The organism is Kordia sp. (genome assembly GCF_965283645.1).
Lineage (GTDB): Bacteria > Bacteroidota > Bacteroidia > Flavobacteriales > Flavobacteriaceae > Kordia.
On sequence record NZ_CBDIPG010000001.1, the window covers coordinates 4,022,538 to 4,137,880 of the forward strand.

Here is a 115,343-nt window from a genome sequence, read left to right on the forward strand (position 1 = left end):
ATTCAAAGGAAAAGTAGTAATTGGTAAATACGAAAACGTAACACCAACAAAACTTACAGTTAAAGGTTCTGATATCAACATTGGAGAATCAATTGACTCATTAGGAGCTGTAAAGCTAGATTTCAATGTTGGAAATGTAGGTGAACATACTATTGATGGAGAATTTACGTTTATAGAAAACGGTGAAAACTTAAAAATTCCTATTGAAGCGAACTATGTGGTAGTACCACGTCCTAACTCAGCTACAATTTCTGCTGATAAAATGAACGTAGTATATCGTGGAGTTGTAAACCCAATGACAATTTCTTTTGCAGGAGTTCCTGATAACAAGGTTACAGCAAATGCTACTGGATTAGTAAAGAAAGGAAATGGGAAGTACGAAATGAGACCAGGTGCTGGAAGAGAAGTAGTTGTTAGTGTTTCTGCTAAGTTAGATGATGGATCAACATCAACTGATAAAGCTACATTTAGAATTAAAGATATTCCGCGTCCAACAGGAACAGTAAGAGGAGAATCAGGAACCTTAAAAATGAGTAAAAATAACTTGTCTAAAGTTACTATTGGAGCAATGTTAGAAGATTTTGACTTCGATCTTAAATTAAACGTTAGAGGATTTAGTTTTAAAGTTCCAGGTCAAGCTACTATTAAAGTAAATGGAAACAAATTAGACAGTAGAGCTAGAGCTTCTTTATTAAAAGCTAAAAGAGGGCAAACGGTTCAAGTTTTTGACATTAATGCAAAACTTGCGACAAACTCAAGTTATTTTGTTAAAAAAGTTACCCCTGTAATTATTGAAATTACAAACTAAAAAAATATTAAAATATTTGTTATGAATTGGAAAGGCTTATTTATAGTTGCATTTACATTACTAATTTCGGGAACGGTTTTTGGGCAGGCAAATTTATTGAATGCTAAAGATCCAAGTGAAATTGGTGTAAAAACGCAAGCGCAAAAAGATGCAGATAACGATGGTCCATTACCTTATGGATACGTTGATGACAGAGATATTCTTTGGTCAGCAACAACATGGGAGATCATTGATCTTGATGAAAGAGTAAACTTTCCATTGTACTATCCTATAGATACTATTGATATTCGTTCTGATAGACGTTCTTTATATGATGTATTATTGAAGAATGTTAAAAACGGAAAGATTAAGAAAGTATATGGTGATGGTAATTTTATAGAAGAGAGAACGTACAAAGATATCGAAGCTACACTCAGAAAAGTTGATACAACTGACCTTGGAAAGGAACAGCTAAATGCTAATGAAGCCTTATCTGATGAATATATCAATGTGAGAGATTTAACTGCTGCAGATATTGAAGAATACCACGTAAAAGGTGTTTGGTATTTTGACAAACGTCAAGGAGAATTAAAATTCAGACTACTAGCCATTGCTCCAGTAGCTCCAGATGTAAACTTTATTGATGTTGAAGGACAGCAAGATTTAGTTGAACTATTTTGGGTATTCTATCCAGATGTTAGAGGAATACTACATGAAGCAAAAGCCTTCAATGATCGGAATGCCGCCAAACCATTATCTTTTGATCACTTATTAAATGCAAGACGCTTTAATGGAATCATTTATAAAGAAGAAAATGTACAAGGTGATCGACGTGTGAAAGATTACGTTCGAGAAAACTCACTAATGCAGTTATTGGAATCTGAACGTATCAAAGATAAAATCAGAGGAAGAGAACAAGACATGTGGAATTACTAAAAACACATTCATAACAATAACAATACAAACGCTCACTATTTAGTGAGCGTTTTTTTATTTTTGCACTATGGTAGATTATATAATTGTCGGATTAGGATTGGCTGGAATTGCTTTTTGTGAAGAACTAGAAGCGGCAGGAAAAGAATTTATTGTATATGAAGACAACTCGCAACATTCTTCTACAATTGCTGGCGGATTATACAATCCGGTAATATTAAAACGATTTACACCAGTTTGGAATGCTGACGAACAAATAGAACTAGCATTGCCTTTTTATGAACGAATAGAAAAAAAACTAGCAACTCATATTGATGAGAAAATTTCTGTAGTTCGAAGATTTTCTGCTATCGAAGAACAAAACATGTGGTTTGAAGCTTCAGACAAACCAAAACTATCAAAATACCTTGATACAAATCTAATTCAAAATACAAATGAAGCTGTAAATGCACCTTTCGCATTAGGAAAAGTAAAAGAAACGGGAAGAATAAATACACGAAAACTACTCAATCATTATCGTGAATACTTAACGCAAAAAAACGCGCTCAAAAAAGAACGTTTCCAATACATCGATCTCATTCTTGATGAAGATTCTGTTCGCTATCAAAACATCAAAGCAAAGATAATCATCTTCTGTGAAGGTTTCGGAATCAACTTCAATCCATACTTTAGTTATTTGCCATTAAAAGGAAGTAAAGGCGAATTGCTATTCATAAAATCACCAAACTTAAAAATTGACTATGTGCTAAAATCGTCGGTTTTTATAATTCCGCAAGGAAATGATATTTACACGGTTGGTGCAACCTACAATTGGAAAGACAAAACAAACACAACAACCGAAGAAGCAAAACTAGAACTCATAGAGAAGCTTTCTAAGCTCATTACATGCGATTATGAAATCATTGATCATGTTGCGGGAATTCGTCCAACAGTAGTTGATAGAAGACCTTTAGTCGGAACGCATCCAAAGTATTCACAACTAGTTGTATTAAACGGTTTAGGAACACGTGGTGTAATGATTGGGCCAACAGCGGCAAAACAATTGTACAATCATTTAACGCATCAAATAGCATTACCACATGATATAAATATCAAACGTTTTGAGCACTTTCAAGAGAAAGCAAACGTCAAAATAAACTAAGAATTCTTCTTGTCTAAATTCTTGTCGTAAGACATAAAAAGATTAATCCAAATATTTCTCGATAGACGCATAATAACAGGCATAAAGAAAATCATGGTACCCATAATAGCAAAAAAAGAAGTCAATAGGCTAGTGCCAATAAGCCATCGTGAAACTACAAAAGCGGCAAAAGCAAACCCAATTCCGACTCCATAACTCACATACATAGCGCCGTAAAAAAAAGAAGGTTCAATTTTATAACGAGTTCCACAATGCGAACATGTTTCGTGCATTTTCAATGTAGTAGCAAGTTTATATGGATTTTTCACCTCATACATGCCTTCGTTATGACATTTTGGGCAACTTCCCGTTAAAATACTATATAATTTCGATCCTTTTTTTAACATTTGTAAAAATATTTATAGCGAGTCTTACGAAATACAAAAATAAGACTTCCAAATTAGAAACATTGTAACTTTTGTCACACATATGATAAATATTCATAATATAGGTGTTGCCTTTAGCGGAACATATTTGTTCAAAGACATTGCTTTTCGATTAAATGCGGGAGATCGTGTTGGTTTGATTGGAAAAAATGGTGCTGGAAAATCAACGCTCTTAAAAATTCTTGCCAAAGAAAACGAACCTGATGAAGGTGAAATTGCTACAGATAAAGACATTTCAATTGGTTTTTTAAAGCAAGATATTGAATTCGTTAAAGGAAGAACTGTACTTGAAGAAAGTTACGAAGCGTTTGAAGAAATTCGTGAATTAGAACTTAAAATTGATAAAATAAATCATCAACTTTCCGAGCGAACTGATTACGCTAGTGAAGTGTACAATCAACTGATTGTAAACCTAAGTGAATATACAACACGTTACGAAATCTTAGGTGGTTACAATTACAAAGGTGATACCGAGCGAGTATTGCAAGGGTTAGGGTTCAAAAGAGAAGATTTTGACAAAAAAACAGATACATTTTCAGGTGGTTGGCGTATGCGAATTGAGTTGGCAAAACTCTTACTGCAAAAAAATGACATCTTACTTTTAGATGAGCCTACCAACCATTTAGATATTGAATCGATTATTTGGTTAGAGCAATTCTTAAAAACATTTCCAGGCGTTGTAATCATTGTTTCGCATGATAAAATGTTTTTAGATAACATAACGAATAGAACGATTGAAATTTCGCTTGGAAGAATTTACGATTACAACAAACCGTATTCTAAATATTTAGTATTGCGTGAAGAAATTCGGGAACAACAACTCGCAACACAAAAAAATCAAGCCAAACAAATTCAGCATACTGAAAAGCTCATCGAGAAGTTTCGCGCGAAAGCATCAAAAGCTTCCATGGCACAATCGCTCATAAAAAAATTGGAGAAAATTGATCGTATTGAAGTTGATGAAGATGATAATAGTGTAATGACAATCAAATTTCCATTGTCAATTCAGCCAGGAAAAGTAGTCGTAGAAGGCGAAAATGTTTCAAAACATTATGGCGAAAAGCAAGTACTATCAAATGTTGATTTATTTGTAGAACGAAACAGTAAAATTGCGTTTGTGGGTCAAAATGGACAAGGAAAATCGACCCTAGCTAAAATCATTGTCAATGAAATTCCACATGATGGAAAACTAGAACTAGGACACAATGTTCAAATAGGATACTTTGCACAAAACCAAGCCGAATATCTCAATGGCGAACTCACTGTTGAAGAAACGATGATTGAGTCGGCAGACGAAAAAACACGTCCGAAAGTGCGTGATATGCTCGGCGCTTTCTTATTTAGAGGTGAAGAAGCAGATAAAAAAGTAAAAGTATTGTCTGGAGGCGAACGAAATCGATTGGCATTGTGTAAAATGTTATTGCAACCTTTCAATGTATTGGTAATGGATGAGCCAACCAATCACTTAGATATCAAATCTAAAAATGTATTAAAAACGGCATTACAAAACTTTGAAGGAACGTTAATTTTAGTCTCGCATGATCGTGACTTTTTACAAGGATTGACAAACAAAGTGTATGAATTCAAAGATCAGAAGATAAAAGAATACTTAGGTGATATCAATTATTACTTAGATGAACGAAAAGTTGCAGATTTGCGCGAAGTAGAAAAACGTACGGTTATAAAGCAAGAAATTGTAAAAAGTGAAGACACAAAACAATCGTATGAAGCGCAAAAAAAGCAAAAATCGCTTAACAACAAACTCAACAAAATTGAACGTAACATTTCTGACTTAGAAAAAGAAATCAAAGACATTGATATGGAATTGGCTATTAATTATGAAGAAACCATAGCGAAACCGAATTTCTTTGATATGTATCAAGGTAAAAAGAAATTGTTGGAAGATTTAATGATGGATTGGGAAGAATTACAAGAACAAATAGATGAATTAAGCTAAAATGAACGAACATTTCTTTCAATGTCCCTATTGTTGGGAAGACATATCGATGTTAATTGACACTTCTGTACGCACGCAAAAGTACATAGAAGATTGCGAAGTTTGTTGCAATCCGATTGAATTAGAGGTGGTTAGTGAAGACGGTGAAATTGTCGGTTTTCAGGCACAAAACATAGAACAATAAAAAAGTTTATTTTTTTGTTGGTGGAATGAAAAATGGTTGTATATTTGCAATCCAATATCGCGGGATAGAGCAGTAGGTAGCTCGTCGGGCTCATAACCCGAAGGTCACTGGTTCGAGTCCAGTTCCCGCTACTAAGACTCAACTGAGTATTCTCAACGGTTTTCGATTTCGAAAACCGTTTTTTTTATGCCTTTCCTAAAACATTCAACGCTGTAAACATCTACTGATGTGAGATATCTGACAATTTATGATTAGATCAAAAGGATGAAGTGTGTAATGTTTTGATTAAGAATTAATTATAGTTATGACCGTTCATTTCTCCTCAAAAAAGCCACTTTTTCGTTAGTAAAAAAATATTTTTCTTACATTTAGATGTTTAAAAGTAAACTTTAAATAAATGAGCCATAAAAAGAAATTTCTATTCTTGTCTTTGCTTTTAGGGATTGGAATATTTTTTCACAGCTGTCAAAAGGATTATGCGGAAGATATTTCAGAAGAGAATAACTTAATAGATTCGCCTTTTTCTTCATGGATTGTTACCGAAATTGAATATCAACAAAATCAACAATTGCTTGGTCGTCTTGAGGCATTAATGCCTTCAAAAGATGATAAGCAAACTTTAAAAGAAAGTTATTATGATGCGCAAAATGACATCACTATCCACACAGAATATGCAAAATATATAGAATATACAGACGGTGATTTACACTCATATACTTTTTCAATAGAGCGCAGTTATGATACGAGTAGTATCTTAGAGAATTTGGTATTTTCTTATGATAGTGACACGGATAGCTATGAGGCTGGGTTGGCGACGCATCATTTTAGTACGGAGCAACGAGAAGAGTTTTTATCAACGCAGCATGTACGCACGTATTATGATTACATATCAGTCTATCGATTTGGCTTTGTCTGATATGATGGCTCCAGAGTCTGTACAGGTTCCTTGTACAACACATTTTAATACGTATCACATAACACCTGATACGAATGACACTTTCCTTTATTCATCAACAAATGGACATATACAAAATGTATGTCAACACGACATGGAATGTCATTCATACACAGTAATAGAACTTGATTGTCCTCCTGCGGGAAGTAGTGGAAGTGGTACTGGTTCTTCATCTAGTGGTTCATCAGACCCTTCAAATGAGACAACCTCTGGCGGCGGAGATAACAATAATGGTTCAAATACGGATCCGAATGACCCGAATGATCCTGATATTGTGACAGCTCCTTTAATTATTAAAAAGGCGCCATGTGAGAGTAATAAAAGACTAGAAATAGATGATGTTTTTAAGCAAAAAATGACGATCTTAAAAGATAGAGCTTCGAGCCAAAGTTTTGAGACTCTTTTTACAGTTAGAACAGGTGCGCCTAGTGCAGTAACTTCAATAACAGATAATTTTGATTATCAACATTTTCAAGGAAGTATTTCAAAACCGAAAGTTGCATGGAATGGAACAGGTATTACAAGTGTAGCTGATTTTAAGGGAATAATACATTCTCATTTCAGTGATTTGCTACCTGTACTCTCTGTAGGTGATCTAGTTGATATGTACTATATAATGAAAAATAATGCTGCTGTAACTAATGATTTTTTCTATGGTTTAGTTAATTCTTCAGGAACGGCATATATTTTGCAGATACAAGATAGAGCAGCCTTTGTTGCTTTTGGAGATAGATATTTAAGTACAGAAGGTAAAAGATTTAAATTTACGCAAAATCAGTATGAAAGTAGATACAATATAAAAGAGGGTAATTCAAATTCAGACAATGAGAAAGGTTTTGTTAAGATGTTAAGCAAAATCAATTCAGGACTTCAAGTATTTAAATCTACTGATACTACATATTCTGATTACAAGAAACTTAATTATATTAATAGCGAGGTCGTAGAATCGGATTGTAATTAAAAATTAAAAGACATGAAAAAAATAATATTCTTAATAATTACTTTTTACTCTATTTATGGAATTAGTCAGCCAATAAGTGCCCCTTCATCAAATCCACCACCTTCAAACATAGTGAATGTTTGCAATGATCAATGGGGAGATGAAGTTCCAAATTATACTTATTTTAAAGACATTAATAACACTTTTGAAAAATTTACAGGAACATGGAAGTATATTAAAAATAATCATGTCGTAATATTTGAAATTACGAAAGTCACTCAGAAATATAATCCTGAATATAAAGTATATGAAGATTATTTAATTGGGAATTATTCTTATTCTATTGATGGCGGAAACAGCTATGTTGTAAATACTATAACTACGCCTATTAATGATGATTCAGAAAATAACCCGATGTATTCTTCATGCACCGAGGGAAATAAAATTCCTTTTATATTTACAGATGTTGTCTTAAATAAAAAATCTTGCTGGATATATTTTGAATTTCTTCAAGGGAGTACAACACAAATGAAAGTTAAAATTAAAAACGAAGAAGAAGTTATAGGAGAAATTCAAGGTGATCCTCCAAAAAATCCTGCTTTTACATTACCCGTAATTATGACTGTAACAAAACAATAACAAAAGCCACTCATTTTGAGTGGCTTTTTGTTTTAAAGTTTTTTATGATTTTAGAGTTGAAACTCCATCAACTGTTTTTCAAGTTGTGATTTTCCGTTCTTCTAGCGTTTGTTGTAATTGCTCTGCGATGAGATTAATCAACTTACTATTGGTGGTTTTGAACTCATAAACCCGAAGGTCACTGGTTCGAGTCCAGTTCCTGCTACTAAGACAAAAGACACTTCAAACGAAGTGTCTTTTTTTATGCTTAAAACTTTCTTGGAAACTTAAAACAAAAAATAGACACTGTCCTAAAAAGTGTGTAAGTTCAAAACTCAGGGTTAAATTATTTATAGTTTAATCCTGTTTTCAAATATAGCTAAAAATTGATTTAGTATAATTCCCCAATTTCTAATTGGCATTGTCCATTTTTTGGTACTTTCTCTAAGTGCTAAAAACACAGATTTCATTACCGCTTCATCCGTAGGAAAAGAGAGCTTGTTTTTGGTATACTTTCTAATTTTCCCGTTCAGGTTTTCAATAAGATTTGTTGTGTAAATAATGGTTCTTATCTCGACAGGAAAATCAAAGAAAACAGTAAGTTCATCCCAATTGTTCTCCCAACTTTTTATAGCATACGAATATTTAGATTCCCATTTTGCCTTAAAGTCTTCTAAAGCCGCTTTTGCAGCTTCTTTTGTTGGTGCTGTATAGATTTGCTTCATGTCTTTAGTAAACTCTTTTTTATCCTTCCAAACCACGTAACGACACGCATTTCTAATTTGATGTACCACACAGATTTGAGTCACCGAATTTGGAAAAATGGTTTTGATAGTATCTGTAAAGCCATTGAGATTATCGGTAGCAGTAATCAATATATCTTGGGTTCCTCTTGCTTTGATATCAGTGAGTACTCCCATCCAAAAAGCTGCGGATTCGTTCTTACCTAACCACAGTCCAAGTACTTCTTTTTTCCCGTCAGTTCTGAGTCCAACAGCAATGCAAATGGTTTTGTTAATTAACGTGAGTTCGACTTAAGAAGATGTTTTAATTGTTTGTAAAATAGAGAAGGAATCATTAACTTAATATTCTGAATAACAAGCTAATAATAAGAACTTCTCTATGATTACTGACAATAAAATTATTGAAATATTTTGTCTTTTAGACGATTTTAGTAAAGAATATAACGATTTGGTTACCAAAAACAGTCTTCTTGACCCAAATAAAAAGAAAATACGCAAAAGAAAGCGTAAAATGTCTGATGCAGAAGTAATGACTATTTTAGTTATTTTTCATTTCAAATCTTACCGAAATCTGAAGCACTTCTATATAAATCATGTGTGTAAACATATGCGTAATGAGTTCCCCGATTGTGTTTCATACAATCGTTTTGTTGAACTTCAAAAAAAAGTAGTTCAACCACTAGGAGTATTTATGAAAATGCATTGTTTGGGTAGTTGTACTGGCATTTCATTTATAGATTCTACTACGTTGAAATCCTGTCACTATAAAAGAGAAAAGCAACATAAAGTGTTTGCTGGTTTAGCTCAAAAAAGTTACGGAACCTTAGGTTGGTTTTATGGATTTAAATTACATCTTGTCTGTAACGATAAAGGTGAACTAGTCGAGTTTATGCTTACTCCAGGGAATGTGGATGATAGAAAACCTCTTAGAAACAAATCATTCAATGATAAAATATTTGGTAAAATTTATGGAGACAAAGGCTATCTCGGAAAAGATTTATTTGAAAAATTATTTGTAGATGGAATTCATTTAATAACAAAAGTGAGAAAGAATATGAAGAAAAAAGCAATGGATTTTATGGATAAAGTACTATTAAGAAAAAGAGCTGTAATTGAATCTGTAAATGACATCTTAAAAAATGTATGTTATATTGAGCATACAAGACATAGGTCGGTAGATAATTTTATATCAAACTTGGTCTGTGGATTAATAGCATATAGTTTTATACCTAAAAAACCATCTATCAAAATTACTAATATGCTCCCAAATATTGGAATAAGTTAAGTCGAACTCACGTTAATTACTTTAGAGTTCTCTCTAACTTTAAAAACAATACCATCCATCCAAACAATTAGATACGTCGCTTCTAAAGGGCGATTCTTCCAAGCAATAACATCATTTGTGATACGATCTGTGATTCTTGAAATAGTAGATGTAGAGATATTAAAATCGTAGAGTTCTCGTATTTGTTCTTCAATATCACTATTGCTCATTCCTTTGGCATAGAGTGAAATAATAATGTTTTCAATGCCTTCTGTGGCACTTTCTCTTTTCTTTACAATCATTGGGTTGAAAGAACTTTCTCGATCTCTAGGAACTTGTATTTCTGTTTCTCCTAAAGTGGTTTTTAGTTTCTTTTTTGAATACCCATTTCGAAGGTTGGTAGCTTTACTCTTTTGATGCTTGTCATAATCTAAATGAGCATCTAACTCGCCTTCAAGGATCTTTTCGATACCGCGCTTGTGTAATTGCTCTAAAAAGCTGGTAAGGTCAGAACCGTTTTTAAATTGTTTTAAAAAATCGTCGTTTAATAAGTCCTCTGGTTTCATAAGTGTGTAAAATTTAAAGTTAATAAAATAAAAAAACTCAGGATTGAATTCAATCCTGAGTTTTTAAAACTTACACAGTTTATGGGTTAGTGCCAAATCAAAAAAAGATTAATCTAATTTACGAATCTTCTCTTCTATATACTTTTCTAAAGTACCATCAAGTATTAAATCTGTTTTTAATTCTGCTAAGAAAAGATTTACAATTGTCTTTACCTTCAAATCAAAAATCTCAGAAATATCATCATCCTTAGCTAATAGAGCAATAAATTTCTTTTTCATTTCTAAATTGATTTCTATTTCACCTTGAGCAGATCGGTTTTTAGGCATAGCTTCACCAGAAAGAAATGGAATTCCTTGTCCTGATAATAGCCATTCTGCATTTACGCCTTCACATTTTGCATACAATAGATAAATGTCAAAACTATCTCTTGAATGCCAAGTCGATAAAGTTTGTGGTTTAATCCCTAAAAACCTAGCAAACTCTGAATCTGATTTAAAAGCATAATGCTCTTTTATTATGGAAAGCATTTTAGATTTAGTATTTTTAATACTCATTTTGTTTAAAAAATATCACAAAAATTTGTTTAATACTCATATTGAGTACATATTTGTACTCGAATTGCTACAAGCACATTGAAATATACATAAAAATAATTTCAAAAAATGAATAGGATTGTTTAATAAATTAGGAGAAGAATAAAAAGCAACTTTAAATAGGAGAACGTTTAGCTATTTAAGATGTATAACAGATAAGTTTTTTAAGTGTTAATCGAAGTTTTTTTTTCATGGTTATAAATTTGAGTGAGATTTATAATCTATAGCTACTTTAAATGTAGTGCAAAGTAGTCTACTAATTTAGGCTACTTTGTTTTGAATTTTGATAGAGAATAATTAATTATGAATTAACAAGCAAAATGAATACCAAGAAGTTTGAATTTTTCAGAGGATTTGTCGTAGGCTTTTGTACTGCTACCACTATTGCACTAGTGTTTGTTGGAATTATATACTTTGTCTATGTAAAGAAGTGAATGAATTTTACATAGCATTTACAGTAAGGAAAATAGTTGAGTAAAAAAAGAACTTGTTTTTAGACAGACTCTCAATAAAATAGTACTGCAACTATAGAGTATTAACTAAATATTGGCGTTGAAACTAGATATATTTTTAACACTTTTACATCAAATTAAAAAAACAGCATTACAACATGTTAGGCAATAAAAATACATCAAAGAAAGAAAAAGTAATCATAGAAAGTGATAAATACATTCTTTTGGGCAGAAAACACAAAGGATAATATGTAATAAAAGAGAAGATCATTTATATAGAAGCCTATGAAAATTATTCATGGCTTCACCTTAGAGGAGGGACTAAATTATTAAGTAGTAAGCCTATTGGCTATCACGAGCAACAATTAACTGATGACAGATTTATTCGGGTTCATCGCTCGTATTTAATCAATTTAACTCATCTAAAATTCTACGAACCAAAATATCGTTTGGTGTATTTAAAAGGAGAAATGGTCTTACCTGTTAGTTTCAGGAGAAGTCGAAAATTCTCACAGATGATGTGTAATAATAGAATATTAACTAAGTTTTGATGTTTGGAATAGTTGAATTTTAACTTTTTGCAATTATTATATATGCAAGTATCTTGTCTTAGAAACTAATTTTTGAAAGAAAGCTCGTAGTTTTTAATCAAAAATTCGACGCTTATCAAAAAAAAATGACGCTTATACAATATTTTCGAATTAATATATTTTTTGAACTATATTCGTTTGTCAAATCATAATTATAATAAATTTTTCACATTTAAAAATAGTAAATGAACAAAATCACATTACCACTTTCTATTATAGCAATCGCACTATCGTTATTTGCGATTTTTAATCCAAAGCCTTCAAATGACCAAGTATATGTCGATGTAAACAAATTACTAGATGGTTACAAACGAACTGAAATCGTTCGTAAAGATTTGCAAGAAAAAACAACGCTTTTAAAAGCGAATGTTGACAGTCTAGTTTCAGGTTGGCAAAAAGAGTTAAAAGTGTACGAAAAAGAACGTGCTTATATGACTAAAAAAGAAAAGGAGTTGAAGCAAGAATTATTAGCAAATAAACAACAACAAATTAATAATTATCAGCAAGCTGTTCAAAAACAGATGCAAGAAGAAGATCAAAAAGCAACACAAACTGTAATTAATGATATTAATGATTATGTAAAAGAATATGGAAAAACGCATAGTCATCAAATTATATTTGGAGCTGGAGGAAACGGAAATATCATGTATGCAGTTGAAGGAGCTGACCTAACAACAAAAGTTTTAGAAGGTTTGAATGCTGAATTTGAAGGGAAATAATACGTATGAATCAGAAAATATTTTCTTTAATTTTTTTAATGTCTTTTTTATTATTGAGTTGTTCTAAAAAAGAATTCAATACTGAAGCAGAATTACTAGCTCACATTCAAAATGAGTCCAATGAATTCTTACAGCAAAAGGCGATTAATGGTGTTGAGTTTTTATTGCTCTATCGTCCTACTGACTTATTAGTGAGCCAAGAATTGGTAAACAATTATGAAGCTGAAGAAATTCAAGAGTTGCGAAATCAATATGGTAAATATTTATATTTTAATTTATCCATGTCTTACAAGAATAAAGAACTATTGAGTGTAGTCCCAAAAAATAGGAATGAATTTGGACAAATGGTAAATGAGTTAGCATTTGGAATGAATCAAAAAGTGTACTTATTTACAAAAACAAAAGATACGATAGAAATGGTAGATTTTATCTATCCTAGAATGTATGGTATGAGTAATGCAACAACAATTATGTTGGTGTATCCAAGAAATAAAGAACAATTAAAAGAGGAATTTTTGAACCTTACAATAAAAGATTTAGGCACACATACAGGAGAAGTGAAATTTAAAATTCCTACAGGAATTATTAACAATCAACCAAGAATATCATTTTAAAAATTAAACACGGTTAACATGAAAAAAATACTATTCATTTTTACAATTATCTTTTGCTTACATTCAAATGCTCAGGACTTTTCATATGGGGTCTCTGTAGGGACGAATGTATATTCTGTCCTTTCTGAAAGCAATGCTCCTTTTAATCCAAACGGATCATATTCGATACCAGAATATGCAGGATTATATCTAGGTGTTTACGGAAATTATAAATTAAACAATCATTTTGGTATTGTTGCAGATCTGGCATTAGACAAACGAACTATAAATATTGATCCACGAACGAAATTAAGCTACATCAGCCTGAGTCCAAAAATAAAATATGATGTCAATGGAACATACAATCAGGGATTTTATCTAAAATCGGGATTTCGTTATTCAATTTTAACTAGTGCTGAAACTACTTCGGGAGTAGATGTGAAAGACGCCTTCAAAAATTCAGCTTTTAGTTTTAATCTTGGAGCGGGTACTAATTTTTCTAAATTTTTAGGTTTAGAATTGATCTTTGACTATTCGCTTACTAACGCAATTGATGCAGATGTAAAGTCTAAAATGTTAGGTGCCTATGCATTACTAACAGTTGATATTGAAAAACTTATTAATAAATAATATAAAAGAAATGAAATATAGGTTATATATACTATTCTCGCTATTATTTTTTGTAGTCAAAGGTTATAGTCAATATAGTTGGACACCAGGAACCATTTATTTAAAAAATGGAGAAACATTAACTGGAAAAGTCAAATTATCTATGCAAAGTGCCGCTCCAATTATTCCTGCTAAAGATCGTGCATACTATAGAAAAAATAAAGAATCAGAAAAACAGAAGTTTAAAATCAGCCAAATTGATTCTGTCGTTTTTACCATAACTTTTGAATTAGAAGAAAATGGAGAAAAGTTAGAAAAGATGAGGAAAGCTACCTATGTTCCTGTATATCTAAAAAGTAAGAAGAAGCATCTTCGTTTTGTAGAACTATTAGTTGATGGGAAAGTAAGGTTACTAGGTAGAAGTGTTCGAGTCAATGGAGGAGGTTTTTCGCCAACACCTGTTTTTAATGGTAGTGGTGGGATTGCTCATATGCATTATAGTAATTATGGATTTTTTTCACACAATGAAATTTTTGTTGTAAAAGAAAATGAAAATCCAGTAGAAATTAATAATTCAAGTGTGTTTAAATCATTTAAAAAGAAAGCTAAAAAATATTTTAAAGACTGTAAAGCACTTGTTCAAAAAATAAATGATAAGACTTTCAAAGAAGAAGACTTAGTGGAAATAACAAGGTATTATAATGAAAACTGTAAATAATATTGCATAAATAATAAAAAATGAGAAAAGAATACAAGAAAATTGATTTTTCAAAGCGATTAATAGCATTTATATTGCTATTTGTATTTTTACCTAGCATAATCCCCAATAATTATGTGATGGCAAATAACAATGGTCCAAACGCACCCGAGGCTTCAGGGTTTGAACCTATTGGGGCTACGGATATGGTAAATCTATCAACGGGTGACACAGCTTATGTGCTACCGCTTATAAATATTGGTGAGTTCCCAATAACACTTTCTTATCATTCAGGAATCCCACTTGACATGGAATCTTCTTGGACAGGATTAGGATGGAATATCAACACAGGAGCAATTGCCCGGGGTGTTAGCGCTTCTCCTGATGATTGGAAGAATGCCAATGCATTAGATTTTATCTATTTTGAAGACTCAGAAGAAATATACAATGTTAATATTGGAATTGGATTACCTAAAACATCAGAAGTCGGAGTTGGACTTTCGTGGGGTTCTAATAAAAGTTTAAGTGGTTCTGTTTTTGGATCATTTATGTTTGCAAGTGCAAGTATTTCTACTGATTTAAGTTATTCACTAGGAGTGGGTGGTGGTTTTGGAAGCACCAAAACAACTCCAGGTGTTGGAGGTGGACTTTCCATCTCAGGGACAATTAACGGTGGAGCACCTTCAGTCGGTTTAAGTGTTGGAGGAAGATCTGGAAATATGACCTTAGGTATGGGAGTGAGTTTATCAGACGCAGGAACTTCTTTTTCTATATCTGGCGGATTTAGTAATCGTAAAAATTCCAAGCAAGGAACTGCTGGTGGTGGTGGAGTTTCCATCGGAAACTATTCGGCAGGAGATTATGACATTAGAAGTGGTGGATTCTTTGTTCCTATTCAAGTAGGAATTTTTAGTTTTGGCTTCGGATATCAAAAAGTAACCTATTCTTTAAGTAAAGGCTATGGAAAACAAGGCTATGGACTACTATATGCAGGTGAAGCAGCTGCGACAGATAATTCTGTAAATAGCGAGATTCCTAGTGTTTACAATTTTGGAGATCATCAAAATAGATTTGTTTATGGAGATATGTATGATCAAACACTTCCTCAGTTAGAAGAAGAATTTGCAGCTGATGATAGAACTGATAAAGAAAAACTAAACTTCTCTTTTGCTGGTTATGATTCCTATGAGGTAAATGCCACAGGAATTTCAGGAGCAATGCAACCAAGGGTTTTTGAAAATGCTACTTTATTTGGCTTAGGTTTCAAGGGAAAATATCCTAATCAAGGACAAAGTGCTCAAGATGATAAGATGAGAATTTACTATCATAACAGTGTCTCGGGAAATACAGATTATTTACCTCAAAAACAACTTGGTAATAATTTTGATTTTTACTTTAACGGTCATTTTACTCAAAATACAGTAATTGATCCATTGAATTATACAAATGATTTTTCGTTTAGCACATCATCTTCGAAGACTTTACAAAATTACTTACCTACAGGAAGAAACATAGATAACGAGCGTAAACGTTCAGGGAATTATGTAGAAGTTTTTACAAATGAGCAAATCCGAAATGGACAAGCTTATGGCTTGATGGCTCCTGAGAGTTTACCAAACGTTCAGAGAAATAATGCTCAGTATGATAATGATGGTATCGGAGGATATAAAATTACTAGTCCTGACGGAAAAACATATCATTTTTCGCTTCCAGTTTATAATTATGAACGAGTAGAGCGAAGTAATCTTAAAGATGGCTCAGGTGATCATGTAAATGAAAAAAGACAATTTACACCTTTTGCTACACATTGGCTCTTAACTGCAATTACGGGACCCGATTATATTAAAAATGACACCAATCGGGAGTACCCTGATCATGGAGATTATGGGTATTGGGTTCGATTAGATCATGGAAAATGGTCAGAAGGATATGTATGGAGAAGCCCATACAACGGAGTTAATTTTCACACGAATATTGATAAGGAAATTGGCGATAAAGACTTTGGAAACTTTCAGTATGGTCGTAAAGACTTATACTATTTAGACAAAGTAGTTTCTCAAACGCATACGGCTTATTTTGTAAAAGATATCCGTTACGATGCTACGGGTGCACATGGAGATAACGATGATAATGCTTCAAACGATCCTTCAAGTGATAAATACGTTTATTCCTATACAAAAGCTCCAAAAGTTGATGATGATACTGGAAACGGGAATTCTCCATGGGTATATGAGCCAGGAATTGAGTATAAGCGAGAATATCAATTATTCTTAGATAAAATTGTAGTAGTTCCAACAAAGTTTGATAATGTATCCAAATCAAACGGAAACACTTCGTTAAATACTAAAAATCTTCCAGGGTATATAAAAGATGATAATTACAAACCTTCTTACTATGCAGGAGGAGCAACGATGGCTCCTTATGGAATTCCTATTGGTTCAGGAGGTTTTTATGCTGAATATGGGAATTACCCAAATTTTAATATACACAGTGAGAGTGATGTATATGATGTGACTGATTTTGCAAATTTTGATTACTCAAAAGCTACTAAAACAATACAGTTAAAATATAATTATGAATTAGCAAAAAACTCTCCAAGTTCAATTGCTAATTCGGGAGAAAAAGGAAATTTAGATAAAGGAAGATTGACGTTAAAAGAAGTAGAGTTTTTAGGAAGAGATTTATATTCATATATGCCTTCTTATAAATTTGATTACAAAGGAACAGACTTTAGTTATCCTGTTGGACATCAAGAAAATGTAAACCAGAAGGTTAAAAAAGCAAAAGATGAGTGGGGCTTCATTGATGAACAATACTATTTAAAAGAATATTTAAGATTAACACACAACTCAGTACCAGGCGATGCTAATTATGAAGCATTATATAATCAATATTACCCACAATATGCGACTTCACACGGTCCAGATAATTGGAGTTTAGAAACAATTACGACTCCAACAGGAAGTAGTTTAGCGTTTGCATACGAGGAAGATGATTATCATACAGAAGCCTTTTCAAGAAAATACTGGTCAGTACATAGTGATGAGCTAGAGTTTAAATTCGATCCAATTGATATAAGTGGAAACGGGACTCAATACTCAGTTGTATTAGATGTTCGAAAAATCACAGGACTCAATTATGAAATAGATTTTGACAAATACTTTACAGTAGGTGATAAAACACAGCTCAATATGTCTGGTTGTTTAAATAGAAGAAGTTCAAGGAATGTAAAAATTAATATTAATAAGCCTGTAGAAGTACTTCAGGCAACACAGACTAGCTTGAAACTACAATTTATTGCTGATGCAGGTGTAGAATATGTCAATTCAGATGATCATATTGGTTGGTGGACAACTCCAAGTTGGTTCAGTCTAAATAACAGCTACAATGGAGATGTAAAAAACTCTGGATTATATGCCAATGAAGATTGTCCGCAGTCACATCCCGCGTATACATGGACAATGAATATTAATTACAAGCTTATAGCAAATACAGTTCCAAAGGAAGAAACAGGAGGAGGAATACGTGTAAAATCTATTACGATGAATGATGAAAGTAACAATAGTTATGTAACTAATTATTATTACAACAATCCTGGTACAGAAAAACAAAAAGACATTGGTACTTATCGTTCCTCAGGAATTACTTCATTTTCTCCAACCAATGGATTAAAATTTATTCCATATCAATCAGAATTACCTGGGGCAGGTGTCATGTATGAATATGTAACTATGGAATCAGAATCGTCTCAAGGAGTTTCTTTAGGAGAAACTAGATATAGGTTTCATACGTTAAAGCCGGTATACGATATTTTTAATCCTAATTTGACGATGTATGATGATGAAAATGTGGAAATATTTAGCGCTGAAGTAGAAAATGCAAATGGACACCCTGACGCTTTACTACACGCTGACCAAAAAGTATATGCAAAGAAAATTCATTTAAAAGTAAATACATCTTTGGTAGGGAAATTTAGAAGTATTGAGCAGTTCAATATTCATGGACAGATGCTTACTAAAACTGAGAATAACTATCGAAGTGGAGCTGATTTAGCATATTATTCTAACAGAGGAAGTGCTACAGAATCTTTTCAGAGTATGAAGTCCATATTTAGAGCAAATGCAGACGATGAGTTTCCTGCCCTTGAAAAAAGATTGTTATCATTATCTTCTAGAACTGATTATAGTTCGGTATTAGAAAGTGTAACTACGTATTCTCAATTTGGAAAAACTACAGAAAACTACAGTAATGCTGATGAGCAAACAGGAGCCTTTAGAACTCAAACGACTCAATTGGCAGATGGTTCATATTTACGAACAGATAAAGTTCCTGCATATAAAAAATATCCTGCTATGGGGTCAAAAGTAGATAATCCACTTAATAAGCATATGCTTACACAAGGAGCTATGGAAACGGTTTCATGGGCTGGAAGCGATAATGTCTCTCTATACAAAACTTTGGGAGCAACTATTAGTACATGGAATGACACATGGAATTATAGAGATGCTTTAGGAAATGAAACACAGCAAACAGATGTTTGGCGTAAACATAAAAATTTCGTTTGGAAAGAAAGTGTTGATCCTGTTAACGGAACATTTTCTACAACTATAAATCATACCTACGATTATTTTGATTGGAATACAGGATCGCCAACAAGTGAAAAATGGCAAAACATTTCAGAAGTTACAAGATATACACATTGGTCTTCGCCTATAGAAACAAAAGATATCAATGGTAATTTTGCATCTTCTAAATTAGCGGATGACGATAAATATGTAGTAGCTAGTGGAAATGCACGTTTTTCTGAAATGTATTATTCAGGTGCAGAACATATCTATAATGCAACCATGTTTGATGGAGAAGTTGGAGGAGCACAATATGTTACTTCTGAACAGACCCATACAGGGAACAATGCAATAAATATTTCGAGTTCTAATCAAAAAGGATTCGTTGTTTCAGGTGATGTAGGAACAGATCATTATGATCTTTCCAAAACATTTAGACCAGGAAAGTATAAGGTTTCTTTTTGGGCATACAATTTAAAAAATGAAGCCATAAATAATGTTCGCCTCATGCAAAATGGCATAGCTATTAATAGAAATGATGGAGAAGATGTTATTGCTGGTGATTGGACACTACTGAATTATTATATAGATATAGTACCTAATGCACCAGTTGAAGTTTTTATTACTTCAAGTCAAGACTTAACAGAAAGTCTCGGAGGACAATTAATGATTTTTGATGATTTCCGTATGCATCCTATATATGCTAGTATGAACAGTTATGTGTACGATATTAATACAGATGAACTTCTATATATTTTAAATGGAAATAACTTAGGAACAAAATATGACTATGACAAAGCAGGAAGATTATGTGCTACTTACAGTGAAGTAGCTACTACTTCTGATTTTACAGGCGGTTTCAAAATCACGAGTCAAAATAAGTACCATTACCAAGGTATGGATGATAGTGATTGTGGTTGTTGTGCTGCTACAGCTGCTACAAGTTCACAAGAGAGTCTAAGCGCATCATTGGAAGAAGTTGAAAACGGAGCCTATACGCGCCTATTTGAAGTAACTCCACAAAATGGTTCAGGAAGCTATAATTATCAATGGCGATGGCTCACTGATACAAGTAACAATTCCTATTCTGATTTTGTTACTGGAACTTCCAAGCAGGCTATTCCTTTTGCGGTTGCCTACTGTAATGACAAGGATAATTCTTATGACAAAGTATGGGAACTTGAAGTAAAGGTAACGGATCTTTCAACTGGGGCATCCACGATACAGAAAGATAAAATAATAATTTCTGATTGTATTTTTGAGGTTAGCGAAGTGAAATGGGTGGATATCGAAATATCTGAAAACTATGAGTCTTGCTCTCAAAACTCAAAAATCACATTTCGTCCATTTGTAATTAAACCTGAACATGAGAATTACGAGTATCAATATAAAGTGTATGATGCTTTACATGAACAGTGGTCAAGTTATACAACAGTAGTGAATTCAAAAGGTATATTTTGTACACCTCACTTTTATGTTCCCTCAGGAACTTGTAAAGATCAATATATGAATTATTATATTTTTCAGTACAAAGTAATTGATACAGAAACAGGTAATTTTTATGAATCTCCTATTTTGAATGTTTATTTAGAATGTGCTACTAGTACAATAGATCAGAGTTTAGTATTGCCAACAAATAGTGATCATGAGCAATATGCTGTGTATGGAAATGTAGTAGAGAAAGATGCGCAAGGAAAAATCAGTAAGGTTTACAATATAAATGAAATAACAAAAAAATAAAATAGCTAAGAAAATGTATATAACACATAAAATTATAACTTTAGCAATATTGTTCTCGGTGCTATTTCTTAGTGCACAAGAGCAACCACCAACACCAACAAATGAGCAAAACTCAAATTGGATAAGTTCGATATCTTACAAGTTAGACGGGCAGACAGGCTCTAAAGGAGTATCATTTTTTAATAATCTAGGTAAACCTACTGAGACTAAAAGTTGGGATATTCTAACAGGAAAAGTATGGACTTCACAAACATTATATGACTATCACGGGCGATCGACTTTACAAACGTTAAGTGCTCCTTCAGGATTTAGTTTTGAAAAAACGACAGGTTTTATAAAAAACAGTTTTGGAACAGATTACAGTACATTAGATTTTGATACAACTTCACTTAGTGAAAATCCAAGAAGCGTATCAGAAACTTCACCACTGGGCAGTTATTACAGTACTCAAAATACTACGAATCCGTATCAAGATATTACAAGTTATCCTTTTTCTAAAGCTGTTTACAGTACCATGAACCCAGGTCAAGTAAAAAAAGTAGTTGGCGGAAATAAAATTAATGGAGAATGGAAACAAGGCTATAGTTTTTCTATGCCTGCTGGTCAAGAATTAGGGAGTTCATTGGCTTTTGCTGACCCAAGTTACAACAATAAAATAATTACAAAATCTGTTGGTAGAGATATACATGGTATTGAATCAGTTGTTTTTACAGATGCTGATGGTAATACACTAGCTGCTGCACGAAGTGGAAATGAGGAAGGGTCTGTTGTAAATCCTATCGATACTACGGTTGATATTAAAGAGCTGGGATTTGTAGATATTCATATTCCTGTAGGATGTACAGGAATATCTGTTCAAAATCTTGGAGGAAGATCATTAAATATCTATAATTTAGTAACAGAAAATCTTGTAAATACAACTAGTTCTAGTGCAAATCTATCAGCAGGGTTTTACAGAATAGCTGTAGCTGATCTTGATACCTATGTGTATGATGAGTACAATCCGATTCGTATTACACATACCGTAAATTATTATGATTACACGTTAAACTATTATGATAGATCAGGAAGGTTATTAAAATCTACCCAACCTAATGGAGCATCCTTAGAAAGCACCTATACATATAATTCTTTAGGGCAAACGCAAAATGCAACAAGTCCTGATGAAGGAAACGCAAGTTTTAAATATCGAAAAGACGGTCAAATTAGATTTTCTCAAAACAGCAAGCAAGCTGAGAATAATTATTTTTCATATACCAATTATGACCAACTAGGGCGTCCAGTAGAAAGTGGTGTATATAAAGGTCAAGATATCCCATTTCATGTAGATACTTCAACCAGTGGAAATATATCGGGAATAACCGTTACTCCAACTCATATACAAAATGTGACTATAAGCTCTTTTGGCGGAAATACTATTTATACAAAAGAAGCTGGTCATGCATATTGGCAAGCAGGATTCAATTCACAGGAACAACTCATAGGTGATGGGAAAATTACTTTTAAAACAAATAACACATCAAGTAACTATATTATTGTTGGACTATCCGATCCAATGGATAACGTAACGACTCCGTCGTTTACCGCTATGAAATATGGAATATATGCAGCCAAAAATAAGCTATACATATTAGAAAATGGAGACTTTATCCGTAATCCTGATAATATCTATTTAGAACACGATAATACTTTAACGACTTCTGATATCTTATCAGTAGAAAGAATAGGAAATACGGTCTACTATAAAAAAAATGATCAAGTTTTGCGAATAGCACAGCATTACTATACAGGAACCTTGGTCGTAGATGCCAGTATTCGATTAGACAACAATGGTTTTAATGACTTAAAATTGTATGATTTTTATTCAGCGGAAAGTTTAGTAGATGCGCTAGATGGACTAAATGATATCAATTGTCATGAGCAACACTTTACATTATATGATGTGCCTGATGCAGACTTAATTCAAAGGATGGGAGAATGTGGTTTATCGCAAAAATCATTCAAGCAAACCTATGTAGCTGGAAATGTTTCCAAAACATATACCAAAAACCCAGAAACAGCAACCACTTGGTATAGCTATGATGCGTATGGAAGAGTGCGCTGGATTGTTCAAGATATAGATGGTTTGGATTGTTTAAAAACAATTACTTACCAATACGATAATGTAACTGGGCAAGTAGTGCAAGTAGATTATCAAAGTCAAAAAGAAAGTGAACGTTTCATTCATAAATACACCTATAATGAAGCGGGACAGTTAATCGTTGTACATACAGGAACACCATATACAGGACCAATAACTCCGACAAGTACTTCAATCACTTACAAAGAACAAGCGCGCTACATTTACAATGAAACAGGGCAAGTAACCAGAGTAGAACTAGCGGAAAATTTACAGGGAATCGATTATGTGTACAACCTAGCAGGACAACTCAAAGCCATCAATAATGCTAATGTATCTGCAAACAGTGATCCTGGAAGCGATGGAAACAACGGTTTTGTGGGAGATGTTTTCGGAATGCAACTTGATTATTATAATGGAGACTATATAAGAACAGGAACACCAACGCCAATAACAAATACAGGAATCAATGCCACAGATCAATTTAATGGTAATATAAAAGCTGCACAGTGGAAAACCCAAGGAAATACTACAGGTGGCTATGCGTATAACTACAATAAAAATCAATGGCTTACTGGGGCAGATTTTCAAGGAAGCGGAACGGATTATGATGTAAATAATCTTACCTATGATGCCAATGGAAATATCAAAACTTTAAAAAGAAACGGATACACTGATGGCGCAGGAACAAATAACATGGATGACTTTACCTATCATTACAAACCAAATACAAATCAATTAGTAGCAGTTGAAGATCAAAATGACAATACAGATGCCATTCGCTATAACGATTTAAAAAATCAATACACAAGTAGCGCGACAGAAGATGCGAACTATGTATACAATAGTGTAGGTCAATTGGTTGTAAACAAGCAAGATAAAATTAATTACGAATACAATGCTGCTGGCTTGGTAACTAAAATAAACAGTTTTAGTGATCAAAATACACAACAATTCTATACGTTATTTAAAAACGATTATGAAGGAGCTTTTAGACTTTCAATTTTAAATGGATGGAATGTGATGGACGGAAGTGCCAGAATATCGTTTGCAAATCAACCTGATCAAGTTGATACAGGAGGTAGTTTAACAATACAAGGAAACAATGATATTATTCCAACGTATTGTACAGATTTTGATGGAGAAACAAATCCGTATCAAAACCGTTTGCAGTTTAATTTCCATACCAATCTAGCAAGTGCTCCCAACCCATTTATGGCGAGTACTTCCTTTAGAACAATGACAGGAACGTACCACAGTTTAGATTTTGATTTATTTATACTACAAGAGCAAATAAAACAAACTACAACGCCAATAACGGCAACAGCCATCGTTCGACTCAAGCAAGAAGACGGAACATTAATTCAAGAAATTATAATTTCGCCAAACAATATTGCGTATTGTAATAGACATTTAGAACAAGTACACTTTGAATTTGTTGCTGCAGGCGAAAAAGTCTACTTAGAAATAGATGTAGATAACAACGGAACTCAAGGAACAATAGCACCACCATCAGGAGTAACTCGTAAACTACATCAAAGTTTTGAAATAGATAATTTACATTTGCAAGCAACGATGAAACCTGCCTTAGCAATTTATTACAATGATCGTGGACATCGTGTCCGTAAAGAATCGTATGACGGCTTTGGAAATGTTTCTAAAACCATTTATGTACGTGATGTGGCTGGTAGTACCATGGCGGTTTATCGAGCAAGTAGTGGGCGAAATGGTGGATTAGCACTCACGGAGCAACCTGTGTATGGAGCAAGTAGATTAGGTGTTTTTTACAGAGACAATGCTTTAGAAGATAAAGGCGTATATGCTTATCAATTGACCGATCATTTAGGGAATGTACGAGCGGTAATTATGAAAGATGGAAACAATGCGCTATCTTTAACTAGCAAAACAGATTACTATCCGTTTGGGATGCCAATGCCAGATCGCAATGCAACGGATGGAAATTACCGTTATGCTTATCAAGGACAAGAAAAAGATGCTGAAACAGGGAAAGAGGCGTTTGAAGCAAGGTTATGGGATGCACGTATTGGTCGATGGTTAACTATTGATCCTGCAGGAGAATTTTACAGTCCATATTTAGGCATGGGAAATAACCCTGTAACTGTTATTGATCCAGATGGTAGATGTACAAAGTGTCCTGATAATGCGAATCAGAATGATACGTTTGATCATCCTGAATATGGGAAAATGACTTATGACGAAACATTAGGATGGACTGTTTTGGGAGAAATAGCAGTGTTGGATGATGCAGTAATTGTCGGAATTAATATGAAAAAAATGGAAAGAATGATGGAAAGTCAACCCATGATTTTTGATGATTTGGATTGCGGTACTTGTGGTTCTTTTAGTATAGATATAAAAATGAATGGAATTTATATGTGGGGTACTGGTGGAGGTACAGAAGATTTTGGAAGAAAGCGTAAACCAGGAGAAAAAGTTACTGAGGTATATGATATGAGAGAATGGCTAATCCCTGGTGGTGGTGGTGCAAGAATAACTACTTGGAGAGGTGCACCGAATATAGCTTATTTTGTTCATAGAACCTACAAGGTAGCTAGGGGCGGCATCAAGCATGGGTTAAAATTACAACCAGTGCTACTTCCACAAAAGGAAATAATATATACCAAAACCGTTACTGTTATGCAATATAATCATGACATACCAACAAAAACGACTGATTCATTTCCAATAACTAGAACATATAAAAATATAAAAGAATCAGAGGTAGATCAAAAAATAGATTCTACTAAAAGAAGTCATAAGTCTCAATACAGAAATTCTAAAACATTTTGGAAAAATTAATTATGAAAAATTTTATTGCTTTTTTTTTAATCGCTATAATTTTTATCTCCTGTAGAGATGATAAAATTATAAAGAATTATTATTCTAACGGAGTACTAAAGTTAGAAGTACAAGTTGATGAAAATGGTATTCAAAATGGTTACTACAAAGAATACTACAATACTGGAGAATTATTTAAAAAAATGAAATACTTTCAAGGAAATATTGTAGATACAGTTTTTTTTTATCATAAAAACGGTAGAGTTAAAGAAAAAGGGATATTAAAAGATAATAAAATAAAAGTTAATTGGTGGCTCAGCTATGAAAGATCAGGTAAATTGAAAAGTAAAATTCAATATAAAGTAATTAATGATTCTATTCTTAGTAATCAAGTTTTTTATTATCAAACTAATGGATCAATAGATAAAGAAAGTAGTTCGTTTTTTTCAATTCAATTACCTGACACTATTAAGCTTGGAAAAAATATTGGTCAATTTTATTATAATTCTAGTCATAATAAAGCTACGAGTCGAATTTTAGATGTGATCATTGAAAATAAGTATTCCGATTTAGAAACGAAACTGGATACTTTTGGAGATACTCCAAATAAAACTTGGTTTGGAGTTTATGCTCATAAGACTGGGGTGAAAAATATTAAAGGACAAATTTTAGAAACTTTATTTTATAAAACAAAAGTAGGGATAGACTCTTTTAACTTAAAAATTGAAACTCATAAAAAATATTTTGAAAAAAAAGTGTTTGTTAAAGATACAACTGCTATGATTCTTTTTATTAAGCAACCAAATAAATTGTATAACAAACATATTGTCTAATCATTTGAAAATAAGTTAGGTAGCATTGGTGGGAACAATATTAGTAATTATGTATCAGTGATTTATAATTTCAAAACCTACTGTTTTAGGGTCATAATGATTTTTTAAGCAGTAGAATTTAGAAAAAACTATCTTTAACTAATAAAACAGATTATTATCCATTTGGAATGCCAATGCCTAACCGTAATACGACGGATGGAAATTATCGGTATACGTATCAAGGACAAGAAAAAGATACTGAAACAGGGAAGGAAGCTTTTGAGTTACGTTTATGGGATAGTAGGATTGGAAGATGGTTGAGCCCAGACCCTTATAATCAATATTTTAGTCCATATTTAGGTATGGGAAATAATCCAATAAACGGAGTTGATCCAGATGGAGGTTGTTTTGTAAAAGATGAAAACGGAAATACTGTAGATTGTGGTAAAGGAAATGTAGGAGATACAATTACAGATATAGAAGGAGCTACTTGGACTTGCGGAGATAAAGGTTGGGATACAGATGCCTATAATGATAGAGCTTCTCATCTTATTTCTGATGCAGCAATGTACAGAATGTTGGATGGACCTTTACCGTCAAATCATATAAGTAATGGAATTAATTCACATTTAATGGTTACTTCTGTTCGTCCAGCAGGGCTTGGTACATTTTCTGAAGTTGATGTGATTTTACCTCGAGATTTTGGAACATGGAATAGTTCTGGTTCAGATGGTAGACAATGGATTGGTTGTATGGCATGCCATGGAAGCAATGGTGCTTTGAGGTCTTTATCATACAATTCCCATCAAAGATTTGGAGGATTAATAGTAGCTATGTTTCTTGGTAGAACAAGACTACCAACACCAATTGGAGGGGCAAAACCATCTTTTAACGGGAGTAGTTCTGCAAATGCGTCTAGAGCCACTGGAGGAGCAGCTCCAAGAGGTTTTTCAAGTAGTAATCTAAATACACGGAATGATTTTAGAAGGCTTTTACGAAATGCTATAAAAGAGACATCTGACAAGGTATCACGATCTAAGCATACCAAACCAAAGATGGGTAATAATAGAGCTGCTAATGAGCAGGTAACGAGTCTAGTGAAAAAATATGGGTTGAGCCGAGTGAAACAAAGACAATTACATGACTGCATTACAGGTCAGAATTATTCTCGAGCAGAAATTGAAGGTATTATTTTAAGAGGAGATTATCTAATGTGATTATGATTAAAAAAATATTAAATACTATTAAGCATGGTAGAATTACCAATATAATAAAAGGAGGAAGTAATGGCTCTATTGTTTTACTAGAAATAAAGTCAAATGAAAAACAATATATTCTTTATATCTATTGCTCTTGGAGGTTATCAATAATAAATAAAGTTTTAACTGGATCTAATGAAGATTCTACAGATATAAATTCAAGATATAATAAAGAAATGAATAACCTTAATGGAGATGTTATTAATAATTTAATCATAAATAATTTTGGCGACTTTTCGATAAATTTTAAAAGTAAAAAGACATTAGATGTTTTTTGTGACTTAACATATTATGATAATGAAGGAAATTCAGTTGAAAATTGGACATTATGTGATGTTTCTGAAAATAAGTGCTATAACTTTACGAGTAATTTTAATATTGAAAATGAATCTTATGAATGAAACATTGCACTGCTATCTCCATAGCTATTTTAAAATAATGTGTCTCATTTAAGAAACGGATTCTGAAAATGAGGTGGTTACGGAATTTGATGATAATTAAAAACTTGAAGTAAAGAGTAATGTTGTTTATTCAATGTTACTCTTTACTTTTAAAATAGTTTTTTTTACAGACACATTTTACAAATATTTTTTCCCTCGCTCCCGCTAGTATTTACTAGTGGCGTTCACGAGTAAGTTATTAGAATCCGAATTGTAAATTTAAAAGTAAGCATTCGGTCTTCTACGTCTAGGATTAGATGTTTTATTTTACATAAAGTTAGATATGTTTATTTGTAAATTATTGAGAGGCAGCGGAGTAAGTTTTTCTAGCTATGGGATTAGTGTCTGATTTTACTGGATTCTCAGCTTCCGTAAGATTTTGTTGCTAAAACGCCATTTTCTTAACAGTTTTCGATACTGTTGTTTTTCCAGTTTTGTGGCAGTAATTCTTCTAATTTATTGGCTTTATGCTCTGGTAATCTTTTAAAGACATCATGCAACCAATGATATGGATTTACATCATTGATTTTACAAGTAGCAAAGAAAGAATACATCATCGCAGCATTTTGTGCTGCTTTATGATTGCCAGCAAAGAGGTAATTTTTGCGACCTAGGGCTAAAGGGCGTATTGAGTTCTCTATTAGGTTATTATCAATGCAATATACTGGATTATCGATGTAACCAATAAGTGACTCCCATAATTTTAGACTATAAGTAAGTGCCTTTCCTATAGCACTTTTAGGAAGTACTTTAGTGTACTGATCTTGCATCCAAGTGTATAATAAATCTAAAATAGGTTTAGCGCATAATGCTCTATAACGTGTTATCGTTTTCGAGTTTAGATTACGCTCTTTTATTTTTCGTTCTACACTATAGAGTTTTTGGATTTGCTCCAATGCATAACTGGCTCTTGACTTATCATTAGCAAGTGCTTTTTCAAAATATCTTCTAGCATGTGCCATGCATGCTAAGTGTTTTAAGCCATAGTTTTCAATCACTTTTTTATAGGCAGTATATCCATCAGTTTGTAATGTTCCTCTAAACTCTTGTAATAGTACTTCTGGAACTTCTGCTGCTCTACTAGGTGCATATTCAAAAAGTACTAATCCTTCTACTGGAGCATGTAATACCCAATGATAGCCTTTATGAGTACTCCCTTTTTTATGACTGTCTTGTACTTTGATTGTTGATTCATCTGCCTGAAGATAGTCACATTGCAATATTAATTGTTTATGAACTTTATACAATACTTCCAACTGCTGGGACGCTTTAGTAAACCAGCCAGATATGGTTGCTGATGCAATAACAACATCTTGTCTTTTTAATATTTGTAGTTGACGGTAGAAAGGTAAGTGATCAATAAATTTACTGACAAAAATATGCGCTAATAACCCAGCTCCTACATTAGACTTAGGTAAGATTAAGCTTGGTAGCTCCGCAATACTAATTCCTGAGTCCTTTGGTAATGCATATTTAGGACGAACTATTTTTCGAACATACACTTTCTGCGGAGTGTATTCCAATAGTTCTGTGATTTCTTCTCCAATTTTAACACTACCTTCTATGATATTTTCTGGCTCAATAACTTCTTCAACTCTTGGCAAGTGTGGAGCTAATGGTAAACGAACAGGATGTTTCTTCTCTTTGGTTATAGTTTTGCTATAACTCACCTGTTTTTGTTCTGATACTGGAACATCTTCTGAGATTACTTCTGTAAATAATCCAAGTTGATTAGATTCCGATGGAATAAAACGTTCACTCTTAGTGCCAAAAATAAGACGTTTGAGTTCTAGTAGTTGATGCTCTAAATGGGTAACTTTTCCTAGTAGCTCATCATACTTCCTTTTAGGAACATAATCATCAAGATTTATAAGTGTTTCCGTCTGTTTTTCCACGGATTAAAAATACGAAAACTACTTCGATATCACAATGCCTTAAGCTACTTTATACTGCTAATTCGTATCGTTTTTTTCGTTGCAAATTACTAATGAAAACTCCATCTATTAATAATACGAGCTGCGAATAATCTAACCCAATACTTCCAACTTCTGGATCGTAATTTGGCAACTCAAAACGCCCTTGCTCTAATCGCTTATAATACAATACAAATCCTCCGTTTTGCCAATGTAATAACTTGACCTTATCTCTAGCTTTATTGATAAATAACGTGAGTTCGACTTAAGAAGATGTTTTAATTGTTTGTAAAATAGAGAAGGAATCATTAACTTAATATTCTGAATAACAAGCTAATAATAAGAACTTCTCTATGATTACTGACAATAAAATTATTGAAATATTTTGTCTTTTAGACGATTTTAGTAAAGAATATAACGATTTGGTTACCAAAAACAGTCTTCTTGACCCAAATAAAAAGAAAATACGCAAAAGAAAGCGTAAAATGTCTGATGCAGAAGTAATGACTATTTTAGTTATTTTTCATTTCAAATCTTACCGAAATCTGAAGCACTTCTATATAAATCATGTGTGTAAACATATGCGTAATGAGTTCCCCGATTGTGTTTCATACAATCGTTTTGTTGAACTTCAAAAAAAAGTAGTTCAACCACTAGGAGTATTTATGAAAATGCATTGTTTGGGTAGTTGTACTGGCATTTCATTTATAGATTCTACTACGTTGAAATCCTGTCACTATAAAAGAGAAAAGCAACATAAAGTGTTTGCTGGTTTAGCTCAAAAAAGTTACGGAACCTTAGGTTGGTTTTATGGATTTAAATTACATCTTGTCTGTAACGATAAAGGTGAACTAGTCGAGTTTATGCTTACTCCAGGGAATGTGGATGATAGAAAACCTCTTAGAAACAAATCATTCAATGATAAAATATTTGGTAAAATTTATGGAGACAAAGGCTATCTCGGAAAAGATTTATTTGAAAAATTATTTGTAGATGGAATTCATTTAATAACAAAAGTGAGAAAGAATATGAAGAAAAAAGCAATGGATTTTATGGATAAAGTACTATTAAGAAAAAGAGCTGTAATTGAATCTGTAAATGACATCTTAAAAAATGTATGTTATATTGAGCATACAAGACATAGGTCGGTAGATAATTTTATATCAAACTTGGTCTGTGGATTAATAGCATATAGTTTTATACCTAAAAAACCATCTATCAAAATTACTAATATGCTCCCAAATATTGGAATAAGTTAAGTCGAACTCACGTTAAATATGTAAACAGTTCCATTACTAGCTGGAGTCACTAAATCTTTTGCGATTAATCCACATAATACGTTAAAACTTTTTCGCATATCAGTTGGTTTACTGTATAAATGAAAATCATGATTAATACCTAATCCAAACATGATACTAGTTTCTTTAAGGTTGATAATCCTTCCATGTCTAAAACTCTAGATACTGCTATTTGAACTCCATTAGGATAGAAAATCTGTAATGTTTCTTCCTTGATTTCAGGAACCATAACCTTCACTGGAATGAAGTTTAAATTAGAAGAATCTTTAACTGAATCTTGCTTCTTTTCTGATTTGTATTTACGTAACCAATAACGATAGGTATAATAATTAAGTTTATGAGCCTTGCAATAGGCGTCTAATTTCATTCCACTACTAGCAAAACCTTCTATTAATGGATACATCTCCGATTTAGTTCTGTGATTTTTTTTCATGATGTAAAACTAAAATCACTTTACCAATGTCACAATATGTAGACTACGGAGTGTTTACGGATTGAATTCAATCCTGAGTTTTTAAAACTTACACAGTTTATGGGTTAGTGCCTCTTAAAGTAATTGTTTGAAAGTTATCTTTTTTAAGTAATATTTAATATAAATCCATCCACGCAATTCACACAAATATTTATGCATTATAAAACCAAAATAAAGTACATTTCCGCCAATAAATTTATGAAGGCTATTCTATTGAATAACCTTGATAAATCGAAAATAAAAAGTACCTTTTGAAGTACCTGAAAAGCATGGAAAGTCAGGGTTTTGAAAATGAATATTTTTTTAATATTTTGATAATCAATCAACTAAAACTTGAACTTTTCCACTCATAAACCCGAAGGTCACTGGTTCGAGTCCAGTTCCCGCTACTAAGACAAATGACACTTCAAACGAAGTGTCTTTTTTTATGCTTAAAACTTTCTTGGAAACTTAAAACAAAAAATATATGCTAAGCAAAATGAAATCAAGAAGTTTTCCTTCGGTTACTTGAGCTATATCTATTTTCTTTTCTTCTTCTTTTTACCCAATGAAATCTTATAGTCATCTATGTTTCCTTTGACTTTTACATTGATATACCGTGTTCTTCTGGTAGTATCTACTTCTACAATTTCATCTTCTTGGTTTTCATTAATGGTATCTTTCTTGCGTCCAAATAATTTATGCCAGGCAGCTTTTCGTGCAGTTTTCCAAGGAATTCGTAAATAATATTCGATATTTTGATTGCTATCATGTGTACCAGACAACTCTATGTGTCCTATAGTAGATTCGATGGTCATGGAAGGAATATGAATCTTTCCCTTGTCTATATTCAAGCTATTTTGTAAAGTATCAAACCGAATGTTTCGCAGGTTTTTATTTTTTATATAATCTGAAAGCGCCAACATGGGATCATAATTTTTCAATCTACCATTCAATACTTTTACGTCCATCTCTATAGTGGATTGATCCAAATCAGGAACCAAATCAGGATATACTCTAATCTTTCCTGTAATCCTAGAGGTAAGTTTCCCTTGTAAATTTTCGGAAACGAGATGATCTTGCCCAAAATTTTCGAACTTAAACAGCAATTTATCCAAATCAACATTAGTCATCACCAAATTCGGTTGCATATAAATGTGTTTTGGATCGCTACCATTAAAATATCCACTCAATTGAATTGTTCCTCCTGCAGCATTCATCTGTAAGGTATCTATATAAATATAATGGTTAGGAGTTGTTCTTAAATCTGCTTTGATCTTTTGAAGATCAATTCTATTGTAAATAAAATGGGCAATATCAGCTTTAAATCGCATGTCTGTAAATGGCAACTCATACAAATTAAAGGCATCGGCATGTGCTGTTACATCGGCAGTTTTTGAAGCAACAACTGCTGTTGGTTTTGTTGGACTTAAATCAAAATTAAAAAGCGCATCATAATCAATATAATTTGCTTTTACTGCTAGGTAATTATCTCTTTTCTTTATTTGAGGATTATCTCCTAGATAATAATTTAAATCAAAATTAAAATTAGTAGTTCCTATTTCCCCATGAAAATCTTTGATCATCACATGTTGATATTCATAATGGATGTTTCCTTTAAAATCATGAAGACGAAGCGGATGCAATTTCATCTTTGTGTCTAATTTATCCAAAGCCAGATCGATGGAATGCAAAGACGAATCTTTATAATGCATACCAGCGTTAAAATGCAATGTCAAATCATCAAATTCTTCATGTCTGTAGGCTACTGGAACATAATTTTCTCCCTTATACGAAAAAACATCTTCCAACCGTAATTTAGTAGAAGTAAGATTGATATCTAAGTCTACATCACCGTTAAGTTCGGGTTGCATCCAAAAGGCATAATCGTGTATACGTCCGTTAAAATGAAAATCACTATCATCTATATATCCAGTGAAATCTACTAACTTCAAGTCTAGGCTATCAATTAGTACATCGGCATGAAAATCATGTAGTTTATGTGGATAATGTTTTAAGTTTGCGGATAAACTATCGATAAAAAATTCGCCTTTCGGTAGATACTTAGATTCCGTAAAATCTTTCGCAGAAGCTTTAAAAGAAAGTCCCAAACTGAGATTTTCTACTTGCTCATCAATTCCTTTTTGGATTGAATCTTGTGCTGAATACCCTGTCAATTGTGCAATATCTAAGTTATTCGCAGTAACATCAAAATGTGCTTCAATTGGAATATTGGTATGATGTACGATAGCAGGTAAGTCCGATAGAAAACCGCTGATAGAAAGGTCTGTATTGCCCATTGACAAATCAAATCGTTTCAGTGTAGCTTCCTTGCCATTCATTACCAAATCTACATTTAAGGTGTCCAAAGGAACGGGAAGATTTTTGGCATTGAAACTCAAGTCTTTCACCTTCAACTGTGCAAAATATGCTTGATTGAGTTTTTGCAAAGCTGTTTCTGGCTTGTCAATATCAACAATATCGTGAAAATTCATTTTTAGCGAAACTTGTCCAGAGGCACCTTGGACTTGTTCCAATTCAAAAAAAGCTGCAATAAAATTCAGATTAAAGTTAGAATCTATTTGCATATCAATTTCTGGTGCTTCAAAATTCTTCACAAGAATTGAGCCTTTAAATTCTCCCTTTTCCAAAGAAGCGGTCATGTCTGTTAATGAAAATTCCATGGTACTAGCATCTCTATTTTCGCCATTCGTAAAATGACCTTCAAAGCCCATATTATCTATCTTCTTTCCTTTTTCAGTATTTTCTAAAAAAGCTTTTTTAGCCCCAAAATCAGCATTAAAAAAAGGTCTATTTCCTTTATTAGAAGCTCCTTTGATACTTGCATTAAAATAGATTTCCCCTGCATTTCTATATTTTTCCAATACAGGTATTACATCTGCTGGCGCAAAAGCAATAAACATATCAAAATTGGGTTTTGTTCCCTTTATGGAAAGATCGAGATCTACATCATTCTTTGTATCTATGGAGCCTTTTAACTCAAAATCACCATTTTCCATGACAATACCTGAAGGTTGAATATCAAGAATACCAGTGTACTCATTAAATATTAAATCTGTATGGACTTCAAAATGTTTTTTATTGATGAAGGTTGTATCTCTGTTTTTTATCACATTCAATTCAAAATCTGTATCTATATGCCCAGCGATGATACTGTCTTTTCGGCTAAAACCACCTGTGCCAGTATAGATGAATTTTTCAACATCTGTATTGGTGGCTTCATCTAACGTGTGAATATCTAGATTTTTAAGTTTAATCTTTTTTAAATGAATATTTGTAGCAGGAGTTTCTGTATCAGAAGTACTCGCTAAGGAATTTTGAATATTTGTAGTATTATTTTCGTGAATAACAATGTTAAAAATACCATCTTCAACGACTAAAGATTGAATGTCATAATTTCCATTTACAATATCCCAAAAGTTAAAACCAATGTAAATATCTTTTACATCCATGATAACTGGCGCATTGTCCTCTTTTGTTTCAAAAATTTGCAAATCATATACCTTTACAGAGATATATGGAAAGTTACCAAAAAGGGATAATTCACTTTTACCAACACTAATAAGACCTTTGTGTTCTTTGTTTAGTTTTGCAATTTCTCCTTTAATGATGTCAGATTGATTGCTCTGAACGTATAATATTAGACCTCCTAAGACTAAAATTGGAACTAAAATTAACCCTAATAAAACTCGTTTCCATAATTTTTTAATCTTCAAAGTAGCTGTCTTTTAGAATTAGAAAAAGTGTTCGCCTTTAAAAGTAACGAATTCGCATGAAAAAACCTTATTTAGTTTTAAATCAACCAAAAAAGAAGCTTCTTCAATTATTTTAGGTGTGATTTCCCAAATAGTAAACTTTTTATATCCGCAGAAATAATTTGCAAGCATTTACATCTATAATTTACAGTGATATATAGGTAAAAAGAAGCCAAAATAGAGTACATTTGCAGCCATAAAATAAGAGTAAATAAGTAAAATACACTCGGTATGACTGATGAAAGTATAGCAAAGATAAATGAAGTAATAACGCAGTATTTTGATACAAATCCCACGGTTGATTGGATTCCTGTAAAAGCAATTATGCCCGCATTAGTGGAAGCTGGTATCTTTGAAAAAGATGTAAAAAAAGGATTTCCAATGCGAAAAGTACTTCGCAGATTAGATCAAAAGGAACAACTTGATAAAATACCTTCGGTACATGCTGAAAGAAGAGCTGAAAATACGTATTGGTATTTGGTGAGAAAAGGCAAAAAATATACACCAAAAGAAGTAATTCCTGAGATTTCTAAAAAAGAGCAATACATATTGGATATTAAAAATAGTGATGAAAATTATCTATTAGACTTGTGTGATGAATTGTTAGCTAAAAAAGCGTCAAGAAAACACACTTTTGATACGTTAGTAGGTAACCTTCACAAAAGAGGAAAAGGACGCACAAAACTACCGTTAGATGCCTATTACGAGAATTTAAAATTAGTCATTGAGTTTTTTCAAAATAATAAACCTTTTGAAGAATTAGATGAAAAAGAACAAGCACGAATCACGCAAATAAAATATTATGACGAGCTAAAAAAAGAAGCGGTTCTGAAAAAAAGATTTCGTTATATGAAAATTAATTATGCGCAGTTTGAATGTGATGAAAACGGCAAACTGATTCGTAATACAGAAAATGATACCATCGTCTTAAAAGAGATTTTAAAAGATTTCTTAGAAAACTAAGAACATACAATTGCAAAATACACGAAACCTTCTTGAGAAATCAAGGAGGTTTTTTATCTATAAAAAGTCTGTAAACTGTTATTAATTCATTTCAAATTTAAATCACCCAGAACAAATAATGGGAGGTATGTCTGGATATCACTACCTATGTAGTTCTGCAGAATGTGCAAGTGAAGAAGCACCTTCGGAAGGCGGTAGCGAATTAATAGATTGTTGGGGAACAACTGTACTAACGTATGGTAATAGAACATGTGATGATTCTATTTAAAAAAACAAAGTAGTAACATATTATATCTGACAGGGCTTCATAGAAATATGAAGCTTTTTTTATTACATGATGTGTGAACTAATTTCTGAGAATAATTACGGCTTTCCCGTACATGAGTAAAAAGTAAATTTCATATTTTTTAATATAACCAAAAAATTAAATCATGTTGAAATCAATTTTAAATGTAAAAGGAGCGCAAGAGCTTCACAAAAAAGAACAAGGAAGCATCAATGGAGGAATTCAATTTCCTATAGGATGTGTTCGTAGATCAGATTGTTTTTTTATTGATAGAGCATCAAGATGTGTAAACAGAATTTGTGTTTTCTTGTAAAAAATATTCTAAAACAGGACGTAATTTGTAAAGCGAACCTTAGTTCGCTTTATTTTTTCAACCCAATCAATTATTCGCTAAGCGACTATTTTCAAAAAAGTTTAATACAGTTTCCCACATTTCATCATACGTATCAAAGTGAATATTAATAATATATTCAGGTTCTTTTTGTAAATGCGCAGGTCGTTCAGAGCCAGCAGATAAGATAATTGTTTCGGGTCTGGTATCAGGTGAGCCTTTTTGATCTAAAAAAGCAGTTTGCCGCGCTCTTTGATTCAGCAAGTACCACAAAGGCCATTCGTCATTCAGTAAACTACAACCAATAAACAAAAGTGGAGCACTTTTAAATACATTCACCCAACTTGCTGGCGTAGTCCACGTTCTAACAATTTTATCCCACTCCGTTGGCGGAATCCAACTTCGTCTATTATATCTACAATACAAAGTATCTTCTTCGTACCATTTTTCCATATACGTTCCGCGTAAATTTTCAACCCAATTGATATACATTCCATACTTTCTAATTCCTAATTTAATAGTATCAAATCGTTTTGTATCTCCATGTGGATACCATATGCGGGTTTTTTGAGCATTTTTTATAATACTATGTCTGTACAATGGCATTGCATCTTTACTTTTTTCATCAGGAAATGATTTTATAGTATTCGAATTACCAGCCAAAGACAAACAACGATCAAAGTTTAAAGAAATAATATCTTTAAAACCACTATCCAATATCTTTTTATACAAACTGTAATCTTTACTGCGCTCTTCAAAATTGTTTAAAATTTCTTGCACCTTTTTTTGTAAAGTATGTTCTGCCTTATACGGCATATAGCCTTTTGTATTTATAGCATAAACTCGTAAAACCGTTTCCCATTTTCTAATAAATGATTCTGGTAATTCTAGCAATTTCGGATCTGTAACACCACATTCTTTTACAATATCGGAAATCAACTTTTCCCAATCTAGTTGTTCCTTGGAGCCTTCCATGCTAGCGGCTTGCATATTAACGCCACTACCGATAATAGGTACTACATATTCAGAATTATTGGCTAACCATTGGTCCGCATACATTTTAAACTGTTCAGCTGCTTTCATGTTGAATGAGAATTATTAGTAGAATTTGATTATTCTTTCTAAATATACTATTTATTCCTGCAAAATATTGACAGTTTTCTATTTAAAAAGAAGCTTGGAATTGAAATTTGATAGCTAACTACGATGTTCATTTGTCTGATTTACCTACACTTAAGCTGTATTAATTTTTCATGAATTAAAAAATGACTAGTTTGTTAATCCATGAAAAATAATAATATAACCAAAACGTAATTTAATGAAGAAAATAATAAGCATATTCGTACTTTTTGTTGGTTTTACCTTAGCTGTAAATGCACAAAATATTGTAGATACAAACAAATGGTATAAGCTTGAAAACGCCAAGAATAAAGGTAAAATGGCAAACAACGGTCAAAAACAGTCAGGTGCTGTAATGATAGCGAAACAAAGTATTGCAACTGGTGGTCATTGGCGATTTATCCCATACGGAAATGATGGATTGTACAGAATTCTAAATCGGGATTCTAAAATGTATTTAGCAAACTTTGGAGCCAAACAAAGAGGTTCTAGAATTAAGCAAACAGATAAACCTGGTGCTGGAGCTGTATGGAGATTGATAAAACTTGCTGGCGGAGGTATGTTGGTGCAAAATAATATGACATCTATGTTTATAGGAATCGGTTCAGACAAAAACAATACTCCGTTAATACAAGCGACAGCGTTAAGTCCACGCATTGTTTGGAAACCAACTGCGGTAAACTCTACTAGTAGCTCAACAGGAACTACAACTACAAATACTGGTCCGCCAAAAAACACAGATACAAATGCTTTCAGACCCAAAAAAGGTGGTCAAATATCAAAAGTAGTTGTCAGATATACGGATCAAATTTCTTTCATTGGAAAAAAACCAAGAGTTGGTCAACGTGTATATTTCTTTCATCAACAACTGGCACGTGCCAATCCTGATAAAATTAGTTTCAACCCGAAACATCCTTCAATTTGCGGAAGTACGTTTGTTGTGACACAAGTTTTACCGAAGATAAAATTTAACAAACCAATGCCCAATTTGAGAAATCGAAACAATGATAACTTTATGTTTGTTGTTGAAATTTATTAAACAGTATAACAATAACAATCGAAGCTACACTATATGTTGAGTTTCGGGCAAAACCAAAAAAACCTTCTTGATATTTCAAGAAGGTTTTTTTGATAGTATATGTAAACAAGATAGATTATCCTGCAATATCTTCTAATCTCTTAATTGTTTCCAACTCTGACTTAATTACCGTTCGTTGTTTTCCTAAAACGCCCATCATTGCTGCTGGAATATGTGGTTCATTTTCTACACTCAATACTTCATTATATTCTTCTAAAGCAGCTTTTTCACCAGTAATAGCGGCTTCTAGCATAGCTTCATCCGTTTCTGAGGTAAACCAAGATTTTACATCCATCCAAGTTCTGTGTGCCGCTCCAGCAACACTTCCGCCTTTGTCTGGCTCTTGGTTAATAGTTTTTAAATTTTCTTTAATCTCATGACCAAAATTGTAACGCTCAGCTGATTTGCGCTCAAAAAATCTCTTTAAATTTTCTGATTTAGCGTTTTCTGCCGCTTTTTTATATCCTTTTTCGGCATCATAATTTTTTTCTAAAAGGTTATTCAATTTACTTCCTAATTCTTTTCTGTAATCGTACATAATTTTTTTTCTTTTTTTTAGTGTTAATAAGTAATTTTTATTTGGCAACTCCGTTACGACATTCGTCCATAAATGCAACGTACTTTGTTGCTAATTCCTCTTTTTGTTTTTCGGATAATACTTTTCCTGATAACTGAAAAAAGGTGCGTTCTTCATCTTCTAAATGATGTAGAACTTTGTGTTGTAAATCTTTGGCGTACTTTAGCCAAGCAGAAGAATCTTGTTCTGTTTCTTCTAATTTTTCTACTAATTCATCAATCTCATGATGTTCTGCAATTCCATGACGTGCATGTTCCTGCATCATATCATCACTAATTAAAGGCTTGTAAAAATGGCGTTCTTCAGCATCTTCATGAATTTTCAATTCGTGCTTAAGCGCTTCAAAGAGTTGTGTTCTTCGTTCGCTATCTCCAGAAGTTTCAATTAATTCATCAAACAACTTACGTTGTATATCGTGATCTTTTCTAATAGCTTCAAAAATTTTCATAGCAATTTTTTTTTAAGAGATAACTTCAATTAAAACCAAAGCTATCGTGATTTTTTTCTTTTTCTTTTTCTTTTTTTGGTTTGAAAAAACTCAGATTAATCCGAATAAATTTCAGTATAACCTTCTAGCTTTTCTTCCAAAGCATCTTCGTCTGCAAAATATTTGTAAGCTGTATTAAATACTCTATTTGGGCGTTCACCAACGATGTAATGTTTTACATTTAAATCTGGTGCGTTCATCGTAATTTGATCTGAGATACGTACTTTTTTATCAGCTAAGCTTTTGTCTCCTTTTTCTAAAGTAGAAACAACAATTAAATTGTTCTTGCTAGCATATACTTTGTCAATATTAATTTCATGTTCTACATCATCAACTTCAGCTTCTACCAGTATAGTACGCTCTTCTTTTTCTCCAAATTCATCTGGCATGTCAACATCTACATATGGAACTTCAACTTCCACTTCTTCCATAACAACAACAACTTTAGGAACTTCCACAGTTTTTGTTCTTGTACCTACATTTATATCTGCCCATTCAACATCAAAAGACGGAAGTTGACCTTCTTCAACAGCAACATCTACATCTGGTAATTTTGTTTCTTGCGTTTGCTTTACATCACAACTTGTTACGAATAAAAGTGATAATGTAGCAACTGATAATATAATCTTTTTCATTTTCTTATTTTTGGTTAAACAAATTTTATATCTAAAATCCAGCGCCGATTTGATGATACAAATATACCCTTGATACGTTTTTTAGATTGACTTAAAAAAAATTAACCTTGACTCAAATAAAAAATGCGGTCATTTTAATCACTTTTTTCTCTAATTTTAGATTCCAATAGTATATAATATGAAAGGTGTAACTCAAAATAAGGTATGAAAAAACAGAAGTTGACTAAAGAATTTATAAAAGCGTTGCTCTCTCAGCCGGAAGAAATTATTGATTTATATGACTTAACATATACAACGCCTGAAATATTAACGATAAAAAGAGAACGCAAGCACAAAGACTTTATATATACGAAAAGAGGAAAAGAGATTACGAATGAAGTAGAGTTACAACGATTGAAAGATTTAGTCATACCGCCAGCTTGGAGAAAAGTAAGAATTGCAAGTTTGGACAATGCCCATTTACAAGCTACAGGAAGAGATGACAAAAATAGAAAGCAATACCGTTACCATCCAAAGTGGCAACGAATTAGAAATCAGACAAAGTTTTTTAAAATGGTAGCATTTGCTGACGCGTTGCCAAAGCTTAGAAAACAGGTAAATATAGACATTGAGCAAAAGCAATGGACACGAACAAAAGTTTTAGCAATTGTCATAAAATTACTGGAAGAGTCACACATACGTATCGGAAATAGTTACTATACAAAAAAGAACAAAACGTATGGACTATCAACAATGCGAACACGGCATTTACAAATTTTTAAAGAAAAATTTACGTTACAATATATTGGAAAAAAGGGGAAAGAACATAAAGTTACGATCAAAAATAAAAAGTTGACACGACTGATAAATAGATGTGAAGAAATTCCGGGTTGGGAACTTTTTCAGTATTATGACAATGATGGCAACAAACATTCGATTGATAGCGGAATGGTAAATGAATACATTCATGATTTATGTGGTGATATATTTTCTGCAAAAGATTTCCGAACTTGGGCGGCTTCTTTAATTTCCTTTGAAACGCTTGCCAATGTTCCGCATGCCAATGATATGAAAATAAAAGAAAAACAAGTATTAGCAAGTATTGATGCTGCTGCAGAAGCACTAAATAATACACGAACTGTGTGCCGAAAATACTACGTACATCCTGTAATTTCAGAATGTTTCTTAGACGGAAAAATAGAACCATATTTTAAAATGGCAGACGAACTTCCTGAAGCTAGTGAAAGTGAATTGCAACCAAACGAAAAAGCACTGAAGTTATTACTTGAAACATATACACCAAATTTTCACAAATCGTTGAAGTTGCGAGCAAAAGCATTATAATTTACTGAATTTACTGAATTTGTTGAAAATGATGTTAAAAAACATTTAACAGAGAAATTTTCACATATGTTTTAATTGTATCTGTAAAATGTTTATATTTGTTGCCACTACATACATTACTACAATTCAACAAATAGGAGGAACGATTTCATGTCATTTGAACGAATCAAAGAAAAACTAAACATCTTAGCTGATGCTGCAAAATATGATGTTTCATGCTCATCAAGCGGAAGCAATCGAGCAAACAAAAATAAAGGCTTAGGCGATTCCACTGGCATGGGAATTTGCCATACATATACAGAAGACGGACGTTGTGTTTCACTATTGAAAATATTACTAACCAATCACTGTATTTTTGACTGTGCTTATTGCGTTACACGAAAAAGTAATGACATTAAGCGTGCGGCTTTTAAAGTGCAAGAAGTAGTCGATTTAACGATTAATTTTTACCGTCGAAACTATATTGAAGGTCTGTTTTTAAGTTCTGGAATCTTCAAAAATGCCGATTATACAATGGAACGTTTGGTTGCGGTGGCTAAAAAGTTACGCTTAGAAGAAAACTTTAATGGATATATTCACCTAAAATCAATTCCAGGCGCATCTGACGAACTCATGCGTGAAGCAGGTTTATATGCGGACAGATTGAGTGTAAATATTGAAATTCCAACACGTGAAGGCTTAAAAAGGCTTGCGCCAGATAAAAATAGAGAAGACTTCATCAAGCCGATGAAAAAAGTCAAAAATGAAATCATTCAATACAAAGCTGAGAAAAAAATCATCAAAAGCACTCCAAAATACGCGCCAGCAGGACAAAGTACACAGATGATTATTGGTGCAAGTGGTGAAAATGATTATCAAATCATGACGGCTTCTGATTTCTTCTATAAAAAATTCAACCTAAAGCGCGTATATTATTCAGGATATGTGCCAATAAGTTACGACAGTCGATTGCCGCAAATTGGTACAGAAGTACCAATGTTACGCGAAAATAGACTCTATCAAACCGATTGGCTGATGCGTTTTTATGGATTTGATGTAAGTGAAATTTTAAATGTAAATCATCAACATTTAGACTTAGATATTGATCCGAAATTAGGTTGGGCATTGCGAAATATTCATGAGTTTCCTGTAGATATCAATCGTGCAGACAAGCGAATGTTAGCAAGAGTGCCAGGTTTGGGAATGCGCTCAGTGCATAAAATATTGCATGCACGTAAATTTAGACAACTCAATTGGGAACACTTAAAACGTTTAGGTGTTGCGCTCAATAGAGCAAAATTTTTCGTAGTGTGTAATTCCAATCAGTTTGAACGTCGCGATTTACAACCTGCCACCATTAAAGGATTAATTCTGCAGAACTCGAAGAGTAAATTCCGAAATGCAACTAGTAGTCAACTAAATTTATTTGGATAATGCAAAAAGTATTGACATATGATAGTTCGTTTGAAGGTTTTTTAAGTGTAGTTTTTAAAATTTACGAGGAAAAATTGACGGATGTTGATATTCAAGAAATTGATAAAGTTCAACAATCTATTTTTGGAGAAGTAGAAGATGTAATTTCCTCAAAAGAACATGCAGATAGAGTTTGGAAAGGTTTGAAGAAAAAATTAACTTCATATGGTTTAAATCAAATGTATTATTCGTTTTTAAGTGAAGAAAGTTCAGTTGAAAATTTACTACTTGATTATATACGGCAAGTTTTCAATTCGAAAGAAAATATAGAAAAAGATTTTTCCAATATAACAGTGTTGAAAATTTCTAAAATCACCAAAAGTGTCGGTCGTGAAAAACATCGAATGGAAGCGTTTGTACGTTTCAGACTCACAAAAGATGATTTATATTTTGCAAGTATTGAACCTGATTTCAATGTATTGCCATTAATTTCAAAACACTTCAAATCACGTTATGCAGATCAGAAGTGGATGATTTACGATAGCAAGCGAAAATACGGCTTGTATTATAATTTAGATACAGTAGAAATTGTTGCAATGGAGTTTCCCAAACACTTCGATTTTACAAAAACATCTAGCGACTTTTTTGCAAATGAAGAGTTAGAATTTCAAGAGTTGTGGCAAAATTATTTTAAAAGTACCAACATTGAATCGCGCAAAAACATGTTGTTGCATGTGCGACATGTACCCAAACGTTACTGGAAATATTTGAGTGAAAAGCAACCATAAGTGTAAGTGTGCGTAAAGTAGAGAAATCATCAAAAATATGATGATTCAGTAATTATGAAATATTTATAGTTAAGGCAACTGCAAAAATTAAAAATGCGATTACTGCAGCAATAAAGTAAAAAGCAAATTTTGTTTTTTTGTTATTCTGAAAAATGTAGTTTCCTTGTTTTTTTTCTTCATCTTTAATAAAATCGAAATCTTCTTGTCCTTGTTTCATAATATGTATAGTTTTTTAATTCTTAATTAATTTAAAACAAAGATATCAAAGCGTTCTAGGTTAGATTGACGGATATCATTTTACTATTGACTCAAATGCTGTAGCAATATAAAATTATGCTATAGTATACTGCAATTGGTGAGTTTAGCAGACTTTATTCATGTAATACCAAAAATGGAATGTCGGTATGATAGCTAATTTTCTCTACTTTGGAATGAAATAGAATCTGTTGGAAATAGTTTAAGTTTTTAGCAACCATTACCATCAAATCAGTATTGCTTTTTTCTGTAAAATTTTGCACAGCGTCTTCAACATTCCGATTGGTTAAAAAGTGAAAACTATGCTGATACTGATCAAAAAAATCTTCCAACAACTCTTTGTTTGTTTGTTGATTGGTGTTTAAATGCTCATTTTTTGTTGTAATATGCGGAATACGCAAAGTAGCATTTGTTTTATCTAAAATAGCAGTGATTGGAGACAACGTTTGCATGTTGTATGCCAGAATAAAATCGGTCGGAAATGCAATTTCTTGAATGCTTGTATACTGAGCATTTTCAGGAATAACCAACGTTTTACACTTTACTTTCGTAATAACGGCACCTGTGTTGCTTCCGATCATATGCGCTTTGATGCCTGAAGCGCCTTTGGTTCCCATAATAATTAAATCGATCTTTTTTTCTACCACATGATTTCGAATCGATTCAATAAAAAAAGTATGATCTGTAAGTGTATAAAAGTGATGTTTATTATTTGCAGGAAGCGTTGTTTTAATTCGTTTCAAAACACGTTGTAATTCCTTTTTTGCAGGTTTTACATATACAGTTTCAATAGTATCTAGTGTAGGTGTATACCGAATTTCCTCATCAATAAGATTGCCTAATCTGTTTACGTTTAGCAGGTAAAAATTACAAGTATCATTTTTTAAAAACTGTAATCCGTATGCAATGGCGTTCCATGAATTCTCTGAAAAGTCTGTTGGTATTAATATATTTTTCATCTAGATACACTTTAAAAGCAAATCTAAATGGAAGAAGTTAGTTAAAATATGATATCCGTCATATTTGAATTTTTCGTAGTAAAATCAACAAATTTGCTTTAGTTTTTGGAGATCTAAAATTTTTACATTTCGTCCTTCAATAGCAATTAATCCTTGTTTTTTAAAGCTCGACATTGTTCGGATGAGTGTTTCTGTAGCAATTCCGGCAACACTTGCTAAATCGTTTCTAGAAATTTTAATCGGGTCATTTGGTTTATGATTCAGTTTTTCAGCAAACTTTAAAATAGTCATGGCTGTTTTTTTGTACACCGAACTATATGCCATTTGTAACAATTGATCTTTAACAATGGAAAGATTGTCCGTTAACAATTGAATCAATTCCAACGTAACTTTATGATTTTTATTCAACACACTTCTCAATTCATTTTTAGACAAACCAACAATTTCCAACTCTTTAATTGCCGTTGCAGTTTCTTGGTATGCCATGTTTTGCGTAAATGAAGTATATCCAAAAAGATCGTCTTCTTTGTACAAAGCTGTCGTTAATTCTTTTCCTTGTTCGTCCAATTTATGACACTTTACAACACCTTTTAAAATCAAATAAATAAAGTTTGAATGTTGTCCTTCGTTATAAATGACTTCATCTTTTCTGCAGGTAAAAATGGTGCCATTATCATCAAAAAAGTTTTTTAGATCGTTGAGTGTTCGTATTTCATTTTCATCTTCAACAACATTAGTTTGTTGATATTTTTCGCGTTCTTCTTTTAAAATTAATGCTTTCGCGATACGACTTTCAATAGCGCTAATGAGTTCGCCTTCAGAAAAGGGTTTGGTAATATAATCATCTGCGCCCAAATCCATTCCTTTTCGAACATCTTGCCGTTCCGTTTTTGCAGATAAAAAGATAAACGGAATATGTTTGGTATGTTCTTGTTGCGATAAAAATTCCAACACGCCATAACCGTCCAATTCGGGCATCATAATATCACAAACAATAACATCAGGTAATAGATTTTGCGCGACTTCAATTCCAATTTTTCCATTTTGTGCGGTTGTGACTTTATACTCAGAAAGTTCGAGCAATTCGGCAGTATTTTCGCGTAAAACCGCATCATCTTCTATCAATAATACTTTTTTCATATTGTAGCTTTGTTAGGAATCATAATCGTAAAAATTGTGCCTTCATTTTCAGTACTTTTAAATGAAATACTTCCGTGCAAATTTTCTAAATGATCTTTTACAATATTCAATCCAATACCTGTACCTTGTGTTAATAAGGCATTTTCAGCTCTAAAATAACGATTGAAAATATTCTTTTGATCTTTCTCAGGAATTCCAATTCCATTATCTTTTACTTGAAGTGTTGTCGTTGTAGCATCTTGTGTAATTATAATGTCAATAATTGTATTTTCGGAAGAATATTTAATGGCGTTATGCATCAAATTAGATAAGGCTAATTCTACAATTTTCTCATCTTGATGCAACGAAAAACCATCAATATTTTCAGGATAATTAATCTGTTGTCCATCTTTCAATAACATATTTGCATTGTACACAACTTCATTCACAACCTTACTCACTTTAAACGTTGAGAATTTATAATTGACTTTCCCTTTTTGCAACTTTTCTACAGAAAGGAAATCATTCAAAATATTATTTAAATAATGTACTTTGTCGGTAATGGTTTTAATATGTTTATCGCGTTTTTGCTGTTGTTCCGTCAGTTTGTATTTGCTAAGTAACATAGTTGAAGTCAAAATACCGCTCAAAGGTGTTTTAAATTCATGTGAAACCAACGATAAAAATTTTGTTTTCAGTTCGTTGAGTTCTTGCTCTCTTTTCAATGCAGTTTTAGCTTCTTCTTCAGCTTCTACACGTTTGGCATTTTCAACTTCCAATTGTTCAATAGTTTCGCTTAATTCTTGCGTTCGTAACAACACTTTTTTCTCCAACTCAGCATTTAATTCCTGAATTTTCTCTTCATGTTCTTTTCGAATAGAAATATCAATTACCAGAGCCATCACATAGTTTTTTCCGTATATAGAAAAAGGATTCAGACCCGCTTCTACAGGGAAAATGCTTCCATCTTTTCGCGCGCCAAATACATCACGACCATGTCCCATTTGACGACGTTCTTTTGACTTCATAAAGCCATTAAAATGTGCATCATGACCAGAACGATAGTTTTGTGGAATCAAAATTTTCAGATGCTGTTTGATAAGTTCTTCTTTCGTATATCTAAACATTTTTTGTGCAGCAGCATTTACTTCTACTACTTTTTGCTGTTCGTCAACAATAATAACACCTTCAGAAACAGAGCCTAGAAGCACATTAAATATATCTTGATCTTGTTGAAACATAGTGTTTTTTTGGAGTTCCTAAAATTAGGAAAAAAATAGAAAATAATCCTATGTGTATTCACTTATCATTTTTAAAAAAACGAAATACTTATTGTTTTGATTTCGTGTTAATTTCTATATTTTTGAATGACTGATAAAAACGATAGCATCATGAAAATTGGTTTGGCACTTTCAGGCGGCGGAAGCAAAGGAGTAGCACATGTTGGCGCTATTAAAGCGTTGGAAGAATACGGTATTGTGCCAACACACATAGCTGGTTCTAGCGCAGGCGCTATTGTAGGTGCGTTGTATGCATATGGATATTCATGGGAAACAATGCTACGATTTTTTAAAAGTGTAAAAGTGTGGAATTTGACAAAGTTTGCACTTGGAAAACCAGGGTTTTTAGATGCAGAAAAATACTATTCAGAGTTTAAAACATATTTTAGAAAAGATAGTTTTGAAGGACTTCAAAAAGAATTGACAGTTACTGCTACTGATATTTTAAACGGACAACTCAAAGTATTTCAAAAAGGAGAATTGATAAAGCCAATATTAGCTTCTGCGGCGTTTCCAGGTGTTTTTACACCAGTTAAAATTGATGATCATTATTATATAGATGGCGGTGTGTTGGATAATTTTCCTGTGGAATATCTTATAGAAGCATGCGACGTTATTATTGGTGTTCATGTAAGTGGATATGACGTACTCGAAATTAAAGATATAAAAAGCTCGTACGGACTTGTAGAACGTGCATTTATGCTAAAATCGGTACAAGAAGATTACGGGAAATTTAAATACTGTGATATTGCTATTGCTCCGCAAGAATTAAATAGATTTGGAACATTTGATAGAGCAAATTTGGAAAAAATATTCAAAATTGGCTACGATAGCGCAAGAGAAGTATTAGCAAAAAGCGAATTTGCACAAACGAAATTTCAACAAAAATAACGAAACACATAATATGATACCAGCACATATTTTAAACCGCAAGGGCGCAAGAAGCTTAAAAGATATCAATCTAGAGGCAATAGCATATTTGAATAAAGGTTTGGTTGAAACCAAAAACCTTATGGAATGGTTAGCAACAGATCAATTGGCATTGTTGCAATTGGTTTTAAAAGATATTGGGAAAGAAGCTTGGTTTACAGATATTGAAGTTGCGGTAAATACACAAAAAAAGCCAACAGCAAATAGCAATACGAAGGTTATTGGCGAAACACTTGGAATTTTAACTAGAAATAAAGACATCTACGATCATTTTAAAAAACATACATCTGACTTGGTACGTTGTTGGGCATGCTGGGCAGAAAGTACACACCATGATGAGTTGAAAAGTTTACTCAGTGCAATGAAACCGTACGTGGCAGATACACATTTTGGTGTACGTGAAGTGGTTATTTTTGCGAGTAAAGAACGCATGATAGAAGACTTAGACACAGCCATTAAGATTTTGACACCTTGGACAAAAGCTACAGACGAAAATATACGTCGTTTTGCGGTAGAAGCTTTACGACCTGTAGGTGTTTGGACAAAGAAGATTGCCGCTTTTCAAGAAAACCCAGCAAAAGGATTGCCTGTTTTAGAACCATTACAATCAGATACTTCCAAATATGTAAGAGATGCTGTTGCAAATTGGTTAAATGATGCCAGCAAATCACAACCAACTTGGGTACAAACTATTTGTAACGAATGGCAACAAAATTCAGCTACAAAAGAAACAGCATATATTATAAAAAGAGGATTGCGAACCATTAATAAGTAGTTGAAAATTAAAACCTTATAAGACATTGTTTTTTATACTTACAATTCATAAAACGCGAGGATACTTCTTTTTACAACTGCTAAAACTTTCCTAATTTTCAGTATTCAGTTTAACTTAAAAAACTTTATAGTATGAAAAAAAAGAATTTAAATTCGTTGTCATTAAACAAGAAAGTTGTTTCAAGTTTTAAGCCTTCACTCCATGGAGGACGTAATAATAATCTACAACTTGCGTTGACGGATGCAGATGTTCGCGTCTGTAATCTTTCAATTATTGACGGAAGTAATTGTATGTCACAAGGTGGTTGTACAGGCGGAACTGATGAAACAATGACATGTGCTGCATGGTCATGTATGTGTTAATGTAGTATATTAAACACGTTTAATACTATAGAGAGCGAACTTCGGTTCGCTCTTTTAATTGCTCCCAATTTATAAATGTCGAGCATACTTTCTTTAAGAATTAAAAGAAATATCCTACCTTGAAGTCATTAACCAAAAACTTTATACGATGTTAAAAAAGATTTTACAAATTAATGGAACAGAATCATTAAGTAAAACAACACAAAAAGAGATCAACGGCGGACTTTCACCAGAACCAATTACTGGTCCAGGTGGCGGTGGCGGAAGTGGTGGAAACAACGACTCAATGCCATGTTATTGCTTTACGTTTAGAGGATTAACACAAGTTCCTTGTAATAGTACATGTGCAGATGGAACACAGCCTATTTGCCCATGATACAATATGAGTATTTAAAAATAGAAAAATGAGCTTCGGCTCATTTTTTGTTTTTATACGTATGTCGTTGTTTTTAAATCTTAAATTTTACGCCAGTTCTCAGGTAAATTTTCGCTTTACTATCTAAAGAAAAAATAGTTTCTCTTTGCTCATTTCTAAGTTCATTATCAATGGCAAAAATATAAGCCGCACGTGCGTAAAACTGTAATTGTTCGGTAAAATGATATTCGTATTGTAATCCTGATACAATTAATGACATGTTAATACTCCTAGCCGCTTCTCCTTCAATAATTGGAACATCACGTTGTAAGTTTGACGTAAAACCATCTAATTGCGCATAGGCTTTTAGTCTATTTTTATCTGAAATAAAATATTGTAAATTCGTTTTCGGAACACCTAAACTCATTGACCAATTTGGTGCAAATTTTTTAAAATAGGTAATGTACGGCAATGGAAAATTAAATCCAGAATTTCCAGAATAATAGACACCTAAAATCCATTTTTGCCGTTTTCCATACTTCAATTCACCTTCTTTAATAAAAATAATATCTCCAGAAATAATAACATCTTCCAAGCTCAAAGCGTTAGCGGCTAAGTTTGTGCTAAATCCAGGTCTGAGACGAAGCCCTAAGCGCCAATCATTTTTTAGTGGAGTTGTATAGCTAATTGCAAAGTCAAGCAATTGAAAATCATTTAAATCTCTAGTGTCAAATGGAAAAACAGCATCCGATTTTAAATTAATATTGCTGTAATCTAAACCTACAAACATATATGTTCCTTCTTTTTTTAGCTTGATAGGATAGTTAAATAATGCACGTAAACGTGAATATTCTACGTCTGATTTTGCTTTTGGAATGTACGTGTAATCAATACGTGCCAAATCGCTCAATTGTCCGTATATAGAAGACGAAAAGAGTAACATAGATATGATAAGAAAACGAGCGAAAAATTGCATTCAGATAGTTTAAAGTTAATGTGAAAGATAAAATAATTAGGTAAAGGAAATCTGTATTAAGGATTTTTTTTACAGGTATCGTGATGAAATCTGTTTAAAACAATAAAGCGATATCTATATGTAATATCGCTTTGGTGATGTTGCAGGTGTACTACTGCTAGTTATATAAATTATTTGATGTCTTCTAACCTTTTAATAGTCAAGGTGTCGTTAACAATCGTATTTCGTTGTCCAGATAAAACATTTTGGATTGATTGTGGCAATACTACTTCCGCATTCAAGACATCATTATAATCTTCAATGGATGCTTTTTCTCCACGAATAGCTTCTGCTAACATAGCTTCGTCAGTATCTGACGAAAATAATGCTTTCGTGTTCATCCATGTTCTATGTGCTATTCCGGCAATACTTCCAGTTGTTTCAGGCTCTTGTGCTAACTTTGTTATTTCAGATTTTAATTGATCTGCAAATTGTTCACGCTCTTTTGATTTTCGTTCAAAAAAGTTTGTCAATATGATGCTTTGTGCATTTTCTGAAGCTGTTTTATAGCCTTTTTGAGCATCGTAATTTTTTTCTAATAGTGTATTTAATTTACTACCGACTTCTTTTGTGTATGTTTTCATTGTGATTTTCTTTTTTTAGGTTTATAAATATATACCTGAATACTATTGGTGTCAGTGATCAGATTTTAAAACTGATACTTTATACCAAGGGCAATGTCAAAATCTACATCATCACTATAAGTATCGTCTAAGGAAAGTTCTGGTCGTACATCTAATGACAATAATAAAGGAATATTAAAATTATATTCAATTCCTGCATTTCCTGCAACAAGTGCAAAAGATCCATCGTCACCTGGTGTACTATATGATCCAACTCCGGCTCCAGCTCCTAAATACCAGTTAAAATTTCCGTCAAGTGGACGAACCCATTGGTATAATCCTACTAATTTAAAGGCTTCTACATCATTACTGTTTCTAAAACCTAAATCAAATTCCAAACGATTACTTTCGTTTAACATTCTTTGATATGTAATTTCCGCGCCCAAACCGTCATTGTCTCCAATACGTAATCCTAAAGCATTCTTAGATAATTGTTGTGCACTTAACGAAGTTGCAATAGATAAAAAGCATAAAATTAATAGCGTTCTCATAGTTTTCATTGTTTTAATATTTAATTACCATACAAAAATAGCGTGTCTTTAATGTTTAGCTTTGCTCATATGATGATATAATTAACTCATATTCTATTTTGTGTGTCTATATTATAATTATGAACCCTATAATACTTTTACGTAACTTTGACTACACATTTCTTAGATAGTTATAAATACTGTCTAAAATGAATTTAAAGTTTGTGCTCATATATTTATGAAAAAAATTCGTATTACAGCCGAAGATACCGCAGGTACTGTCCAACAAATTCAAGAAGCAATTGGTGGAGAAATTATTGAAAGATGGGGCGAACATATTTTACAAGTAAATAATGACATTGCAAAAGGTTCTATACATTTTATAACGTTTGAATGGGGCGGAAGTATATTGGAATATAATATTACTTTCTTTGATGAGATTGAATTAATAATGGATGCTTCCGAATACAATCCTATACATTTTACGTATTGTTTAAAAGGATATTGCGAACATCGTTTTCATGATGAAAAAGAACGCAGAATGTTGGAAGAATTGCAGCCATCTATCATTACTTCAAAAAGTGGAGGTTACAATCATGGATATTTCCCAATGAATGTGTATTTACATATTAATGTGGTTCAAATAAATAGAGTAAAGTTTATTCGAAAGCGCTTAAATGATGCTTCTATCTTAAATCAAAAATTATACAAAGTATTTCACGATTCGTATCATGAAAAACGATTTGTATACATTGGAACGTATAATTTGAAATTGGCGGCATTGATTGATTCTTTAAATAATATTGATCAAAAAGGAATGATTCGGATTATGTTGATTGAAGGCGTTGTGTATCAAATTTTGTCATTACACATGATTCAACATGATAAAGATGTAATGACGCGAAAAAATGCGGCACCAATTTTATTGGAAGAATTAGAAGTTGTAAAAGAAATTGCTGCAGAAATATCAGAAGAAGTATCTAAAGAATATACATTAGAACAATTGGCCGAAAAAAGTGGTTTAACGCAAGTCAAATTACAAGAAGGTTTTAAACACTTATATGCACGAACAGTAACAGAATACATTAGACATGTACGTTTAGAAAAAGCAAGAGACTTGATAAACGATAAAGAAAATAATTTAAATATTTCTCAAATCGTATACACAATAGGCTTGAGCAGTCGTAGTTATTTTTCTAAAATATTCAAGCGTAAATATGGAATCAGTCCAAGTGAATTTTTAAAAAACAAGCAAAAAGCAAAAATCACAGCGTAATGTATGTAGATAGTATTACGAAGCAATTCGTTGTATTTTAAACTTTGTTAAATACGGTTTAGAAATAATTTGTTGTACAGCTGCTAACGGTGTTTGTTCACTCAGCCACATTTTTTTAAACAAAAGCGGAATTTCTAACGGCATGTGGTCGTATAAATTCTTTTCGGACGAAAGCAAATCGTTTATTCTCGTATTAATTACTGAACATGTAGCAAAACCATCTTCCAAAATATTATAAATACCTGCGAGCGCAAAAGGCGTTGCGTTTTCTTTCTCAATCAAATATGTTTTTACTTCATTATCAACTAATTCATACATGTAAAACCCCGTAACTAAAATTAAACAACGACGTTTTTCAAGTGCTTCATTATACAATATATTATTATCTATATCATTCTTATTGGTGTGTAATGTTGTTTTCAATTTTTGAAATTTCTCCCAATCACCTTTAAAATCTTGCGGCAAAATTCCCCAAATTCCTTCTGTAATATAATCAGGATCTTCCATAGAAATAATAGGAATTGATTGTTCTTTCAATCCATCAATAACCAAATTCGATCTGTAAATATTTGGATAGCGCAATGGCAATCCGAATAGAAGTTCAAGTGAAGTTTTACTGGCAATATTTGATAATTTATAATTCATATTGAATGTGTTTTTTGCTTTTAGAAAAGCGTCTTATTCATGTTTTCAAGTCTACAATTCAAAAGTAGTATCATTCTTATAATGGTATTGACTCATATGCTTTTCATCTTGATGCATTTCCCCGAAAACCAACTAAAAACAGGCTTTTAATGAGGTGTTTACATCTTTAAATTGACACTTTTTTTTAAAATGAATTTGCGAATGAGTCAACATTAAAATTGATGTAGCAAAGCGAAAGATATGAGTCAACGTACATTTGTATCAAACAAAAACAAATAATTATTAACCTTTAAAAAATATAAATATGTTACGTTGGACAATTACCTTTATTATTATAGCACTTATCGCAGGAGTATTAGGATTTGGTGGAATCGCAGGAGCGTCAGCCGGAATCGCAAAAATCTTATTTTTTGTATTTCTAGTACTATTTGTAATCTCTTTAATTACAGGGCGAAAGAGAATTTAAGTTAAAACAAGTGCGCCTACAAAAACAATAATAACTTAAAAAATATACACAATGAAGAATTTAAAAAATATAGTCGCCGCCGCAATATTATTATCAGGAACGATAGTATTTGCGCAAAACGACAAAGTAGTTACAAGCGAAGTTAAAAAAACAACTGTAGTTGAAAACGGAGAAGTCATCAACAAAAAAGTAAAAGTAATTACTGAGAAAACTCAAAAAGTAAAATTTGACAAATCTCAAAAGCATCAGTTAAACCAAGATAGAGTAATTGCACCTATTGCAGTAACAAAAATCTTTATGGTTGACAATGATAAAGATCCATTTTATGATAAAGTAACAAAAGTGAAATATTATAACATGAATAATAAGAAATATGCTTTTCAAGCGGAAGGAAACGCGTTGAAAATGAGTTTCTTTGAAGGAGAAAAAGAAATAAATATTGGAAAAGCAGTACGATCACAACACAACAATTACTATGTAATTTCATCTAAAGAAATGAACGGTGTTGGATATTTTACAAAAGATAATGATTTTGTATTGGAATATTATGATCCAAAAGCAGATGACACCAAGGTTTTAGTATTTGAAGATTTAAAATTCTAATAACCTAATTACACATAAATAAAAGATATAACTACCCTTTTATAAACAGCTTTCTGACTTAATCCCATGATAAAGTCAGAAAGTAGTTTTTATACACGAAACCTAAAAAACAACACACAAAAAAATAAAAAAAGAAAAAGATTATGACGGAGGAATTAAAATCAACAACAGAAATTATTTTAGATAGACTCGAAAGTTGGTGGTTATTATTTATTGAAAATTTACCCAATTTGGGAGTTGCTATTTTAGTACTTATACTAAGTTACTTCTTATCAAGACTTGTATATAGTACAACAATAAAACTAATTGGAAGTAGAATAAAACAAAGATCCGTCTCAAAATTAATAGCAAGAGTTGTAGCCGTATTTACTGTATTATTAGGTTTGTTTTTAGCGTTAAGCGTATTAAATTTAGGACAATCTATTTCAGGGTTATTAACTGGTGCAGGAATTTCAGGTATTGTAATTGGTTTGGCGTTACAAGGAACACTTTCCAATACCATATCTGGTGTCGTTTTATCTTTTAGAAAAAACATCCGACTTGGAAATTGGATAGAAACCAATGGATATGCCGGTGAAGTAATTGATATTGCACTTAACTATGTAGTATTGAAAGAAGCGGATAATAACATGGTTATTATTCCTAACAAAATGATTATTGAAAATCCATTTAAAAACTACTCGTTAACTACACGCATGCGAGTTATGGTAGAATGTGGTGTCGGATATGAATCCGATTTAGAAGCCGTAGAAAAACTTACAAAAAATGTCATTGCTGACTCTTTTGAGCAAATACAAAGTACAGAAAATGTAGAGTTTTATTATACAGAATTTGGGGGAAGTTCAATTAACTTCCTATGTAGATTTTGGATTGATGCCGAAAATTCTTTAGAAAAACTAAAAGCAAAAAGTAAAGCAATTATGAAAATAAGACAAGCGTTTGCCGCCGAAGGTATAAACATTCCTTTCCCAATACGAACCTTGCAATTAGACAATCAAACATTGCAAGTATCGAAAGTTGAAGAAGCAGTAGAAGCATAATTCACATATAAAATTTCTAATAGAAAGTATAGATAAAAAATGTTTTGTCTATACTTTTTTTATATACTTTTGATATAACTAATAACTCCTTAAAAAAGCTATTATGATCATACCAAAAGATCAATTATTATTTACTGTATTATTGATAGTAATAATGATGATTTCGATTCTAATTATAAAAAAAGCAATTCGAAAATTTAGTTTTGTACAAGCAATTGAAATTAACAGACGAAAAGTAATATTTAATATCTGTTATTTTGTAATATATCTTATTGGCGGATTTTTCTTGGCACTAATTTGGGGCGTAAAATTTCAAGAATTCACCATCTTTATATCATCAGTATTAGCCGTGTTAGGTGTCGGATTCTTTGCACAATGGTCTCTACTTTCAAACCTAACGGCAAGTTTTATCTTATTCTTCTATCATCCAATTCGAATTGGACATCGAATCAAAATCATTGATAAAGATTACAATTGGACAGGTGAAGTCAAAAACATTACCGCATTTTACTTTTTTATTGAAACTGATGCTGGCGAAAACATTTCGTTGCCAAACTCTCTAGTCATGCAAAAAGGATTGGAAATCTTAAAAAAAGAAGAAATTGTATCAGAAGAAGACCATACATTTAAAAATCATTAACGGCAGAAATTTGTATCTTGAAACAACATTTATCTAAAAATGATGCGAAAACAAATAGTCTGGATGTAATACATGAAAAAAAACAAAAAATCTACAGCTTCTAAAAGTCTGGGAAAAGCACCTGGTGAATTGGTGTATTTAGGTGATAAAGAAAACCTAGAAACAGTACTGGAAGTTCATGAGTATACAACTGATGAATATAGCACGCATGAAACCAAACAAGTCAAAAAAATATTTGATGTCAAAGGAAACAATCGTGTTACATGGATTAACGTCAACGGACTCAACAAAGCAAAAGATATTACCAAAATTGGTGAGTATTTTAAACTACATCCATTAATTCTAGAAGACATTGTAAACACAAATCAACGCCCTAAAATTGACGAATATGAAAACTACATTTTCATTGTTTTAAAAATGCTATATCAAAGCAAACAAAACAATGAACTGCTTATAGAGCATATTTCAATCATCATTGGACATGATTATGTACTAACATTTCAAGAAACTGAAGAAGATATATTTGATGCAATTCGAGAACGATTCAAAAATCAGCAAAGTCGTTTACGAAATGCTGGAGCTGACTATTTAGCGTTCTTACTTATGGATGCAATTATTGACAACTATGCTGTTGTCATTGAAATGTTTGGTTCAAAAGTAGAGCATACAGAAGATGAATTATTCTTAGAAAACTCACGCGAAGGAATTTCAAGAGACATTCAATACCTAAAACAAGATTTATTACGCTTGCGCAGAAATATCTTGCCATCACGTGAAGTCATTAGTCGAATTGTAAAATTGGAGTCCAAAATCATTACAACAAAAACACACGATTATTTAAAAGATTTACAAGATCATATTCTACAAATAAATGACAACATTGATCTTTACAGAGAAATGGTTTGGGGATTAATGGACATGCACATGACAACCATGAGCAACAAAATGAATGGTATCATGAAAGTGCTTACGATTATCTCTACCATATTCATTCCATTAACTTTTATAGTTGGTGTATACGGAATGAATTTTGACAACATGCCCGAACTGCATTCTAAACATGGGTACTTTATTTTATGGGGAATAATGGTTGTACTTTTTATTGCACTATTGATCTTCTTCCGAAGAAAAAAATGGTTATAATTTAGATTAAAAGATTCAAGAAGTTTAACAATTCAACACTCAAAATACTCTTCAGTTATAATTGAAAAGTCACATCGAGCGCAGTGAAAATACTTTATAAACTTGTATTTATATCAAAAAAACTTTATTTCCAACAACCCAACAATTACCCTTTAAAATTCAATATCTTCTTAAGTAACGAAATCTGTCCAGTATGATAATGCGTATGTTCAATAATTCCGTGAATATTTCTATAAAAACTTCCATACTTCTCATCGGTAAAAGCTTTATCAAAACAATCTTCAGGTAGCTTTTCTATTTCAGTTGCAAACTGTTCGGCATCTGTCCAAAGCTTAGCTACAAACGTTTCCCATTCCGCTTGCGAATGTATTTCAGGATGATCAAAACTATACGCATCTTTCGCATTCAAAGCTTCTCCTTGAAAAACTTTCAACACGGCGGCAATGTAATAATTGATATGAAAGGCAAGTGTATGAATCGTATTCAAGTCGTACACTTTCGTTGTAGCTTGTTCAAAAGTTACACCATCTAACGCTTCTTTAAAACTTGTTCCTGTCCAATTTCCGCCAAAATGAACTTCTCTAAAATGTTTCGCAATTTCGGTAGTTAATTTCATAATCTATATATTAATTGGGTTTACACTACTTTATAAAACTTCCATAACACCTAAGGCCGCTACTTCTCCAGCCAACATAGCGGCATTCAACGATCCGTTAAGTTGTACGTCGCCCGCTAAAAATATGTGCGTTGTCAAGCGTGTTTCGGATGGCAACATAGTATATTGAAGTTGTTGCAAATTTGGCAATGCTTTCGGAATTTCATAGCGTTTTAAAAACGTACACGAATCAATTCCGCAATGTTGTTGCAACTCTTCTTGTACTTTTTTAATTAAAAAGCTTGCTGCCAAATTATGATCCTTTACAACAGTAACGGATAACAATTCGTTGTTTCCTGTAGTTGTTGTTTGTAAACTATTGTGATAAAAAATAGTGTTAATCAAGGTGTTTTCTGCTGGAATCAAACCAATTAATGGTTTCTTAATAACGCGTGTTGGCACTTCAAAATACAAAGTATCACACGATTTCCAATCAACTTGCTGTGATTTCAAATTTGGAATCAACTTGCTTGCTTCAGCGGTAACAATTGTAAAATGATTTTCCAAAATGGTACCATCTTCCAACGTTATTTTACCGTCTTCTACTTTGGAAACTTTTGTATTATAATGAAAAGTTGTTTGTTTCAAATTGGCAACCAATTGTTTTGGAATAGCTTCAATTCCAGCTTTTGGAAGCGCGGCAAATCCTTCTCCAAACATTTTGTACACAAACTCAAACATTCTATTTGACGTATCGAGCTTTGACTCAAGAAAAATTCCACTAAAAAATGGTTTAAAAAACTGAGAAATCATAGCTTCTGAAAAGCCTAATTTTTGCAAATGTGCTAATGTTGAGGTTTCAGGTTGTTCAAAAATTTCAGTAACAGATTTCTTTTTGAGAGTGTTGTTTAATTTCAAAATTGTAAGCTTATCAGAAAGATTTCCAATACCAGAAAAAAGCGTTGGAAATAACAACGATAAATCACGTAACGGATCGCCCAATGTTTTTTGTTTTCCGTTATTGAAAATAGTAGCACCAGGCAAAAATTCTTGTAAATCTAATGCATCATAATTTAAATATGATGCAACAGCAGGATATGCAGTTAATAACACTTGAAAACCATGATTAAGTTGATAACCGTTTACAACATCAGTTTTAACACGTCCGCCAGCACGATCTGTCGCTTCAATAATTTCAGGATAAAAACCGTTACTTTCTAATACATTTGCGGCAATTAATCCGCTAATTCCTGCTCCGACAATATAAATTTTATAGGCTTCTTTTTCCATTGCAATATAAACTCTAATTTTACGTAAAAATACGATAAAACATAGACAATGTTGTAATTCATAGCTACTTTTGAAACACCAATCGTAGCAATGAAAATGTGTAAAAAATTAGTTCCGTTAATTTTCGTATATTTCACAGCTTCATAACCCCAAATTTAAAGCACCCTAAATAAAATTGCATGATTTCTCCATTATTCCCTACAAACGAAAAACAACGGCAAAAGGCTGTGGAAAAGTATCAATTACTAGATACACTTTCAGAAGAAAGCTACGATAATATTACCTCTTTAATGTCTTACATATGCGAAGTGCCAATTTCGTTAATTACACTTTTAGATTACGATCGAAATTTTCTAAAATCTCACTTTGGTGTACCATTCAATGAATCACCTAGAGAAATTTCGTTTTGCGGACATGCAATCAACATAAACAGTGAAATTATGACGGTTCATGATGCACGAGAAGACAAACGTTTTCATGACAATCCGTTAGTTGCTGAACACAATGCTATTTTTTATGCAGGTGTTCCTTTGGTTGATCCAGATGGTTTTAAATTAGGTACATTATGTGTGTATGATGTAAAGCCAAGAGTGTTAACAAATGCACAAGAAGATGCTTTAAAAGCGATGGCAAAACAGGTGGTAAGCTTGTTTGAAGAACGATTTAAAAATATACAACTTCAAAAACTTCAAGACGAGTTGCAAAAGCGCAATAGTGATTTGGAACGATTTGCAGGTGTGGTTTCTCACGACTTAAAATCGCCCTTGGCACAAATTAGAATGTTAACACAACTTATTGAAGAAGAAATAAAAGATACACTAAGCGAAGAAACATTGCAATATCTTGAATATATAAAATCGTCTTCAGATTCATTGCGTGGTTATATTGATGGAATTTTAAAATTTTACAAAGCGGATCAAGTTTTAAAGAAAGAAAAAGAAAACTTAGCTATAGCTGTGCTTGATCAAGAAATTCAAAATATTTTAAATAGTGAAAAAAAGATAAAAATTGAGTTTCAGACAGCTATGACATCTATGTTTGTTAACAAAGCTGGATTGATGCAAATACTACTAAACTTAGTGTCAAATGCCATAAAATACAACGACAAGTTACAAACAGAAATTACGATTTCAATCACGGAAAATGAAGATTTTTATCAATTTGTAGTGTCGGACAATGGTCCTGGAATTTCAATAGATTATCAAGAAAGTATTTTTGAACTTTTTACAACGGCACAAAAAACGGACAGAAACGGAAATGCAGGAACAGGAATTGGTCTTGCCACGGTAAAAAAAGTAGCTAAAAATTTAGGTGGTGATGTACGTGTATCTTCTAAAGTTGGATTGGGAAGCGAATTTATATTTACACTAGCAAAATAACAACTAAATAATTGTTATTTAGTATACACTTTCAAATTGTAACAACCCCAAATAACAAACACAATTTCTAAAATAGTTCCTACAGTAAATGCCGTAGACGGAATTCCGTCAACAGCGATACTCCACAAACGTCCTAACGCCAATCCGCCCATAAAAAATACTGCAGAATATGTTGCCGCACGCCAGTGATTTTGAAAATATAAACTATATGCCCAATATATTCCTAAGGCAAAATACGAACCCATCATGGCTCTGAACACATGATTTAAATCGGTGGTTTCTACCTTAAAATCAAAAAATAATGGTAAAAAAGTATCTGGATACAAACCATAAGTTGCGCCTACAATTAATACGGCTCCAGTAGATAAGGCTAAGTGTAAATTTTTGTGCAATTGTTTCAAAATTGAGACTCGGTTAATTAATGCTTTTAAATTTAGTTAAAAAAATCTTAAAATATACAAATTGCTCCCATGAATTATTGTTTGTAAAGTTAATTTTCAATCGTTTTGATAAATGAATTTCAAAGTTTATTGGCAGTTTGTCATAAATTTTGGAATTTGCGTAGCTGACAACCACAAATATGAACTGGAAACTAAAAGCAAGCTTGCAAAAAGTACTGCATTTTACAAAGATTGGTGATAAACTCAATCATATTCCAGCTACGTTACAAAGAAATTATCATAAAAATGTGATGATTTACCAAGCGTATGAATGTTTGCGAAAGTTTACCAAAACAACAATTACGTTCAATGTGGAAAAAGAAATGACTGCGTTAGAAATTGGAACAGGATATTCGTTGGTTTCGCCCGTAGTTTTGTATTTGTTAGGTTTTGATAAAATAATAACGGTTGATATTTCAAAAGATGCTTCAATTAAAACGTTTCAAAAGCAAATTCAATACATTGAAAAAGAAGGCTTTTTAGTCAAAATTGCAGCAAGAAGTGAATTCAGCTTGACTGAAATTAAAGAGAAAGTGCAACAAATACAGTCGTTTCAAAAGCTTGATCAGTTATTAAAATTTTGCAATATTGTGTACATTCCCAACTATACACTAACGGCTATTGAGAAAGAAAGTAATTCGTTTGATTATATCTGTTCGCAAGTAGTTTTTGAACACATTCCGCCTGAATTTTTACAAGAACTTTTCAAAAAAATGAAAGCTTGGTTAACCCAAGATGGTTTTGCGGTACACACTATCAATTTTATTGATCATTTTGCAAATCCTGGTTTTTTTCAAGATAAAAATATTTCAGAATTCAACTTTCTAAAATATTCAGATAAGACATGGGATTTTTGGGCAGGAAATGATATCGCCTATACAAATCGGTTATCATATTTATACTATTTAGAATTGTGCAAAAAAAACAACATAACATTAATTGACTTCATCGGAGAAAATTATAGAACGCACAATCCGTTGCCTAAATCGTTGATTCATAAAGATGTATTAAATAAATATGAAAAGCTTTCAAACGCAGAAGATATTTGTAAATACCAACGAGGAACATTAATTTTTAAAAAATAAAAACACCTCTGACATCATCTGTCAAAGACGCAAATACATTTGTAGTATTATTAATTCTTAAAAATATAACAACATGAAAAATGCGATTAATTGGTTTGAAATTCCAGTGACAGATTACGAAAGAGCAAAAAAATTCTACTCTGAAATATTAGGAGAAGAAATTGTAGATCATCATATGGATGACAAAAATATGAAATACGGAATTTTTCCGTACGATATGGAAAGTCATAAAATAGGTGGTGCGCTCATGCAAATGGAAGGAACAAATCCTTCACGCCATGGTTCTACAGTTTACTTAAATGGAGGTGAAGATTTAAGCGTATATTTAGCAAGAGTAAATGCTGCTGGTGGCGAAGTTATTATGCCCAAAACAGATATTCAGGAAAATGGATTTATAGCGCAATTTATTGATACAGAAGGAAATCGTGTAGCGTTTCATTCAATGGGATAAATAAAAAAATGTGAGGCTGTCTAAAAATTTGTCATTGCAAATGAAATGAAGCAATGTGTAAAATTTAAGGTACTGATTTTTCAGATTACATCAAAAGTTGGAATTTCTTGTACTAACCTTGCTTCTATAATTTTTAGACAGGCTCACAAATATATAGTATGACACAACTTGCAAGACTTATATCAATATTAACACTGTTGCGATCAAAACGATTGTTAACAGCCACAGAATTGTCTGAAAAATACGATGTGAGTGTCCGAACCATTTACAGAGATATCCGAAAGTTAGAAGAAGCTGGCGTGCCTGTGTATACAATAGAAGGCAGAGGTTATAGCTTAACGGATACGTACACAATTGCGCCTGTACAATTTACTGAAAAGCAAGCCAATGCGTTAATTACTGCTGAACATATTATCAATCAGTCCAAAGATGTTTCGTTTGTAAATGATTTTAAAGAAGCATTGACCAAAATAAAATCTGTATTCAAGACATCAATTCAAGAAAAAAGTGAAATTCTCAACGAGAAAATTCATGTATTCAATTGGAAATTAGAAGATACAACAAGCAATGTGCTTTCAGAAATTCAATTGGCAATCACAAATTTTAATCTTGTAGAAATCAACTATAAGAAGGCAAATGATTACATCGTTTCACAACGAAAAATTGAACCTTGCGCCATGTATTCTACAGATAATAAGTGGATTTTGATTGCGTGGTGTTACTTGCGAAATGAACTCAGAGCATTCCGAATAGACAGAATTCAAGATTTTAAAATATTAGATCAAAAGTTTGAAGATCGTAAGTTTAATATTAGTGATTACTTCAGATCATATCCGTATACAAGTCATAACTACAAAGGCTAATTATATGTAATAGTGCTTAAAAACAAGGTGTTTTTCGGTATGTATCTCCAACAATTGTTGCGTCATGATCAATAGTAAATTTGACCACTTTGTCACTATTTGCAGGTCTGTACGTTGCATAATCCCAATTTCCTGAGTGTGTTAACTCATATTTCCCGTTTATTTTACCTTCATACATTTCATTATAAAACTGTGTAATAGTTGGATATGCGCCGCCATTCTGAAAATCTTCTTTTATATTTTGAAGCGGAATCGTATTTTCTTGACCTTTGTATTTTATAAATAATGCATTTCCACTTTCATTAAAAGCAATGAAAATTTTCATGGAACTTTTATCATCATTGGTATAACAAATATAATGATGTGGAATTGTTTTTTTAGCGGCTTCAAGTTCTTCTATTGTAGTTGCAACTGTATCTTTTACTTCAGACTTCACTTCAGTTTTAGAAGTATCGGGCGTAGTTTTCTTTTCGTTTTTGGCGCAATTCAAAAACAAAAGAAAGCTCAAAAAGGTACAGATGTAAATAGAATAAACTCTCATAAAATTTTAATTTGTAATTTATTACATCAATGTACAGATTTTTATTGACATCAGAATCATAAATACGCAATTTGTCGTATTGTTTCAAACTAAAATAAAAAGCAACTTGTACTTCTAAATTATTGATGATGAAATATACATGTATATTCCTTTTTTTAGGCGTGTTTTCTTTCGCGAATGCGCAAACTACAAAAGCATTATTAGATAGTGCTTTGGTGAAAAAAGAACAAGGAAAATTTTTAGAAGGAATTAAATTATGTGAACAAGCAATTGTTTTAGATAGCACATTATCAGACGCTTATTTCTATAAGGCAGGTTTTCACACGGCATTAATCAACCGAAAAAATGCACGAGAAGATTATGCCAATTACAAAGCCGCCATCGCAAACTACAACAAAGTAATTGCGCTCAATCCAGAACATGCAACGGCTTTTTTTTTTAGAGGTGGCACACACGATGCTTTGGGTTTTATAAACGAAGCATTACTAGATTACAAGAATTCGATCGCACTAAACGAAAAACAACCAGAAGTGTACAATAGTATGGGCGTTTGTTATGCCAAAAAAGGAAAACTAATGTTAGCACTCTCACACTTTGAAAAAGCTATTGAAATAGATACTTCCTATGCAAAAGCATACTCAAATGTAGGAAATGTGTACGATATGAAAAACGAACGCATAAAAGCCTGCAAAAACTGGGAAAAAGCAATCACACTAGGTTATCTTGGAAATCAAAGACGGTACGAATCTAAGTGTAAACAACAGTAAAAAAAGCTAATATACGCACAAAAATACGCAATTCGTCGTATTGTGAAAATCATAAAAAATAATGAATTTTGGAGATAGCCAAAGCAATCTTTTATAAGAACCAATACTAATAAAATGAGAAAAATAATTACATTACTTGCTGCAATAGCATTACTAGTTTCTTGCGCTAACTACGGTGAAAAGAAAGTATACAACGGAACAGAAGTTTATTACAAAGATGGCGTTACAGAAGCGCAGGCAGACAAACTTGGTGAAAGTTTAACAACATCAGGATTTGCAGATGGAAATGCAAAATCGGTTCAGTTTTTAAAAGATGGAGATGTATATGTGTTTAAAATGGTGATCAAAGAAGACTTTTTAAACGATTCGTCTTTAAAAAGTGTCTTTAATTTTTTTCCAAAAGAAATTTCTGATTACATGGATTTGCCTATAGATTTACATTTGTGTGATGATTCATTCAACACTATACGAGTTCATAAACTAGAAGATGCTCGTAAAATAATGATGGCAAAAGCAACTGAAATTCGATACACTAAAAACGTAACGGTTGAAGAAGTAGAAAAGCTAAAAAATTTCTTATTAGAATATGGATTTTCGGATAATGACAATCGTAAAACTGTCGAATTAGACAAAGAAGACGGCGCATACATTTTTAAAATGGTACTTGCAGATGAAAAACTAGAAAACGAATCAACAGTTACATTACTCAAACTATTTGGAGGCGAAATGTCAGAAAAAGCATTTGACGGTCAGCCACTAAAAGTTCACATGTGTGACGAGTTAATGAATACTGTAAAAATTGCAGAATAAAACATTAAAACTATGAAAAATATAGTAGCATTTATACTATTTCTCTTTGTATTTCAAACTATACATGCACAAAAAATAGACATTGATAATGCACCAAGAAATCCAATAGGTTTCAAGCATAAAAAAGAACACTTCTTTTTGCGAGGTGATATTTATTCATCAAGTGGAAAAATTTTTGATAAAAAAGGAAACCTAGTGTACAATTACGGAACACGTTATTATTACGATAGTAATGGTAAAATGATTGGAAACAACTACGATGATTCATTCGAATTTGATTCACGTGGAAACATCATCAAATTTCAATACAAAAGTGGAAGTACAAACAATTACACATTCAACAATAAAAACTTGTTAGTGTATCAAAAAAACACTTACGGAGAAGAAAAAACATATACCTACGATTCGCAAGATAGATTGGTTAAAACAGTCATGAATAAAAAAGGTGTTTTCTATCAAGAACGTAACATACGTTATGAAAAAATAGGAGATATGCTTGTTGCTCATGTTCAGTACATTAAAGAAAATCGTGCGCCAGGATTCAAAGGAACTTACTACTATCTCAATGGTTTTTTAGTAAAAGAAAAATTATCTTCAGGAATTTACGAGTATACCGTAGACGTAGATTCAAAAAGAAATAAAATTGATTTCTATACGGCAAATGATCCAAATGATCCAAATGCCAAACACTATAAAACCTTTAATCGCTATTACAGCGACAGCAACAAACCTTCAAAATTTGAATTTGGGTATTACATTCCAGGAAGCAAAAAGACTGGAAAAAAACTTGAAGCTGTCTATATAAATAACGAACGTGCTACAGATATAGTCATTAGCAAAGGTGTAAAGCCAGAAGAGAAAATAGTATATGATGGCTTAACAAAAACGTATTATACGGTTGCAAATGTAAAAGACAAATCAACTCAAAAAGTAAGCACACGTATTCCTATAACGAATGTGATTTCGAAAGGAAAAACAATGATTAGTTATGCATACAACGGAAAATTTATAAACTATGTAGAAGGTCAAAACAAAGTAAAATCGAGAGAATTTGCTTTTCTAGGACCGCATATGGTTGATTATCGTGTGGAAAAAAATGTAGGGAGAACATATGTTGTCTACAACTATAAAAACAAAAAGCAAGAAGCTGTAAAAGATATGGTTCTGTTTACAACAGATGTGAATTCAATTATATATACACGTGAACTTACAAAAGATAACTTTTTTATTGTTGTCAAAGGAAAACATATCGATTACAAAAAAGCACGATTTGAATACTTATCAAACGGTGATCCTGTCATTTTTATTGAAGATAAACCTTTATACATCTTAACAGGATTCCGAAATGCCCAAAATGAAGAAGTACTGAACGGACGAAAATACAATGGTGAGTTAGATCAGGAAGGAAGTAAACCAGTTGTAAATTCTACAAAAACAAACACTACCACCGAAAAAAAGAGTACAGATTATGACTGTGTAAAAGGTGATTGTAAAGAAGGTTGGGGACGTGTTAAGGTAAACGAAATTATAACAGATGCAACATTTAAAAATGGTGCTATTGATGGTGTTGCGTACATATCATATCCAAATGGTTCGTACTATCACGGACAATACAAAAACAATCGTCGTCACGGAATTGGTTACTACAAATGGGAAAACGGGAATATTTATGTTGGTGGCTGGAAAGACGGAAAACAACACGGCTTAGGGTACACCATGAATAAAGAAAATCAAATTACGACAGGTGGTTTATTTCAAGATGGAAAACTCATCACAGAATCAACAACGAGTTACAGAGAAGGCAAAAAGAACGGAAATTGTACAGGTGACTGTGCAGACGGATTTGGAAAATATGATTATGGTAATGGTGATGTGTATTGGGGATTTTTCAAAAACAAAAAACGATTTGGAGTAGGAACATATTTATGGAATAACAAAAGTGCGTTTACAGGTGCATATACAGCTGACGGAAAACGAAATGGATACGGAATTTACACCTATGTAGATCGTTCTGTATTCAAAGGAATGTTTATAAATGATAGAATTGACGGACTTGGCGTGATGAAATACAACTCATCTGGAAACATTGTACAAGGCGTATTTAGCAATACAGGCGCAAAATTAAGAGAGTACTAAAATAACAAGCAACACAATAAATAAAATTACCTATGAAAAAAATAAAACTCATTGCATTACTACTATGCGTACACTTTAGTTTTGTGCAATGTCAAACAAAAGAGGACGTTATTACATACGAAATAACTCCTGAATTTGCAAAGAAAATAGACAAACCAGAAGTACACTTTACCGTGGATATTCCTAAAAGTTTAGAGCTTATAAAACCAGAAGAAGGCAAAAAAAACTATTCGTATGGAATGATTCAAAAGCACAATGAAGACAATGTTGTAACAGAAATGTATTCGTTTGGATACATTAGCATGAATGGAATGACGCTAGAAAAAGATGGACAATCATTCATGAAACAAATTCGCGATATGCTAAAAAGTGGTGGATACGAAATAGAAGAAGACAACATTAGCATCACAGAATTTGATGGAGAAAAATACTTGTCATTGCGCGCTATTGGAAAAATGAAAGATGGATTAAGCGATCTTTTTCAAGGAAGATATTACTTCAATGTAGTGGCAAAACCAAACCCATACGGCGACACACATATCATCATGCTCATGTCTGCAAGAGACGATCAAGACATAAAAACATACGAAGATTTCAAAGATAAACTCACCATTTCTACCGTTTGGAAAACGTTTAAATATTTAAAATAAAACGTTGATTTGAGTGGTGATTCTTTATTTTCTACTTTTAATATGATACAATTCTAGTTTCATCTTAAACAATACATGAAAGAAAAAATAAACATACACATCATTCCCAATCGTAAAAACGCATTCATTTGGTTTAACGTACTCTTTGTAATTGCACTATTACTTGCAGGAGAAACAAATGCGTTTTCAATTGTGCTTGCATACTTTATGGAAACGCTTATCATAGGTGCAATTCACGTTCTTAAAATGTGCAAAATTTTAAAACATGCAAATGCTACAGGCGTGAAAAGAACACCAAATAATGGTGGCGGAATGATTCTTTTTTTCATATTTCATTACACGTTTTTCGTAGCAATTCAATCAATATTTGTATTTGCATTATTAGAAATGAAAGATCCAAAAATTGAAGCGTTCAGTATCTTAAAAAACTTAGCACACATTTTCACAACATATGAAGGCATTTACCCAATCCTAATTTCCCTAGCTGTATTTAATATTGCAGATTTTTACCTTAATTTTTTAGTACCAAAAGCGTATCAAAACATCACAATAGAAGAAAGTTTTGTAGGTCCTTACGGAAGAATTATAGTGCAACAATTTGCTGTCATACTAGGTTTTTTCTTCTTTATTTTTTCGTTTGCGCTAGACATTATTGCCATACTAATAGTAGGAATCAAAGCAACAATTGATTTCTATATGACATCAAATCCTGGGAAAACTCTTTTCAAAAGCAACATAGATTTCTCAAAAATGAAAAACTCTTAAAAATCATACATATGCGAATCAAAATTCTTTTCATCTCATTACTAAGTTCACTATGCATGTATGCGAATATGGCTTCACCAGTCAATGAAGGAACATTTGGTACGCGACCTTTCATCAGTCAATATGTAAACATCTTACATGAAAATTTACACATTACCATTGATGAAAACTTTGAATATGCTGATTTTGTAGTCGAATATAACATCCATGCAGAAAAAAGTGGTTCGCAAATTCCGTTACTATTCTATGCATCTTCTTACTATGAAAACTTCAAAGTAACTATAGATGGTAAAGAAGTGACGCTTGCACGACAAGAAGATTTTTGGAATGCATACGGACCAGAAAAAGAAAAATTGACCAATTTCCATTACCTGTATAGTGCCGATCGAAAAGAAATTTCTGAAATCGAAAATCAATTCAAATATGGAAGAAATGATCGCATTTATCTAAAAGATTTTCTATACTTTGAAACGGATATTTCAGAAGGAAATCATATCATAAAAGTAACGTACAAAGCAACTAATTGGCGTTACAATCACAATCGTGTAAACGAAGATAGTTTCCGATATGCTTTAGCGCCTGCAAAATACTGGAAATCGTTCGGAACACTTACAATTACAGTTGATGCAAGTAACGTAAAAGATCAGGTTTCTATCAACGTTGGAACACCAAAAAGTGGCGATATCAATGGCGTTTCTACATACGAATTTGATAAATTGCCAGTTGAGGTTTTACAAATATCACGAATACCAACACTTAGTAGTTTTGCCAAACTTCTCATGAATATAGAATCGTTTTGGTTAGCTATGATACTAATCAGTTTTGTTGTACTATTTCATATCTGGCAGATGTATCGTTTCCGAAAAAAACAACCAAAAAGAAAATTTTCTACACCAGCATTCATTGGTGCTACCATGATTCCGTTTCTGTTCATCTTTGTATTATTGTTGGCAACATTCTGGATTGATACTTCCATTGGCGAACCATATGCCAGCGGACGCGAAAGTTACGGTGCATTCTTTGAATTCATAAACTTACCAAAATATTTACTCTATTACGTAGTTTTTTCAATTGTGGTAGATTTTATATTCAAAAATATACATTCGAAAGCTACATACTAATGTTTCTTCATAGCTGAACTTGATTCAGTATCTCATAACAGTGGTAGAAATAGCATGTGTGATTCCGTATCAAGTTCGGAATGACGTTGTAGATTTTTGGTAAAAAAGAAACCATTTAATCATTCAATTCAAAAAATATACGCAACTCATCGTATAGGAAAATCATCAAGAAAGTAAGAATATTGTTAAGGTGATAATCTCACATAAAATGAAATCAATCAAAACATTTTCTATCTTTATAAAGATGAAACTAATCATATGTACATTTTTACTATTTCTTTCAACGTTAGTAGTTGCTCAAAAAGCTGAATTATCTGAGGCGGAAGCAATTTCTTTATTTGAAAGATACGAACAAAAAGGAGAAGATTTCAACCGAAAGCGCGAACTCGATTCCATGAAAGTCTATCTGGCAAAACTAGACGCGTTACTTCCTAAAATTCAAGATTCATCCTATATATACAGAGCAGATTTAATTCGTGGTGCTGTCCTATCGCGTAAAACACAAACAGACAGAGCATTAGAAGTATTACTGAAAGCCACAGAATTCTTTAGGCTTCAAGAAGATTATAAAAACTATTATCGCGGACGCTTCAAAATAGCCTATTGTTACTACTACGCAAATCAACGTGAAGATACCAAAGAAGTCATGTTGGAAATTTTAGAAAACAAACAGTATGTTGACGAAGACTTGGCGACAAGAGCTTTGGAAAAAGTAGGTGCCATCAATATTGAATTGGGCATGCACCAAAAGAATCCTGAGTTATTAAAAGATGCTATAAAGCGAATCAGTAATGCAATTACCATCAACCGAAAAAATAATAAATACACGGAATTAGCTTCAAATTATGGATTAATTGCAGAAGGTTATAATCAACTAAAAGAACTTGATAAAGTTGTTCAGTTGTTAGATAGTTCGATCTATTTTGCCAAAAAAGCAGATAACTTGCCAGAAGAAGGTTTTGCACTGATCAAAAAAGGGAAACTATATACGGATCAAAAAAAATACGATCAGGCAACATCTTCATTAAGCAAAGCTGTCAAAATTTACAAAGATACTGACGACATTCCGCTGTTATTATACGCGTATGGCGAACAGAAAAAATTATTTCAAAAAACACAACAATACAAAGCCGCTAGCGAATTAGGAGATGAAATATACACTTTGGCAATTACACAATATAACAAGCGTTTTGCAGATGGAGTTTCTGAAATGCGAACGAAATACAAAACTGCCGAAAAAGAACGTGAAATTTTAGAACAACGTGCCGAAATAGCAGAAAAAGGATTACTACTTCAAGAACGAAAATATCAAATATATGGTGCTTTAAGTTTAGCATTACTATTCTGTTTTTTAGGATATCTTTTTTACAATCAACAAAAACTAAAAAACAGACAATTAGTTAAAGAAAACAAGTTAAAAGTTGCACTAAAAGAGATAGAAATACAAAACAAATTGCAAGAACAGCGTTTGCGAATTTCACGCGATTTACACGATAATATTGGCGCGCAGCTATCTTTTATCATTTCATCAATAGACAACTTAAAATATGCTTCCAAAGACACTTCTAACGAATTTAAAGATAAACTTAGCTACATAAGCGAATTTACATTATCAACTATTGATCAATTGCGTGACACTATTTGGGCAATGAACAAAGATGAAATTTCGATTACAGACTTACAAAGTAGAACATTGGCGTTTATTGAAAAAGCAAAAGTTGCCAAGCAAACGGTAAAATTTGAATTTGATAGTGCTATAAAAACACCAATTGTATTTACGGCAGTTGAAGGAATGCATTTATTCAGAGTTATTCAAGAAGCCATCAACAATGCATTAAAATATGCAACACCAAAAACGGTAAAAGTAAATTTCTCTGAAAAGGAAAACACATTAATTTTAGCCGTAATAGATGATGGAATCGGATTTGAAAAAGAAGCCGTTCAACTAGGAAACGGATTGTACAATATGCAAAAGCGTATGGACGAAATAAATGCGCATATAAGCATCAATTCAAAACCATCTGAAGGAACAGAAATCACAGTGAAATTTAAAATATTGAACGCTAATTTGTAAATGTAAAAGTATACTCAACCAACAACAGTAATCTATGAAACTCAAAATAGCCATCGCAGAAGACAATCATTTTTTGGCAAAAGCTGTGATAGAAAAACTATCATTCTTTGACGATTTTGTATTTAAATTCAAAGCGGCAAATGGTGCAGAAATGATAGGCAAACTAGAAGCAGATCATAACATAGATGTGATTTTGATGGACATACAAATGCCTGAAATGGATGGCATAAAAGCTACTGAAATAATAAAGCAAAAATATCCGCAAATCAAGGTAATAATGCTAACAGTTTTTGACGATGAAGAAAACATATTCAAAGCAATTCAAGCTGGTGCAGATGGTTATTTACTGAAAGAAATCAACGCAGAAAACATTCACAAGTCAATCTTAGAAGTTATAAATGATGGTGCACCAATGTCGCCAAGTATAGCATTAAAAGCATTAAACTTACTTAGAAACCCATTAACAATTGCGGAAGATGAAGCCATTGAAAAGGTCAAATTAACCAAGCGTGAAACAGACGTTTTATTGCAATTAAGTAAAGGATTAAATTACAACGAAATTGCAGAAAACCTATTCATATCTTCTGGAACCATTCGGAAACACATTGAAAATATTTACCGTAAACTACAAGTCCACAACAAAATGGAAGCGGTTCAAAAAGCAAAATCACAAAAGTTGATTTAATTTTTAGCATTAAGTATTGAAAAATTAGTCAATTTGAAGATTTGACAATGTTGTTAATTTGAAAATAATGTTTTTATACATTTACATTATCAAAACTACGTCATACTGAACTTGTTTCAGTAGCTCATTATATTTGGTTTTAATTTTTGATTTTTTGATCTAATCGAGAAAGAAAATATTTGTGAATTCGTGACAGTGTGTGTACTATGAAAATAGCAAAGCATTTCGATACAATTTTTCTTCATTTCATTCCAAAAAACCACTCGATGTGACGACAATTTAATACGAAGTTTTTTAAATTCCCTAAAACCTAATGCGGTAACTTATCTTTTAACAAACCATATACAAACGTTCCAAAAAGCGAAGCTATAATCACAATAAGAATAGGAGAGAAGCCAGCACCAAGTAACGTAAACATTGGTCCGGGACAAGCGCCAGCTAAAGCCCAACCCAATCCGAATAAAATTCCGCCAATTGCATACCGAGCAAATGTTTTCTGTTTAGGTGGGAATTTAATTTTTTCTCCGTAGAAAGATTTTATATAAAATCGTTTGATAACTTGAGTAAAAATTACTCCAAAGAAAAACGCCGAACCTATAATTCCATACATGTGAAAAGAGTCAAATTGAAACATTTCATAAATACGAAACCAAGAAGCTGCTTCCGACTTAAACATGGTGATTCCAAATACAATTCCAATCAATAAATAGACAAGTGTTCTCATAGTTTAAAAAAGTAAAGGGAAAAGTAAATGCACCATAATCAATCCGCCAATAAAAAAGCCAATCACAGCAATTAAAGACGGCAATTGCAAATTGCTCAATCCAGAAATTGCATGTCCAGAAGTGCAACCGCCAGCATAGCGCGCACCAAATCCGACTAAAAATCCACCAATTATTAAGAGAAATAAACTTTTACTATCTGTAAAAATCGCCGTCGAAAATAATTCGTTAGGCAAATATGTTTCACCAGCATTTTCAAAACCTAAAGTTTGCAAGTTATCAATTGTAGTTGGGTTCAAAGCAACAGAAGGATCAACAGTTAAAAACTGATTTGCAATAAATCCGCCAATAATTGCGCCTAAAACTACGACTAAATTCCAGCGTTGTGCTTTCCAATCAAATCGAAAAAAATTGACTCTAGAGCCGCCACCACAAATGCTACAAATCGTTCGGAGATTTCCAGACATTCCAAAGTTTTTTCCAACCATGATTAGTAAAAACATCACCAATGCAATTATAAAACCCGAAACGTACCACGGCCAAGGTTCATATATCCACTCCATATGCTATCATTTTCAACAAAAAAAAGAAAATCATAGCATGTAGAAAGTAACTTTAGTTACAAAAACATAAAAAGTCGTTGAATGGTCATTTCTAATTGATAACATATTTTATCTATAGATGTTTTTCAGCAGAGCATGCTATATTCAAAAATATATATGATAAACCTACTATGCTTTTAGAGCTGTATGATAGGTTTGAAAATAGTATCTTGGCTTAAATTTTTATGTGATGAACCAACAAATCTTGAATGAAATTTTAGGAAACGCAGATATTTATTTAATTGATCAAATTTTGAAAGGTCGCTATCAAGAACATGATGTCATCTTAGATGCAGGTTGTGGAAGTGGTCGAAATTTGTATTATTTCCACGAAAGTGGATTTACTTTTTATGCAATTGATGCAAATGCTGAACACATTGAAAATCTTCAAGAAAGATACCCAAAACTTGCTACAAATTTTAAAGTGGCAACACTCGAAAATATTCCGTTTCCAGATACTACATTTGATCATATTTTGTGCAATGCTGTATTACATTTTGCAAAAAGTGAAACACATTTTAAAGAAATGTTTGCCGAATTGGTTCGTGTATTAAAAATTGGCGGAAGTTTATTTATTCGAATGACTTCAGATATTGGAGTAGAAGGAAAAGCTACACTTTTACAAAGTGGTGTTTACTATTTACGTGACGAATCGGAACGGTTTTTACTGACGAGAAGTTTACTAAACGAAGTTGTAAACACACACAAACTTTCGTTTTTAGAAAATGTAAAAAGTACTAATGTAAATGATGTCCGAAGCATGACAACATTAGTATTTACAAAGTAAACTTACTTCCAAGCTTTGTAACCACCTTTTAAATCATATATTTTTTTAAAACCAATTTTCAAAAGTTTTTTTGCCGTTCGTTGACTTCTATTTCCAGATCTGCAATACAAATACATAGGTTTGTTTCTATCAAATCTTGAAAAATTTTCATTGAAGTTTGCACGATCAAAAAAATCTATATTGATTGCATTTTCAATATGCCCACTAGTATATTCAAATCCTGTGCGTACATCTATTAGTTGTACATTTTCATTAGAAATTGCTTCCTTGAAAGTTGGCGTATCTAAAATTTCAACTTGATCAGTAGGTTCAGGTTTATTTTTAAATAAAGAACTGATAAAAGACATATTTTTTCTGTTTAGAATACTGTGTATGTCGCAAAAATAGAAGATACCTTTCTCATGCGAAGTAACTTTGGTTACATAATAATTATGTTCTACAAAGCCTGAAACTTCGTAGAACATATGTGTTTTGATTATAAACTTGAAGGACATACAAAATCTGAAACAGGAATTTCTGTTTCTTTAATCGCTTTAAATCCGCCTTCAACATTGATGAGGTTGTGAATGCCTCTACTTTTTAAAATAGAAGCGGCAATAACACTTCTATATCCGCCAGCGCAATGCACATAAAATGTTTCACGCTGTGGAAATTCTGCTAAATAATCATTTAAATAATCTAACGGTGTATTTTTTGCATTACGAATATGTTCTGAGTTGAATTCACTTTCTTTTCGAAGATCAAAAATGTACAATTCATCAGTATAATCGTCATTGAACTTTTCGGTAGTAACCGAACTTATGGTATCGTATTCTTTGGAAGCTTTTTTCCAAGCGTCAAATCCACCTTGTAAGTAGCCAAGTGTATGATCAAAACCAACTCTGGATAATCGTGTAACAGTTTCTTCTTCATGACCTTCTGGAGTTACAATTAAAATTGGTTGTTGAATGTCTGCAATTAATGCGCCAACCCAAGGTGCAAAACTTCCGTTTAATCCAATAAAAATGGAGCGTGGAATATGTCCTTTTACAAATTCATCTTGATGCCGAACATCTAAAATGACTGCATTTGTTTCGTTGGCAATCACTTCAAATTCAGTTGGTAGTAACGGACGTGTTCCGCGTTGTAGAATATCTGAAATATCATCGTACCCTTCTTTGTTTAGTTTTACATTTTCTGGAAAATAACTTGGAGGTGGCAACAAGCCGTCTGTTACTTCTTTGATGAATTCTTCTCGTGTCATGTCTGCGCGTAACGCATAGTTCACTTTCTTTTGATTTCCGAGTGTGTCAATAGTTTCTTTCATCATATTTTTTCCGCATGCAGAACCTGCACCATGTGCTGGATATACAATAACATCATCCGCTAACGGCATTATTTTTTCGCGTAAGCTATCATACAAATAACTTGCTAAATCTTCTACTGTAATTTTGCCAATTTTCTGAGCTAAATCTGGTCGTCCAACATCTCCTAAAAACAAGGTGTCTCCACTAAAAATAGCATGATCTTTTCCATTTTCGTCACGTACTAAATAGGTAGTGCTTTCCATTGTATGACCTGGTGTGTGTAAGGCAATTATGGTAATGGCTCCAAGTGAAAATTCTTGAAAATCGTTTGCTATAATTGCATCAAAAGCTGGTGTTGCATTTGGACCATATACAATTGGAGCGCCTGTTTTTTTAGCAAGTGTTACATGTCCGCTTACAAAATCTGCATGAAAATGCGTTTCAAAAATATATTTGATTGCAGCGTTTTGTTTCGTTGCTTTGTCAATATATGGTTGTACTTCACGTAGCGGATCAATGATGGCAACTTCGCCATTACTTTCTATATAATAAGCGCCTTGCGCCAAGCAACCTGTATATATTTGTTCAATATTCATACATTGTATTTTTTAAATTACAAGTATAAAATTACAGTCTATGTGCAAGATACACAGTAACAAGAGTTACAGAAATGCTTCTTTTTTTGATGAATTTATTGTTTTATAAAAAACTCCATATAGAAGATAAAGATTGCCATGATAAAGATGAAATAGCCAAATCCTTTTTTGAGTTTTTTTCCATCGATAAAGTTTCCTAAATAGCTTCCGATAAAAATCCCTATCAATGAAATACTAGTGAACAAAGCTAAGAATTCCCAATTGATTTCCATGGTTAACGCATCACCCAAAAAGAAGCCTAATAAAGATTTAAACGCAATGATAATTAGTGAAGTGCCAACAGCAATTTTCATGTCTACATTGGCTAATAACACTAAAGCTGGAATAATGAGAAATCCGCCGCCAGCACCAATTATTCCTGTGATCGCACCAACTACTAAACCTTCAATTAAAATTAACGGATAATTATATGTTACGGTTCCTGTATTTTGTTTTGCTTTGCGTTCTTTTAGCATTGATAAAGCCGCAGGAAACATGAGTATGGCAAATAAGCCAAACATGCCCATACGACGTGTGAATTCAAATGTTCCTAGTGTGAATAATACATCTGGCAATGCAGGAACAACATAATAACGAACTAAGGTGACACCAATAATGGCAGGAATTCCGAAAACGATTGCGGTACGCCAGTCAACAAATCCTTTAAAGTGCTGTTTAAGTCCACCAACAAAAGCGCTAGTACCAACGATAAATAGAGAATAGGCCGTTGCTATTTTTTCGTTAACAGAAAATAGATAAGCAAGCACAGGAACTGCTAATATAGAGCCGCCGCCGCCAATAAGACCTAGTGATATTCCAATAATCAAGGCACTAACATAGCCAAGTATCTCCATAGTTATTTTGTTGTTTGTCAGTGCAAAATACAGAACCTGCAGTGAGCTAGCAGTAACTAAAGTTACATATTTAGGCTAAATTTATAATTTTAATATGATTTCTATGCAATTCTATACGCCCCATTTGTTCTAATTTCTTTAAAAGCCTAGAAATAACAACGCGCGAACTATGTAAATCGTATGCAATTTCTTGATGTGTATTGTGAATTGTCGTTGTTTTATTGACACGGACTTTTTCTTTTAGATAGTTGAGTAATCGTTGGTCCATCTTTTCAAACGCAACACTATCTAGAATATGAAGTACTTCATTTAAACGCGTGTGGTAACTTTGAAAGACAAAATTTCGCCACGATTTGTAGTTTGCTGTCCATTCTTCCATTTTTTGTACGGGCACCATGATAAGTGTTGTATCGCGTTCAGCAACTGCTTTTATTTCACTTTTGGTTTGTCCCATGCAACAGTTCATTGTCATAGAACAGGTTTCTCCACTTTCTAAATAGTACAATAGCAATTCGTCACCTTCTTTGTCTTCTCGCATTATTTTGATAGCACCAGAAATTAATAATGGCATACTACGTACATAATCGCCAATTGACAGCATTGTAAAACCAGCAGGAACTTCTTTGTACGTGCCTACTTGCGCAATTTCGTTTAGTAAATCTTCTTCGAAAAGATGACCGTAATTGTCTTTAAGCTCTTGAATCATGAATTGCATTTTGAACTTTACTATTTTTAGTTAAAAATACTGAAAGTATTTAAAATCCAAAAGTATCGTTTTTTGTAAACGTACTCAGTAACAATGGTTACAAATGTTTTTTAATGCAGAATATTCAACTGAAGTTTTGAGAATACTTTTTTGTAGATACTTTTAAACTGCCTTCAAGGCTTCAATTTGCTTCATAACAGCTTCCGCTTCCGCAGTTTTTTGATCACTTAGTTTTCTGTTTGAGGAAGAAAGATCAAAGGCTTGTTTGGTCAATTTTGAATATTGATTGTAGAGTTTTTCTTTTTCTGATTTTTTCTTAAATAATCCTAACATAATTTTTTTCTTAATTTATTAGCATGTTAAAGATACGACTTAAAAAGCATCTTCGCTAGTATGTAGTAATGTAGCGGGCATACTTTATTATTATTTTAACAGCAACTGTTAAAAAAGTTTAAAATTAAAATTTCATAAAGTAGGTAAAACAAAAAACCACATCAGACGATATGGTTTCGATTTATTTTTTAGATTCTTTTTTGTTGATAGTATTAGAAAATCTATAACTTCAATATGTGTGGTTGTAGCTTTTCGTAACAAAAAATAAACTAACGAATTGTTTTATTTTGTTATTTCCTTTTGTTTTTTACGTAAATCAGTATTATATACAATACTAAATTGTAAATATCCTTTTCCAGTTGTGCGTACACGTTGGTACAACATTCCTGATTGCAGATTTATGTTTTTATTTAATTGATATCCAATACCGCCATACAAACGATTTCGATCAAATAATTCCTCTTGTCCGTTCACGAAAATTTCATTGTACACACCAAAGAAAAACGTTCCCGTTTCTATGACAGGTTTATTTACAGGAATAAACAACATTAATCGGTAGCGAAAACGTGTTTTAAAATCATCTTCAACCCAACGTTGTTCAGCTCTGTAACGATGTTCAAATTTTACGCGTCCTAATGTATTGTTCGTAATTAATTGTTGCCAAATACGGTGTTCTTCCGTTTCTGGACTATCACGTTCACTATCAAACACAAAACTTCCAATGTACGCATAACCAGCAGTTGCAAAGGCATTTTTGGTAAAGTGATAATTCAGTCCTGTTCGTAACAACCATTGCTCCGTGTTGTTTGGAAAAACAGTATGATTACGAAATTGTACTTCCGTGTGTATGCTAAACTTTTCACTGATACGATTTGACCCAAAATACATGAGCCAGTTTCCTGTTTCGTCTTGACTCCAACTTGCGAGCGGAATCATGAAAAGTACAAGTAAAACGGTGCTTAGTTTCTGATTTAAACTCATTCTTAAAAAAACGTTACTTTACCATTACTGATATCGTACATTCCGCCCACAATTTTAATATCTCCATCTTCTTCAAGTTGTGCTAATACGGGGCTTTTTTTACGAATATTTTCAATAGTCATTTCTACGTTTTTAACAGCTACATTATTTACAAATTCAATATTTTTTGAATTACGTAAAGCTTCATCTGTTGGCTCTGTAACGGCTTCTACTGCAGGTTCAATTTTATTAATTAATGCTGTTAAGTTGCCAAGTCGTGCATGATCACAAGCTCCTTTTACAGCTCCACAAGCCGTATGTCCTAAAACAACAATTACTTTTGTTCCGGCTAGTTTACAAGCAAATTCCATGCTTCCTAAAATGTCTTCATTGACAAAGTTTCCAGCAATACGAACACTAAAAATATCTCCAATTCCTTGATCAAAAATTAATTCTGAAGAAACTCTCGAATCAATACAACTCAATACCGTAGCAAACGGATATTGTCCAGTACTTGTGTCCGAAACCTGATCTAATAAATCACGGCTTACTTGCGTATTTTGTACAAATCTATCGTTTCCATCTACCAATGCTTGTATAGATGAATCAGGAGTCATTATAGCTTGTGTTTCTTTTGTTTGTGCTTTCATATAGCTTTGTTTAATCTAGTTTTTTGTTGTTAATATATGTAAATGTGCACCGTTATTATTGTAATTGTATAGTTGATGAGTTCTTTACAATTAGAATTGGTACGTTAATTTTATGAATAGCTTCTTTGATATTTGTTCTAAGGTTTTTGAAGCGCGAATTTGTTTTTGATTGTTGATTTACGCACAATAATCCAATATTATTTTTGGCAACATAGGTTGCAATATTGTCCATAGTACTAGAATTACTTTCAAACTCGTAAGTTATCACGTTTTCTGTTTTTGATGCTACTTTCTTTGTATTTTTTTCTGTTTCAGTACGTACATGAAATTGCTTAATTGGATTTTTAATACTTCTTCGCAAATCAGTCGTAATTCCTTGCGGTAAATCTGCGGTAGTTGTATTTAACAATCCTAAAGACATTGCTTCTACAGCATTTATTGTATTGTTTTTTCCAGAAATTAACACAGAACCATTAAATTTTTTCAAAATGAATTTCGTAAAACTATCCCCTAAAAAACCGAAGAATCTTGGCGGACGCTTTCCTAATACAATAATATCAGGCTTTACACTTTCAATTTCATCGAGCACTTCATTTTTTAAATTCCCCAAACGAAAACTTGCATTCATTTTAATGTTTTCTCGCTTTGAAATCTCTCGAACCAACGTTCGTAGCTTTTGCTTCGTTTTATAGCGCTCTTCATCAATCGTTCGCATGGCTGAATATTGATTTTCATATTCGGCAATGTCTGAAGGTTTTAAAACATGAAAAACGTCAATACTTCCGTTGATAATCTTTGCAAGATTTATAGCGTTATCTAAAGCTTTTGTAGCCGATTTAGATAGATCAGTTAAAACAAGTAATTTATATTTTGGGTTGCTCATGATGCTAAATTTTAATGGTTAAAAATGTTAGGCACTTTTTGGTCTGAGTTGGAAAAACTCAATAAAACTTTTTGGATTTTCAATTGTTCCACGCTCCGAAATTAACTTAATGTCAATGTTTCTATTACGCGCTTTTTCTGAGAAATCTTCCAATATTTCAATAATATCATTATCCAAGAAACGCGTTTTACGCACATCCAATTCTAAGAATGTATCTCTTGGTAAATTGTCTAATTCTTTTAAGATTGTCGCTTTGTTGAAGAATGTTACTTCTTCGGCTAATGTCATTTTAATTCTATGCTTTCCGTTACTTTTATCTTCAATATGTAAAAAGTGTGAATTTTGGAAGCTTTTAATCAATACTACTACAATACCAACAGCAAGTCCTAATCCAATTCCCCATAAAAGATCGATAAAAACAATTCCTAAAATAGTAACTATAAAAGGTATAAATTGCTTCCAACCTGCATGGTACATTTTTTTAAATAAAGAAGGTTTTGCTAATTTGTATCCTACGATTAATAAGATAGCAGCTAGTACGGATAATGGAATCATGTTTAATAATGTTGGAATCAAAACCACAGAAATCAATAATAAGAAACCGTGAATAATTGCCGACATTTTTGTTTTTCCACCTGATTGGATGTTTGCAGAACTACGAACAATTACTTGTGTAATTGGCAATCCACCAATTAATCCTGAAAGCACATTTCCTGTTCCTTGTGCTAATAATTCTTTATTTGTTGGTGTTACACGTTTGATTGGATCTAACTTATCGGTTGCTTCTACACATAATAAGGTTTCCAAACTTGCTACAACAGCAATCGTAATTCCCGTAATCCAAATAGCAGGATCATTAATGGCTGTAAAGTTTGGAAAACTAAATTGTCCAAGGAAAGAATTAAAATCATCTGGCACTGGAACACTTACTAAATGTTCTGAAGAAATACCATATGTTGTGTTACCTTTTGTAACTATAAAATATAAAATTCCTAACGCTACAGCGACTAACGGTCCTTGAATTAACTTGAAAATTTTGCCTTTTTTAGATAAAACCGTATTCCAAAGAATTAAAATTCCTAATCCAATTAACAGCAATAATAGTAGCGCCTGGGCTGATATGATTTACGGCATTAAAAATTTCTGAGAATGTATTTTGTCCATCTACTTGGATAAATGAAAAATCACCTTCTGGATCTGAATCATATCCAAAAAAGTGTGGAATTTGTTTCAGAATAATAATGATTCCGATACCTGTAAGCATTCCTTTGATCACAGACGATGGAAAGAAATAACCAATAATTCCAAATTTTAAAACACCGAAAATAAGTTGAATAACTCCACCAATTATAACCGCAACTAAAAAGTTTTGATATCCAAGTGTTTTAATTGCAACAAGCACTATTACTGCCAAACCTGCAGCTGGTCCACTCACTCCGACTTGCGAACCGCTAATAGCTCCAACAACAATACCACCAATAATTCCAGCAATTAAGCCAGAAAATAGTGGCGCACCACTAGCTAAGGCAATACCTAAACACAGTGGAAGTGCAACGAAGAAAACGACGATACTAGCGGGGAAATCCGCTTTTAAATTTTTAAATGGATTTGAACTATTCATGATGGTAATAATGTTTTTTTGAGAACTGAAACTGCAAAGTTCAATTTGCTTTAAATCAATTCGTTGTTAGCTAATTTTATTGTTTTGTGTAAAATAGAATAGAAGAAAAATACTCCAATACTTGGTTTGTGATGAGTGGAGAATAATTCTGGAAACGCATGCAACAAGCACGTGAATTTTTGATGAATTTGTATTTTATATGTGTTCCGGAGGCGGAATCAATATTTCGATGCTGTGAGAAGCATCTAACTGTAGTTTGTAAAAATGTGTTGTAGTACTGTAAACAGCTGTATCTGTTACAGAAAAGTTAGTGGTATACGGTCTTACTTTTTCGTTTTCTTCAAACGTATCTTCAACTTCTTCTTTATCAGTATCATCTTCCCAATCAATATCAACTAATTCATAATTTGCATCAGAAAATGATGAAAAAACTTGTGAAATAGGTTGTAAAATCATCACAATAAGCACCAAAGCAAAGGAAATTTGCTTTATGATATTAAATATATGTGAATCTTTATACGACATTTATTTTATTGCTTTAAAAACTAAATCGGTGTAAAACTTCACAATGAAGTCAACACCTTCTTTTACATCTGTTAACGATGGTAAATGTTCTGAAAAGTAACGCTGTTTGTGCGCACCTTCAATAACCGTTGAAACCAACATGTGTGGAAATTCAAAATCAGAATTAACTTCTGAAACAAAACTACTCACACGTTGTACAACACGTTTGTACACTTTATAATATCCTTTTTCATTTTCAGAATCTATTTCTTTGGTATGATATGCCTTTGAAGATTCTGCTATGATAATTCTATTTAAAATGACTTCGTTGATGTATGAAAACGAATTATCTACATCAACTTTTTGCGTCAAAATGTTAATAGCAGAAGAAAGCTTTTCCTCTTTCGATAACAAATTGGTAGTTGCAAAAACAAGTTTGTATTCAACCCAACTCCAATACCAACAATTTAAATACACTAAAAGCATGTGTTTGCTTTCAAAATAACGATAAATTGAACTTTCGTTAGAGCCAATGGATTGTCCTAATTTCTTGAACGTAAACGATTCAAAACCTAATTCATCAATCATTTCGATACTGCGCGATACAATTTTTTTCCCCAATTCCGAAGACTCAGGATTTTTAGTGTAAAGCTCCTCGCTAATAACAATATGTATTTGTAGATTTTCCATACTAATCATAACAAATATAATAGTAATACTATTATAAAATCAAAGTTTAACTCTTTTTTTTGAAAAAAAAGATGTTGATTGACGTCAGTAATATTCTGAAAAGCCCTAAATACAAGTGTTTTAAAATGATTTACAGGTATATTATTCTGAAATAATATGTATTTTTGCCACCGAATGACACGTATAAAAAACGCAATATTGCTATGATTTATTCGTGATGACCATAAAATATATGACACACAAAGCAGGATTTGTAAATATTATCGGAAATCCAAATGTTGGAAAATCAACATTAATGAACGCGTTTATTGGAGAAAAACTTTCCATTATTACTTCTAAAGCGCAAACAACCCGACATCGAATTTTAGGAATTGTCAACGGAGACGATTTTCAAGTAATTTTATCTGATACGCCAGGAATTATAAAACCAGCGTACGAATTACAATCATCTATGATGGACTTTGTAAAATCGGCATTTGAAGATGCAGATGTGTTAATATATATGGTTGAAATTGGTGAAAAAAGCTTAAAAGATGAAGCATTCTTCAAAAAAATTATCAACTCTAAAATTCCAGTATTATTACTTTTAAATAAGATCGATAAATCTTCTCAAGAAGAATTAGAATCACAAATGGATTTGTGGAAAGAAAAAGTGCCAACGGCAGAAATATATCCAATTTCAGCATTGGAAAACTTCAATGTGTCGGAAGTATTTTCAAGAATTATAGAATTGCTTCCAGCTTCACCAGCATTTTATCCAAAAGATCAATTAACTGATAAACCAGAACGTTTTTTCGTAAACGAGTCTATTCGTGAGAAAATTCTAATCAATTACAAAAAAGAAATTCCCTATGCTGTCGAAGTTGAAACAGAGGAGTTTTTTGAAGAAGAAAACATCATACGTATTCGTTCGGTAATTATGGTTGAGCGTGAAACTCAAAAAGGAATTCTTATTGGGCACAAAGGAAACGCATTAAAAACTGTTGGAATTCAAGCTCGTAAAGACTTAGAGAAGTTTTTTGGAAAGCAAATTCATATCGAATTATATGTAAAAGTTAATAAAAATTGGCGTAGCAATGCCAAGCAATTACGTCGCTTTGGGTACAACAATAAGTAATACATGATTAAAAAAGTTTTCGGTTTATTAACATGCCTTTTTATAACTGGTTGTGCTTCGCACGCAATAAAAGAAACTTCAACAAATGTTAGCGTAACGCATCTTAATACTATTGATGCGCAAGGAGTGAATGCAGTTGAAATAAGTGCGTATTGTGCTAAAACAAAACGCTTATTTACAGCAAGCACCTTGTATAAAGGTGTATTGGTATATGATATGTCGGATGTGAAAAACATTAAAAAAGTAGCAACTATTGATGTTTCTAACTATGGAGGAAATGTAAATAGTGTAGCTATTAATAGTGGAAATATTGCGATGGCTGTAGAAAATACAAATCGACAAGAATATGGTTTCATTGTTGTGTTTGATACTGAAAAACTAAAAGAAGTAGAAGTCCATTTTGCAGATGCTTTGCCAGATATGGTAACATATTCGCCAGATGGAAATTATATTATTTCAGCAAATGAAGGCGAGCCAAATGATGATTATACTGTTGATCCGAGTGGTTCGGTTACCATTATAGATTTAAAAAATAACATGGTCACTACGCTGGGTTTTGAATTATACGATGATCAACTAAAAGAATTAGAAGAAAAAGGATTGCGAAGTTTTGGCAAAAACGCTACGTTTTCAAAAGATGCAGAGCCTGAGTATGTAACAGTTTCAAAAGATGGAACTAAGGCTTGGGTAATTTTACAAGAAAATAATGCAATTGCAGAAGTCGATATTGTAAATGCCGAACTAAGTGGTTTATATCCGTTAGGTGTAAAAGATTTTAGCTTGCCCGAAAATGCATTGGATGTAAGCGATCAAGATGGTAAAATACAGTTTAAAACTTGGGAAAACTTAAAAGGATTCTACTTGCCAGATGCCGTTGAAAACACTCAAATAAAAGGTGTTACGTACATTATTACAGCAAACGAAGGCGATTCAAGAGATTATCCTGGATTTTCTGAAGAAGCGCGAGTTTCAGAAATAACATTAGATTTAACACGATTTCCGAATGCAAAAATAATACAGCAAAACGATCAACTAGGTCGCCTAAAAATAACCACTACAAAAGGTGATATTGATAATGATGGTGATTATGACGAGTTGTATATGTTTGGAACACGTTCATTTTCTATTTGGACAACCAAAGGCGATTTAGTGTATGATAGTGGAAATGATATTGCAAAACAGACACAAGTCAATCCGAAAGCATTCAATCAAAACGATACGCGAAGCGACGACAAAGGTTCGGAGCCTGAAGCATTAGCAATACTAAAATTAAAAGGGAAAACATTGCTTTTTGTTGGTTTAGAACGTACAAGCGGCGTATTGCTATATGATATTTCCAATCCTGAAAAGCCAGTATTTTTAGAGTGGATACATCATGAAGGCGATATTTCTCCGGAAGGATTATTTGTGATTCCAGCTTCTGAAAGTCCAACAAACCAAAACATTTTAGTGGTTTCTAACGAAATTAGCGGAACAATTAGTTTGTTTGAAGTGAAGTAAATTAGTTGACTTCTCGTTTCCAGATATCTATAGTCATGATTAATTCTTTAAAATTCGATCATATCGAAGTTTTCTTCTAATTGCAGCAAACAACAATAAAGCATCTATTCCAAAAAAAATAAGCACCATGTAATGAAACCCTGAATTCCAAATTATATTTGCAATGATGAATAAAAAACCCCCTGAATATAGATAAAAATCAAAGTTGGTTTGAGAAATATTCGCTTTTGCTTGCGCGAGATCAATTGCTTTCTTTTTAGAATCTTTTAAAGGTAATTGGCGAACTAAACTTTCAAAATTTTCAAATTCTTTGTCTGTAAACTCTAATGTAGAATTTGCGTCTGAAAGCTTTATTCTTCTGTAAATAGCTGCTTTTTGATCAATATCTTGTTCTATTTTAATTCTAAAATTATGTTTCAAGTCAATCACTTTTTTCTTAAATATAAAAGGACGAATTGAAACGACATTTTCAGCATTGATGATTAAGAATCTAAATCTAAACAACAAAAAACAAAAGATTCCAATTGAAATAAGTGATAACAATCCAACAAAGAACTTTGCAATAAAAATTAAATCACTTGTCAGTAAATTTTTTTCAATTGAGATATACGTCAACATTCCTCCACATGAAATTATCAAGAGAAACCAAAAAGTAGTGTATATATTGTAAATGCCTATTTTCATATACTGTTGTCCATTTTACCAAAGTTTTCTTTTCTGTAATTCTGTTCTACAAACGATACTAAGTATTCCACCGATGATAAATCCGCTAATCAATCCACCAAAATGTGCGGCGTTGTCAGCGCCAGTAGCTAAACCAAGTAACAAACTTATTCCTCCAAATAAGCCTAAAGTACTCCATATGATATGCTTCATATGACTTGGATAAATTCTAAAAATCATAAAAGCTGTCATGACTCCATACAATCCGAAAATTGCACCTGAAGCACCAATACTGATAGTGTTTTCATACCACCAAATACTCGCCACACTTGCCAATAATCCGCAAACGATATAAATAACGATCAATCGTACAATACTAAGTTTATATTCTAAAAAACTACACGCTAAGCCAATTCCGATGGCGTTCATGAATAAATGACCAATGCCACCATGAATAAACATTGAAGTAAACAAACGCCAATATTCACCATTCAATACTTCAAATCTTCTATTGCCGCCAACGTCTAATAATTCCTTCCCAGTTGGATGTATAATGTTTAAGCCTGCAAAAAGCAGCGCAGCAAATACAATACAATTTGCCAGGAGTAAAATTGCAGCAGCTTTGTGCTTTCCAAATGGATTAAGATAGGTCAGGAAGTCAGTATCGTCAGCTTTTATCGTCAGTTTGTTATTATTGAAATCGTTTAATGCTTTTTTATTAACTTTTTTAACTAGGAGTAAGGCGATTAGAATAGCACTTCCAATACTAAAAGAGATAAAAATCCATAGTAATGAAGAGCCCATTCGATCTTCAAAAGCTCCTTTTTTTGGAATCAGAATAATTTCAACATCTTTCTTTATAGCAGGATATTCTTTTTTAATACCATTCAAGAAACCATCTCGATCATCGGAATAATTTAACTTTTCAAAATACCTAACATCTTGAAAATTATAATTGTCAAATTCCTTTTCTGATCTTTTTGAAAATATTCGAAAGTCCCTATTCTTTTGGTATTCACTATCTCTATTTCGCAAACTTTCTTTATAACTCACGCCATACCAAACCGAATTTGAGTTTTCAAAAAGCGTTGCGTGAAATATTGCGACATCCAAATCTTCGTTGTTTCTTCCAGTAACTCTTGACGTTACATAGTAACCATTAAAGTTATGATCAACTTGAAAATTTGCTATTTTAAAATACTTTTCGTTTGTCAAATTTTCAACTTCAGACACTGTATTAATTTCATGTAAGTCATAGGAGCTTTTTACCAAATAATATTGACTTATCATAAATGTAATTGCAATAGTAAGCGACATTATAAGTTGAATGCCAAAATAATCTTCACCATGTCTTCCTACAATTTTTATGATTCGAACTCTTTTTCGAAGCCAAATATGTATTACGATAAACGACAATATAAAGGGAAGCCAAAAGCTCAATAAATCTTCTTTTAGAGGAATGATTCCAAGTTTAATGTCGAATAACCATCGAAAAATACTATAAGATAGAATAGTTCCGATTGAAACTAGTAAAAATGGAATGTATATTTTTTGAAGTTTGGTTTTAATGTTTTGCAAGGTACAAGGGAAATATTTTGTGTATGATATATGTGTGTGTAAAAATACATTTGTTACACATTCGCTAAATATATAAAAGAAGAAGTTATAAACGATAAGGGTTTCGTTGCCGAAATGTACTCAAAGTAACCTAACAAGCTTTTGGTAAATTTGAAAAGGATCACAGTATTCAAACTATATCTCAATCGTCCTATTCAAAAAATGATACAAGTCAACCATTTCAGGTCTTCCTGTAGCTTTTCCCATTCGTCCACCAAAATACAGTGCAAACCAAACTAATACCATCAATAGCATTAATGCTACCTGAAACGCATATGTATTTCCTAAAACAGCATTTGTATATGCCCAAATTCCAAAACCGATGAACAAACAAACGACTAAAAAATGAAGAAACATAAAAAATGTCCAAACGGTCGGACTTGGACCGAACAAACCGTGTAACTCGCAACTATGTTCGTCAATTTCGTCCACTTCAACATGTAATTGTGGCGACCAAAAATGTTGTTTACTTTTAGGAATTCGGATAAAAACATGATTGTCAATACGCGACACTACAAAATCTTTTTGTGTGTTTTTTGAATTTTCCAAACGTTTCAAAATCGTTTCGTTAGTTGCTGAAAGCGTTCGCTTAAACCGTGGACGTAATACAACTTCTTCTCCTAAACTCATTGAAAGTTATTTTTAATAATAGCAATACTACTGTTTTTCAATAACATATAAACTGATAAATATCATAATGACACTAGTTGTAAATTGTACATAAACCATTAGAATTGTTTTGATTTCCTGTAAGAAAAGTTTAGTTTTAAGTACTTAAAAAAATAACAATTGATAAAAAATTACAACCGACCCATAAACGCAGCAGAGAAAAAAAGATTAACTAAAAAAAATGTTTACATAAAGGAGTCTCATGTAAAACTGATAAAGTCTATTCTATTAAAAATCTTTATTTTGAGTGTCTTTTCAACCGTAACCTACATGTATTTTTCACTTTGGTTGTTCATTCCAATATTGATGGTTTCTTTCTTTATGATTTGGCTATTGTCTATGCAGGTAAAAGATGTGATTCAAAATCCAAAAAACGTCAAAAATATTCAAGAAGTCATCAACTCAGGAATTGTTGAGGTGACAGAAATACATATTGACAGATATATTAAAATTGATAATTACAATGATGAAGGAAATCATTTCATTGTGGAATACAATGGAATGTTATCTTTAATCGGTGGACAAGAATTTCTCGGAGTCCGAAAACTCAACAACAAGATAGAACATATTGTTATCATGGACGTAAAACGCACAGGAATCTATGATGAAAAAATAAAAAAATCAGGAAATGCTATTGAAGCTTATTATATCTTCAAAAAAGGAGTATCAGACGCGTTGTTTAATTCTGAACTTTGGGACAATCTTACAAGTAGAGAACCATTTTCTGGGAAACTTGAAGCGTTGGATGTATATATTACTGAAGATAAAAGTAAACGATAAGAAACTTTCAGTTTTTTGATAAATTTGGTAACTTTTTTTGTTTCTACACTACACATTAGTATACCTAAACACAATTACATGAAAAAAATCATATTCCTCTTACTAGTACTATTAAGCATATTAAGTTGTAAAAACGACACAATCTCTAAAGCAGATAAAGAAAAAGTAACTGAATTAAATAACAAAGCAGTTGAACTTAGATTTAAAGGAGAACTAGATAAAGCTGAAAAGCTATATGAAGAAGCATTGGAAATCGATAATACAGATGTAAACATTCACTATATGTTAGTTGGAATTTATGTGCAAAAGAAAGAGTTTAACAAGGCATTTAAATTGTTAGAAAAATTACCAAAAGACCAAAAGAAAAGCCTACAGTATTACCAAATAAAAGGAGGCATATTTGAATTTAATGGAGATTTAAAAAGTGCAAAAGAAAACTATAGCAAAGCTTATGAATTAAGTGAAGTAAAAGAGGTTAAAACGGAAAGCGATTTAAACGAACTGATTGAATATGCAGGCATAGAAACACTTGCTGGATACAAAGAAAAAGCTGTAGATAGAATAAACGAAGCCTTACAACTTGATTGGCTAACTGAAAGTAACAAAGAATCTTTGCGAGTGTTTCGAAACGAGTTTGAATTCTATCAAGGAAAAGGAGTACAAGGATTTGATAGAGAAAACCCTATTACTCTCTGTACAACAAATATAGATAGTTTAAAAAATGTACTAAAGCAACACCATATAAATGTTTTAGGAAGCAGTTTTGCAGTTGGGGAAAATGAAATAGAAGGAAAGCAAGCAGGGGAAATACGAGTAGATGAAAAATTTCAAAGTGGTATTGACAAACTTGGACTCGAAGAATGTGATTCTAAATAAATTTACAAAAAACCAAACTTCCTAAAAGACTTACTTAAAATTACTTTTTACTGATAAACAGAAAACGTACCTTTGCAGGCACAAAAAGAATGAAATGAGTAATATAGTAGCCATAGTTGGACGTCCAAATGTTGGAAAATCGACCTTGTTTAATCGAATGATAAAACGTAGAGAAGCCATTGTTGATGCCGTAAGTGGTGTAACAAGAGATAGACATTACGGAAAATCAGATTGGAATGGAAAAGAATTTTCACTAATTGATACCGGTGGATATGTTGTAGGAAGTGATGATGTCTTTGAAGCAGAAATTGACAAACAAGTAGAATTGGCAATTGATGAAGCGGACGCAATTCTTTTTGTAGTAGATGTAGAATCTGGAATTACAGGAATGGACGAAGAAGTAGCAAACTTACTTCGTAGAGTAAACAAACCTGTATTATTAGTTGTAAACAAAGTAGATGCGGCAAATCGTTTGCATGATGCTACGGAATTTTATTCGTTAGGTCTAGGTGAATATTTTCCAATAGCAAGTATCAACGGAAGTGGAACAGGTGATTTATTAGATGCGTTGGTAAAAGCATTGCCAGAAGTTGAAGAAGTTGAAGAAGAAAACTTACCACGTTTTGCAGTAGTTGGGCGACCAAATGCTGGAAAATCATCGTTGATAAATGCTTTAATTGGTCAAGATCGCTATATCGTAACGGACATTGCTGGAACAACGCGTGATTCTATCGATACAAAATACAATCGTTTTGGATTTGAATTCAATTTAGTGGATACGGCAGGAATTCGTAGAAAAGCGAAAGTAAAAGAAGATTTAGAATTTTACTCCGTAATGCGTTCCATTCGTGCTATTGAACACAGTGATGTTTGCCTATTAGTTGTAGATGCTACACGTGGATTTGATGCACAAGTGCAAAACATATTCTGGTTGGCAGAAAAAAACAACAAAGGAATTGTAATTCTTGTCAACAAGTGGGATTTAGTAGAAAAAGAAACGTCTACAGTAAAAGAATTTGAAAAACACATTCGCCAGCAAATAGAGCCATTTACCGATGTGCCAATTGTATTTATTTCCGTTTTAACGAAACAACGAATCTACAAAGCTATTGAAACGGCAGTTCAAGTATACAAAAACAGATCTAACAGAATTTCTACAAGTAAGCTAAACGACGTAATGTTAAACATTATAGAACGTACGCCGCCACCAGCATACAAAGGAAAATATGTAAAAATAAAATTCTGTACGCAGTTGCCAACAGGATATCCGCAATTTGCCTTCTTTGCAAACTTACCGCAATATGTGCGTGAACCGTATAAACGATTTGTGGAAAACAAACTTCGTGAACAATTTGATTTTAATGGAGTGCCTGTAACAGTTTATTTCAGGAAAAAATAAATGTCAAAAAAAGTATTTCTCATAGCAGTATTCATCATCAGTCTACTATTAATTGGATTGATGATGTTAATTGCAGATGCTGGAAATAATCCAATATTAAATAATTTTACTACGATACATAAAGAATTTGAAGAAGCAAACAAATCGTTTGATGATGATTCTCTACAAAAACAAATTGAAACTTCTGATGTAAAGTATCCAGCAATAGTAGCGCAGTTCAATACAAAAGCACTAGAATTACTACATTATATTGAGGTATTAAAAAAAGATTTTACGGTAGCAGGTGATGATTTTAAGAAAATGGAAGTGCATAAAAACCAAATTCTATTCATCAAAAACACAAATGAACATTCTGAAAAAGGAAAACAATTCATAGCAAAAATTGAAGCCTATGAAAACGCGCTTGCAATTGTTCGTGTAGAATTTCCAAAAATAAATACACATACCTCTCAAAAACTACGTGACAATAAAGAAAACACAGATTGGTTAACGTATAATTTTAAAGACTTTACTGCCATTGCTAGCTACACACGATTGGCTGCTATGGAAGTCACTATTAAAAGCAAACAAAAAGATATCTTTATGCTTGTGTTAAATACAAAGTAGCACTTTACAGTAAGATTACAGAAGCTACATAATTCAATCATCATTTACTAACATTCCAATAAAATAGGAGGTTCATCTTTGTTGAAATAAACATAAATCAACACAATGAAAATCTTAAAACAATCACTTCTTATAGCAATGGCACTTGTTGCTTTTCAAAGTTGTGAAAATGATGACGATGGTCAAAATGCAACAACTACTGTAGATACATCTGTAAACTTTCAATTCAAAAATACCATTACTATTGGTGGAGAAGGATCGGCAGAAATCTCTGCGTTTGATCCTGTAAGCAAAAAACTATTTACTGTAAACACAGAATCTAATCAAATAGCTATCTATGATATTACAGACATTACCTTACCAATTCAAAAAGCACCAATTGACGTAAGTGGTTTTGGCGCACCAAACAGTGTAGCTGTTCACAACGGAAAACTAGCAATAGCTATTGAAGCTTCCAACAAACAAGCGGCTGGTAAAATAGCGGTGTACAATACAGAAGATGTTTCTTTACTAAACGAATATACTGTTGGCGCTTTGCCCGATATGGTAACATTTACAAAAGACGGAAACTACATTCTATCGGCAAATGAAGGTGAACCAAATGACGACTATACAGTTGATCCAGATGGAACAATTAGCATCATTGATGTTGTAAATAATACTGTAACAACCTTAGACTTTGCTGCGTTCAATTCGCAAGAAGCAACCTTAGAAAATCAAGGATTTAGAGTATTTGGACCCAATGCAAACTTAGCGGCAGATGTTGAGCCAGAATATATTACGGTTTCGGAAGATTCGCAATATGCGTGGGTTTCACTACAAGAAAACAATGGAATTGCTAAAATAAATCTACTTACAAAAACCATAGAAGCTATCTATCCATTAGGGTTTAAAGATTACAGCATTTCGGGAAACGCTATCGATGCGAGTGATAAAGATGATGTAAACGAATTAAAAAACTGGCCTGTATACGGAATGTATCAACCAGATGCGATTACTGCTGTTAACATTAACGGAATAGAATATATCTTTTCGGCAAATGAAGGAGACGCACGAGAATACGAAGGAACACCAGGATATGTTGGAGAAGATCGTGTAAAAGATGTTACGCTGGATGCAACTGCTTTTCCTACTTCTGAAGACTATCAAGCGGATGCAAACATTGGTCGTTTAAAAATGGCACTAGATATAGGCGATACAGATAATGACGGTGATTATGATAAAATATACAACTACGGAGCACGCTCATTTAGTGTGTGGTCTGCTGATGGAAACTTACTTTACGATAGCGGAAACGAAATAGCAACACGTGTCTTAGCAGACACACCAAATCGTTTCAATTGGGATTGGGAAGACAATGAAACAGACAACAGAAGTGACGACAAAGGAGCAGAGCCAGAATCTGTAGAAATCTTAAACATAGCAAACCAACGTTATATCTTATTTGTTGGTTTGGAGCGTAACAGTCAAGTTATGGTATATGATATAACAAATCCGGTTGCACCTCAGTTTCTACAGTTCTTACAACGTGATACAGATTACGCGCCAGAAGGTTTGTTGGCAATCAAAGCAGAAGATAGTCCAACAGGAAAAGCCTTGCTAATCATTTCATATGAAGATAGTGGAACAGTTTCTATCTATGAAAATGAAAACTAGCAAACTAGAACTACAAATCATAATAACATGAAACACAAAGATGTGCCCATTTATAAATGGGCATTTCTTTTTCTTTCAAAGCCTAGCTTTAATAATTAACTTCGTTTTGAATCATTCGTATTCAATTGCAGAAACTTTGACTGCAATCACTAAGTTCAAAGTAAAAACATAAAATCTATAACCATGAAAAAAAGAAATCTAAAAGCAAAACTTTTATTTACTAAAAGTACCGTGTCAAATTTTAAAGCGACACAACTAAAAGGAGGAACTGGAGACACCAGAGAAGTTACGTGCGATACTTCACAAGTATTTGTATGTTTAAGTGTGGCAAATTGCCCAACTGCAGGTTGTACAGTAAATTGTACGGCAGGTTGTCCTACAAACAATAACTGTCCAACAGATGTTAGTTGTCAACCATCATGTTTTAATGGAATGTGCAATCCAAGTAATCAAGTAGCGGTTTGCTAAAAGAAGAATAGAAAAATTATAATTCCATTGTCATTTTACATATTCTAATGGCAATGGAATTATCTCCAAAGATGAAAACATTATGGATGCGTAGGCGGATCTACCATACATTTCCAAGGTTCTGCACTACAATCATCAGGATAATTTACAGTATGTCTACAGCCTTGTTGTTGTGTTTGTGGACATTGCTCTGAAGGTTGCTGGTTTGTTTCATCGTCTAAAGAATTTCCACCTGTTCCACCAACTACTTTTTGAACAGTTAAGTTAGAAACCAAACGTTTTTTTAACACTAATTTTTTTCTCATTGTATCAAATTTTAAATGTGTTCTCAAATGTAACGGTTAAAAAAGCGCTTTCTAAAAAAATACTAGTGCCCATTTATAAATGAACCACAAATAAGTTACGCTGATCATATTTCTGTTGCTAAATTTTTAATATAATACGAAGGATAAATTCCTGTACTCTTTTTAAATGCTCTCGAAAATGATTTTGCACTCTTAAAACCACAATCATTCGCTATAGAAACGATAGAATAGGCTCTAAATCGTTTCTCGTTTTTCAATCGTTTCAATGCATATGAGATACGTAAATTTACTAAATACTCTGTATAACTTTGTTTCTTATGTGTATTTATAACTTTAGAAAGATAGGTAGTATTTGTCGCTAATTCTTGTGCCAAAAATGACAACGTACAATCTGGGTTTACAAATAATGTACCTTGTTCAAAGTGTGCCAATGCTTTCAAAATAGTTTCAGTCTGCGCCTCTGAAACCTGTGTTGTTGCTGTGTTTTTAGGAATATCAATGCTAGTTTCTGGTTTTGATAACTTTGCTAATGTTTTCTCAAAATTTGCTCTGTTCAAGCGTTCTTTTCGTCTAAAAAACACAAAGCTGCATATCAAAATAACAACTAAAAGTAATGCCAAAATGATCCAAATATCTTTCGTATGTGAAGCTTGTTGTAATTCTTTTTGCAACTGTTTAGATTTCTCTCTCAGTTTTGGAACATCATATTTTGTGTCTAATGTATGTTGTAAAGCGGCTCTTTTAGAATAGGTTTTCGTTGTATAATCAATGGCAAGTTGTGCATACTGTAACGCTTTTTTCAAATCATTTTTCTGTTCGTAACTTTCAGACAAAAGCGCATACGTATTAGGAAAAACAAACAATTTGGTCGTGTCTGCCAAATGCACAACATTCTTTTTAAAATAAAAAATAGCCGAATCTGATTGTTGTTGCGCCAAAAACACCATTCCTTTGTAATGATATACAGATTTCAAACGTGCTGTCAAACCAATTTCAATTGCTGTGGTTTCCGCTTTCGCGAGATAGGCCAAAGCTTCATCATATGCTTCATTGGTAAAAGAGGCAATTCCTAACAAATTTCTCAAATACGCAATGTCTTTTTTATTCTTCTCTGCGAAAGCGAGTTTCAATCCTTTTTGACTGAAAAAAGTAGCAGAATCTAACAATTTTTTCTCACTAGGATGTAGCGAATATTTTTTTAAATACACATTGCTCAAACTCTTCAAAATAGAAACCTTTATAGCATACGGAATCGCGGTTTTATCATAGGTTTCAGTATACAAAGTACGATATTTTTGTATGGCAACTTCTTTATTATCAATTGTAAAATACAACGCAGCAATTTTGTGTTCTACTGTAATTCTCAACAATTCATCATTTGTATTTTTAGCAAGCTGTAATGCTTTCAAATAAAAATCCAATGCAGTATCATACGCTTTCTCTTTATAATAAAAAACGAACCCTTTTCGTTCGTATGCTTTTCCTAATAAAATTGAATTTTGCTGTGTTTGCAACAAAGAAATTGCGGTATCAACATGTAAAAATGCTTTCTTCGTAGTTCCAAAATACGTTTCATGTCTGCAAGCAAGCAAACGTGAAGTTACACGTTGTTCTAAAGATGTTGCTTTCAGAAGCATTTGATCTAAATACAGTTTGGCAGTTGTCGGATTCTCATTCTTATAAAAATCATACTGATGGTTTAACATTTCAAAAGAATATGTTGCCAAACTATCCGGTTGCATAGCATTTTCTTGCGCGTACAGGTGTAAAGAAAATAAAAGATACGTACTCATTAAAAGGACAAATTTGATCATAAGCTAACAGAAATTAAATCGTGTAAATGATAAGCAAAAGTAACCAATAAAGAGAACTGAATTAAAAAAGTATTTCAACGATATTGTGTGAACAATAATTTTAAAAATAAGAGAACACTACATAAAAAACTCACAAACAATCTAAAATGGCAACTTAATTTTAAAGCATTTCCATATTTTAAGATTTAAAAAATATTTTTAAGATTATTTTAATAATAAATCATCATTTTTTCTGTTTGTTTGTGTGACAAACCGAGGACCATCAATCAAAAACAAAAAATGAATAAACCAATTACCGTATTACTGATCATTTGTATCAGTTTATTTGCTACAAAACTTTCTGCACAAGAATTTGAAGTCAAAGGAAAAATTATTGACAACACCACAAAAACACCTTTAGAATCTGCTACAGTATACTTGGAATCTATCAAAGATACAACGCTTATTACATACACAATTAGTGATAAAAATGGAGTATTTGAGTTGGCAACACGTACCAAACTAAAAGAAGTAAACCTATTTGTAACGTTTAACGGATTTCAGACATACAAGAAAAAAATTAGCTTAAACAAATCTGTACTTCAATTGCCAGCCATAAATATGGAACCTGCTTCTAATGAGTTAGATGCTGTGCAATTAGTAGCCATTCGTGCGCCAATTACAGTAAAAAAAGATACGCTAGAATTTAATGCCGATTCTTTCAAAGCCAGGCCAGATGCTACAGTTGAAGACTTAATAAAAAAGTTGCCAGGTGTTGAAATAGATAGCGAAGGTAAAATAACGGTAAACGGACAAGAAGTCAATAAAATTTTGGTCAACGGGAAACCATTTTTTGGAAACGATCCAAACATTGCTATCAAGAATTTGACAAAAGAAATTGTTGATAAAATTCAAGTAACTTCTACTAAAAGTGAATCGGAAGAATTCACTGGAAAAAAAGGAACTTCGGAAGAAAAAACCATCAATATAGAACTGAAAGAAGATCAAAATAAAGGATTCTTTGGGCGAGCCACAGTAAGCGGCGGAACAGACGAACGTTATGCCGTGAGTGGAATTGGAAACTATTTCAACGATAAACAGCGAATTAGCGTATTGGCAAGTAAAAACAATATTAACAGTTCCGGATTTAGTTTTGACGAAATATATGATATGATGGGAAATACTGGCGGAGGCGTTTCCTGGAGCGGTAACGGTTCGTTTTCTGTTGGAGGATTAAATTTTGGTGGCGGACAAGGAATTACAACATCTTCAAATGCAGGAATCAGTTTTGTAGACGAATATGAAGACAAAACAGAAATTATTGCAGATTACTTTTTCTCGCGTGCCGATTCTGAAAATGAAAGTAGAGTGGAACGTGAAAATATTTTACCCGACGGAAGTTTCTTTACTAATTCCACAAGTACATCTACAAATTTAAATGACAGTCATAGAGCTACTGCCGAATTGCAATTTGAAATCGATTCTACATTTAAAGTAGTCGTAGCTCCAAGTTATAGATTTACAGAAGGAGATAACTTTTCATCACGAAGTGAAGAATCGTTAGACGATGAAGGAACATTATTAAACCGTGGAGATTCTGAAAATAGAACAGAATCAGAACGCCGTAATTTTGGAAGTGATATTGATGTCATTAAAAAGTTTGGAAGTAAAGGTGCGTACCTAAGTATGAATTTGACCAACACCATCATTAATAATACTTCTGATAACTTCTTAAATACAACGAACGAAATATTTGGAGCAACACCATCTACTGAAACAAGAGATCAATTGACAGATATTGATGCCAAAGAAAACAGCATTAGCGCAGATATTGAATATCGAATTCCGTTGAAAGAAAAACTATTTTTAGATTTAAATTATCGTTTTGCTAATAGAAGAGAACGAAATGACAAACAGGTTTTTGATTTTGACAATATTACAAATCAATATGACGATTTTAACGAAACGTTAAGTTCGGATTTAAAAGTAAACTTTCAAACACATTTGCCAAGAATTGGAGTCAATTACGAAAGTGAAAAACTATACTTGAGTTTCAATACAGGTTTGTTGTTTTCAGAATTGAAAAATGAAGAATTCATTCAAAATACTTCTGTAACATCTAACTTTACAGATGTCAACGTAAATACATACATGCGCTACCGTATTAAGCAAGGAATGAGTGTTTCTTTAAATTACAATACAAACACACAAGCACCAAGCGCGCAACAATTACAACCTGTTGCCAATGTGAGCAATCCGTTAAATATTACTGTTGGTAATCCAAACCTGAATCGTGAATTCAATCATCGTTTATATGCGAATTTCAATAATTACGATTTCAAAAGTAAAAGTGGATTTTTTGTATGGCTTTCAGCAACATTTACCAATGATAAAATTGTTCCGCTTTCTATCACAGATGAAAACAGAATTAGAACGACAACTTATACAAATGTCGATGGTGTAATTAGAACTAATGGCGGTGTTTCATACAGTAAAACCATCAAACGCGATAGTTCATCTGTTCGTTTCCGAGTTGGATTATACAATAATTACAACAAAGAATTCAACTTTAGTAATGGTGTGAAATTTTCAACCAAACGAAATGCATTAACACCAAGTGTACGAATGACGTATAATTACAGAGAAGTATTAGAAATAGAACCAAACTATTCAGTTTCGCTCAATTCAACTCAATATAGTTTAGATAACTTAAACAATGAAACATTCCAAAACCATAATGTTGGATTAAGAACAACTACTTTTTGGCCAAAAAATATTGTCTTCGGAAATGATTTACGATATACATATCAAAGTAATGTAGCACCAGGATTTAAGCGAGGTGCGCTATTTTGGAACATGAGTTTAGGTGTGAAAATTTTAAAAGACAAAGGAACCATAAAACTAACGGCGTACGATTTATTAGATCAAAACATCAACACACGTAGATCGGTAACAGCTGACTTTATTCAAGATTCACAAAGTACTGTATTACAACGCTACTTTATGTTAGGATTTACCTATAAAATTAATAAAGTTGGAGGAAAAAAAGGTGGTATGAAATTTATGTAAATCCATTTAAAAAGATATAACAAAGAGCTTTTGAAGATATTCAAGAGCTTTTTTTATGGAATAGAGTTTGTATATTAGTCAAGTAATGTAACCAAATTAAAATCACATTCGTCTAACAAAAAAATAGCAATGAAAAAATTACTAAAATCATATATATATGTCTTAATCTTACTTGTTTCTTGTATAAGTTTTGGACAAAACAAGAATTATAAATTAGAAACTACATACATGAATTGCATGTATGGAATATTTGAAGATGATGGTGTAAAACTTAAAGAACTTATTAAAAAAGCAGAGCAAAAACTTATTGAAGCAAAGCTATTAAAAGATACAAGTGGTAAAAGTTACATAGCTCTTTACAAGAATATTGAAAAAGCAATTAATGGAGAAGCTTTAAATTTAGGAATCAGCAATCATGTTATTGAAGGAATGAACAACAACAAAAAGATAAAAGAATATATGGGCTGTATGCAAGGAATAATGCAGTCTAAAAACTATGAAGGTTCAAAACTAAATCAATTTATAAAACTATCTTCTTCTGGAAGCAATAATACAAAAGTAACGGCTTTAGCAACCAAATTATTGACGGTTTTTGAAGCAAAAGATTTTGATCATGATTTCTACAAATATCTTACATTTTCTCTCATAGATAAATTCAATTCAAATATAAATTCATCAAAAGGTGAAAAAGAAAAACCATAGTTGTTAAATGAGAAAAAAATTCTTTATTTCTTTGGAAAACAACGCTATGAAAATGCAGCTTCCCAACAAAAAGAATTCGTATTAGTAAAAGATGCAGGACATTTTGATGTATACACAAAGGGCGGAAAAGACTATGGGAATAAATTGCTAAATTTTATAAATACGCAATTGTAGTAAAACCAATACTTCAAAATCAACTATTAACTTTGTATCTTTAAAAAAACAAATTGCACATGAAATTACGACACGTATTATATATCATTCCTATTATTCTTAACTCAATTTCTATTGCAACTGCTCAGTCAAACACCATTAACTTTGAAGATGAATACATGAAGTGTTACGATGACAATTTCACTGACAATGGAAAAGCACTGCGCGGATTTATACAGCAATCAGAAAAAGTGCTTTCAGATGCTAACATATTTAAAGGAATAAGTGGCAAAAGCTATCAATACTTTCTAAACAATAGTGGAAGATACACACGTATAAAATATGCCAAATTAGGATTTGTAAGTTTTATGTTAGGACAATTAGGTGAAGGCAATTTTGACATAAAAAAATTCAAAGCATGTACGGAAAACTTGAAAAAAAATGAAGCTTACAAAAGCTCGAAAATGTATCGTGTTGAAGAAATTTTAAAACAAATAGAAACTGCCGGAAATGTTCAAGATATTACAACTCAAATAGCAAAAGAATTAACACTTGTAGATTTAGAAAGCACATGCTACAGACTGCAAATTCTGAACTTTTTAGAACTTCACGGAAGCAAAAATTTAAAAAAGCCAAATGAAAATATAATGCTAAGCGAAACGGAACTAAAAGATGCATTGAAAATTCATATCAAAGCACAAGATGAAATTATCATACAAGACAAAATGGTTTCGTTTGGAGAATTACTTCAAGAAGTAAAAACATATGTGAAAAAAAATATGTCAAACACAATAATCGCTTTAAAGGTTGAAGAAAATATTTCAAAACAATTTATCACCGCCATAAAAAATCAAATAGGAACGGTTATCAATACATTTCGAGATGAACTTGCAATGAAAAAATACCAACGTTCATTTAATGAATTATCAAAAAATGAGCAAGAAGAAATTCAAAAAACCTACCCAGAAAAGATCGTGCAAACAAATTTTTGACAACTACAACGTTATAGTTGTTAAAATCAATTAGAGAGTTAGTGTACACCAAAAAAAGTACTTACTTTTAAAGGTACACAGTTTAATTATGCGCGCTTTTTCTCGATCAATACGACTCACATGTTTGATGCTATTAGCTTCCATAATCGCGTATGCGCAAAACACACCACCAACAATTACAACACAAGGCAATCAACAATATTGCGGTGATATGCCAATGAATATTGCAACAAGTGTATCCATTACCGATCCTGATCCTACGGACACAACATTGCCTGTTGTATACATTCAAATCTCAGAAGGATATGTCGATGGGCAAGATCAATTGTCGCTCACAGGAACGCATCCAAACATCACCGCTTTTTGGACGCCAGCTTTAGGACGATTGGCATTGGTTGGGCCTGCAACATTTGCAGAATATGAAGCCGCAATTGCAGCTGTTGTGTTCGAAACAACGCAAACAATATTCACAGAAGATAAATTTTTTTCCATCAATCTCGGAGATGCTAACTACTTACCATCTACAGGACATTACTATTTCTATGTACAAAACATAGGAATTTCATGGACGCAAGCACGCGATTTAGCGGCTACACAAACCTATTTTGGATTGCAAGGATATTTAGCAACACTAACAACAGAAGAAGAAGCCGAATTAGCAGGTTCGCAAAGTTCTGGAACAGGTTGGATTGGTGCTTCAGACGTAGATCAAGAAGGAACATGGGAATGGGTTACAGGACCAGAAGCTGGAACTGTATTTTGGATTGGAGAAGTCAACGGAACTCCACAAAATGGTGCATATACCTTTTGGAATTCTGGCGAACCGAACAACTTCGGAGAAGAACATTATGCGCACATTACTGATCCAAGTATCGGATTACTAGGTTCTTGGAACGATTTGCCAAATGTAGGTTCCACAGATCCAAACAATCCGTATCATCCGCAAGGATACATTATTGAATATGGAGGAATGCCTGGCGAACCAATGATTAACTTATCGGCAAGCACACAAATTGAAACACCAAAATCAACCATAACCGAAGGCGAAAGTTGTGATGAAGACACCATTATTTTAAGTGTTGATACAAATGCAGACAGTGTTTTATGGTTTGATTCAGAAACGGCAACTACGCCAATTCACAACGGAACAAATTATACGGTTACTGTCTCAGAAACTACTACTTTTTGGGTATTACCTGCATTTTCAGGATGTACAAGTGGCGCAAGAAGTCCAATAACGGCAACAATTTTCGGATTGCCAGAAACGGATGATATAGCCATTGTACAATGTGGTTCTACAAGCGGAACAACAGTATTCAATCTATTTGAATATTCACAAGAAGTTGCAGGAGGAATTTTAGCAGATCGTCAAGTTCGCTATTATGAAGATAGTGCACTTACGCAAGAAATAACAACAAACGCGTACACAAATCTATCAAACCCGCAAACGGTATATGCTACAGTAACAGATTTAATTTCGGGTTGTGTAAACACAGCAGTAGTAAGACTAGAAGTAAGTTCGAATGCTGTAAACAATGCAAATTTAAATGCTTGCGATTCTGAAGAAGAAGTCGGATTGGCGCCATTTGATCTAACTGTAGCTGATGTGCAAATTTTAGACGGTTTGCCTACAGGAACAACAGTTATCTATTATGAAACGCTTCAAGATGCATTATTACTAATGAATCCGTTAGGAACAAGTTTTACCAATACAGAAGCGTATTCACAAACAATATATGCACGTGTATCACGCAATGGTGAATGTTATGGAATTGGAGAAGTTATGCTAAATGTAATCAACTTGCCAAATATTCCAACTTCGGAAACAGAATACTATTGTGTAAATTTTACACCACAACTAATAACACTTCAAAGTGGTATAACAAGCAACTTTAATGAGTATACTTTTCTTTGGTCTACAGGAGAAACTACGCCTGAAATTCAAGTCAATTTATTAGGAAATTATACAGTAGAAGTTACTCGTATTGGCGGTTGTTCTAAAACAAATACAATTACGGTGCAACCTTCAAACATTGCAACAATAAATGCTATTGAAGTTGATGATATTTCGGATAACAATATCGTAACGGTATTAGTTTCTGGAGAAGGCGATTATGAATTTGCGTTAGACAATCCGAACGGAATCTATCAAGAATTAAACATATTTGAAAATGTTGGTGTAGGTTTTCATACGGTATACGTAAAAGATGTAAGAAATAATTGCGGAATTGTCAATGAAGATATTGCTGTCATTGGTTACCCAAGATTTTTCACACCAAATAACGATGGTGTAAATGATACATGGCAAATAAGAGGAATATCAGCCGCATTTCAATCAAAAACACAAGTCTACATTTACGATCGCTTTGGGAAACTACTCAGAATCTTAATCAACTCAGAAGACGCTTGGAACGGAACAAACAAAGGTGCAAAAATGCCATCAAGTGATTATTGGTTTTCTGTCAAACTAGAAGATGGAAGAACTTTCACAGGGCATTTTACTCTAAAAAGATAGGTTTTTAGAATTCAGTATTGAGATATGAGAAGTGAGAAATGATGAAAATCTTTTCACAAGTATTTCAATTTGGAACGTCCAACAATCTAAAAGCAAAGCAAAGCAAAGCAAATCTAAAATCGAAGTGAAGTCAAATACGGTTGGCTGAGTCTGTCGAAGCTACCAACTTCCTCCAGCACCGCCACCACTAAATCCACCGCCGCCGAAACCGCCGCCTCCAAAGCTTCCACCGCCGCCAAATCCGCCGCCGCTACTTCCAGAGCTGGAACCAGAACCAAATCCACCGCGACCCATATTACTCAAAATAATTATATCAAGTAAATCACTTCCCGTACTTCGTCGTCCACCACCATGGTTTCCGCCGCCGCCATTTCGTTTGTTGTTGGCTAAAATAGAGATCAGAACGATAAAAAAGATAATCAGAAAAATAATAACAGCACCAGGAATTTCTGAGCTATTTCCATTGCGTTTTTTATTGTTTTTAAACTCACCACTAAGCACTTCAATAATAGCATCAACTCCAGCGTTTAATCCGCCAGGATAATCACCACGTTTAAAGTATGGAATAATTCTATTGCGAACAATTTGTCCAGTAATTCCTGCGGTTAATTCGTTTTCGGCGCCATATCCTGGAGAAATCCATATTTTACGTTCCTCTTTTGCTAAAAGAATAATGACACCATTATCTTCTTTCTCCTGTCCAATTCCCCATTTATGCCCCCATTTTGGAGTTAACATACCAATACTTTCACCTTTGAGCGATTCAATAATAACAATCACAACTTGCGTGGAAGTACTATCAGCATAATTTGTGAGTTTAGATTCTAGAAAAGCTTTATTTGCACTTGGAAGTAACTTTGGGTAATCGTATACAAATTTTTGATCTTTATCATTGGGTTTGTCAGGAATTTTATATTGTGCATGTGCAATATTCAAGAAAAATATTCCTAAAATAAAAAAGATTGATTTCAAATATGTCTTAGAAATAGTGTGCATTAGCCTTTAGAGATTTCGTTTGATAGTTCGTCTTCATCTGTATCAACATCCCAAGGGAAATGCTTCTGTAATTCAAGTCCAGCCTGTAATACGCCTTCAATAAGTCCTTGTTTAAAATTTCCTTGCGAAAAGTGGCTGTGCATAATATCACGAGTTGCATCCCAAAAATTTGAAGGAACAACGTTGTTTATGCCTTTATCACCATAAATAACGAACGATTTATCATCTACAGCAACATAGATGAGCACACCATTTTGCAATCGTGTATTGTCCATCTTAAGCAAGTGAAATACTTCCAAAGCACGATCAAAATGATCCGCATCTGTGTGTTTTTCAATGTGTATTCTGATCTCGCCAGAAGTACTTCGCTCTGCTTTTCTGATGGCAGCTATGATTTCCTGCTCTTCTTGAACAGAAAGGAAATCTTCAACTTTAGACATATGTTGTTATAAGGTATATTTTATTGAAAATCAAAACTTGTGTCTGGAGCTTCTTCAGAACCTGGTTTTGCTTTAAAGCGTGCCATTTCACTAAATCCGAACATACCTGCAAACATATTGTTTGGGAATGTTTTTATGTTTTTATTGAAATCATTTGCGGCATCATTAAAACGATTTCTTGCGGTACGAACTGAGTTTTCAGTACTTGCGAGTTCGTCTTGTAATTTTAAGAAATTTTCGTTTGCTTTTAACTCAGGATACCGTTCTACGGTTACTAATAAGCGTGATAAAGCGCCTGATAGTCCTGATTGTGCTTGTTGAAATTTCGCCATATTTTCTGGCGTTAAATCATCTACATTAATTTGTGTTTTTGTTGCTTCTGATCGGGCTTTAATAACAGCTTCAAGTGTCGTACGCTCAAAATCTGCGGCACCTTTTACGGTTTTCACCAAACTTCCAATCAAATCACTTCTACGTTGGTATTCACTCTCTACATTAGACCAAGCCGTTTTTGCATCTTCATTTAGCACAACCATTCCATTGTACTTTGTGTATGCTAAAATTCCAATGATAGCAATTACGACTATGATAATTATTGTCTTTTTACTCATAATTATTCGGGATTATTTATTAGTATAGTATTGTATTTGGTTCAAACGTTACAGATTGTCCTTGATTTTTACAAGTTCAGCTCTAATATGTTGTAATTTACGAATAATATCAAAATTGGAAAGTGTTTTTTTCTTTTCCTCTTTTAAATGAACTTTTGCACCTTCAAGTGTGAAGCCGCGTTCTTTTACCAAGTGGTAGATAAGTTCTAAGTTTTTGATGTCTTGCGGCGTAAATTTTCGATTTCCTTTTGCATTCTTTTTAGGTTGAATTACATCAAATTCTTTTTCCCAAAAGCGAATCAAAGAAGTGTTTACGTCAAAAGCCTTGGCAACTTCGCCAATACTGTAGTATAATTTTTCTGGTAAATCAATGTGCATTAGTCGAGCGATTGATTTTGTTTAGCGGCGTTTAATAATAATTCTTCAAATTCTTTTGCAGATAAGTTTCCGTAATAGAAGTTAATTGGATTTATTTTATCACCATTTTTGCGAATTTCATAATGTAAATGCGGCGCTTGCGATCGTCCTGTGCTTCCCACAAAACCAATTAAATCACCACGTTTTACTTTTTTTCCTTTGCGCACATTGTATTTGCTCATATGTGCATACAATGATACATAACCATACCCGTGATCAATACGAATATGCTTTCCAAAACCAGAAGCCGAATTGTCTGCACGTATCACAACACCATCACCAGAAGCGTATATTGGTGTTCCTTTTGGCGCAGTAAAATCCATTCCCCAATGCATCTTTCTTGCTTTTGTAAACGGATCATTTCGGAATCCGTAACCAGAAGCCATACGTGTTAAATCTTCATTATTAACAGGTTGAATAGCTGGAATAGAGGAAAGAAATTCTTCTTTATCTTCTGCTAATTTTGCAATTTCATCTAACGATTTAGACTGCACTACCAATTGTTTTTGTAAAATCTCTAAACGCTTAGTAGTTTCAACAATTAAATCTGAATTTTCATAATTATACAAGGCTTCATATCTATTCACACCACCAAAACCAGCTTTTCGTTGTTCTTCTGGAATTGGATTCGCTTCAAAATATAATCTGTAAATATTATTATCTCTTTCTTCTATATTGGCAAGTACTGCTTCAGCGTGTGCAACTTTTTTATTTAGCAAATCATATTGGAATTTCATATTTGCCAATTCGCGCTGCAACACCTTTTCTTTCGGTGTCTCCAAAGCTGTATTAAAGATGATTGTTAAGAGTAAAAACGAACATAAAACAACCGATGTTATAAACAAAATGACATACCCAATTTTGCGTCCACGCTTGCTTTCAATCTTTCGATATGAGAGTGTTTCTGAATCGTAATAATATTTTACCTTACTCATTCCTTAAATTATACTATTTTTGCACAGATTATTCATGAAATAATTTTTCTGAATAATTTGTAAAACGAACAAATATAGCTATTGTTTTACAGTTTTGCAGTTTTTTAAAGTAGGTTAAGATAAATTTAAGAATGATTCACGAATTATCTTACACAGTAATTATAAGCGTATAACACATGAAACGAACATGTTAAAAATGCTATTGTTTAAAGGAATGATGAATAGCAAGCAACATATAATCGTAAAAAAATAATACATATAAAGACATGAAATCTCAGGATATTAGAGCTAAGTTTTTGGATTTTTATAAGTCTAAAACACATCAAATTGTGCCTTCTGCGCCAATGGTTATGAAAAATGATCCAACTTTGATGTTTATCAACTCTGGAATGGCACCTTTTAAAGAATATTTCTTAGGAAACGGAACGCCAAAAAGCAATCGTATTGCTGATACGCAAAAATGTTTGCGTGTAAGTGGAAAACATAACGACTTGGAAGAAGTTGGGTATGACACGTATCATCATACGATGTTTGAAATGCTTGGAAACTGGAGTTTTGGCGACTATTTTAAAAAAGAAGCCATTACGTGGGCTTGGGAATTATTAACGGAAGTGTACGGAATAGACAAAGATATTTTATACGTTACCGTTTTTGAAGGAAGTGATGAAGATGGTTTAAAACTAGATCAAGAAGCATACGATTTATGGAAAGAAATTGTTCCAGAAGATCGCATCTTGATGGGAAATAAAAAAGATAATTTCTGGGAAATGGGAAGTCAAGGACCTTGTGGACCTTGCTCTGAAATTCATGTAGATATTCGTTCGGACGAAGAAAAAGCAAAAATTCCTGGTGCCGATTTGGTCAATATGGATCATCCACACGTGGTGGAAATTTGGAACTTAGTATTCATGCAATACAACAGAAAAGCAGATAAATCTTTAGAGAAATTGTCTGCAAATCATGTTGATACAGGAATGGGATTTGAGCGTTTGTGTATGGTGTTACAAAATGTAAAATCGAACTATGATACAGATGTTTTTACACCAATTATTCGTGAAATTGAAGCAATTACGAATGCGAAATATGGAAAAGATGAAAAAGCAGATATTGCCATTCGTGTCATTGCAGATCATGTGCGTGCGGTATCATTCTCTATTGCTGACGGACAGTTGCCAAGTAACAATACTGCTGGGTATGTAATTCGTCGAATTTTGCGTAGAGCCATTCGTTACGGATTTACATTTTTAAACAAAAAAGAACCATTTATTTACCGTTTGGTAGATGTATTGAATGAAAAAATGGGGAAAGCATTTCCTGAATTGAAAGAGCAAAAACAATTGATTCAAAACGTAATCAAAGAAGAAGAAAATTCATTCTTACGTACGCTAGATCAAGGATTAGTATTGCTCGATCGTGTTATTGAAGATGCTACTGGCAAAGAAGTTTCTGGCGCTAAAGTATTCGAATTAAAAGATACTTATGGTTTTCCAGAAGATTTAACAGAGTTAATTCTGCGTGAGCGCGATTTATCATACAACAAAAAAGAATTCGAAAAATTACTTGAAGATCAAAAAGGAAAAGGTCGTGAAGCTACGGCAATTCAAGCAGATGATTGGGTCGTTTTATTAGAAGATGAAGACGAAGAATTTGTTGGGTACGATACGCTTGAAACAGATGTAAAATTAACGCGTTATCGAAAAATTGAAACTAAAAAAGAAGGTATTCAATATCAACTAGTATTTAATATTACACCATTTTATCCAGAAGGTGGAGGACAAGTTGGCGACAAAGGATATTTGGAAGTTCCAAATGGTGATGTTGTCTATATTTTAGATACCAAAAAAGAAAACAATTTAATCATTCACATTGCTAAAAATTTACCAAAACATGTACACGAAACGTTGCGCGCGGTGGTAGACAAAAAGCAACGTGAACGCACGGCGGCAAATCATACAGCAACACATTTATTACACCAAGCATTGCGTGAAATATTAGGAACGCATGTAGAACAAAAAGGTTCGGCGGTACATTCAAAATATTTGCGTTTCGATTTTTCGCATTTTTCAAAACTAACTACTGAAGAATTACGAGATATAGAAAACTTTGTAAATGCCAGAATAGAAGGAAAGCTTCCGCTAGAAGAAAAACGAAACAGACCTGTTGCTGCAGCAATGGCAGATGGCGCAATGGCGTTATTTGGTGAAAAATACGGAGATACGGTTCGTTCAATTCGTTTTGGAAAATCTATTGAATTATGTGGAGGAACGCACGTTGAAAATACAGGCGACATTTGGCATTTCAAAATAAAATCGGAAGGTGCTGTTGCGGCAGGAATTAGAAGAATAGAAGCAATTACATCTGATGCGACAAAAGAATTCTATTTTGAAAATAACAGAGCGTATTACGAAATCAAAGACGTTTTAAACAATCCGAAAGATGCCGTAAAAGCCGTAAACGATTTAAAAGATGACAATGCTAAATTGCGCAAGCAAATAGAAATTTTATTAAAAGACAAAGCGAAAAATCTAAAAGGAGATTTAAAAAGTCAATTGGAAGAAATTAATGGTGTAAACTTTTTAGCAACCAAAATTGATTTAGATCAAAACGGAATCAAAAACTTAGCATTTGAACTTGGAGGTGAAGTAAATAACCTATTTTTATTCTTTGCTACCGCGAATGAAAACAAAGTAATGTTAACTTGCTACATTTCGAAAGAATTAGTAGCAGAACGCGGATATGATGCAGGAAAAGTAGTTCGAGAACTAGGAAAACTAATTCACGGCGGCGGTGGCGGACAACCATTTTTTGCAACTGCTGGTGGTAAAAACCCTGGCGGAATTCCGAAAGCAATTGAGCGCGTAAAGGAATATGTAAAATAACATATAACAAGTTATAAATAGCTTTTTAAAATGAGCCATAATACCATAGTTGATAGTAACTAAAAGGAGTATTGGTGAGTTTTTATCAAACAAAATTAATTCAATAAAAACAAACAAATGAAAAACGTTTATTTTATCATTTTAGTGTTTCTTTTTTCCATACCAGCTTTAGCACAAGAAACGGAAAAGGAAGACACACCAAAAGAAGTTTCTGTATTATGCACAATGCCTGGAAAAGACAAAGCACAATGGATAGCACTTAAAGTACCAACACCTGGAGAAGTTGCTGACTTTCAAGATAAACTGATCTATCTTGAGTTATTAGAAAAAACAGATGTAACCGAAAGAGGTGTTTTTAATAGAGCTACAAGTGATGCCATCTTAAAAATGGAAAGTGCTAGAGGTGTAAAATACAATACAAAAGAATTGACAGGAATTACACAAGGAATGAAAAATCGACTTATTGTAGCTTATTACACTGCTAAAAGAGCAAGAGAAGGAAAGCAATAAATCTATGATATTGCAAACCAACATTTCGTTCAAAAAAGAACCGTATAACCCAATAACATACGATGCAAACGTATGTTTATTGGGTTCTTGCTTTTCTGAACATATGGGCAAAAAGTTGTCTTATTACAAATTTAATACGTTTCAAAATCCAGTTGGAATTCTATTTCATCCAAAAGCGATTGAAAACTTAATTCTGAAAGCCATCAATCAAGATGAATTTACAGAAGACGATATTTTTTACGCAAACGAACGTTGGCATTGTTTTGAAGCACATTCCGCGTTGAGTACTATTGATAAAGATGTTTTGCTGTCAAATTTAAACACGGCTCTAAAAGAAACATTTAAAACACTACATGAAGCATCTCACATCATCATCACTTTAGGAACGGCTTGGACGTACAGATATATTGAAACGGATACGATTGTTGCCAATTGTCATAAAATACCACAAAAGAAGTTTTTAAAAGAATTACTTTCGGTAGACGACATCACAGCAAGTGTTGAAAACTGTGTTGCATTGTTAAAGAGCATCAACCCGAAAATCACTACAATTTTTACCGTTTCGCCTGTGCGACATTTAAAAGATGGTTTTATAGAAAATCAACGAAGTAAAGCACACTTATTAGCAGGAATTCATCAAGTTGTAACTGCCAGACATCAAATTCATTACTTTCCTTCCTATGAAATTATGATGGACGAATTGCGCGATTATCGTTTCTATACAGAAGATATGATACATCCAAATGTATTAGCGATTCAGTACATCTGGGAAAAATTTTCACATGCTTGGATTTCTCACGAAAGTGAAACAACCATGAAAACAATTGAAAATATTCAAAAAGGATTGGCGCACAAACCATTCAATCCAAACGCACAACAACATCAAGATTTTTTAGCAAAACTTCAGGTTAAAATAACGCAGTTGCAAGTGCGATTTCCTAAAATTATATTTTAAAAAACACAAACAAATTTAATATAATGTATTGAAAGTAAGGTGTTACCGTAGCTATTTTTTAGTTATGTCTTGTATATTGAGATATAGTTTAATTAAAAATAAAGTTATGAAAAGAAGAAAGGTGAAAAGTCTACAACTACGAAAAAAGTCGATTTCCAACTTGAAAACAGCTCGGGTAATTGGTGCAAATAGAACCACTACGGAAGATTCAAGAATTATCTGTCGTGATTCTTTGTTCCCGACAACATGTAATGAAACGTACAGTGAATATTTTTGTTAATCACCTACGTACATGTGCTAAAACGAGCTTAGGTTCGTTTTTTTTATACCTTATTTTAAGGTGTACTACAGGTTTGTGTCCCGAAATTTTTTCTACAAAAATCATAGAAATAAACTTATAATTTTTATCTGATATTTTATAAAGCGTCACTACACTCTCTTTTTTTATCGTTTCTATTAGAGTTAATTGCGATTGATTAACCTTTAAAACAGAATCATGAAAAAACAAAATTTCGAAAAATTAGAATTAAAAAAGACTGTCATCTATCAGCTCATAGGAGGCGTCACAGACCCGAATGATGATCCAATTTATGATCAAAAAGTAGGTGTTGACTATGTGACTTGTAGGTCACCTTGTCAAGGAGGAACAGGTAGCTGTCGTGTTCCTTAGTATAACTATTTCTAAAAGTGAATGTTAGTTCATTTTTCTTATTTAAAATAATGGGTAATTAACTCTTGATTTTACCCTATAGTATATATCCTAAAAATATATTTAATATGAAAAAACAATATTTAAAAAATTTAGCATTAAACAAGAAATCAATTTCTAAGCTTACTGCATTAGATAGCGTAGTAGGTGGAAATCCAAACGATGATTACTATCAGAACACTATATTAATTTGCTACAAAACAAAACCTTTTCAGGGAGGAAACCTTTGTTATAAAACGATGAATGAATGTT

The 115,343-nt window shown here is 32.7% G+C and carries 112 protein-coding genes, 1 tRNA gene and 4 pseudogenes (2 of these 117 cut by a window edge); 69 read left to right on the plus strand and 48 right to left on the minus strand.

Going from position 1 to position 115,343, the window contains the following annotated elements; all coding sequences use genetic code 11:
- From gldM to ACQ654_RS17845, 3 genes are all read left to right on the plus strand, one after another.
- Positions 1-808: the 3' portion of a gliding motility protein GldM gene (gldM, locus tag ACQ654_RS17835; RefSeq protein WP_430411703.1), read on the plus strand. The gene continues 764 nt to the left of window position 1, outside the view; 808 of the gene's 1,572 nt are visible here — the last part of the coding sequence; its start codon lies off the left edge, out of view; the stop codon is at positions 806-808.
- Positions 809-829: 21 nt separating this feature from the next.
- A complete protein-coding gene (gene gldN / locus ACQ654_RS17840) occupies positions 830-1,723 on the plus strand; it encodes a gliding motility protein GldN (protein ID WP_430411704.1) in 894 nt (297 codons plus the stop codon).
- Positions 1,724-1,790: 67 nt separating this feature from the next.
- Positions 1,791-2,861 (plus strand): NAD(P)/FAD-dependent oxidoreductase, encoded by a 1,071-nt coding sequence (locus ACQ654_RS17845; RefSeq protein ID WP_430411705.1) that lies wholly within the window; start codon positions 1,791-1,793, stop codon positions 2,859-2,861.
- Here ACQ654_RS17845 and ACQ654_RS17850 read toward each other — a convergent pair.
- A complete protein-coding gene (locus ACQ654_RS17850) occupies positions 2,858-3,247 on the minus strand; it encodes a DUF983 domain-containing protein (protein ID WP_430411706.1) in 390 nt (129 codons plus the stop codon). The genes ACQ654_RS17845 and ACQ654_RS17850 overlap by 4 nt on opposite strands.
- Positions 3,248-3,329: 82 nt before the next feature.
- Between ACQ654_RS17850 and abc-f the strand changes: the two genes are divergently transcribed.
- From abc-f to ACQ654_RS17880, 6 genes are all read left to right on the plus strand, one after another.
- Positions 3,330-5,243: a ribosomal protection-like ABC-F family protein gene (gene abc-f, locus ACQ654_RS17855; protein WP_430411707.1), complete on the plus strand. Its 1,914-nt coding sequence runs from the start codon at positions 3,330-3,332 to the stop codon at positions 5,241-5,243.
- Between the two features lies 1 nt (position 5,244).
- Complete coding sequence (locus ACQ654_RS17860) at positions 5,245-5,427, plus strand: CPXCG motif-containing cysteine-rich protein (RefSeq protein WP_430411708.1); 183 nt, start codon at positions 5,245-5,247, stop codon at positions 5,425-5,427.
- Between the two features lie 58 nt (positions 5,428-5,485).
- A tRNA-Met gene (locus ACQ654_RS17865) sits at positions 5,486-5,558 on the plus strand.
- Between the two features lie 266 nt (positions 5,559-5,824).
- Entirely contained in the window at positions 5,825-6,343 is a 519-nt protein-coding gene (locus ACQ654_RS17870; protein WP_430411709.1) for a hypothetical protein, read from the plus strand.
- Complete coding sequence (locus ACQ654_RS17875) at positions 6,306-7,343, plus strand: hypothetical protein (protein WP_430411710.1); 1,038 nt, start codon at positions 6,306-6,308, stop codon at positions 7,341-7,343. The genes ACQ654_RS17870 and ACQ654_RS17875 overlap by 38 nt, the downstream gene beginning before the upstream one ends.
- Positions 7,344-7,355: 12 nt before the next feature.
- Positions 7,356-7,961: a DUF6705 family protein gene (locus ACQ654_RS17880; RefSeq protein WP_430411711.1), complete on the plus strand. Its 606-nt coding sequence runs from the start codon at positions 7,356-7,358 to the stop codon at positions 7,959-7,961.
- 329 nt (positions 7,962-8,290) lie between these two features.
- On the opposite strand, the pseudogene ACQ654_RS17885 reads toward ACQ654_RS17880, so the two are convergent.
- Positions 8,291-8,962, minus strand: a pseudogene (locus tag ACQ654_RS17885) (IS256 family transposase); the annotation flags it as partial.
- A 100-nt stretch (positions 8,963-9,062) separates the two neighbouring features.
- On the opposite strand from ACQ654_RS17885, the gene ACQ654_RS17890 reads away from it, so the two are divergent.
- Positions 9,063-9,968, plus strand: a complete 906-nt coding sequence (locus ACQ654_RS17890) for an IS982 family transposase (RefSeq protein WP_430409813.1) — start codon at positions 9,063-9,065, stop codon at positions 9,966-9,968.
- An 11-nt stretch (positions 9,969-9,979) separates the two neighbouring features.
- On the opposite strand, the pseudogene ACQ654_RS17895 reads toward ACQ654_RS17890, so the two are convergent.
- Both ACQ654_RS17895 and ACQ654_RS17900 read right to left on the minus strand, forming a co-directional pair.
- A pseudogene (locus ACQ654_RS17895) lies at positions 9,980-10,513 on the minus strand (IS256 family transposase); the annotation flags it as partial.
- 108 nt (positions 10,514-10,621) lie between these two features.
- Positions 10,622-11,068, minus strand: a complete 447-nt coding sequence (locus tag ACQ654_RS17900; RefSeq protein ID WP_430411712.1) for a helix-turn-helix domain-containing protein — start codon at positions 11,066-11,068, stop codon at positions 10,622-10,624.
- A gap of 760 nt (positions 11,069-11,828) precedes the next feature.
- Here ACQ654_RS17900 and ACQ654_RS17905 point away from each other — a divergent pair.
- From ACQ654_RS17905 to ACQ654_RS17950, 10 genes and pseudogenes are all read left to right on the plus strand, one after another.
- Positions 11,829-12,110, plus strand: a complete 282-nt coding sequence (locus ACQ654_RS17905; protein WP_430413035.1) for a LytR/AlgR family response regulator transcription factor — start codon at positions 11,829-11,831, stop codon at positions 12,108-12,110.
- A 224-nt stretch (positions 12,111-12,334) separates the two neighbouring features.
- Positions 12,335-12,868, plus strand: coding sequence for an OmpH family outer membrane protein (locus ACQ654_RS17910; RefSeq protein WP_430411713.1), 534 nt, complete (start codon positions 12,335-12,337; stop codon positions 12,866-12,868).
- Between the two features lie 38 nt (positions 12,869-12,906).
- The gene (locus ACQ654_RS17915; protein ID WP_430411714.1) at positions 12,907-13,482 is read left to right on the plus strand and encodes a hypothetical protein; all 576 of its coding nucleotides are present in this window, start codon (positions 12,907-12,909) and stop codon (positions 13,480-13,482) included.
- 18 nt (positions 13,483-13,500) lie between these two features.
- Positions 13,501-14,091, plus strand: a complete 591-nt coding sequence (locus ACQ654_RS17920; RefSeq protein ID WP_430411715.1) for an outer membrane beta-barrel protein — start codon at positions 13,501-13,503, stop codon at positions 14,089-14,091.
- The gene (locus ACQ654_RS17925) at positions 14,069-14,788 is read left to right on the plus strand and encodes a hypothetical protein (RefSeq protein ID WP_430411716.1); all 720 of its coding nucleotides are present in this window, start codon (positions 14,069-14,071) and stop codon (positions 14,786-14,788) included. The genes ACQ654_RS17920 and ACQ654_RS17925 overlap by 23 nt, the downstream gene beginning before the upstream one ends.
- 20 nt (positions 14,789-14,808) lie before the next feature.
- Complete coding sequence (locus ACQ654_RS17930; RefSeq protein ID WP_430411717.1) at positions 14,809-21,072, plus strand: hypothetical protein; 6,264 nt, start codon at positions 14,809-14,811, stop codon at positions 21,070-21,072.
- A gap of 13 nt (positions 21,073-21,085) precedes the next feature.
- The gene (locus ACQ654_RS17935) at positions 21,086-26,011 is read left to right on the plus strand and encodes an RHS repeat-associated core domain-containing protein (protein ID WP_430411718.1); all 4,926 of its coding nucleotides are present in this window, start codon (positions 21,086-21,088) and stop codon (positions 26,009-26,011) included.
- Positions 25,999-26,823 carry a toxin-antitoxin system YwqK family antitoxin gene (locus ACQ654_RS17940; RefSeq protein WP_430411719.1) on the plus strand — a complete coding sequence of 275 codons (825 nt, stop codon included), beginning with the start codon at positions 25,999-26,001 and terminating at the stop codon, positions 26,821-26,823. Before ACQ654_RS17935 ends, ACQ654_RS17940 begins: the two co-directional genes overlap by 13 nt.
- Before the next feature lie 164 nt (positions 26,824-26,987).
- Positions 26,988-28,019 (plus strand): annotated as a pseudogene (locus tag ACQ654_RS17945) (RHS repeat-associated core domain-containing protein); the annotation flags it as partial.
- Positions 28,020-28,021: 2 nt separating this feature from the next.
- Positions 28,022-28,462 (plus strand): hypothetical protein, encoded by a 441-nt coding sequence (locus tag ACQ654_RS17950; RefSeq protein ID WP_430411720.1) that lies wholly within the window; start codon positions 28,022-28,024, stop codon positions 28,460-28,462.
- A 440-nt stretch (positions 28,463-28,902) separates the two neighbouring features.
- Here ACQ654_RS17950 and tnpC read toward each other — a convergent pair whose 3' ends face one another.
- Together tnpC and tnpB (ACQ654_RS17960) are read right to left on the minus strand one after the other, a co-directional pair.
- Positions 28,903-30,396 (minus strand): IS66 family transposase, encoded by a 1,494-nt coding sequence (gene tnpC, locus ACQ654_RS17955; protein WP_430411721.1) that lies wholly within the window; start codon positions 30,394-30,396, stop codon positions 28,903-28,905.
- 49 nt (positions 30,397-30,445) lie between these two features.
- The gene (gene tnpB / locus ACQ654_RS17960; protein ID WP_430413036.1) at positions 30,446-30,661 is read right to left on the minus strand and encodes an IS66 family insertion sequence element accessory protein TnpB; all 216 of its coding nucleotides are present in this window, start codon (positions 30,659-30,661) and stop codon (positions 30,446-30,448) included.
- A gap of 106 nt (positions 30,662-30,767) precedes the next feature.
- Here tnpB (ACQ654_RS17960) and ACQ654_RS17965 point away from each other — a divergent pair, with 106 nt between their 5' ends.
- Positions 30,768-31,673, plus strand: coding sequence for an IS982 family transposase (locus ACQ654_RS17965; protein ID WP_430409813.1), 906 nt, complete (start codon positions 30,768-30,770; stop codon positions 31,671-31,673).
- On the opposite strand, the gene tnpB (ACQ654_RS17970) is transcribed toward ACQ654_RS17965, so the two are convergent.
- The 3 genes from tnpB (ACQ654_RS17970) to ACQ654_RS17980 form a co-directional block, all read right to left on the minus strand.
- Positions 31,670-31,825 (minus strand): IS66 family insertion sequence element accessory protein TnpB, encoded by a 156-nt coding sequence (gene tnpB / locus ACQ654_RS17970; protein WP_430411722.1) that lies wholly within the window; start codon positions 31,823-31,825, stop codon positions 31,670-31,672. The genes ACQ654_RS17965 and tnpB (ACQ654_RS17970) overlap by 4 nt on opposite strands.
- Positions 31,813-32,145, minus strand: a complete 333-nt coding sequence (gene tnpA, locus ACQ654_RS17975) for an IS66 family insertion sequence element accessory protein TnpA (RefSeq protein ID WP_430411723.1) — start codon at positions 32,143-32,145, stop codon at positions 31,813-31,815. Before tnpA ends, tnpB (ACQ654_RS17970) begins: the two co-directional genes overlap by 13 nt.
- Positions 32,146-32,702: 557 nt before the next feature.
- On the minus strand, positions 32,703-35,900 hold the full coding sequence (locus tag ACQ654_RS17980) for an AsmA-like C-terminal region-containing protein (protein ID WP_430411724.1): 3,198 nt from the start codon (positions 35,898-35,900) through the stop codon (positions 32,703-32,705).
- A gap of 270 nt (positions 35,901-36,170) precedes the next feature.
- Between ACQ654_RS17980 and ACQ654_RS17985 the strand changes: the two genes are divergently transcribed.
- The 3 genes from ACQ654_RS17985 (at position 36,171) to ACQ654_RS17995 (ending at position 37,501) form a co-directional block, all read left to right on the plus strand.
- Entirely contained in the window at positions 36,171-36,902 is a 732-nt protein-coding gene (locus ACQ654_RS17985; RefSeq protein WP_430411725.1) for a hypothetical protein, read from the plus strand.
- Positions 36,903-37,029: 127 nt separating this feature from the next.
- Complete coding sequence (locus ACQ654_RS17990) at positions 37,030-37,170, plus strand: hypothetical protein (protein WP_430411726.1); 141 nt, start codon at positions 37,030-37,032, stop codon at positions 37,168-37,170.
- A gap of 163 nt (positions 37,171-37,333) precedes the next feature.
- Positions 37,334-37,501 (plus strand): hypothetical protein, encoded by a 168-nt coding sequence (locus tag ACQ654_RS17995; protein ID WP_430411727.1) that lies wholly within the window; start codon positions 37,334-37,336, stop codon positions 37,499-37,501.
- Between the two features lie 66 nt (positions 37,502-37,567).
- On the opposite strand, the gene ACQ654_RS18000 is transcribed toward ACQ654_RS17995, so the two are convergent.
- Entirely contained in the window at positions 37,568-38,602 is a 1,035-nt protein-coding gene (locus tag ACQ654_RS18000; RefSeq protein ID WP_430411728.1) for an SIR2 family protein, read from the minus strand.
- A gap of 235 nt (positions 38,603-38,837) precedes the next feature.
- Between ACQ654_RS18000 and ACQ654_RS18005 the strand changes: the two genes are divergently transcribed.
- Positions 38,838-39,677: an RICIN domain-containing protein gene (locus tag ACQ654_RS18005; RefSeq protein ID WP_430411729.1), complete on the plus strand. Its 840-nt coding sequence runs from the start codon at positions 38,838-38,840 to the stop codon at positions 39,675-39,677.
- 115 nt (positions 39,678-39,792) lie between these two features.
- Here ACQ654_RS18005 and ACQ654_RS18010 read toward each other — a convergent pair whose 3' ends face one another.
- From ACQ654_RS18010 to ACQ654_RS18020, 3 genes are all read right to left on the minus strand, one after another.
- Positions 39,793-40,254 carry a ferritin-like domain-containing protein gene (locus ACQ654_RS18010; protein WP_430411730.1) on the minus strand — a complete coding sequence of 154 codons (462 nt, stop codon included), beginning with the start codon at positions 40,252-40,254 and terminating at the stop codon, positions 39,793-39,795.
- Between the two features lie 37 nt (positions 40,255-40,291).
- Positions 40,292-40,741, minus strand: a complete 450-nt coding sequence (locus ACQ654_RS18015) for a hemerythrin domain-containing protein (RefSeq protein ID WP_430411731.1) — start codon at positions 40,739-40,741, stop codon at positions 40,292-40,294.
- Positions 40,742-40,836: 95 nt separating this feature from the next.
- Positions 40,837-41,415 carry a hypothetical protein gene (locus tag ACQ654_RS18020; RefSeq protein ID WP_430411732.1) on the minus strand — a complete coding sequence of 193 codons (579 nt, stop codon included), beginning with the start codon at positions 41,413-41,415 and terminating at the stop codon, positions 40,837-40,839.
- Between the two features lie 204 nt (positions 41,416-41,619).
- Between ACQ654_RS18020 and ACQ654_RS18025 the strand changes: the two genes are divergently transcribed.
- The 3 genes from ACQ654_RS18025 to ACQ654_RS18035 all read left to right on the plus strand — a co-directional run bounded on the left by ACQ654_RS18025 (position 41,620) and on the right by ACQ654_RS18035 (position 44,918).
- Positions 41,620-42,738: a DNA topoisomerase IB gene (locus ACQ654_RS18025; RefSeq protein ID WP_430411733.1), complete on the plus strand. Its 1,119-nt coding sequence runs from the start codon at positions 41,620-41,622 to the stop codon at positions 42,736-42,738.
- Positions 42,739-42,888: 150 nt separating this feature from the next.
- Positions 42,889-44,151 (plus strand): putative DNA modification/repair radical SAM protein, encoded by a 1,263-nt coding sequence (locus ACQ654_RS18030; protein ID WP_430411734.1) that lies wholly within the window; start codon positions 42,889-42,891, stop codon positions 44,149-44,151.
- Positions 44,151-44,918 (plus strand): TIGR03915 family putative DNA repair protein, encoded by a 768-nt coding sequence (locus tag ACQ654_RS18035; protein WP_430411735.1) that lies wholly within the window; start codon positions 44,151-44,153, stop codon positions 44,916-44,918. The genes ACQ654_RS18030 and ACQ654_RS18035 overlap by 1 nt, the downstream gene beginning before the upstream one ends.
- Before the next feature lie 52 nt (positions 44,919-44,970).
- On the opposite strand, the gene ACQ654_RS18040 is transcribed toward ACQ654_RS18035, so the two are convergent.
- The 4 genes from ACQ654_RS18040 to ACQ654_RS18055 all read right to left on the minus strand — a co-directional run bounded on the left by ACQ654_RS18040 (position 44,971) and on the right by ACQ654_RS18055 (position 48,492).
- Complete coding sequence (locus tag ACQ654_RS18040) at positions 44,971-45,135, minus strand: hypothetical protein (protein ID WP_430411736.1); 165 nt, start codon at positions 45,133-45,135, stop codon at positions 44,971-44,973.
- A gap of 154 nt (positions 45,136-45,289) precedes the next feature.
- Positions 45,290-46,132, minus strand: coding sequence for a universal stress protein (locus tag ACQ654_RS18045; RefSeq protein ID WP_430411737.1), 843 nt, complete (start codon positions 46,130-46,132; stop codon positions 45,290-45,292).
- Positions 46,133-46,216: 84 nt separating this feature from the next.
- Positions 46,217-47,272, minus strand: a complete 1,056-nt coding sequence (locus ACQ654_RS18050; RefSeq protein WP_430411738.1) for a response regulator — start codon at positions 47,270-47,272, stop codon at positions 46,217-46,219.
- Positions 47,269-48,492: a PAS domain-containing sensor histidine kinase gene (locus ACQ654_RS18055; protein ID WP_430411739.1), complete on the minus strand. Its 1,224-nt coding sequence runs from the start codon at positions 48,490-48,492 to the stop codon at positions 47,269-47,271. The genes ACQ654_RS18050 and ACQ654_RS18055 overlap by 4 nt, the downstream gene beginning before the upstream one ends.
- A gap of 150 nt (positions 48,493-48,642) precedes the next feature.
- Here ACQ654_RS18055 and ACQ654_RS18060 point away from each other — a divergent pair, with 150 nt between their 5' ends.
- The 4 genes from ACQ654_RS18060 (at position 48,643) to ACQ654_RS18075 (ending at position 50,974) form a co-directional block, all read left to right on the plus strand.
- On the plus strand, positions 48,643-49,422 hold the full coding sequence (locus ACQ654_RS18060; RefSeq protein WP_430411740.1) for a patatin-like phospholipase family protein: 780 nt from the start codon (positions 48,643-48,645) through the stop codon (positions 49,420-49,422).
- Positions 49,423-49,435: 13 nt separating this feature from the next.
- On the plus strand, positions 49,436-50,236 hold the full coding sequence (locus ACQ654_RS18065) for a DNA alkylation repair protein (RefSeq protein ID WP_430411741.1): 801 nt from the start codon (positions 49,436-49,438) through the stop codon (positions 50,234-50,236).
- A gap of 131 nt (positions 50,237-50,367) precedes the next feature.
- Positions 50,368-50,598, plus strand: a complete 231-nt coding sequence (locus tag ACQ654_RS18070) for a hypothetical protein (protein ID WP_430411742.1) — start codon at positions 50,368-50,370, stop codon at positions 50,596-50,598.
- Between the two features lie 148 nt (positions 50,599-50,746).
- A complete protein-coding gene (locus tag ACQ654_RS18075) occupies positions 50,747-50,974 on the plus strand; it encodes a hypothetical protein (protein ID WP_430411743.1) in 228 nt (75 codons plus the stop codon).
- Between the two features lie 73 nt (positions 50,975-51,047).
- Here the strand turns inward: ACQ654_RS18075 and ACQ654_RS18080 are convergent, their stop codons facing one another.
- The 3 genes from ACQ654_RS18080 to ACQ654_RS18090 all read right to left on the minus strand — a co-directional run bounded on the left by ACQ654_RS18080 (position 51,048) and on the right by ACQ654_RS18090 (position 53,091).
- Positions 51,048-51,929, minus strand: coding sequence for a DUF6268 family outer membrane beta-barrel protein (locus tag ACQ654_RS18080; RefSeq protein ID WP_430411744.1), 882 nt, complete (start codon positions 51,927-51,929; stop codon positions 51,048-51,050).
- Between the two features lie 170 nt (positions 51,930-52,099).
- The gene (locus ACQ654_RS18085) at positions 52,100-52,552 is read right to left on the minus strand and encodes a ferritin-like domain-containing protein (RefSeq protein WP_430411745.1); all 453 of its coding nucleotides are present in this window, start codon (positions 52,550-52,552) and stop codon (positions 52,100-52,102) included.
- A 65-nt stretch (positions 52,553-52,617) separates the two neighbouring features.
- Positions 52,618-53,091 (minus strand): outer membrane protein, encoded by a 474-nt coding sequence (locus tag ACQ654_RS18090; protein ID WP_430411746.1) that lies wholly within the window; start codon positions 53,089-53,091, stop codon positions 52,618-52,620.
- 208 nt (positions 53,092-53,299) lie between these two features.
- Here ACQ654_RS18090 and ACQ654_RS18095 point away from each other — a divergent pair, with 208 nt between their 5' ends.
- The gene (locus tag ACQ654_RS18095; protein WP_430411747.1) at positions 53,300-54,337 is read left to right on the plus strand and encodes a helix-turn-helix domain-containing protein; all 1,038 of its coding nucleotides are present in this window, start codon (positions 53,300-53,302) and stop codon (positions 54,335-54,337) included.
- Positions 54,338-54,352: 15 nt separating this feature from the next.
- On the opposite strand, the gene ACQ654_RS18100 is transcribed toward ACQ654_RS18095, so the two are convergent.
- Entirely contained in the window at positions 54,353-54,982 is a 630-nt protein-coding gene (locus ACQ654_RS18100) for an SOS response-associated peptidase family protein (protein WP_430411748.1), read from the minus strand.
- Positions 54,983-55,286: 304 nt separating this feature from the next.
- Between ACQ654_RS18100 and ACQ654_RS18105 the strand changes: the two genes are divergently transcribed.
- The 5 genes from ACQ654_RS18105 (at position 55,287) to corA (ending at position 58,874) form a co-directional block, all read left to right on the plus strand.
- Positions 55,287-55,448: a DUF1328 domain-containing protein gene (locus ACQ654_RS18105; protein WP_430411749.1), complete on the plus strand. Its 162-nt coding sequence runs from the start codon at positions 55,287-55,289 to the stop codon at positions 55,446-55,448.
- A gap of 51 nt (positions 55,449-55,499) precedes the next feature.
- Positions 55,500-56,051 carry a hypothetical protein gene (locus tag ACQ654_RS18110; protein ID WP_430411750.1) on the plus strand — a complete coding sequence of 184 codons (552 nt, stop codon included), beginning with the start codon at positions 55,500-55,502 and terminating at the stop codon, positions 56,049-56,051.
- Positions 56,052-56,194: 143 nt separating this feature from the next.
- The gene (locus ACQ654_RS18115; RefSeq protein WP_430411751.1) at positions 56,195-57,091 is read left to right on the plus strand and encodes a mechanosensitive ion channel family protein; all 897 of its coding nucleotides are present in this window, start codon (positions 56,195-56,197) and stop codon (positions 57,089-57,091) included.
- A gap of 103 nt (positions 57,092-57,194) precedes the next feature.
- Entirely contained in the window at positions 57,195-57,731 is a 537-nt protein-coding gene (locus ACQ654_RS18120; RefSeq protein WP_430411752.1) for a mechanosensitive ion channel domain-containing protein, read from the plus strand.
- A 72-nt stretch (positions 57,732-57,803) separates the two neighbouring features.
- A complete protein-coding gene (gene corA / locus ACQ654_RS18125) occupies positions 57,804-58,874 on the plus strand; it encodes a magnesium/cobalt transporter CorA (RefSeq protein ID WP_430411753.1) in 1,071 nt (356 codons plus the stop codon).
- Positions 58,875-59,019: 145 nt separating this feature from the next.
- Here corA and ACQ654_RS18130 read toward each other — a convergent pair whose 3' ends face one another.
- On the minus strand, positions 59,020-59,490 hold the full coding sequence (locus tag ACQ654_RS18130) for a DUF1572 domain-containing protein (protein ID WP_430411754.1): 471 nt from the start codon (positions 59,488-59,490) through the stop codon (positions 59,020-59,022).
- A gap of 30 nt (positions 59,491-59,520) precedes the next feature.
- Positions 59,521-60,759 (minus strand): FAD-dependent oxidoreductase, encoded by a 1,239-nt coding sequence (locus tag ACQ654_RS18135; RefSeq protein ID WP_430411755.1) that lies wholly within the window; start codon positions 60,757-60,759, stop codon positions 59,521-59,523.
- A 179-nt stretch (positions 60,760-60,938) separates the two neighbouring features.
- Here ACQ654_RS18135 and ACQ654_RS18140 point away from each other — a divergent pair, with 179 nt between their 5' ends.
- Complete coding sequence (locus ACQ654_RS18140) at positions 60,939-62,138, plus strand: sensor histidine kinase (RefSeq protein ID WP_430411756.1); 1,200 nt, start codon at positions 60,939-60,941, stop codon at positions 62,136-62,138.
- A 14-nt stretch (positions 62,139-62,152) separates the two neighbouring features.
- On the opposite strand, the gene ACQ654_RS18145 is transcribed toward ACQ654_RS18140, so the two are convergent.
- On the minus strand, positions 62,153-62,539 hold the full coding sequence (locus ACQ654_RS18145) for a DUF4345 domain-containing protein (RefSeq protein ID WP_430411757.1): 387 nt from the start codon (positions 62,537-62,539) through the stop codon (positions 62,153-62,155).
- 179 nt (positions 62,540-62,718) lie between these two features.
- Here ACQ654_RS18145 and ACQ654_RS18150 point away from each other — a divergent pair, with 179 nt between their 5' ends.
- From ACQ654_RS18150 to ACQ654_RS18160, 3 genes are all read left to right on the plus strand, one after another.
- Positions 62,719-63,663 (plus strand): SAM-dependent methyltransferase, encoded by a 945-nt coding sequence (locus tag ACQ654_RS18150; RefSeq protein WP_430411758.1) that lies wholly within the window; start codon positions 62,719-62,721, stop codon positions 63,661-63,663.
- 73 nt (positions 63,664-63,736) lie between these two features.
- The gene (locus ACQ654_RS18155) at positions 63,737-64,114 is read left to right on the plus strand and encodes a VOC family protein (RefSeq protein WP_430411759.1); all 378 of its coding nucleotides are present in this window, start codon (positions 63,737-63,739) and stop codon (positions 64,112-64,114) included.
- 158 nt (positions 64,115-64,272) lie between these two features.
- A complete protein-coding gene (locus ACQ654_RS18160) occupies positions 64,273-64,977 on the plus strand; it encodes a helix-turn-helix transcriptional regulator (RefSeq protein ID WP_430411760.1) in 705 nt (234 codons plus the stop codon).
- Between the two features lie 16 nt (positions 64,978-64,993).
- On the opposite strand, the gene ACQ654_RS18165 is transcribed toward ACQ654_RS18160, so the two are convergent.
- A complete protein-coding gene (locus tag ACQ654_RS18165; RefSeq protein WP_430411761.1) occupies positions 64,994-65,413 on the minus strand; it encodes a hypothetical protein in 420 nt (139 codons plus the stop codon).
- 233 nt (positions 65,414-65,646) lie between these two features.
- Here ACQ654_RS18165 and ACQ654_RS18170 point away from each other — a divergent pair, with 233 nt between their 5' ends.
- The 8 genes from ACQ654_RS18170 to ACQ654_RS18205 all read left to right on the plus strand — a co-directional run bounded on the left by ACQ654_RS18170 (position 65,647) and on the right by ACQ654_RS18205 (position 74,526).
- Entirely contained in the window at positions 65,647-66,285 is a 639-nt protein-coding gene (locus tag ACQ654_RS18170; RefSeq protein WP_430411762.1) for a tetratricopeptide repeat protein, read from the plus strand.
- Between the two features lie 114 nt (positions 66,286-66,399).
- Complete coding sequence (locus tag ACQ654_RS18175; protein ID WP_430411763.1) at positions 66,400-67,095, plus strand: hypothetical protein; 696 nt, start codon at positions 66,400-66,402, stop codon at positions 67,093-67,095.
- Positions 67,096-67,107: 12 nt separating this feature from the next.
- Positions 67,108-69,231 carry an MORN repeat-containing protein gene (locus ACQ654_RS18180; protein WP_430411764.1) on the plus strand — a complete coding sequence of 708 codons (2,124 nt, stop codon included), beginning with the start codon at positions 67,108-67,110 and terminating at the stop codon, positions 69,229-69,231.
- Between the two features lie 32 nt (positions 69,232-69,263).
- Complete coding sequence (locus ACQ654_RS18185; RefSeq protein ID WP_430411765.1) at positions 69,264-69,881, plus strand: hypothetical protein; 618 nt, start codon at positions 69,264-69,266, stop codon at positions 69,879-69,881.
- Positions 69,882-69,956: 75 nt separating this feature from the next.
- Positions 69,957-70,646 (plus strand): DUF6498-containing protein, encoded by a 690-nt coding sequence (locus ACQ654_RS18190; protein WP_430411766.1) that lies wholly within the window; start codon positions 69,957-69,959, stop codon positions 70,644-70,646.
- Positions 70,647-70,657: 11 nt separating this feature from the next.
- Positions 70,658-71,767 carry a hypothetical protein gene (locus ACQ654_RS18195; RefSeq protein ID WP_430411768.1) on the plus strand — a complete coding sequence of 370 codons (1,110 nt, stop codon included), beginning with the start codon at positions 70,658-70,660 and terminating at the stop codon, positions 71,765-71,767.
- 244 nt (positions 71,768-72,011) lie between these two features.
- Positions 72,012-73,841: a tetratricopeptide repeat-containing sensor histidine kinase gene (locus ACQ654_RS18200; RefSeq protein ID WP_430411769.1), complete on the plus strand. Its 1,830-nt coding sequence runs from the start codon at positions 72,012-72,014 to the stop codon at positions 73,839-73,841.
- Positions 73,842-73,875: 34 nt separating this feature from the next.
- Complete coding sequence (locus ACQ654_RS18205; RefSeq protein ID WP_430411770.1) at positions 73,876-74,526, plus strand: response regulator; 651 nt, start codon at positions 73,876-73,878, stop codon at positions 74,524-74,526.
- A 310-nt stretch (positions 74,527-74,836) separates the two neighbouring features.
- Here the strand turns inward: ACQ654_RS18205 and ACQ654_RS18210 are convergent, their stop codons facing one another.
- Both ACQ654_RS18210 and ACQ654_RS18215 read right to left on the minus strand, forming a co-directional pair.
- Positions 74,837-75,250: a DUF6691 family protein gene (locus ACQ654_RS18210; RefSeq protein ID WP_430411771.1), complete on the minus strand. Its 414-nt coding sequence runs from the start codon at positions 75,248-75,250 to the stop codon at positions 74,837-74,839.
- A gap of 3 nt (positions 75,251-75,253) precedes the next feature.
- Complete coding sequence (locus ACQ654_RS18215) at positions 75,254-75,811, minus strand: YeeE/YedE family protein (protein ID WP_430411773.1); 558 nt, start codon at positions 75,809-75,811, stop codon at positions 75,254-75,256.
- A gap of 229 nt (positions 75,812-76,040) precedes the next feature.
- Between ACQ654_RS18215 and ACQ654_RS18220 the strand changes: the two genes are divergently transcribed.
- A complete protein-coding gene (locus tag ACQ654_RS18220; protein WP_430411774.1) occupies positions 76,041-76,637 on the plus strand; it encodes a class I SAM-dependent methyltransferase in 597 nt (198 codons plus the stop codon).
- Positions 76,638-76,639: 2 nt separating this feature from the next.
- On the opposite strand, the gene ACQ654_RS18225 is transcribed toward ACQ654_RS18220, so the two are convergent.
- The 11 genes and pseudogenes from ACQ654_RS18225 to ACQ654_RS18275 all read right to left on the minus strand — a co-directional run bounded on the left by ACQ654_RS18225 (position 76,640) and on the right by ACQ654_RS18275 (position 85,759).
- Positions 76,640-76,984 carry a rhodanese-like domain-containing protein gene (locus ACQ654_RS18225; protein ID WP_430411775.1) on the minus strand — a complete coding sequence of 115 codons (345 nt, stop codon included), beginning with the start codon at positions 76,982-76,984 and terminating at the stop codon, positions 76,640-76,642.
- 128 nt (positions 76,985-77,112) lie between these two features.
- The gene (locus ACQ654_RS18230) at positions 77,113-78,519 is read right to left on the minus strand and encodes an MBL fold metallo-hydrolase (protein ID WP_430411776.1); all 1,407 of its coding nucleotides are present in this window, start codon (positions 78,517-78,519) and stop codon (positions 77,113-77,115) included.
- Between the two features lie 95 nt (positions 78,520-78,614).
- Positions 78,615-79,412, minus strand: coding sequence for a sulfite exporter TauE/SafE family protein (locus tag ACQ654_RS18235; RefSeq protein ID WP_430411777.1), 798 nt, complete (start codon positions 79,410-79,412; stop codon positions 78,615-78,617).
- A 70-nt stretch (positions 79,413-79,482) separates the two neighbouring features.
- Complete coding sequence (locus ACQ654_RS18240; RefSeq protein ID WP_430411778.1) at positions 79,483-80,118, minus strand: Crp/Fnr family transcriptional regulator; 636 nt, start codon at positions 80,116-80,118, stop codon at positions 79,483-79,485.
- 162 nt (positions 80,119-80,280) lie between these two features.
- Positions 80,281-80,451: a Lacal_2735 family protein gene (locus ACQ654_RS18245; RefSeq protein ID WP_430411779.1), complete on the minus strand. Its 171-nt coding sequence runs from the start codon at positions 80,449-80,451 to the stop codon at positions 80,281-80,283.
- Between the two features lie 282 nt (positions 80,452-80,733).
- Positions 80,734-81,432: a DUF2490 domain-containing protein gene (locus ACQ654_RS18250; protein ID WP_430411780.1), complete on the minus strand. Its 699-nt coding sequence runs from the start codon at positions 81,430-81,432 to the stop codon at positions 80,734-80,736.
- A 2-nt stretch (positions 81,433-81,434) separates the two neighbouring features.
- A complete protein-coding gene (locus tag ACQ654_RS18255; RefSeq protein ID WP_430411781.1) occupies positions 81,435-82,061 on the minus strand; it encodes a carbonic anhydrase family protein in 627 nt (208 codons plus the stop codon).
- Between the two features lie 55 nt (positions 82,062-82,116).
- Entirely contained in the window at positions 82,117-82,944 is an 828-nt protein-coding gene (locus ACQ654_RS18260) for a universal stress protein (protein WP_430411782.1), read from the minus strand.
- Positions 82,945-82,971: 27 nt separating this feature from the next.
- Positions 82,972-84,565: pseudogene (locus tag ACQ654_RS18265) on the minus strand (SulP family inorganic anion transporter).
- 195 nt (positions 84,566-84,760) lie between these two features.
- Entirely contained in the window at positions 84,761-85,090 is a 330-nt protein-coding gene (locus tag ACQ654_RS18270) for a hypothetical protein (RefSeq protein ID WP_430411783.1), read from the minus strand.
- Positions 85,091-85,759, minus strand: coding sequence for a TetR/AcrR family transcriptional regulator (locus ACQ654_RS18275; protein WP_430411784.1), 669 nt, complete (start codon positions 85,757-85,759; stop codon positions 85,091-85,093).
- Positions 85,760-85,991: 232 nt separating this feature from the next.
- Here ACQ654_RS18275 and era point away from each other — a divergent pair, with 232 nt between their 5' ends.
- Both era and ACQ654_RS18285 read left to right on the plus strand, forming a co-directional pair.
- Positions 85,992-86,876, plus strand: a complete 885-nt coding sequence (gene era, locus ACQ654_RS18280; protein ID WP_430411785.1) for a GTPase Era — start codon at positions 85,992-85,994, stop codon at positions 86,874-86,876.
- Between the two features lie 3 nt (positions 86,877-86,879).
- Positions 86,880-88,376, plus strand: a complete 1,497-nt coding sequence (locus ACQ654_RS18285; RefSeq protein WP_430411786.1) for a choice-of-anchor I family protein — start codon at positions 86,880-86,882, stop codon at positions 88,374-88,376.
- Between the two features lie 39 nt (positions 88,377-88,415).
- Here ACQ654_RS18285 and ACQ654_RS18290 read toward each other — a convergent pair whose 3' ends face one another.
- From ACQ654_RS18290 to ACQ654_RS18300, 3 genes are all read right to left on the minus strand, one after another.
- Positions 88,416-89,060: a hypothetical protein gene (locus ACQ654_RS18290; protein ID WP_430411787.1), complete on the minus strand. Its 645-nt coding sequence runs from the start codon at positions 89,058-89,060 to the stop codon at positions 88,416-88,418.
- Between the two features lie 15 nt (positions 89,061-89,075).
- Complete coding sequence (locus ACQ654_RS18295; protein ID WP_430411788.1) at positions 89,076-90,617, minus strand: rhomboid family intramembrane serine protease; 1,542 nt, start codon at positions 90,615-90,617, stop codon at positions 89,076-89,078.
- A gap of 174 nt (positions 90,618-90,791) precedes the next feature.
- Complete coding sequence (locus ACQ654_RS18300; protein ID WP_430411789.1) at positions 90,792-91,286, minus strand: GTP-binding protein; 495 nt, start codon at positions 91,284-91,286, stop codon at positions 90,792-90,794.
- Between the two features lie 282 nt (positions 91,287-91,568).
- On the opposite strand from ACQ654_RS18300, the gene ACQ654_RS18305 reads away from it, so the two are divergent.
- The 6 genes from ACQ654_RS18305 (at position 91,569) to ACQ654_RS18330 (ending at position 97,110) form a co-directional block, all read left to right on the plus strand.
- Positions 91,569-92,105: a hypothetical protein gene (locus tag ACQ654_RS18305; RefSeq protein ID WP_430411790.1), complete on the plus strand. Its 537-nt coding sequence runs from the start codon at positions 91,569-91,571 to the stop codon at positions 92,103-92,105.
- A 78-nt stretch (positions 92,106-92,183) separates the two neighbouring features.
- The gene (locus tag ACQ654_RS18310) at positions 92,184-92,981 is read left to right on the plus strand and encodes a tetratricopeptide repeat protein (protein ID WP_430411791.1); all 798 of its coding nucleotides are present in this window, start codon (positions 92,184-92,186) and stop codon (positions 92,979-92,981) included.
- 94 nt (positions 92,982-93,075) lie between these two features.
- Positions 93,076-94,380: a ribosome biogenesis GTPase Der gene (gene der, locus ACQ654_RS18315; RefSeq protein ID WP_430411792.1), complete on the plus strand. Its 1,305-nt coding sequence runs from the start codon at positions 93,076-93,078 to the stop codon at positions 94,378-94,380.
- Complete coding sequence (locus tag ACQ654_RS18320) at positions 94,381-94,986, plus strand: hypothetical protein (protein WP_430411793.1); 606 nt, start codon at positions 94,381-94,383, stop codon at positions 94,984-94,986.
- Positions 94,987-95,091: 105 nt separating this feature from the next.
- Entirely contained in the window at positions 95,092-96,642 is a 1,551-nt protein-coding gene (locus tag ACQ654_RS18325; protein ID WP_430411794.1) for a choice-of-anchor I family protein, read from the plus strand.
- A gap of 183 nt (positions 96,643-96,825) precedes the next feature.
- A complete protein-coding gene (locus ACQ654_RS18330) occupies positions 96,826-97,110 on the plus strand; it encodes a hypothetical protein (protein ID WP_430411795.1) in 285 nt (94 codons plus the stop codon).
- Positions 97,111-97,190: 80 nt separating this feature from the next.
- Here ACQ654_RS18330 and ACQ654_RS18335 read toward each other — a convergent pair whose 3' ends face one another.
- Together ACQ654_RS18335 and ACQ654_RS18340 are read right to left on the minus strand one after the other, a co-directional pair.
- On the minus strand, positions 97,191-97,415 hold the full coding sequence (locus ACQ654_RS18335) for a hypothetical protein (protein ID WP_430411796.1): 225 nt from the start codon (positions 97,413-97,415) through the stop codon (positions 97,191-97,193).
- A 104-nt stretch (positions 97,416-97,519) separates the two neighbouring features.
- Positions 97,520-99,208 (minus strand): helix-turn-helix domain-containing protein, encoded by a 1,689-nt coding sequence (locus ACQ654_RS18340; RefSeq protein ID WP_430411797.1) that lies wholly within the window; start codon positions 99,206-99,208, stop codon positions 97,520-97,522.
- A gap of 300 nt (positions 99,209-99,508) precedes the next feature.
- Here ACQ654_RS18340 and ACQ654_RS18345 point away from each other — a divergent pair, with 300 nt between their 5' ends.
- The 5 genes from ACQ654_RS18345 to ACQ654_RS18365 all read left to right on the plus strand — a co-directional run bounded on the left by ACQ654_RS18345 (position 99,509) and on the right by ACQ654_RS18365 (position 106,639).
- Positions 99,509-102,277 carry an outer membrane beta-barrel protein gene (locus tag ACQ654_RS18345; RefSeq protein ID WP_430411798.1) on the plus strand — a complete coding sequence of 923 codons (2,769 nt, stop codon included), beginning with the start codon at positions 99,509-99,511 and terminating at the stop codon, positions 102,275-102,277.
- A gap of 129 nt (positions 102,278-102,406) precedes the next feature.
- Positions 102,407-102,979, plus strand: a complete 573-nt coding sequence (locus ACQ654_RS18350; protein ID WP_430411799.1) for a hypothetical protein — start codon at positions 102,407-102,409, stop codon at positions 102,977-102,979.
- Entirely contained in the window at positions 102,980-103,153 is a 174-nt protein-coding gene (locus ACQ654_RS18355; protein WP_430411800.1) for a hypothetical protein, read from the plus strand.
- A 59-nt stretch (positions 103,154-103,212) separates the two neighbouring features.
- Positions 103,213-104,124 carry a hypothetical protein gene (locus tag ACQ654_RS18360; protein ID WP_430411801.1) on the plus strand — a complete coding sequence of 304 codons (912 nt, stop codon included), beginning with the start codon at positions 103,213-103,215 and terminating at the stop codon, positions 104,122-104,124.
- 88 nt (positions 104,125-104,212) lie between these two features.
- The gene (locus ACQ654_RS18365; protein WP_430411802.1) at positions 104,213-106,639 is read left to right on the plus strand and encodes a T9SS type B sorting domain-containing protein; all 2,427 of its coding nucleotides are present in this window, start codon (positions 104,213-104,215) and stop codon (positions 106,637-106,639) included.
- Positions 106,640-106,798: 159 nt separating this feature from the next.
- Here the strand turns inward: ACQ654_RS18365 and ACQ654_RS18370 are convergent, their stop codons facing one another.
- From ACQ654_RS18370 to ACQ654_RS18390, 5 genes are read right to left on the minus strand one after another with little or no spacing between them, the layout of a single operon-like run.
- Positions 106,799-107,635 carry a TPM domain-containing protein gene (locus ACQ654_RS18370; RefSeq protein ID WP_430411803.1) on the minus strand — a complete coding sequence of 279 codons (837 nt, stop codon included), beginning with the start codon at positions 107,633-107,635 and terminating at the stop codon, positions 106,799-106,801.
- Positions 107,635-108,075 carry a TPM domain-containing protein gene (locus ACQ654_RS18375; RefSeq protein ID WP_430411804.1) on the minus strand — a complete coding sequence of 147 codons (441 nt, stop codon included), beginning with the start codon at positions 108,073-108,075 and terminating at the stop codon, positions 107,635-107,637. The genes ACQ654_RS18370 and ACQ654_RS18375 overlap by 1 nt, the downstream gene beginning before the upstream one ends.
- 20 nt (positions 108,076-108,095) lie before the next feature.
- The gene (locus ACQ654_RS18380; protein ID WP_430411805.1) at positions 108,096-108,686 is read right to left on the minus strand and encodes a LemA family protein; all 591 of its coding nucleotides are present in this window, start codon (positions 108,684-108,686) and stop codon (positions 108,096-108,098) included.
- A gap of 48 nt (positions 108,687-108,734) precedes the next feature.
- Complete coding sequence (locus ACQ654_RS18385; RefSeq protein WP_430411806.1) at positions 108,735-109,064, minus strand: MerR family transcriptional regulator; 330 nt, start codon at positions 109,062-109,064, stop codon at positions 108,735-108,737.
- Positions 109,064-110,038: a M23 family metallopeptidase gene (locus ACQ654_RS18390; RefSeq protein ID WP_430411807.1), complete on the minus strand. Its 975-nt coding sequence runs from the start codon at positions 110,036-110,038 to the stop codon at positions 109,064-109,066. The genes ACQ654_RS18385 and ACQ654_RS18390 overlap by 1 nt, the downstream gene beginning before the upstream one ends.
- A 266-nt stretch (positions 110,039-110,304) precedes the next feature.
- Between ACQ654_RS18390 and alaS the strand changes: the two genes are divergently transcribed.
- The 5 genes from alaS to ACQ654_RS18415 all read left to right on the plus strand — a co-directional run.
- Entirely contained in the window at positions 110,305-112,917 is a 2,613-nt protein-coding gene (gene alaS, locus ACQ654_RS18395) for an alanine--tRNA ligase (RefSeq protein ID WP_430411808.1), read from the plus strand.
- 117 nt (positions 112,918-113,034) lie between these two features.
- Positions 113,035-113,427 (plus strand): hypothetical protein, encoded by a 393-nt coding sequence (locus ACQ654_RS18400; RefSeq protein WP_430411809.1) that lies wholly within the window; start codon positions 113,035-113,037, stop codon positions 113,425-113,427.
- A gap of 4 nt (positions 113,428-113,431) precedes the next feature.
- On the plus strand, positions 113,432-114,382 hold the full coding sequence (locus ACQ654_RS18405; protein ID WP_430411810.1) for a GSCFA domain-containing protein: 951 nt from the start codon (positions 113,432-113,434) through the stop codon (positions 114,380-114,382).
- Positions 114,383-114,878: 496 nt separating this feature from the next.
- On the plus strand, positions 114,879-115,052 hold the full coding sequence (locus ACQ654_RS18410) for a hypothetical protein (protein WP_430411811.1): 174 nt from the start codon (positions 114,879-114,881) through the stop codon (positions 115,050-115,052).
- A gap of 107 nt (positions 115,053-115,159) precedes the next feature.
- Positions 115,160-115,343 carry the 5' portion of a hypothetical protein gene (locus tag ACQ654_RS18415; protein WP_430411812.1) on the plus strand. The gene runs 74 nt beyond the window's last position, so 184 of the gene's 258 nt are visible here — the first part of the coding sequence; the start codon lies at positions 115,160-115,162; its stop codon lies beyond the right edge, outside the window.

Excerpts from the sequence above, each read along its gene's own strand:
- gldN (WP_430411704.1), top strand. The coding sequence starts at position 830 with ATGAATTGGAAAGGCTTATTTATAGTTGCATTTACATTACTAATTTCG.
- ACQ654_RS17845 (WP_430411705.1), top strand. The coding sequence starts at position 1,791 with ATGGTAGATTATATAATTGTCGGATTAGGATTGGCTGGAATTGCTTTT.
- ACQ654_RS17850 (WP_430411706.1), bottom strand. The coding sequence starts at position 3,247 with ATGTTAAAAAAAGGATCGAAATTATATAGTATTTTAACGGGAAGTTGC.
- abc-f (WP_430411707.1), top strand. The coding sequence starts at position 3,330 with ATGATAAATATTCATAATATAGGTGTTGCCTTTAGCGGAACATATTTG.
- ACQ654_RS17860 (WP_430411708.1), top strand. The coding sequence starts at position 5,245 with ATGAACGAACATTTCTTTCAATGTCCCTATTGTTGGGAAGACATATCG.
- ACQ654_RS17870 (WP_430411709.1), top strand. The coding sequence starts at position 5,825 with ATGAGCCATAAAAAGAAATTTCTATTCTTGTCTTTGCTTTTAGGGATT.
- ACQ654_RS17875 (WP_430411710.1), top strand. The coding sequence starts at position 6,306 with ATGATTACATATCAGTCTATCGATTTGGCTTTGTCTGATATGATGGCT.
- ACQ654_RS17880 (WP_430411711.1), top strand. The coding sequence starts at position 7,356 with ATGAAAAAAATAATATTCTTAATAATTACTTTTTACTCTATTTATGGA.
- ACQ654_RS17890 (WP_430409813.1), top strand. The coding sequence starts at position 9,063 with ATGATTACTGACAATAAAATTATTGAAATATTTTGTCTTTTAGACGAT.
- ACQ654_RS17900 (WP_430411712.1), bottom strand. The coding sequence starts at position 11,068 with ATGAGTATTAAAAATACTAAATCTAAAATGCTTTCCATAATAAAAGAG.
- ACQ654_RS17910 (WP_430411713.1), top strand. The coding sequence starts at position 12,335 with ATGAACAAAATCACATTACCACTTTCTATTATAGCAATCGCACTATCG.
- ACQ654_RS17915 (WP_430411714.1), top strand. The coding sequence starts at position 12,907 with ATGTCTTTTTTATTATTGAGTTGTTCTAAAAAAGAATTCAATACTGAA.
- ACQ654_RS17920 (WP_430411715.1), top strand. The coding sequence starts at position 13,501 with ATGAAAAAAATACTATTCATTTTTACAATTATCTTTTGCTTACATTCA.
- ACQ654_RS17930 (WP_430411717.1), top strand. The coding sequence starts at position 14,809 with ATGAGAAAAGAATACAAGAAAATTGATTTTTCAAAGCGATTAATAGCA.
- ACQ654_RS17935 (WP_430411718.1), top strand. The coding sequence starts at position 21,086 with ATGTATATAACACATAAAATTATAACTTTAGCAATATTGTTCTCGGTG.
- ACQ654_RS17950 (WP_430411720.1), top strand. The coding sequence starts at position 28,022 with ATGATTAAAAAAATATTAAATACTATTAAGCATGGTAGAATTACCAAT.
- ACQ654_RS17965 (WP_430409813.1), top strand. The coding sequence starts at position 30,768 with ATGATTACTGACAATAAAATTATTGAAATATTTTGTCTTTTAGACGAT.
- tnpB (WP_430411722.1), bottom strand. The coding sequence starts at position 31,825 with ATGTTTGGATTAGGTATTAATCATGATTTTCATTTATACAGTAAACCA.
- tnpA (WP_430411723.1), bottom strand. The coding sequence starts at position 32,145 with ATGAAAAAAAATCACAGAACTAAATCGGAGATGTATCCATTAATAGAA.
- ACQ654_RS17985 (WP_430411725.1), top strand. The coding sequence starts at position 36,171 with ATGACTGATGAAAGTATAGCAAAGATAAATGAAGTAATAACGCAGTAT.
- ACQ654_RS17990 (WP_430411726.1), top strand. The coding sequence starts at position 37,030 with ATGTCTGGATATCACTACCTATGTAGTTCTGCAGAATGTGCAAGTGAA.
- ACQ654_RS17995 (WP_430411727.1), top strand. The coding sequence starts at position 37,334 with ATGTTGAAATCAATTTTAAATGTAAAAGGAGCGCAAGAGCTTCACAAA.
- ACQ654_RS18000 (WP_430411728.1), bottom strand. The coding sequence starts at position 38,602 with ATGAAAGCAGCTGAACAGTTTAAAATGTATGCGGACCAATGGTTAGCC.
- ACQ654_RS18005 (WP_430411729.1), top strand. The coding sequence starts at position 38,838 with ATGAAGAAAATAATAAGCATATTCGTACTTTTTGTTGGTTTTACCTTA.
- ACQ654_RS18010 (WP_430411730.1), bottom strand. The coding sequence starts at position 40,254 with ATGTACGATTACAGAAAAGAATTAGGAAGTAAATTGAATAACCTTTTA.
- ACQ654_RS18015 (WP_430411731.1), bottom strand. The coding sequence starts at position 40,741 with ATGAAAATTTTTGAAGCTATTAGAAAAGATCACGATATACAACGTAAG.
- ACQ654_RS18020 (WP_430411732.1), bottom strand. The coding sequence starts at position 41,415 with ATGAAAAAGATTATATTATCAGTTGCTACATTATCACTTTTATTCGTA.
- ACQ654_RS18025 (WP_430411733.1), top strand. The coding sequence starts at position 41,620 with ATGAAAAAACAGAAGTTGACTAAAGAATTTATAAAAGCGTTGCTCTCT.
- ACQ654_RS18030 (WP_430411734.1), top strand. The coding sequence starts at position 42,889 with ATGTCATTTGAACGAATCAAAGAAAAACTAAACATCTTAGCTGATGCT.
- ACQ654_RS18035 (WP_430411735.1), top strand. The coding sequence starts at position 44,151 with ATGCAAAAAGTATTGACATATGATAGTTCGTTTGAAGGTTTTTTAAGT.
- ACQ654_RS18040 (WP_430411736.1), bottom strand. The coding sequence starts at position 45,135 with ATGAAACAAGGACAAGAAGATTTCGATTTTATTAAAGATGAAGAAAAA.
- ACQ654_RS18045 (WP_430411737.1), bottom strand. The coding sequence starts at position 46,132 with ATGAAAAATATATTAATACCAACAGACTTTTCAGAGAATTCATGGAAC.
- ACQ654_RS18050 (WP_430411738.1), bottom strand. The coding sequence starts at position 47,272 with ATGAAAAAAGTATTATTGATAGAAGATGATGCGGTTTTACGCGAAAAT.
- ACQ654_RS18055 (WP_430411739.1), bottom strand. The coding sequence starts at position 48,492 with ATGTTTCAACAAGATCAAGATATATTTAATGTGCTTCTAGGCTCTGTT.
- ACQ654_RS18060 (WP_430411740.1), top strand. The coding sequence starts at position 48,643 with ATGAAAATTGGTTTGGCACTTTCAGGCGGCGGAAGCAAAGGAGTAGCA.
- ACQ654_RS18065 (WP_430411741.1), top strand. The coding sequence starts at position 49,436 with ATGATACCAGCACATATTTTAAACCGCAAGGGCGCAAGAAGCTTAAAA.
- ACQ654_RS18070 (WP_430411742.1), top strand. The coding sequence starts at position 50,368 with ATGAAAAAAAAGAATTTAAATTCGTTGTCATTAAACAAGAAAGTTGTT.
- ACQ654_RS18075 (WP_430411743.1), top strand. The coding sequence starts at position 50,747 with ATGTTAAAAAAGATTTTACAAATTAATGGAACAGAATCATTAAGTAAA.
- ACQ654_RS18080 (WP_430411744.1), bottom strand. The coding sequence starts at position 51,929 with ATGCAATTTTTCGCTCGTTTTCTTATCATATCTATGTTACTCTTTTCG.
- ACQ654_RS18085 (WP_430411745.1), bottom strand. The coding sequence starts at position 52,552 with ATGAAAACATACACAAAAGAAGTCGGTAGTAAATTAAATACACTATTA.
- ACQ654_RS18090 (WP_430411746.1), bottom strand. The coding sequence starts at position 53,091 with ATGAAAACTATGAGAACGCTATTAATTTTATGCTTTTTATCTATTGCA.
- ACQ654_RS18095 (WP_430411747.1), top strand. The coding sequence starts at position 53,300 with ATGAAAAAAATTCGTATTACAGCCGAAGATACCGCAGGTACTGTCCAA.
- ACQ654_RS18100 (WP_430411748.1), bottom strand. The coding sequence starts at position 54,982 with ATGAATTATAAATTATCAAATATTGCCAGTAAAACTTCACTTGAACTT.
- ACQ654_RS18105 (WP_430411749.1), top strand. The coding sequence starts at position 55,287 with ATGTTACGTTGGACAATTACCTTTATTATTATAGCACTTATCGCAGGA.
- ACQ654_RS18110 (WP_430411750.1), top strand. The coding sequence starts at position 55,500 with ATGAAGAATTTAAAAAATATAGTCGCCGCCGCAATATTATTATCAGGA.
- ACQ654_RS18115 (WP_430411751.1), top strand. The coding sequence starts at position 56,195 with ATGACGGAGGAATTAAAATCAACAACAGAAATTATTTTAGATAGACTC.
- ACQ654_RS18120 (WP_430411752.1), top strand. The coding sequence starts at position 57,195 with ATGATCATACCAAAAGATCAATTATTATTTACTGTATTATTGATAGTA.
- corA (WP_430411753.1), top strand. The coding sequence starts at position 57,804 with ATGAAAAAAAACAAAAAATCTACAGCTTCTAAAAGTCTGGGAAAAGCA.
- ACQ654_RS18130 (WP_430411754.1), bottom strand. The coding sequence starts at position 59,490 with ATGAAATTAACTACCGAAATTGCGAAACATTTTAGAGAAGTTCATTTT.
- ACQ654_RS18135 (WP_430411755.1), bottom strand. The coding sequence starts at position 60,759 with ATGGAAAAAGAAGCCTATAAAATTTATATTGTCGGAGCAGGAATTAGC.
- ACQ654_RS18140 (WP_430411756.1), top strand. The coding sequence starts at position 60,939 with ATGATTTCTCCATTATTCCCTACAAACGAAAAACAACGGCAAAAGGCT.
- ACQ654_RS18150 (WP_430411758.1), top strand. The coding sequence starts at position 62,719 with ATGAACTGGAAACTAAAAGCAAGCTTGCAAAAAGTACTGCATTTTACA.
- ACQ654_RS18155 (WP_430411759.1), top strand. The coding sequence starts at position 63,737 with ATGAAAAATGCGATTAATTGGTTTGAAATTCCAGTGACAGATTACGAA.
- ACQ654_RS18160 (WP_430411760.1), top strand. The coding sequence starts at position 64,273 with ATGACACAACTTGCAAGACTTATATCAATATTAACACTGTTGCGATCA.
- ACQ654_RS18170 (WP_430411762.1), top strand. The coding sequence starts at position 65,647 with ATGAAATATACATGTATATTCCTTTTTTTAGGCGTGTTTTCTTTCGCG.
- ACQ654_RS18175 (WP_430411763.1), top strand. The coding sequence starts at position 66,400 with ATGAGAAAAATAATTACATTACTTGCTGCAATAGCATTACTAGTTTCT.
- ACQ654_RS18180 (WP_430411764.1), top strand. The coding sequence starts at position 67,108 with ATGAAAAATATAGTAGCATTTATACTATTTCTCTTTGTATTTCAAACT.
- ACQ654_RS18185 (WP_430411765.1), top strand. The coding sequence starts at position 69,264 with ATGAAAAAAATAAAACTCATTGCATTACTACTATGCGTACACTTTAGT.
- ACQ654_RS18190 (WP_430411766.1), top strand. The coding sequence starts at position 69,957 with ATGAAAGAAAAAATAAACATACACATCATTCCCAATCGTAAAAACGCA.
- ACQ654_RS18195 (WP_430411768.1), top strand. The coding sequence starts at position 70,658 with ATGCGAATCAAAATTCTTTTCATCTCATTACTAAGTTCACTATGCATG.
- ACQ654_RS18200 (WP_430411769.1), top strand. The coding sequence starts at position 72,012 with ATGAAACTAATCATATGTACATTTTTACTATTTCTTTCAACGTTAGTA.
- ACQ654_RS18205 (WP_430411770.1), top strand. The coding sequence starts at position 73,876 with ATGAAACTCAAAATAGCCATCGCAGAAGACAATCATTTTTTGGCAAAA.
- ACQ654_RS18210 (WP_430411771.1), bottom strand. The coding sequence starts at position 75,250 with ATGAGAACACTTGTCTATTTATTGATTGGAATTGTATTTGGAATCACC.
- ACQ654_RS18215 (WP_430411773.1), bottom strand. The coding sequence starts at position 75,811 with ATGGAGTGGATATATGAACCTTGGCCGTGGTACGTTTCGGGTTTTATA.
- ACQ654_RS18220 (WP_430411774.1), top strand. The coding sequence starts at position 76,041 with ATGAACCAACAAATCTTGAATGAAATTTTAGGAAACGCAGATATTTAT.
- ACQ654_RS18225 (WP_430411775.1), bottom strand. The coding sequence starts at position 76,984 with ATGTCTTTTATCAGTTCTTTATTTAAAAATAAACCTGAACCTACTGAT.
- ACQ654_RS18230 (WP_430411776.1), bottom strand. The coding sequence starts at position 78,519 with ATGAATATTGAACAAATATATACAGGTTGCTTGGCGCAAGGCGCTTAT.
- ACQ654_RS18235 (WP_430411777.1), bottom strand. The coding sequence starts at position 79,412 with ATGGAGATACTTGGCTATGTTAGTGCCTTGATTATTGGAATATCACTA.
- ACQ654_RS18240 (WP_430411778.1), bottom strand. The coding sequence starts at position 80,118 with ATGATTCAAGAGCTTAAAGACAATTACGGTCATCTTTTCGAAGAAGAT.
- ACQ654_RS18245 (WP_430411779.1), bottom strand. The coding sequence starts at position 80,451 with ATGTTAGGATTATTTAAGAAAAAATCAGAAAAAGAAAAACTCTACAAT.
- ACQ654_RS18250 (WP_430411780.1), bottom strand. The coding sequence starts at position 81,432 with ATGAGTTTAAATCAGAAACTAAGCACCGTTTTACTTGTACTTTTCATG.
- ACQ654_RS18255 (WP_430411781.1), bottom strand. The coding sequence starts at position 82,061 with ATGAAAGCACAAACAAAAGAAACACAAGCTATAATGACTCCTGATTCA.
- ACQ654_RS18260 (WP_430411782.1), bottom strand. The coding sequence starts at position 82,944 with ATGAGCAACCCAAAATATAAATTACTTGTTTTAACTGATCTATCTAAA.
- ACQ654_RS18270 (WP_430411783.1), bottom strand. The coding sequence starts at position 85,090 with ATGTCGTATAAAGATTCACATATATTTAATATCATAAAGCAAATTTCC.
- ACQ654_RS18275 (WP_430411784.1), bottom strand. The coding sequence starts at position 85,759 with ATGGAAAATCTACAAATACATATTGTTATTAGCGAGGAGCTTTACACT.
- era (WP_430411785.1), top strand. The coding sequence starts at position 85,992 with ATGACACACAAAGCAGGATTTGTAAATATTATCGGAAATCCAAATGTT.
- ACQ654_RS18285 (WP_430411786.1), top strand. The coding sequence starts at position 86,880 with ATGATTAAAAAAGTTTTCGGTTTATTAACATGCCTTTTTATAACTGGT.
- ACQ654_RS18290 (WP_430411787.1), bottom strand. The coding sequence starts at position 89,060 with ATGAAAATAGGCATTTACAATATATACACTACTTTTTGGTTTCTCTTG.
- ACQ654_RS18300 (WP_430411789.1), bottom strand. The coding sequence starts at position 91,286 with ATGAGTTTAGGAGAAGAAGTTGTATTACGTCCACGGTTTAAGCGAACG.
- ACQ654_RS18310 (WP_430411791.1), top strand. The coding sequence starts at position 92,184 with ATGAAAAAAATCATATTCCTCTTACTAGTACTATTAAGCATATTAAGT.
- der (WP_430411792.1), top strand. The coding sequence starts at position 93,076 with ATGAGTAATATAGTAGCCATAGTTGGACGTCCAAATGTTGGAAAATCG.
- ACQ654_RS18320 (WP_430411793.1), top strand. The coding sequence starts at position 94,381 with ATGTCAAAAAAAGTATTTCTCATAGCAGTATTCATCATCAGTCTACTA.
- ACQ654_RS18325 (WP_430411794.1), top strand. The coding sequence starts at position 95,092 with ATGAAAATCTTAAAACAATCACTTCTTATAGCAATGGCACTTGTTGCT.
- ACQ654_RS18330 (WP_430411795.1), top strand. The coding sequence starts at position 96,826 with ATGAAAAAAAGAAATCTAAAAGCAAAACTTTTATTTACTAAAAGTACC.
- ACQ654_RS18335 (WP_430411796.1), bottom strand. The coding sequence starts at position 97,415 with ATGAGAAAAAAATTAGTGTTAAAAAAACGTTTGGTTTCTAACTTAACT.
- ACQ654_RS18340 (WP_430411797.1), bottom strand. The coding sequence starts at position 99,208 with ATGAGTACGTATCTTTTATTTTCTTTACACCTGTACGCGCAAGAAAAT.
- ACQ654_RS18345 (WP_430411798.1), top strand. The coding sequence starts at position 99,509 with ATGAATAAACCAATTACCGTATTACTGATCATTTGTATCAGTTTATTT.
- ACQ654_RS18350 (WP_430411799.1), top strand. The coding sequence starts at position 102,407 with ATGAAAAAATTACTAAAATCATATATATATGTCTTAATCTTACTTGTT.
- ACQ654_RS18360 (WP_430411801.1), top strand. The coding sequence starts at position 103,213 with ATGAAATTACGACACGTATTATATATCATTCCTATTATTCTTAACTCA.
- ACQ654_RS18365 (WP_430411802.1), top strand. The coding sequence starts at position 104,213 with ATGCGCGCTTTTTCTCGATCAATACGACTCACATGTTTGATGCTATTA.
- ACQ654_RS18370 (WP_430411803.1), bottom strand. The coding sequence starts at position 107,635 with ATGCACACTATTTCTAAGACATATTTGAAATCAATCTTTTTTATTTTA.
- ACQ654_RS18375 (WP_430411804.1), bottom strand. The coding sequence starts at position 108,075 with ATGTCTAAAGTTGAAGATTTCCTTTCTGTTCAAGAAGAGCAGGAAATC.
- ACQ654_RS18380 (WP_430411805.1), bottom strand. The coding sequence starts at position 108,686 with ATGAGTAAAAAGACAATAATTATCATAGTCGTAATTGCTATCATTGGA.
- ACQ654_RS18385 (WP_430411806.1), bottom strand. The coding sequence starts at position 109,064 with ATGCACATTGATTTACCAGAAAAATTATACTACAGTATTGGCGAAGTT.
- ACQ654_RS18390 (WP_430411807.1), bottom strand. The coding sequence starts at position 110,038 with ATGAGTAAGGTAAAATATTATTACGATTCAGAAACACTCTCATATCGA.
- alaS (WP_430411808.1), top strand. The coding sequence starts at position 110,305 with ATGAAATCTCAGGATATTAGAGCTAAGTTTTTGGATTTTTATAAGTCT.
- ACQ654_RS18400 (WP_430411809.1), top strand. The coding sequence starts at position 113,035 with ATGAAAAACGTTTATTTTATCATTTTAGTGTTTCTTTTTTCCATACCA.
- ACQ654_RS18405 (WP_430411810.1), top strand. The coding sequence starts at position 113,432 with ATGATATTGCAAACCAACATTTCGTTCAAAAAAGAACCGTATAACCCA.
- ACQ654_RS18410 (WP_430411811.1), top strand. The coding sequence starts at position 114,879 with ATGAAAAAACAAAATTTCGAAAAATTAGAATTAAAAAAGACTGTCATC.